Source organism: Streptomyces sp. NPDC096324 (genome assembly GCF_044763015.1).
Lineage (GTDB): Bacteria > Actinomycetota > Actinomycetes > Streptomycetales > Streptomycetaceae > Streptomyces.
In genome coordinates, this window is the sequence record NZ_JBIWFK010000011.1 from 115343 (window position 1) to 230131 (window position 114789).

General features: G+C 70.7%; 95 protein-coding genes, 1 pseudogene and 1 riboswitch (1 of these 97 running past the window's edge). Of the genes and pseudogenes, 63 read left to right on the forward strand and 33 right to left on the reverse strand.

Features of this window, described 5'->3' with window-relative positions:
- Positions 1–51: 51 nt before the first annotated feature.
- The gene (locus ACIQ7M_RS29025) at positions 52–1311 is read right to left on the reverse strand and encodes a citrate synthase (protein WP_403649921.1); all 1260 of its coding nucleotides are present in this window, start codon (positions 1309–1311) and stop codon (positions 52–54) included.
- A gap of 97 nt (positions 1312–1408) precedes the next feature.
- Between ACIQ7M_RS29025 and ACIQ7M_RS29030 the strand changes: the two genes are divergently transcribed.
- Positions 1409–2605 carry a citrate synthase/methylcitrate synthase gene (locus ACIQ7M_RS29030; protein WP_403649924.1) on the forward strand — a complete coding sequence of 399 codons (1197 nt, stop codon included), beginning with the start codon at positions 1409–1411 and terminating at the stop codon, positions 2603–2605.
- A 240-nt stretch (positions 2606–2845) separates the two neighbouring features.
- Here the strand turns inward: ACIQ7M_RS29030 and ACIQ7M_RS29035 are convergent, their stop codons facing one another.
- Together ACIQ7M_RS29035 and ACIQ7M_RS29040 are read right to left on the reverse strand one after the other, a co-directional pair.
- A complete protein-coding gene (locus tag ACIQ7M_RS29035) occupies positions 2846–3082 on the reverse strand; it encodes a hypothetical protein (RefSeq protein WP_386986648.1) in 237 nt (78 codons plus the stop codon).
- A gap of 373 nt (positions 3083–3455) precedes the next feature.
- The gene (locus ACIQ7M_RS29040; RefSeq protein ID WP_403649927.1) at positions 3456–3953 is read right to left on the reverse strand and encodes a DUF6082 family protein; all 498 of its coding nucleotides are present in this window, start codon (positions 3951–3953) and stop codon (positions 3456–3458) included.
- A 323-nt stretch (positions 3954–4276) separates the two neighbouring features.
- Here ACIQ7M_RS29040 and ACIQ7M_RS29045 point away from each other — a divergent pair, with 323 nt between their 5' ends.
- Positions 4277–5410, forward strand: a complete 1134-nt coding sequence (locus tag ACIQ7M_RS29045; protein WP_403649930.1) for a CobW family GTP-binding protein — start codon at positions 4277–4279, stop codon at positions 5408–5410.
- Between the two features lie 25 nt (positions 5411–5435).
- On the opposite strand, the gene ACIQ7M_RS29050 is transcribed toward ACIQ7M_RS29045, so the two are convergent.
- Positions 5436–7895 carry a DNA topoisomerase (ATP-hydrolyzing) subunit A gene (locus ACIQ7M_RS29050; protein ID WP_403649933.1) on the reverse strand — a complete coding sequence of 820 codons (2460 nt, stop codon included), beginning with the start codon at positions 7893–7895 and terminating at the stop codon, positions 5436–5438.
- A 387-nt stretch (positions 7896–8282) separates the two neighbouring features.
- On the opposite strand from ACIQ7M_RS29050, the gene ACIQ7M_RS29055 reads away from it, so the two are divergent.
- From ACIQ7M_RS29055 to ACIQ7M_RS29070, 4 genes are all read left to right on the forward strand, one after another.
- Positions 8283–9629: a pitrilysin family protein gene (locus tag ACIQ7M_RS29055; RefSeq protein ID WP_355766252.1), complete on the forward strand. Its 1347-nt coding sequence runs from the start codon at positions 8283–8285 to the stop codon at positions 9627–9629.
- A complete protein-coding gene (locus ACIQ7M_RS29060) occupies positions 9626–11014 on the forward strand; it encodes a pitrilysin family protein (RefSeq protein ID WP_355766187.1) in 1389 nt (462 codons plus the stop codon). Before ACIQ7M_RS29055 ends, ACIQ7M_RS29060 begins: the two co-directional genes overlap by 4 nt.
- A 215-nt stretch (positions 11015–11229) precedes the next feature.
- Positions 11230–11386, forward strand: a riboswitch (cyclic di-AMP (ydaO/yuaA leader).
- Between the two features lie 12 nt (positions 11387–11398).
- Positions 11399–12166, forward strand: a complete 768-nt coding sequence (locus tag ACIQ7M_RS29065) for a M23 family metallopeptidase (protein ID WP_403649936.1) — start codon at positions 11399–11401, stop codon at positions 12164–12166.
- A gap of 195 nt (positions 12167–12361) precedes the next feature.
- Positions 12362–13054, forward strand: a complete 693-nt coding sequence (locus tag ACIQ7M_RS29070) for a GntR family transcriptional regulator (protein WP_355776115.1) — start codon at positions 12362–12364, stop codon at positions 13052–13054.
- A 226-nt stretch (positions 13055–13280) separates the two neighbouring features.
- Here ACIQ7M_RS29070 and ACIQ7M_RS29075 read toward each other — a convergent pair whose 3' ends face one another.
- Positions 13281–13562 carry an HPr family phosphocarrier protein gene (locus ACIQ7M_RS29075; protein ID WP_355766519.1) on the reverse strand — a complete coding sequence of 94 codons (282 nt, stop codon included), beginning with the start codon at positions 13560–13562 and terminating at the stop codon, positions 13281–13283.
- Between the two features lie 176 nt (positions 13563–13738).
- Here ACIQ7M_RS29075 and ACIQ7M_RS29080 point away from each other — a divergent pair, with 176 nt between their 5' ends.
- The 4 genes from ACIQ7M_RS29080 (at position 13739) to ACIQ7M_RS29095 (ending at position 19340) form a co-directional block, all read left to right on the forward strand.
- On the forward strand, positions 13739–16567 hold the full coding sequence (locus ACIQ7M_RS29080; protein ID WP_403649940.1) for a GNAT family N-acetyltransferase: 2829 nt from the start codon (positions 13739–13741) through the stop codon (positions 16565–16567).
- Positions 16568–16874: 307 nt separating this feature from the next.
- Positions 16875–17462, forward strand: a complete 588-nt coding sequence (locus tag ACIQ7M_RS29085) for a DUF5998 family protein (RefSeq protein WP_206300944.1) — start codon at positions 16875–16877, stop codon at positions 17460–17462.
- Positions 17462–18649 (forward strand): alkaline phosphatase family protein, encoded by a 1188-nt coding sequence (locus ACIQ7M_RS29090; RefSeq protein ID WP_386986059.1) that lies wholly within the window; start codon positions 17462–17464, stop codon positions 18647–18649. The genes ACIQ7M_RS29085 and ACIQ7M_RS29090 overlap by 1 nt, the downstream gene beginning before the upstream one ends.
- A 43-nt stretch (positions 18650–18692) precedes the next feature.
- Positions 18693–19340 carry a thymidine kinase gene (locus ACIQ7M_RS29095; RefSeq protein ID WP_355766510.1) on the forward strand — a complete coding sequence of 216 codons (648 nt, stop codon included), beginning with the start codon at positions 18693–18695 and terminating at the stop codon, positions 19338–19340.
- Between the two features lie 51 nt (positions 19341–19391).
- Here ACIQ7M_RS29095 and ACIQ7M_RS29100 read toward each other — a convergent pair whose 3' ends face one another.
- Entirely contained in the window at positions 19392–20195 is an 804-nt protein-coding gene (locus ACIQ7M_RS29100; protein ID WP_403649945.1) for a VOC family protein, read from the reverse strand.
- A 322-nt stretch (positions 20196–20517) separates the two neighbouring features.
- Here ACIQ7M_RS29100 and ACIQ7M_RS29105 point away from each other — a divergent pair, with 322 nt between their 5' ends.
- Complete coding sequence (locus ACIQ7M_RS29105; RefSeq protein WP_386986065.1) at positions 20518–21345, forward strand: sulfurtransferase; 828 nt, start codon at positions 20518–20520, stop codon at positions 21343–21345.
- Between the two features lie 181 nt (positions 21346–21526).
- On the opposite strand, the gene sepH is transcribed toward ACIQ7M_RS29105, so the two are convergent.
- Positions 21527–22579: a septation protein SepH gene (sepH, locus tag ACIQ7M_RS29110; protein WP_403649949.1), complete on the reverse strand. Its 1053-nt coding sequence runs from the start codon at positions 22577–22579 to the stop codon at positions 21527–21529.
- 473 nt (positions 22580–23052) lie between these two features.
- Between sepH and ACIQ7M_RS29115 the strand changes: the two genes are divergently transcribed.
- On the forward strand, positions 23053–23856 hold the full coding sequence (locus ACIQ7M_RS29115; RefSeq protein WP_403649951.1) for a hypothetical protein: 804 nt from the start codon (positions 23053–23055) through the stop codon (positions 23854–23856).
- Here ACIQ7M_RS29115 and ACIQ7M_RS29120 read toward each other — a convergent pair.
- On the reverse strand, positions 23780–25099 hold the full coding sequence (locus ACIQ7M_RS29120; RefSeq protein ID WP_403649954.1) for a D-arabinono-1,4-lactone oxidase: 1320 nt from the start codon (positions 25097–25099) through the stop codon (positions 23780–23782). The two genes, ACIQ7M_RS29115 and ACIQ7M_RS29120, sit on opposite strands and share 77 nt — an antisense overlap.
- Entirely contained in the window at positions 25059–26297 is a 1239-nt protein-coding gene (locus tag ACIQ7M_RS29125; protein ID WP_355766494.1) for an MFS transporter, read from the reverse strand. Before ACIQ7M_RS29125 ends, ACIQ7M_RS29120 begins: the two co-directional genes overlap by 41 nt.
- A 304-nt stretch (positions 26298–26601) precedes the next feature.
- Here ACIQ7M_RS29125 and ACIQ7M_RS29130 point away from each other — a divergent pair, with 304 nt between their 5' ends.
- Together ACIQ7M_RS29130 and ACIQ7M_RS29135 are read left to right on the forward strand one after the other, a co-directional pair.
- Positions 26602–27729: a ferrochelatase gene (locus tag ACIQ7M_RS29130; RefSeq protein ID WP_403649957.1), complete on the forward strand. Its 1128-nt coding sequence runs from the start codon at positions 26602–26604 to the stop codon at positions 27727–27729.
- Between the two features lie 8 nt (positions 27730–27737).
- Positions 27738–28553, forward strand: coding sequence for an inositol monophosphatase family protein (locus ACIQ7M_RS29135; protein ID WP_403649960.1), 816 nt, complete (start codon positions 27738–27740; stop codon positions 28551–28553).
- An 87-nt stretch (positions 28554–28640) separates the two neighbouring features.
- Here the strand turns inward: ACIQ7M_RS29135 and ACIQ7M_RS29140 are convergent, their stop codons facing one another.
- The gene (locus tag ACIQ7M_RS29140) at positions 28641–28814 is read right to left on the reverse strand and encodes a hypothetical protein (protein WP_355766486.1); all 174 of its coding nucleotides are present in this window, start codon (positions 28812–28814) and stop codon (positions 28641–28643) included.
- 414 nt (positions 28815–29228) lie between these two features.
- On the opposite strand from ACIQ7M_RS29140, the gene ACIQ7M_RS29145 reads away from it, so the two are divergent.
- The 4 genes from ACIQ7M_RS29145 (at position 29229) to ACIQ7M_RS29160 (ending at position 32737) form a co-directional block, all read left to right on the forward strand.
- The gene (locus ACIQ7M_RS29145; protein WP_403649964.1) at positions 29229–29882 is read left to right on the forward strand and encodes a response regulator transcription factor; all 654 of its coding nucleotides are present in this window, start codon (positions 29229–29231) and stop codon (positions 29880–29882) included.
- 6 nt (positions 29883–29888) lie between these two features.
- Complete coding sequence (locus ACIQ7M_RS29150; RefSeq protein ID WP_403649967.1) at positions 29889–31121, forward strand: sensor histidine kinase; 1233 nt, start codon at positions 29889–29891, stop codon at positions 31119–31121.
- 394 nt (positions 31122–31515) lie between these two features.
- Entirely contained in the window at positions 31516–31812 is a 297-nt protein-coding gene (locus ACIQ7M_RS29155; RefSeq protein ID WP_003997302.1) for a DUF4193 domain-containing protein, read from the forward strand.
- A gap of 13 nt (positions 31813–31825) precedes the next feature.
- Positions 31826–32737, forward strand: a complete 912-nt coding sequence (locus tag ACIQ7M_RS29160; RefSeq protein WP_403649970.1) for a hypothetical protein — start codon at positions 31826–31828, stop codon at positions 32735–32737.
- 99 nt (positions 32738–32836) lie between these two features.
- Here ACIQ7M_RS29160 and ACIQ7M_RS29165 read toward each other — a convergent pair whose 3' ends face one another.
- Positions 32837–33313, reverse strand: coding sequence for a DUF3093 domain-containing protein (locus ACIQ7M_RS29165; RefSeq protein WP_403649974.1), 477 nt, complete (start codon positions 33311–33313; stop codon positions 32837–32839).
- Between the two features lie 58 nt (positions 33314–33371).
- Between ACIQ7M_RS29165 and ACIQ7M_RS29170 the strand changes: the two genes are divergently transcribed.
- The 8 genes from ACIQ7M_RS29170 (at position 33372) to ACIQ7M_RS29205 (ending at position 41643) form a co-directional block, all read left to right on the forward strand.
- A complete protein-coding gene (locus ACIQ7M_RS29170) occupies positions 33372–33956 on the forward strand; it encodes a PaaI family thioesterase (RefSeq protein ID WP_355766472.1) in 585 nt (194 codons plus the stop codon).
- Positions 33957–34000: 44 nt separating this feature from the next.
- The gene (dut, locus tag ACIQ7M_RS29175; protein WP_355766522.1) at positions 34001–34492 is read left to right on the forward strand and encodes a dUTP diphosphatase; all 492 of its coding nucleotides are present in this window, start codon (positions 34001–34003) and stop codon (positions 34490–34492) included.
- A gap of 1 nt (position 34493) precedes the next feature.
- Complete coding sequence (locus ACIQ7M_RS29180; protein WP_386986085.1) at positions 34494–35258, forward strand: DUF3710 domain-containing protein; 765 nt, start codon at positions 34494–34496, stop codon at positions 35256–35258.
- 352 nt (positions 35259–35610) lie between these two features.
- Positions 35611–36831, forward strand: coding sequence for an alginate lyase family protein (locus ACIQ7M_RS29185; protein ID WP_355766467.1), 1221 nt, complete (start codon positions 35611–35613; stop codon positions 36829–36831).
- A 291-nt stretch (positions 36832–37122) separates the two neighbouring features.
- Positions 37123–39666, forward strand: a complete 2544-nt coding sequence (locus tag ACIQ7M_RS29190; RefSeq protein ID WP_403649979.1) for an ATP-binding protein — start codon at positions 37123–37125, stop codon at positions 39664–39666.
- Positions 39663–40346 (forward strand): response regulator, encoded by a 684-nt coding sequence (locus tag ACIQ7M_RS29195; RefSeq protein ID WP_355766462.1) that lies wholly within the window; start codon positions 39663–39665, stop codon positions 40344–40346. The genes ACIQ7M_RS29190 and ACIQ7M_RS29195 overlap by 4 nt, the downstream gene beginning before the upstream one ends.
- A gap of 127 nt (positions 40347–40473) precedes the next feature.
- Positions 40474–40872, forward strand: a complete 399-nt coding sequence (locus tag ACIQ7M_RS29200) for an OB-fold nucleic acid binding domain-containing protein (protein WP_078943188.1) — start codon at positions 40474–40476, stop codon at positions 40870–40872.
- Positions 40873–40875: 3 nt separating this feature from the next.
- The gene (locus ACIQ7M_RS29205) at positions 40876–41643 is read left to right on the forward strand and encodes a DUF3159 domain-containing protein (protein ID WP_355766459.1); all 768 of its coding nucleotides are present in this window, start codon (positions 40876–40878) and stop codon (positions 41641–41643) included.
- Positions 41644–41821: 178 nt separating this feature from the next.
- Here the strand turns inward: ACIQ7M_RS29205 and ACIQ7M_RS29210 are convergent, their stop codons facing one another.
- Both ACIQ7M_RS29210 and ACIQ7M_RS29215 read right to left on the reverse strand, forming a co-directional pair.
- Positions 41822–42502: a TrkA family potassium uptake protein gene (locus ACIQ7M_RS29210; RefSeq protein ID WP_037620032.1), complete on the reverse strand. Its 681-nt coding sequence runs from the start codon at positions 42500–42502 to the stop codon at positions 41822–41824.
- Entirely contained in the window at positions 42502–43173 is a 672-nt protein-coding gene (locus tag ACIQ7M_RS29215; RefSeq protein WP_355763051.1) for a TrkA family potassium uptake protein, read from the reverse strand. Before ACIQ7M_RS29215 ends, ACIQ7M_RS29210 begins: the two co-directional genes overlap by 1 nt.
- A gap of 433 nt (positions 43174–43606) precedes the next feature.
- Here ACIQ7M_RS29215 and ACIQ7M_RS29220 point away from each other — a divergent pair, with 433 nt between their 5' ends.
- The 3 genes from ACIQ7M_RS29220 (at position 43607) to ACIQ7M_RS29230 (ending at position 47336) form a co-directional block, all read left to right on the forward strand.
- Positions 43607–45655, forward strand: a complete 2049-nt coding sequence (locus tag ACIQ7M_RS29220) for an APC family permease (protein ID WP_403649985.1) — start codon at positions 43607–43609, stop codon at positions 45653–45655.
- Positions 45656–45848: 193 nt separating this feature from the next.
- Positions 45849–47177 (forward strand): class I SAM-dependent RNA methyltransferase, encoded by a 1329-nt coding sequence (locus ACIQ7M_RS29225; RefSeq protein ID WP_403649988.1) that lies wholly within the window; start codon positions 45849–45851, stop codon positions 47175–47177.
- A 33-nt stretch (positions 47178–47210) separates the two neighbouring features.
- Entirely contained in the window at positions 47211–47336 is a 126-nt protein-coding gene (locus ACIQ7M_RS29230) for a hypothetical protein (protein ID WP_403649991.1), read from the forward strand.
- A gap of 825 nt (positions 47337–48161) precedes the next feature.
- Here the strand turns inward: ACIQ7M_RS29230 and ACIQ7M_RS29235 are convergent.
- From ACIQ7M_RS29235 to ACIQ7M_RS29250, 4 genes are all read right to left on the reverse strand, one after another.
- Positions 48162–48326: a hypothetical protein gene (locus tag ACIQ7M_RS29235; protein WP_403649994.1), complete on the reverse strand. Its 165-nt coding sequence runs from the start codon at positions 48324–48326 to the stop codon at positions 48162–48164.
- Positions 48327–48397: 71 nt separating this feature from the next.
- The gene (locus tag ACIQ7M_RS29240; RefSeq protein ID WP_403649997.1) at positions 48398–48724 is read right to left on the reverse strand and encodes a hypothetical protein; all 327 of its coding nucleotides are present in this window, start codon (positions 48722–48724) and stop codon (positions 48398–48400) included.
- Positions 48725–48940: 216 nt separating this feature from the next.
- Complete coding sequence (locus ACIQ7M_RS29245) at positions 48941–50017, reverse strand: hypothetical protein (RefSeq protein WP_403649999.1); 1077 nt, start codon at positions 50015–50017, stop codon at positions 48941–48943.
- Complete coding sequence (locus ACIQ7M_RS29250; RefSeq protein ID WP_403650002.1) at positions 50017–50667, reverse strand: hypothetical protein; 651 nt, start codon at positions 50665–50667, stop codon at positions 50017–50019. Before ACIQ7M_RS29250 ends, ACIQ7M_RS29245 begins: the two co-directional genes overlap by 1 nt.
- 473 nt (positions 50668–51140) lie before the next feature.
- On the opposite strand from ACIQ7M_RS29250, the gene ACIQ7M_RS29255 reads away from it, so the two are divergent.
- The 8 genes from ACIQ7M_RS29255 (at position 51141) to ACIQ7M_RS29290 (ending at position 60011) form a co-directional block, all read left to right on the forward strand.
- Positions 51141–51590 (forward strand): helix-turn-helix domain-containing protein, encoded by a 450-nt coding sequence (locus ACIQ7M_RS29255; protein ID WP_355763033.1) that lies wholly within the window; start codon positions 51141–51143, stop codon positions 51588–51590.
- A gap of 185 nt (positions 51591–51775) precedes the next feature.
- Positions 51776–52300 (forward strand): SRPBCC family protein, encoded by a 525-nt coding sequence (locus tag ACIQ7M_RS29260; RefSeq protein ID WP_403650004.1) that lies wholly within the window; start codon positions 51776–51778, stop codon positions 52298–52300.
- A complete protein-coding gene (locus ACIQ7M_RS29265; protein WP_403650195.1) occupies positions 52300–53361 on the forward strand; it encodes an LLM class flavin-dependent oxidoreductase in 1062 nt (353 codons plus the stop codon). The genes ACIQ7M_RS29260 and ACIQ7M_RS29265 overlap by 1 nt, the downstream gene beginning before the upstream one ends.
- 169 nt (positions 53362–53530) lie before the next feature.
- Positions 53531–54064 (forward strand): hypothetical protein, encoded by a 534-nt coding sequence (locus ACIQ7M_RS29270; RefSeq protein WP_386986314.1) that lies wholly within the window; start codon positions 53531–53533, stop codon positions 54062–54064.
- A gap of 115 nt (positions 54065–54179) precedes the next feature.
- On the forward strand, positions 54180–55550 hold the full coding sequence (locus ACIQ7M_RS29275; protein ID WP_355763025.1) for a hypothetical protein: 1371 nt from the start codon (positions 54180–54182) through the stop codon (positions 55548–55550).
- A 113-nt stretch (positions 55551–55663) separates the two neighbouring features.
- Complete coding sequence (locus ACIQ7M_RS29280; RefSeq protein WP_403650007.1) at positions 55664–57397, forward strand: hypothetical protein; 1734 nt, start codon at positions 55664–55666, stop codon at positions 57395–57397.
- Between the two features lie 95 nt (positions 57398–57492).
- Positions 57493–58779, forward strand: a complete 1287-nt coding sequence (locus tag ACIQ7M_RS29285; protein ID WP_403650010.1) for an AAA family ATPase — start codon at positions 57493–57495, stop codon at positions 58777–58779.
- Positions 58776–60011, forward strand: a complete 1236-nt coding sequence (locus tag ACIQ7M_RS29290) for a VWA-like domain-containing protein (protein ID WP_403650013.1) — start codon at positions 58776–58778, stop codon at positions 60009–60011. The genes ACIQ7M_RS29285 and ACIQ7M_RS29290 overlap by 4 nt, the downstream gene beginning before the upstream one ends.
- 134 nt (positions 60012–60145) lie before the next feature.
- On the opposite strand, the gene ACIQ7M_RS29295 is transcribed toward ACIQ7M_RS29290, so the two are convergent.
- The 3 genes from ACIQ7M_RS29295 to ACIQ7M_RS29305 form a co-directional block, all read right to left on the reverse strand.
- Positions 60146–60955, reverse strand: coding sequence for an SDR family NAD(P)-dependent oxidoreductase (locus ACIQ7M_RS29295; RefSeq protein ID WP_403650016.1), 810 nt, complete (start codon positions 60953–60955; stop codon positions 60146–60148).
- 126 nt (positions 60956–61081) lie between these two features.
- Positions 61082–62704 carry a hypothetical protein gene (locus ACIQ7M_RS29300; RefSeq protein ID WP_403650198.1) on the reverse strand — a complete coding sequence of 541 codons (1623 nt, stop codon included), beginning with the start codon at positions 62702–62704 and terminating at the stop codon, positions 61082–61084.
- A gap of 219 nt (positions 62705–62923) precedes the next feature.
- Positions 62924–63343, reverse strand: coding sequence for a molybdopterin-binding protein (locus ACIQ7M_RS29305; RefSeq protein WP_403650019.1), 420 nt, complete (start codon positions 63341–63343; stop codon positions 62924–62926).
- Positions 63344–63518: 175 nt separating this feature from the next.
- Between ACIQ7M_RS29305 and ACIQ7M_RS29310 the strand changes: the two genes are divergently transcribed.
- The 4 genes from ACIQ7M_RS29310 (at position 63519) to ACIQ7M_RS29325 (ending at position 66178) form a co-directional block, all read left to right on the forward strand.
- On the forward strand, positions 63519–63908 hold the full coding sequence (locus ACIQ7M_RS29310) for a cell division protein SepF (RefSeq protein ID WP_355763009.1): 390 nt from the start codon (positions 63519–63521) through the stop codon (positions 63906–63908).
- A 110-nt stretch (positions 63909–64018) separates the two neighbouring features.
- The gene (locus ACIQ7M_RS29315; protein WP_355763006.1) at positions 64019–65176 is read left to right on the forward strand and encodes an ATP-binding protein; all 1158 of its coding nucleotides are present in this window, start codon (positions 64019–64021) and stop codon (positions 65174–65176) included.
- Entirely contained in the window at positions 65173–65505 is a 333-nt protein-coding gene (locus ACIQ7M_RS29320) for a nucleotide pyrophosphohydrolase (protein ID WP_355763003.1), read from the forward strand. Before ACIQ7M_RS29315 ends, ACIQ7M_RS29320 begins: the two co-directional genes overlap by 4 nt.
- Positions 65506–65698: 193 nt before the next feature.
- Positions 65699–66178, forward strand: a complete 480-nt coding sequence (locus ACIQ7M_RS29325) for a DUF6099 family protein (RefSeq protein ID WP_355763000.1) — start codon at positions 65699–65701, stop codon at positions 66176–66178.
- A gap of 233 nt (positions 66179–66411) precedes the next feature.
- Here the strand turns inward: ACIQ7M_RS29325 and ACIQ7M_RS29330 are convergent, their stop codons facing one another.
- Positions 66412–67335 carry an LLM class F420-dependent oxidoreductase gene (locus ACIQ7M_RS29330; RefSeq protein WP_403650024.1) on the reverse strand — a complete coding sequence of 308 codons (924 nt, stop codon included), beginning with the start codon at positions 67333–67335 and terminating at the stop codon, positions 66412–66414.
- Positions 67336–67409: 74 nt separating this feature from the next.
- Positions 67410–68126, reverse strand: a complete 717-nt coding sequence (locus ACIQ7M_RS29335) for an SDR family oxidoreductase (protein ID WP_403650027.1) — start codon at positions 68124–68126, stop codon at positions 67410–67412.
- 203 nt (positions 68127–68329) lie between these two features.
- Here ACIQ7M_RS29335 and ACIQ7M_RS29340 point away from each other — a divergent pair, with 203 nt between their 5' ends.
- The 3 genes from ACIQ7M_RS29340 to ACIQ7M_RS29350 all read left to right on the forward strand — a co-directional run bounded on the left by ACIQ7M_RS29340 (position 68330) and on the right by ACIQ7M_RS29350 (position 73537).
- Positions 68330–68953 (forward strand): TetR/AcrR family transcriptional regulator, encoded by a 624-nt coding sequence (locus ACIQ7M_RS29340; RefSeq protein WP_403650030.1) that lies wholly within the window; start codon positions 68330–68332, stop codon positions 68951–68953.
- 541 nt (positions 68954–69494) lie between these two features.
- Positions 69495–70997, forward strand: a complete 1503-nt coding sequence (locus ACIQ7M_RS29345) for a 3' terminal RNA ribose 2'-O-methyltransferase Hen1 (RefSeq protein ID WP_403650201.1) — start codon at positions 69495–69497, stop codon at positions 70995–70997.
- Positions 70994–73537, forward strand: coding sequence for a polynucleotide kinase-phosphatase (locus ACIQ7M_RS29350; RefSeq protein ID WP_403650033.1), 2544 nt, complete (start codon positions 70994–70996; stop codon positions 73535–73537). Before ACIQ7M_RS29345 ends, ACIQ7M_RS29350 begins: the two co-directional genes overlap by 4 nt.
- 225 nt (positions 73538–73762) lie before the next feature.
- On the opposite strand, the gene ACIQ7M_RS29355 is transcribed toward ACIQ7M_RS29350, so the two are convergent.
- Together ACIQ7M_RS29355 and ACIQ7M_RS29360 are read right to left on the reverse strand one after the other, a co-directional pair.
- Positions 73763–74656, reverse strand: coding sequence for a hypothetical protein (locus ACIQ7M_RS29355; RefSeq protein WP_403650035.1), 894 nt, complete (start codon positions 74654–74656; stop codon positions 73763–73765).
- Positions 74653–75732 (reverse strand): SPFH domain-containing protein, encoded by a 1080-nt coding sequence (locus ACIQ7M_RS29360; RefSeq protein ID WP_355762980.1) that lies wholly within the window; start codon positions 75730–75732, stop codon positions 74653–74655. The genes ACIQ7M_RS29355 and ACIQ7M_RS29360 overlap by 4 nt, the downstream gene beginning before the upstream one ends.
- Positions 75733–75894: 162 nt before the next feature.
- Between ACIQ7M_RS29360 and ACIQ7M_RS29365 the strand changes: the two genes are divergently transcribed.
- Entirely contained in the window at positions 75895–77118 is a 1224-nt protein-coding gene (locus tag ACIQ7M_RS29365) for an arginine deiminase (RefSeq protein ID WP_355762977.1), read from the forward strand.
- A gap of 153 nt (positions 77119–77271) precedes the next feature.
- A complete protein-coding gene (gene argF / locus ACIQ7M_RS29370) occupies positions 77272–78279 on the forward strand; it encodes an ornithine carbamoyltransferase (RefSeq protein ID WP_355762975.1) in 1008 nt (335 codons plus the stop codon).
- A gap of 54 nt (positions 78280–78333) precedes the next feature.
- Here argF and ACIQ7M_RS29375 read toward each other — a convergent pair whose 3' ends face one another.
- Positions 78334–78789, reverse strand: a complete 456-nt coding sequence (locus ACIQ7M_RS29375) for an ATP-binding protein (RefSeq protein ID WP_355762972.1) — start codon at positions 78787–78789, stop codon at positions 78334–78336.
- Positions 78790–79251: 462 nt separating this feature from the next.
- Here ACIQ7M_RS29375 and ACIQ7M_RS29380 point away from each other — a divergent pair, with 462 nt between their 5' ends.
- Both ACIQ7M_RS29380 and ACIQ7M_RS29385 read left to right on the forward strand, forming a co-directional pair.
- Positions 79252–80079: an enoyl-CoA hydratase family protein gene (locus ACIQ7M_RS29380; RefSeq protein WP_403650040.1), complete on the forward strand. Its 828-nt coding sequence runs from the start codon at positions 79252–79254 to the stop codon at positions 80077–80079.
- A gap of 7 nt (positions 80080–80086) precedes the next feature.
- Positions 80087–82375 carry a bifunctional salicylyl-CoA 5-hydroxylase/oxidoreductase gene (locus ACIQ7M_RS29385; protein ID WP_403650043.1) on the forward strand — a complete coding sequence of 763 codons (2289 nt, stop codon included), beginning with the start codon at positions 80087–80089 and terminating at the stop codon, positions 82373–82375.
- On the opposite strand, the gene ACIQ7M_RS29390 is transcribed toward ACIQ7M_RS29385, so the two are convergent.
- Both ACIQ7M_RS29390 and ACIQ7M_RS29395 read right to left on the reverse strand, forming a co-directional pair.
- On the reverse strand, positions 82359–83213 hold the full coding sequence (locus ACIQ7M_RS29390; RefSeq protein ID WP_403650046.1) for a PaaX family transcriptional regulator C-terminal domain-containing protein: 855 nt from the start codon (positions 83211–83213) through the stop codon (positions 82359–82361). The two genes, ACIQ7M_RS29385 and ACIQ7M_RS29390, sit on opposite strands and share 17 nt — an antisense overlap.
- Positions 83214–83228: 15 nt before the next feature.
- Positions 83229–84965, reverse strand: coding sequence for an AMP-binding protein (locus ACIQ7M_RS29395; RefSeq protein WP_403650049.1), 1737 nt, complete (start codon positions 84963–84965; stop codon positions 83229–83231).
- A gap of 139 nt (positions 84966–85104) precedes the next feature.
- On the opposite strand from ACIQ7M_RS29395, the gene ACIQ7M_RS29400 reads away from it, so the two are divergent.
- Together ACIQ7M_RS29400 and ACIQ7M_RS29405 are read left to right on the forward strand one after the other, a co-directional pair.
- Entirely contained in the window at positions 85105–86220 is a 1116-nt protein-coding gene (locus ACIQ7M_RS29400) for an acyl-CoA dehydrogenase family protein (protein ID WP_403650052.1), read from the forward strand.
- Positions 86217–86615 (forward strand): RidA family protein, encoded by a 399-nt coding sequence (locus ACIQ7M_RS29405; RefSeq protein WP_389840984.1) that lies wholly within the window; start codon positions 86217–86219, stop codon positions 86613–86615. Before ACIQ7M_RS29400 ends, ACIQ7M_RS29405 begins: the two co-directional genes overlap by 4 nt.
- Before the next feature lie 28 nt (positions 86616–86643).
- Here ACIQ7M_RS29405 and ACIQ7M_RS29410 read toward each other — a convergent pair whose 3' ends face one another.
- Complete coding sequence (locus ACIQ7M_RS29410; RefSeq protein ID WP_355762952.1) at positions 86644–86838, reverse strand: DUF5999 family protein; 195 nt, start codon at positions 86836–86838, stop codon at positions 86644–86646.
- Between the two features lie 251 nt (positions 86839–87089).
- Between ACIQ7M_RS29410 and ACIQ7M_RS29415 the strand changes: the two genes are divergently transcribed.
- Entirely contained in the window at positions 87090–87515 is a 426-nt protein-coding gene (locus tag ACIQ7M_RS29415) for a DUF6299 family protein (protein WP_386987797.1), read from the forward strand.
- Positions 87516–87566: 51 nt separating this feature from the next.
- Here the strand turns inward: ACIQ7M_RS29415 and ACIQ7M_RS29420 are convergent, their stop codons facing one another.
- Positions 87567–87701: a hypothetical protein gene (locus ACIQ7M_RS29420; protein WP_403650056.1), complete on the reverse strand. Its 135-nt coding sequence runs from the start codon at positions 87699–87701 to the stop codon at positions 87567–87569.
- Positions 87702–87775: 74 nt separating this feature from the next.
- On the opposite strand from ACIQ7M_RS29420, the gene ACIQ7M_RS29425 reads away from it, so the two are divergent.
- The 6 genes from ACIQ7M_RS29425 (at position 87776) to ACIQ7M_RS29450 (ending at position 97084) form a co-directional block, all read left to right on the forward strand.
- Positions 87776–88951: a DUF6183 family protein gene (locus ACIQ7M_RS29425; RefSeq protein WP_403650059.1), complete on the forward strand. Its 1176-nt coding sequence runs from the start codon at positions 87776–87778 to the stop codon at positions 88949–88951.
- Between the two features lie 149 nt (positions 88952–89100).
- Positions 89101–92778, forward strand: a complete 3678-nt coding sequence (locus ACIQ7M_RS29430) for a nitrate reductase subunit alpha (protein WP_403650204.1) — start codon at positions 89101–89103, stop codon at positions 92776–92778.
- A 1-nt stretch (position 92779) separates the two neighbouring features.
- Positions 92780–94522: a nitrate reductase subunit beta gene (gene narH, locus ACIQ7M_RS29435; protein WP_403650062.1), complete on the forward strand. Its 1743-nt coding sequence runs from the start codon at positions 92780–92782 to the stop codon at positions 94520–94522.
- Positions 94519–95133, forward strand: coding sequence for a nitrate reductase molybdenum cofactor assembly chaperone (gene narJ, locus ACIQ7M_RS29440; RefSeq protein ID WP_355773575.1), 615 nt, complete (start codon positions 94519–94521; stop codon positions 95131–95133). The genes narH and narJ overlap by 4 nt, the downstream gene beginning before the upstream one ends.
- Entirely contained in the window at positions 95130–95858 is a 729-nt protein-coding gene (gene narI, locus ACIQ7M_RS29445) for a respiratory nitrate reductase subunit gamma (protein WP_386981128.1), read from the forward strand. Before narJ ends, narI begins: the two co-directional genes overlap by 4 nt.
- On the forward strand, positions 95840–97084 hold the full coding sequence (locus tag ACIQ7M_RS29450; protein ID WP_403650065.1) for a nitrate/nitrite transporter: 1245 nt from the start codon (positions 95840–95842) through the stop codon (positions 97082–97084). Before narI ends, ACIQ7M_RS29450 begins: the two co-directional genes overlap by 19 nt.
- A 216-nt stretch (positions 97085–97300) precedes the next feature.
- On the opposite strand, the gene ACIQ7M_RS29455 is transcribed toward ACIQ7M_RS29450, so the two are convergent.
- Together ACIQ7M_RS29455 and ACIQ7M_RS29460 are read right to left on the reverse strand one after the other, a co-directional pair.
- Entirely contained in the window at positions 97301–97699 is a 399-nt protein-coding gene (locus ACIQ7M_RS29455) for a DNA-binding protein (RefSeq protein WP_403650068.1), read from the reverse strand.
- The gene (locus ACIQ7M_RS29460) at positions 97696–97944 is read right to left on the reverse strand and encodes a hypothetical protein (RefSeq protein WP_403650071.1); all 249 of its coding nucleotides are present in this window, start codon (positions 97942–97944) and stop codon (positions 97696–97698) included. Before ACIQ7M_RS29460 ends, ACIQ7M_RS29455 begins: the two co-directional genes overlap by 4 nt.
- Positions 97945–98143: 199 nt before the next feature.
- On the opposite strand from ACIQ7M_RS29460, the gene ACIQ7M_RS29465 reads away from it, so the two are divergent.
- The 4 genes from ACIQ7M_RS29465 to ACIQ7M_RS29480 all read left to right on the forward strand — a co-directional run bounded on the left by ACIQ7M_RS29465 (position 98144) and on the right by ACIQ7M_RS29480 (position 110804).
- A complete protein-coding gene (locus tag ACIQ7M_RS29465) occupies positions 98144–100420 on the forward strand; it encodes a DUF262 domain-containing protein (RefSeq protein WP_403650074.1) in 2277 nt (758 codons plus the stop codon).
- Between the two features lie 502 nt (positions 100421–100922).
- Positions 100923–102125 (forward strand): serine/threonine-protein kinase, encoded by a 1203-nt coding sequence (locus tag ACIQ7M_RS29470; protein ID WP_403650076.1) that lies wholly within the window; start codon positions 100923–100925, stop codon positions 102123–102125.
- A gap of 134 nt (positions 102126–102259) precedes the next feature.
- Positions 102260–105292, forward strand: coding sequence for an SNF2-related protein (locus ACIQ7M_RS29475; protein WP_403650079.1), 3033 nt, complete (start codon positions 102260–102262; stop codon positions 105290–105292).
- A gap of 1 nt (position 105293) precedes the next feature.
- Positions 105294–110804: a class I SAM-dependent DNA methyltransferase gene (locus ACIQ7M_RS29480; protein ID WP_403650082.1), complete on the forward strand. Its 5511-nt coding sequence runs from the start codon at positions 105294–105296 to the stop codon at positions 110802–110804.
- A gap of 58 nt (positions 110805–110862) precedes the next feature.
- Here ACIQ7M_RS29480 and ACIQ7M_RS29485 read toward each other — a convergent pair whose 3' ends face one another.
- Positions 110863–111066, reverse strand: a complete 204-nt coding sequence (locus ACIQ7M_RS29485) for a DUF397 domain-containing protein (RefSeq protein ID WP_403650085.1) — start codon at positions 111064–111066, stop codon at positions 110863–110865.
- The gene (locus ACIQ7M_RS29490; protein WP_403650088.1) at positions 111063–111905 is read right to left on the reverse strand and encodes a helix-turn-helix domain-containing protein; all 843 of its coding nucleotides are present in this window, start codon (positions 111903–111905) and stop codon (positions 111063–111065) included. Before ACIQ7M_RS29490 ends, ACIQ7M_RS29485 begins: the two co-directional genes overlap by 4 nt.
- A 159-nt stretch (positions 111906–112064) precedes the next feature.
- On the opposite strand from ACIQ7M_RS29490, the pseudogene ACIQ7M_RS29495 reads away from it, so the two are divergent.
- Both ACIQ7M_RS29495 and ACIQ7M_RS29500 read left to right on the forward strand, forming a co-directional pair.
- Positions 112065–112511 (forward strand): annotated as a pseudogene (locus ACIQ7M_RS29495) (ATP-binding protein); the annotation flags it as partial.
- Between the two features lie 1089 nt (positions 112512–113600).
- Positions 113601–114789, forward strand: partial view of a DUF262 domain-containing protein gene (locus ACIQ7M_RS29500; protein ID WP_403650091.1) — the 5' portion only. 116 nt of this gene lie beyond the right edge of the window; only the first 1189 of its 1305 coding nucleotides appear in the window; the start codon lies at positions 113601–113603; its stop codon lies beyond the right edge, outside the window.

Sequence of the window (114789 nt, forward strand, 5' to 3'; positions counted from 1 at the left end):
GTGCCTGGGGAGTGCGCACAGCCCCTTCTCCGAGCCTGGCGCACGCGCCGTCTAGCGCGGGAGCGGCTGGGACGGCCGCTCGCCGACGTAATGGCCGCTCGGCCGCATCCGCAGGGGGCGCTCCGCGTACTCCTCCAGGGTGTGGGCGATCCAGCCCGCCGTCCGGGCGACGGCGAAGATCGTCTCTCCCGCCGAGGCCAGCATGCCGGACGAGACGGTGAGAACGGCCAGGGCGAGATCGACATTGGCGTGCAGAGGGGCGTGCCTCGCGGTGGTGGTCACCACGTCGCGGGCCGCCGCCAGAGCGGGCTCCGCGCCGGGCACCTCCTCCAGGAGGGCGAACAGGGCACGCGCGCGTGGATCCTCGCCGGGGTAGAGCCGGTGACCCAGTCCGGGGACGCGGCGCCCGGCGCGCAGTTCGTCGGCGACCACGGGAGCGGCGGTGCCCTGGTCCAGAACGTCCAGCAGCAGTCGGTGCGCGAGTCCGCTGGCTGCCCCGTGCAGGGGCCCTTCGAGGACGCCGAGGCCCGCCGACACAGCCGCGTACGCATGGGCGCGGGCCGACGCCGCGACCCGGACCGCCAGTGTCGAGGCGGCCAGGTCGTGGTCGACGAGCAGTCCGAGTGCCGTGTCCAGCACGCGTACTGACGCCTCGTCGGGTGTGCGTCCGCTGAGTCGTGCCCACAGTCGGCGGGCCAGTGGACCTTCGTCTCGATGGTCGTGCCGCATGGTCGGAAGCGCGGCGACGAGGGTGGGGATGAGGGTGCGTCCGGTGCCGAGCACGGCGCTCTCGGAGAGGTCGAAACGCAGCGGGTCGGAGGCCGCCGCGGCGATCGCCGCGACGCGCAGCCGGTCGGTCGGACCGCTGTGCTCGGGCAGCGCTTCGACGCTGCGCCGGGCCGCCGCGACGGTTGCCTCCGGGGCCGTGAACATGACCCCGGGGCGCAGCTCGCCGGTCCACAGCCACTCGGCGATCTCCTCGTAGGAGTACCGGGCGGCCAGCTCCGTCGCGTCGACGCCACGGAAGTAGTACCGGTCCTTGTCGATCAACGTGATGCGGGTTCGGACGGAGAGTTCGCCGCCACCGCTCGAACTGCCGCCGCCCTCCCGTCTGTTGCGCCGTGCGAGGGCCTCGACCTCCTTGGTGTCGAACGTGCTCCCGCGCCCTCCTGGCTCCCGCCTGCTGCTGAGCTGACCGCGGCTCACGTACGCGTACACGGTCTCCGGCTTCACGCCGAGCAGCTCGGCGGTCTCCTTGGTGCTGAGCCGTCGGCCCTCGTGGGCGGGTGCTGCCGCTTCTCGATCCCTCATGAGTGCCACCGTATCTGTGGATCGATGCATTGATTCAATCAATATTGACAGTTATAGAGTCAAGCATGGACAGTCGAATCAAGTCCAGGGAGGAAACATGCCGATCAACCAAGCCGCGTCCACCTCTGCCGACGTAGTCGCGAAGGTGCCTTCCGATGTTCCGCGAGGTCTCGCCGGAGTCGTCGTCACCGACACCGAACTGGGTGACGTCAGGGGACTGGAAGGCTTCTACCACTACCGCCAGTACTCGGCCGTCGACCTCGCACGCGCTTGTGGCTTCGAGGAGGTCTGGCACCTGCTGGCCCACGGCGAGCTGCCCGACGAGGCCCGCCGTGCCGCTTTCACCGAGCGGACCGCGCGACTGCGCCGACTGCCGGACGACGTGCGTGCCGCGCTGCCGGCGATCGCGGCGGCGACCGGACCGTCGGGACCCCTCGCCGGGCTGCGCACCGCGTTGTCGCTGCTGGGGGCCTCTCTGGGGTTCCGTCCGGTGTACGACGTCGACGCCGGGCGCCGCCGCGACGACGGCCTCGCGGCGACGGCGGCCGTCCCGACCCTGCTCACCGCGCTGTACCGGCTCGGGCAGGGGTTGGACCCCGTGGAGCCGCGTGAGGACTTGGGGTACGCCGCCAACTACTTGTACATGTTGACGGGTTCGGAGCCGGACGCTGCCCGCGCCCGTGCGGTCGAGCAATACCTCATCTCAACCATTGACCACGGATTCAATGCATCAACGTTCACGGCGCGGGTGATCGCGTCGACCGGCGCGGATGTGGCCGCCTGCCTCGTGGGCGCGGTCGGGGCGCTCTCCGGTCCGCTCCACGGAGGCGCTCCCAGCCGTGCCCTGGACACCCTCGACGCGATCGGGACCCTCGACCGCATCGACCCCTGGATCCGCGAACGCGTTCTCGCCGGCGAGCGCATCATGGGCTTCGGGCACCCCGTCTACCGCACGGAGGACCCGCGCTCGCGGATGCTCCGCGAGATGGCTCAGGGGTTCGGGGGCCCGCTCGTGGAGTTCGCGGTCGAAGTGGAACGACAGGTGGAGGCGATCCTGGCCGAACTCAAGCCGGGCCGTGAGCTGCACACCAATGTGGAGTTCTACGCCGGCGTGGTCATGGAACTCTGCGGGCTGCCCAGGGAGATGTTCACACCTACCTTCGCCGCCGCCCGCGTCGTGGGCTGGAGCGCGAACATCATGGAACAGGCGGAGGACTCGAAGATAATCCGCCCGGCGGCTCGCTATGTGGGTCCGGTTCCACCGGTGCCGGTGCCGGTGCCGTCGGTCGCCTGACGTCGGCGAGCGGTCGGCGGAATCCGGGACCTGGCTGGCCTCGTACGGGCGATCGGGCTTGAGGGCGACATGTGAGGTGCCCGACACCGTGGTGATGCCGGGCTCCAGGTCCTGGCCGACAGGATTCCACCCAGGCGAGTCAAAGGGGCGGAAGGTAAAGGGGTTATGGACGGGAAGCAGTCCGTTCGCTGTCGTACCGCCAGGCTCTCGTCACTCTGTGGATGAGTATGGTCCCGGGGGTCAGAGGTCCGGGATGTCCTTCTTGGCGCGCAGCAGGGTGTCGCGCGTGATGACGACGATCCGTTCGTAGTCGGCCCGTGAAGCGTCGGGCGGGAGCTCGGGGTCGAGTTCCAGGGTGGCTTCGCGCCCAATGACGGCGAAATTGCCGTCGCTGAGCTCGAAGATGTCAGGGCATGACTGGCCAGAAGCGCTGCCGCGCTCGCGTGGAGTAGCCCCGACACGTCGCACGATCTTCACGGAGTAGTACCAATCTCATGGCTCGGAGCGGTTAAGGGCTCCGAGCTGTTGTGATTCGGAGTGAGGCTGCCTCCGAGCAACGGTGATGGTTCGGAGGTGGTAACTCTCCGAGCGCATGGGTGTTGAGCCGGAGCACTCAGAGAGATCTGAGCATGCGCGCAAACCTAGCGGCTAGAGATGCCTCTGGTATCCAAAGCGCGGCAAGCAGCCGAGTGAATCTGGAGAGCTTTGCTTGATCAGGGGTGGTAGGAGGGTGGTAGGCGACCGTAGCGCGCCAAGGTGTGGGAGGGGCGTGCGGGGCACGACACCCGCGCGCCACGGGGCGCGACCTCACGTGTCACGCTACCGGTCGAGCCCGGCAGTGTCCGGACTATCACTCATCCGGCTCTCCGACGACCCACCATTCGTCGGCGTCCGCATCCGCCTGATCCTGGATCAGCGTGTCCATCATCCGGCCCAGTTGAGCCTCGTCGGAGGAGTCGGGCAGGCTCTTGCGGTGATGCTCCGTCGCAGCCCAGTACTCCCTGAAGATCGGGTTCTGGCAGATGATGCGGAAGTGGCCGTGGAGCTCCGCGCGCGTGAGCGCCCCGATCCGATGGAAGTACAGGGCGTTGATGTAGAGGGCGTTCGCGAAGAGGTACTGGCGCTGCTTCTCGGGTCCGATCTCGGTTTCGTAGGTGTTGAGGACCGCCGCGAGGGCTGGATCGTCCATGGCTTTGCACATGAGGTCGAAATGGAGTCGGTGCTGCTCGGTGAGCACGGCACGTCGGCGCTGCCGTGTGCTTCGCTCCGCCGCGGCGCTCGCCGCGGCGCCGAGCCCTGCCCATGCGGCCGAGCCGAGCCTCCGCATCGCGGAAATCTGTGTGGCCATGTCAACCCCCGAATCAGGCGACCGTCCGCCGGTCGTCGGTTGTGGGGCGACAGGGAGCGGACCGGCGAGCGGTGGGCGGCGCGCTTGCCGTCTCCCAGTGTTGCCGAGCGGCTCTGACCGGCAGGGAGGCGGAGAGGAGGCGCACGGAGGGATGTGAGGGTCGCATCCACCGGCGCCATGTCCAACGTGTGCCCCGTGAGCGCCGCTAACAATCGTTCACTTCGGGGCGATTCCCCCCACTCGTATGCTGGGTCGGCATTCATTCCCCGCGTGAGCGCCGGTCCCGTGAGCCGGTGCGCGCACAGGTTCAGAGAGGGCGCACAGTGAGTCGGTCGAGTACCCGGCAGATCCCGGTCGTCGTTCTCGCCGGCTTTCTCGGCTCCGGCAAGACCACGCTGCTCAACCATCTCCTGCACCGCAGCGGTGGCAGCCGGATCGGAGCCGTCGTCAACGACTTCGGCGCGATCGAGATCGACGCGATGGCGGTGGCCGGAGCGCTCGGCGACTCCACCGTCTCGCTCGGCAACGGATGTCTGTGCTGTGCGGTCGATGTCAGCGAACTTGATCAATATCTTGACCGGCTCGCTCAACCCTCAGCCCGGATCGACGTCATCGTCATCGAGGCGAGCGGGCTCGCCGAGCCCCAGGAACTCGTGCGCATGGTGCTTGCCAGCGAACATCCGGGAATCGTGTACGGAGGGCTCGTCGAGGTCGTCGACGCCGCCGAGTTCGCCGACACGCGCGAGAAGCATCCCGAGATCGACCGGCATCTCGCCCTTGCCGATCTCGTCGTCGTGAACAAGATCGACCGGGCCGAGGACGCGGGGCGTGTACTGGGCGTCGTCCGGGACCTCGCCGACCGGGCCGCGGTCGTCCCCGCCACCTACGGCCGTGTCGATCCGGAGTTCCTCTTCGACTGCCGGCCCAGCGAGGAGCGCATCGGACAACTGTCCTTCGACGATCTCCATCGGAACGACGACGGCAACGACGGCGACCAGGGCGAGGGGGGCGAAGGCCATTCGGGGGACGGCGGCCATGAAGAGTGCGACCTGGAGGCTCGCGGCCATCGCGACCACCTCGGCCATCTCCACTCCGCCTACGATTCTCTCTCCTTCAGCTCCGAAGTCCCCCTCGGTCCACGCAAGTTGATGGCCTTCCTCGACAGCCGGCCCGAAGGGCTCTACCGGATCAAGGGGTACGTCGACTTCGGCGTCCAGGACCTCCGCAACCGGTACGCGGTGCATGCCGTCGGGCGGTTCCTGCGCTTCTATCCGGAGCCCTGGACCGCTGCGGACGAGCGGCTCACCCAGCTCGTCCTCATCGGCTCCGGGATCGACACGGGGGCGCTGGCCAAGGAACTGGAGGCATGCAAGGAGGACGCCCCGCACGCCGACGAACACAGCATGTGGGGCGTCCTCCGCTACGTACAGGAGCCGGAGCCCAGCCCGGAGGGCTGACCGCGGGCTGCACCGGGCCGGCGGGCTACACCGGGCCGGCCACCACCGACACCGGCTTGCCCAGCGACACGCCCGACCCGTCACGGCGCGGGTCGATCTCCGGCAGGTCGACCGGCATGCCGGTCTTCTGCGCCGCGCGCCCCGGCACCGGTCCGGCCCAGGCCAGCGACAGGCAGTCCTCGCCCTTCAGGAACCGCTGGCAGCGCACGCCGCCCGTGGCACGGCCCTTGCGCGGATACTGGTCGAACGGGGTCAGCTTGGCCGTGGTCTGGACGGAGTCGTCCAGCGTCCCGCGCGAACCCGCCACCGTGAAGACCACCGCGTCGACCGCCGGGTCGACCGCGGTGAACGAGATCACCTTCGCGCCGTCCGTCAGCTTGATGCCCGCCATGCCGCCCGCGGCACGGCCCTGCGGACGCACCTGCGAAGCCTGGTAGCGCAGGAGCTGGGCGTCGTCCGTGATGAAGACCAGGTCCTCCTCGCCGGTGCGCAGCTCGACGGCACCGACGATCCGGTCGCCGTCCTTGAGGGTGATGACCTCCAACTCCTCCTTGTTCGAGGGGTAGTCGGGCACCACACGCTTGACGACACCCTGCGCCGTCCCGATCGCGAGGCCCGGCGACGTCTCGTCGAGCGTCGTCAGGCAGATCACGGTCTCGTCCGGCTCGAGGGCGGACAGGAACTCCGAGATCGGAGCGCCCCCGGAGAGATTGGGCGCGGACGCCGTCTCGGGGAGCTGCGGGAGGTCGATCACGTTCAGGCGCAGGAGGCGGCCCAGGGATGTGACCGCGCCGATCTCGCCCCGTGCCGTCGCCGACACGGCGGAGACGATCACGTCGTGCTTGGTGCGCTTGCCGTCCTGGTCCTGCCCGAAGGGATCACCGGTCACCGTGCGCGCCAGCAGTCCCGTGGAGGACAGCAGGACGCGGCACGGGTCGTCGGCGACCTGGAGCGAGACGGTCGCCGCCGGGGCGCCCGCGGACTCCAGGAGCACCGTGCGCCGGTCGGTGCCGAACTTCTTGGCCACCGCGGCCAGTTCGCCGGACACCAGCTTGCGCAGCTCCGCGTCCGAATCCAGGATGCCGGTCAGCTCGTCGATCTCGCCGTTGAGACGGTCGCGCTCCGACTCCAGCTCGATGCGGTCGAACCGGGTGAGGCGGCGCAGCGGCGTGTCGAGGATGTACTGGGTCTGGATCTCGGAGAGCGAGAAGTGCTCGATCAGGCGTTCCTTGGCCTGCGCCGAGTTGTCGCTGGAGCGGATGAGGCGGATGACCTCGTCGATGTCCAGGAGGGCGACGAGGAGACCCTCGACCAGGTGCAGCCGGTCGCGCTTCTTGGTGCGGCGGAACTCGCTGCGGCGGCGTACGACGTCGAAGCGGTGGTCGAGATAGACCTCCAGCAGCTCCTTGAGGCCCAGGGTGAGCGGCTGGCCGTCCACCAGTGCCACGTTGTTGATGCCGAAGGACTCCTCCATCGGCGTCAGCTTGTAGAGCTGTTCGAGGACGGCCTCCGGTACGAAGCCGTTCTTGATCTCGATGACCAGGCGCAGGCCGTGCGCACGGTCGGTGAGGTCCTTGACGTCGGCGATGCCCTGGAGCTTCTTCGAGCCGACCAGGTCCTTGATCTTGGAGATCACCTTCTCCGGACCCACGGTGAAGGGCAGTTCGGTGACGACGAGGCCCTTGCGGCGCGCCGAGACGTCCTCCACCGACACCGTGGCGCGGATCTTGAAGGTGCCGCGGCCCGACTCGTAGGCGTCCCTGATCCCGGAGAGACCGACGATGCGGCCACCGGTGGGCAGGTCGGGTCCCGGGACGTGCTTCATCAGCGTCTCGAGGTCGGCGCCCGGGTAGCGGATGAGGTGCCGGGCTGCGGCGATGACCTCGCCGAGGTTGTGCGGCGGCATGTTCGTGGCCATGCCGACGGCGATGCCCGAGGAGCCGTTGACCAGCAGGTTCGGGAAGGCGGCCGGGAGGGCCACCGGCTCCCGCTCCTGGCCGTCGTAGTTGGGCGTGAAGTCGACGGTGTCCTCGTCGATCGACTCGGTCATCAGCGACGTCGCGTCGGCCATCCGGGCCTCGGTGTAACGCATCGCGGCCGGCGGGTCGTCATTGCCGAGGGAGCCGAAGTTGCCGTGACCGTCGACCAGGGGCAGCCGCATGGAGAAGGGCTGCGCCAGACGCACCAGGGCGTCGTAGATCGACGCGTCGCCGTGCGGGTGGAGCTTACCCATGACCTCGCCGACGACACGGGCACACTTCACATAGCCGCGTTCGGGGCGCAGGCCCATCTCGTTCATCTGGTACACGATGCGGCGGTGAACCGGCTTCAGGCCGTCGCGGGCGTCCGGCAGGGCTCGCGAGTAGATGACCGAGTACGCGTATTCGAGGAAGGAGCCCTGCATCTCGTCCACGACGTCGATGTCGAGGATCTTCTCCTCGTACGAGTCTTCGGGCGGCGGGGTCTTCGTGCTGCGGCGGGCCATCGCTGCTGCGGCTCCTTCACAGTCTCTGCCGGGGCATGAACGGGTTCTGACGCGCACCATTGTGGACCGCCCCACTGACAACCCCGACCGCGACCCGTCCGTAGCGCCCCTCGGGCGGGCTCCGCGGGTGTCGCCGGGAACGCTCCCGAACGGATGTCCGGGCCCGGTGGGCGGGCGGCCCGGGGGCACGTCCGGCCGGTGCGCGGCGGTCCCCGAGGGTGTTCGCGGCGGATCCCGGAGGCCTTCCCCGGGTGTGCCGGGGACACGCACGAGTCTCGCTCTCGGCGTACGAGGTGCGGGAACTTCGCCAGCCGTCCGCGCGCTTGCATACAGTGGCAGGACCGACAGGAATGACGCAGTTCCGCGATCGAAGGGACGTACATGCCCATGGGTCACACGGCCACAGCTGAGGCAGGCTCCGGCGGCCTGACAGCGACCGAGCACCGCCTGGCCAACGGCCTGCGCGTGGTGCTCTCCGAGGACCATCTGACCCCGGTCGCCGCGGTGTGCCTCTGGTACGACGTCGGCTCGCGCCACGAGGTCAAGGGCCGGACCGGACTCGCCCACCTCTTCGAGCACCTGATGTTCCAGGGCTCCAAGCAGGTTCATGGCAATGGTCACTTCGAACTCGTCCAGGGCGCCGGCGGCTCGCTCAACGGCACGACGAGCTTCGAGCGCACCAACTACTTCGAGACCATGCCCGCCCACCAGCTCGAGCTCGCGCTCTGGCTGGAGGCCGACCGCATGGGATCGCTGCTCGAGGCGCTGGACGACGAGTCCATGGAGAACCAGCGCGACGTCGTGAAGAACGAGCGCCGCCAGCGTTACGACAACGTCCCGTACGGCACCGCCTTCGAGAAGCTCACCGCGCTCTCGTACCCCGAGGGCCACCCGTACCACCACACCCCGATCGGGTCGATGGCGGACCTGGACGCGGCGACCCTGGAGGACGCCCGCGCGTTCTTCCGTACCAATTACGCGCCCAACAACGCGGTCCTGTCGGTCGTCGGCGACATCGACCCGGAGCAGACGCTCGCCTGGGTCGAGAAGTACTTCGGTTCCATCCCCGGGCACGACGGCAAGCCCGCCCCGCGCGACGGCTCGCTGCCCGAGGTCATCGGTGAGCAGATCCGCGAGGTCGTCGAGGAGGACGTCCCGGCGCGCGCACTGATGGCCGCCTACCGCCTCCCGGAGGACGGCACGCGCGCGTGCGACGCGGCCGACCTGGCGCTCACCGTCCTCGGCGGCGGCGAGTCCTCCCGGCTCTACAACCGGCTCGTACGCCGTGACCGCACCGCCGTCGCGGCCGGGTTCGGCCTGCTGCGGCTCGCCGGAGCGCCCTCCCTGGGATGGCTGGACGTGAAGACGTCCGGTGACGTCGAGGTCCCGGTCATCGAGGCCGCCGTCGACGAGGAGCTCGCCCGGTTCGCCGAGGAGGGCCCCACGGCCGGGGAAATGGAGCGCGCCCAGGCCCAGTTGGAGCGCGAATGGCTCGACCGGCTCGGTACGGTCGCCGGCCGCGCCGACGAACTGTGCCGGTACGCCGTCCTGTTCGGCGACCCGCAGCTCGCCCTGACCGCCGTACAGCGCGTTCTCGACGTCACGGCGGAAGAGGTCCAGGAGGCCGCCAAGGCCCGCCTGCGCCCCGACAACCGCGCGGTGCTCGTCTACGAACCGACCACCGCCGACGCCGCCGACGAGACCGACGAGACCGACGAGGAGGCGGCGAAGTGACCGAGCTCGCCACCATGGACTTCCACCCGCAGCCCCAGGCAGGACAGCCGAAGCCGTGGGCCTTCCCCGCCCCCGAGCGCGGCACCCTGGACAACGGCCTGACCGTGCTGCGGTGCCACCGCCCCGGTCAGCAGGTCGTCGCCGTCGAGGTGATCCTCGCCGCGCCGCTGGACGCCGAGCCGGCGGGCCTGGACGGCATCGCCACGATCATGGCGCGCGCCTTCTCCGAGGGCACCGACAAGCACTCGGCCGAGGACTTCGCCGCCGAGCTGGAGCGCTGCGGCGCCACGCTCGACGCGCACGCCGACCACCCCGGCGTACGCCTGTCTCTCGAGGTGCCCGTCTCGCGCCTGACCAAGGCCCTCGGCCTGCTCGCCGACGCCCTGCGGGCCCCCGCGTTCGCGGACGGCGAGGTCGAGCGGCTGGTGACCAACCGGCTGGACGAGATCCCGCACGAGACGGCGAACCCGGCCCGTCGTGCCGCCAAGGAGCTCTCCAAGGAACTGTTCCCGGCGAGCGCGCGCATGTCGCGCCCCCGCCAGGGCACCGAGGAGACGGTCCAGAACATCGACGCGTCGGGTGTTCGCGCCTTCTACGAGAAGCACGTACGCCCCGCCACGTCCACCGCGGTCGTCGTCGGCGACCTGACCGGTGTCGATCTCGACGAACTGCTCGCCGACACGCTCGGCTCCTGGACCGGCTCGGCCGCCGAGGCGCGCCCCGTGCCGCCGGTGAGCGCCGACGACACCGGCCGCGTGATCATCGTCGACCGCCCCGGAGCCGTCCAGACGCAGCTCCTCATCGGCCGAGTCGGCGCCGACCGGCACGACCGCGTGTGGCCCGCCCAGGTCCTCGGCACCTACTGCCTCGGTGGCACCCTCACCTCGCGCCTGGACCGCGTCCTGCGCGAGGAGAAGGGCTACACCTACGGCGTACGGGCGTTCGGGCAGGTCCTTCGCTCCGCGCCGGACGGCACGGGCGCCGCGATGCTCGCCATCAGCGGATCGGTCGACACCCCCAACACCGGGCCGGCGCTCGACGACCTGTGGAAGGTGCTGCGCACCCTCGCGGCCGAGGGCCTGACCGACACCGAGCGTGATGTCGCCGTGCAGAACCTGGTGGGTGTCGCGCCCCTCAAGTTCGAGACCGCGGCGGCCGTCGCCAGCACGCTCGCGGACCAGGTCGAGCAGCACCTGCCCGACGACTACCAGGCGACGCTCTACCGGCAACTGGCCGCCACCGGCACCGTGGAGGCCACCGCGGCGGCCGTGAGCGCCTTCCCGACGGACCGTCTGGTGACCGTCCTGGTCGGTGATGCCGCACAGATCGCGGACCCGGTGAGGGCCCTCGGAATCGGTGAAGTCACCGTGGTGGCGGCCGAGTAGGACCCGTGCGACGGAAGAGGGCCCTGACGGCTGAAGAGCCGTCAGGGCCCTCCCTTTTCCGGATAGCGGTCCCAAGATGTCCGTATTCGTACGGCGGTTGCCCTTCTGCCCTGTGGGATGCGTTACAAAAATCGTGATCCGTTTGTTGTTCGAAAGTCACCCCGTTTAGCGTCGGTGCGGCTGTTCGTCACGCAGTGCGCCGCGCCCGCGGCACCGGACAGTCATCGCCGAGTCCCCATGGCGCGAGCCAAGGGAGCCGGGGACCCACGCAGTCCCTGGGGTGAATCGGACGCCCTCTCCGGAGGGAGCCCGTAGGAGACCTTCCTGCTCCGAACCCGTCAGCTAACCCGGTAGGCGAGAGGGAAGGAAAGGATCAGCCCCTACATGGCGTTCACCTGTGGCACCGGCAAGCATCGTCGTACGAGCAGCCGGGTGCACAGCACCACCACGACCGCCGTCGGGGTCGCGGCGCTCACCACCACCGGTGTGATCGGAACCCTGGCCGCCCCCGCGTTCGCCGCGGAAGCCTCCGTCGAGCAGGCCGGGCTCACCCAGGCCGTCACCCTCAATGACACGGTCGCCGACCAGATCGACGCCCAGGCCTTCGCGCAGCAGCGCGCCGCCGACGAGGCCGCCGCGCGCAAGCAGGCCGAGCAGACCGCCCGCAAGCAGGCCGCCGAGCAGGCGTCGAAGCTCCGCGAGGCCAAGGAGCGCGCCGCCCGCGAGGCCGAGCGCAAGCGCCTGAACACGTTCGTCATGCCGATCACCGGTTCGTACGTCTCCACCGGCTACCAGGCCAGCAGCGCCCTCTGGTCCTCCGGCAGCCACACCGGCGTCGACTTCCACGCCGCCTCCGGCACCTCGGTCCACGCCGTCGGCTCCGGCACCGTCGTCACGGCCGGCTGGGGCGGCGCCTACGGCAATCAAGTCGTGATCAAGATGCACGACGGCACGTACACCATGTACGGCCACCTGTCGTCCATCGGGGTGTCCGTGGGGCAGGCCGTCACTCCGGGGCAGCAGCTCGGCCTCTCCGGGGACACCGGCAACACCACGGGGCCGCACCTCCACTTCGAGGCGCGTACGACCGCGGAGTACGGCTCGGACATCGACCCGGTCGCCTACCTGCGCTCGCACGGCGTCAACGTCTGACGACCGCTTCGCGGCTTCCCACCGCTTTTGATGCCCCGGCTCACCGAGCCGGGGCATCGTCGTTTCCGGATGCCGTCTGTCCAAAAAATATCCATGGATTCAAGCCCGCCATCGGAAATTCAGGCTTCCTGCAATAGAGTCACTGAACAAGCGTCAATCGACGGCGTTTCACGGGGATTGAAGCGGAGGTCGGTCATGCGCATTCCGGCACACTCGGTGTGCACGGCGATCCGTGACGACATCGTCGCGGGTGTCTACGAGCGCGGCGGCCGGCTCACCGAGGAACTGCTCGCACGCCGCTACGGCGTCTCGCGCGTCCCCGTTCGCGAGGCTCTGCGCACGCTGGAGGCGGAGGGCTTCGTGGTCACCCGCCGGCACGCGGGCGCCTGTGTCGCGGAGCCCACCGAGCTGGAGGCCGCGGACCTCCTGGAGATGCGCATGCTGCTGGAGCCGCTGGGGGCCGCGCGGGCCGCGCAGCGGCGCACGGAGGCCCACCTGAAGGTGCTGCGGGGTCTGGTCCGGCTGGGGCAGGAGCGTTCCAGGCGTGGCCACAGCGAGGATCTGCGCTCGCTGGGCGGCTGGTTCCACGAGACGCTGGCGCAGGCGTCCGGCAGCCCCGCGCTGACCTCGACGCTCGCCCAGCTTCGCCACAAGATCGCCTGGATGTACTCGGTGGAGGCGCCGGCCGACCCCGCGGAGTCCTGGGCGGAGCACGGCGGCATCGTGGACGCGGTCGCCCGGGGGGACAGTGAGCGGGCCCGCGCGATCACGGCCCTGCACACCGAGCGCGCCACGGCCGCGCACCGGCTCCGATTCCCCGGAGGCGAACGGCCGGACCGTGTGAGAACTTCGCAACATCCCGTAAACATGACGGGCCCGCGTCATTAACACAGGCACCGTATACAAAGAGGGATATTCGGCGGGGGCTCATTTCTGATGCCCTTTTATTCGCGTGTCCGGAATTCCGGTGCGCGCCATTTCCGCGGCCGCGGCGCGAGGCGTGCGTGACACCGGGGGAATGTGCGGGCGAGGCCACGGAAAACGGCCGGGCCGCGCCACCCGGAGAATGGGTGGCGCGGCCCGGCCGTGCGTGTCCGACTGCCCTGGGGCGGGATCAGACGGTCTCGGGGAGCTCGTCGAGCCCCTCGGCGACCAGCTTCGCCAGACGGTCGAGGGCGACGTCCGCGCCGTCGGCGTCCGACGAGAGGACGATCTCCTCGCCACCCTGGGCGCCCAGGCCGAGGACCGCGAGCATGGAGGCCGCGTTGACGGGGTCGCCGTCGGCCTTCGCGATCGTCACGGGGATGCCGGAAGCCGTGGTGGCCCGGACGAAGATGGAGGCGGGGCGGGCGTGGAGGCCCTCGGTCCAGCCGACGTTGACGCGGCGCTCAGCCATGAGATGCTGCCCTTCGGGTGTTCAGGGTTGTCTAGACCATTGTTCCATATCGCGAGGCGTGCCCGGACGGCCCCGGGCACCACCCGCCGCGGTGCCGGTTCGAAGACCCGTGCCGACGCCCGTCGTCCTCAGACTGCCCCGCGCCGTTGTCGTACGCGAGCCGTACTCTGGGGCCCATGCAGACCTCGTCGGACCGGCACGAGTACCCAGCCCACTGGGAGGCCGACGTGGTGCTGCGCGACGGCGGCACCGCACGCATCAGGCCCATCACCGTCGACGACGCCGAGCGCCTGGTCAGCTTCTACGAGCAGGTGTCGGACGAGTCGAAGTACTACCGCTTCTTCGCGCCCTATCCGCGCCTGTCCGCCAAGGACGTCCGCCGCTTCACCCACCACGACTTCGTGGACCGGGTCGGCCTCGCGGCCACCGTGGGCGGCGAGTTCATCGCCACCGTGCGCTACGACCGGATCAACGCGGACGGCATGCCCGCCTCCGCGCCCGCCGACGAGGCCGAGGTCGCCTTCCTCGTGCAGGACGCCCACCAGGGCCGGGGTGTCGCCTCCGCGCTGCTCGAACACATCGGAGCGGTGGCCCGCGAGCGTGACATCCGCCGCTTCGCCGCCGAGGTGCTGCCCGCCAACAACAAGATGATCAAGGTCTTCACGGACGCCGGATACACCCAGAAGCGCAGCTTCGAGGACGGTGTCGTACGCCTGGAGTTCGACCTCGAACCCACCGACCGGTCCCTCGCCGTGCAGCGCGCGCGGGAACAGCGCGCCGAGGCCCGCTCCGTCCAGCGGCTGCTCGCCCCCGGCTCGGTCGCCGTCGTCGGCGCCGGGCGCGCACCCGGAGGGGTCGGCCGCAGCGTCCTCGACAACCTCCGCCAGGCCGGTTTCACCGGACGCCTGTACGCCGTGAACGCGGCACTCCAGGAGAAGGAACTCGACGGAGTCCCGGCCCACCGCTCCATCCGGGACATCGCCGACCCCGTCGACCTCGCCGTCGTCGCCGTGCCCGCCGAACACGTCCCCCAGGTCGTGACCGAATGCGGCGAACACGGCGTCCAGGGACTGGTGGTGGTCTCCGCCGGCTACGCAGAGAGCGGCCCCGAGGGACGCGAGCGCCAGCGCGAACTCGTGCGGCACGCGCGCACGTACGGGATGCGCATCATCGGACCCAACGCCTTCGGTGTCATCAACACGGCGCCCGACGTACGGCTGAACGCCTCGCTCGCCCCCCAGATGCCCCGCCCCGGACGCATCGGCCTGTTCGCGCAGTCCGGTGCCATCGGCATCGCCCTGCTGTCCCGGCTGCACCGGCGCGGCGGCGGCGTCACCGGCGTCACCGGCGTGTCGACCTTCGTCTCCTCGGGGAACCGCGCGGACGTCTCCGGCAACGACGTCCTGCAGTACTGGTACGAGGACCCGGACACCGACGTCGCCCTGATGTACCTCGAATCCATCGGCAACCCGCGCAAGTTCACCCGCCTCGCCCGGCGGACCGCGGCCGCGAAGCCGCTGGTCGTCGTCCAGGGAGCACGGCACGGCGGGGCCGCTCCCCAGGGACACGCCATCCGGGCCACACGGCTGCCGCACGCCACCGTGTCGGCGCTGCTGCGCCAGGCCGGAGTGATCCGGGTGGACACGATCACCGAACTCGTCGACGCGGGCCTGCTGCTGGCCCGCCAGCCGCTTCCCCGGGGACCCCGCGTGGCGATCCTCGGAAACTCCGAGTCGCTGGGGCTGCTGACGTACGACGCCTGTCTCGCCGAAGGGCTCAGGCCGCTGCCGCCCCGGGACCTCACCACGGCCGCCTCGGCGGAGGACTTCCACAAGGCCCTGTCACAGGCACTCGCCGACGACGGCTGCGACGCCGTCGTCGTGACGGCCATACCGGCCGTCGGGGAGACCTCGGCAGCAGACGAGGCGCTCGCCGAGGCGCTCCGGTCCTCCGCCCTGGAGGCTCCGGCGAAACCCGTGCTCGTGGTGCACGTCGAGCTCGGCGGACTCGCCGAAGCCCTGTCCGCCGCCGCGAGCACCGCCCCGCAGGCCCCCGAGGGCGCGCCCGGCGCGTCACCCGGCGCCCGCTTCCACCCCTCGGACCGGTCGCCCGCCGCGCCGCGTGCCGAGTCCGCGCCGGACTCCCGGCTCATCCCCGCCTACCCGGCCGCCGAACGTGCCGTCCGGGCCCTCGCCGAAGCCGTCAAGTACGCCCAGTGGCGCACGGACGCCCACGAGCCCGGCAAGGTGCCCGAGTACGAGGACATCGACGAGAAGGGGGCCGCCCGGCTGATCGACGACCTCCTCGCGCGCGGGGAGGGTCTCACCCTGGGGGGCGAACGGACGGCGGAGCTGCTCGGGCGCTACGGCATCGACGTGCACCGGACCCTGCCCGCCCCCACTCCTGACGACGCCGTGGCGGCCGCGCGCGCCATCGGGTACCCCGTCGCCCTCAAGACCACCGCCCCGCACCTCCGGCACCGCGCGGACCTCGGCGGCGTACGCCTGGACGTGGCGGACGAGGAGCAGTTGCGCCGGGCCTACGCGGAGCTGATCGAGTTGTTCGGGCCGCCCACGGTGCTGCGCCCCGTCGTGCAGAGGATGGCGCCGCGCGGTGTCGACACGGTCGTCCGCGCGGTGATCGACCCGGCGGCCGGGGCGGTGCTCTCCTTCGGGCTCGCCGGAGCCGCCTCCGAACTGCTCGGGGACACCGCGCACCGGCTGGTCCCGGTCACCGACCGGGACGCGGCCTCGCTGGTCCGGTCGATCCGGACGGCACCGCTCCTGTTCGGCTGGCGGGGCTCCGCGCCGGTCGACACGGCGGCCCTCGAAGAGCTCATGCTGCGGGTCTCCCGGCTGGTCGACGACCACCCCGAGGTCGTCGCGGTCTCGCTGGAGCCGGTGGTGGTGGCCCCGGCCGGCCTGAGCGTCCTGGGCGCCACGGTACGGCTGGCCCGCGCCCCGCTCCGTGACGACCTCGGCCCGCGCACCCTGCCGGTCGTCTGAGTCGCACGGGCCCCACGGTGTCCGGGGAGTCCGAGTCCTGGGAGTCCGGGCCAGCCGCGCCGTGGAGGCCGCCGGAGCCGTCCGGGGAGTCCGGGCCGACCGAGCCGTCCCGACCGGCCGTGTGGTCCTGGCCTGCCGAGTCGTCCGGGGTGACGGAACGAAGTGTCCCCGTGACGGCGGGCACCCGCCCGGACGCCTCCCGTGCCCGCGTCCCGCCCGTCACCCCGCGCGATACGGTCTGATCCGTCCACGACAGACCCACGCGAGCGGTGCCTCGCAGTCAGTGGGCCCCCGTAGGATGGACGGCATGGCCAAGACCAGTACGACGACCCAGGGGCTGCGAGCGGCGATCGAGCGCAGCGGCTACTACCCGGCCCTCGTGGCCGAGGCGGTGGAGGCCGCGATCGGCGGCGACACCATCCGGTCGTACCTGGTCCACCAGGAGACCACGTTCGACGCGAACGAGGTGCGGCGGCACGTCACCGTGCTCGTCCTCACCGGCAACCGTTTCATCGTGAGCCACACCGACGAGCAGAACGCGGACACCACCTCCCCGACGCCGTACGCCACGACCTCGACGGAGTCGGTCAAGCTCGGCCGGATCTCGTCGGTCGTCGTCAGCCGCGTCGTCGCGAACCCCGAGTCGTACACGCCCGGCACGCTGCCCCGCGAAGTGGTCCTCACCATCGGCTGGGGCGCCGTCTCCCGCATCGACCTGGAGCCGGCCGCCTGCGGCGACCCCAACTGCGAGGCCGATCACGGCTACACCGGCAACTCGACGGCGGACGACCTGAGCCTGCGGGTGAGCGAGGCGGGTGACGGCCCGGAGACCGTCCGCCAGGCCCTGGCCTTCGCGCAGTCCCTCTCCGAGGCGACCGCGGACGTCGCCCGCTGATGGCTCTGCCCACCTGGGACCACCCGGAGCCGCTCGCCGTCGACTCCGCGCCCGTCCCCGAGTACGGCGCCGGTTCGCTGGCCGATCTGCTCCCCACGCTCGCCGCCGGCATGTCCGTGCCCGGAGTGACCGCCGCCATACCCGAGCTGACCGCAGCCGACCGGAACTGCGTGTTCCTGATCGACGGTCTCGGCTGGGAGCAGCTCAAGGCCCACCCGGACGAAGCGCCCTTCATGACGTCGCTCCTGGCGTCCTCGCGCGGCGGTACCGGCCGTCCGATCACCGCCGGCTACCCGGCCACCACCGCGACCTCCCTCGCCTCCGTGGGCACCGGTCTGCCCCCGGGCGCGCACGGCCTGCCCGGCTACACCGCGCGCAACCCCGCCACCGGCGAGCTGATGAACCAGCTCCGCTGGAACCCGTGGACCGAACCGCGCGCCTGGCAGCCCTACCCCACGATCTTCCAGCAGGCCGACGCGGCGGGTGTGCACACCGCCCAGGTCTCCTCGCCGACCTTCCAGAACACCCCGCTGACGAAGATCGCGCTGAGCGGGGGCACGTTCCACGGTCGGCTGTCGGGCGAGGAACGCATGGACTTCGCCGCCGAGCAACTGGCCGCCGGCGACCGCTCCCTGGTCTACACGTACTACGCGGAGGTGGACGGCAAGGGTCACCGCTTCGGCGTCGACTCCGACCCCTGGCGCGGCCAGCTCATGTACGTCGACCGGCTGGTCCAGCGTCTCGCGGAGCAGTTGCCGCCGCGCGCGGCGCTGTACGTCACGGCCGACCACGGCATGATCGACATCCCGTTCGACGAGCAGCACCGCATCGACTTCGACGAGGACTGGGAGCTGCGTGCCGGAGTCGCCCTGCTGGGCGGCGAGGGCCGCGCCCGCCACGTGTACGCGGTCCCGGGCGCCCAGGCGGACGTGCTGACCTGCTGGCGCGAGGTCCTGGGCGAGCAGTTCTGGGTCGCCTCCCGTGACGAGGCGATCGAGGCGGGCTGGTTCGGTCCGCGGGTCGACGAGCGGGTCTACGCCCGGCTGGGTGACGTCGTCGCCGCCGCCCGGGACGACGTCCTGATCATCGCGTCCGAGCGGGAGCCGAAGGAGTCGGCGATGGTCGGCAACCACGGCTCGATGACCCCGGCCGAGCAACTGGTACCCCTCCTCCAAGTACGCTCCTGACGTCCTCCCTTCTTCCCCGTTGCCGAAAGGTGCTCAACTCCCCATGCCCGAGCTGGTGTTCTTCTCCGGAACGATGGACTGTGGGAAGTCCACGCTGGCTCTCCAGATCGAGCACAACCGCTCGACGCGGGGTCTGCAGGGCATGATCTTCACGCGGGACGACCGCGCGGGCGAGGGCAAGCTCTCCTCGCGCCTCGGACTGGTCACCGACGCGGTCGAGGTGATGGACGACCAGGATCTGTACGCGTATCTCGTGGACCACCTCTCGCAGGGCGGCCGGGCCGACTACGTGATCGCGGACGAGGCGCAGTTCCTGGCCCCCGCGCAGATCGACCAACTGGCCCGCGTGGTGGACGACCTGGACGTCGACGTCTTCGCCTTCGGGATCACCACCGACTTCCGGTCCAAGCTCTTCCCCGGCTCCCAACGCCTCGTCGAACTCGCCGACCGGGTCGAGGTCCTCCAGGTCGAGGCCCTGTGCTGGTGCGGCGCCCGCGCCACGCACAACGCCCGTACCGTGGGCGGCGAGATGGTCGTCGAGGGCGCCCAGGTCGTCGTCGGTGACGTGAACCAGCACGAGAGCATCGGCTACGAGGTCCTGTGCCGCCGGCACCACCGGCGTCGTATGACGGCGGCCACGGCCCGCGCGAGCGCCCTGTCCCCCGACGTCCTGCCGATCGCCCCGGCCTGAGGCCTGTTCCGGAGTCGCGCCTCCGGCGCGCGCCCCCGGGGACCCGCCGGGTCAGGTGACGGCGTGGATCAGGGAGAAGACCGCGCCCTCCGGGTCCGCCACCGTCGCCACCCGGCCGTGCGGGGAGTCGTGGGCCGGCCGCAGAAGGCGCCCGCCGAGTTCCGTGACGAGGTGGACGGTGTCGTCCAGTTCGGCGGCCTCGAAGTACGTCAGCCAGTGCGGGCCCCGGTCGCGCGGCAGGGCGTTCCCGACGCCATGGACGCCGGCCACCGGCCGTCCGTCGATGTGCAGGGTCACGTAGTCGAAGTCGGCCGAGCCGGCCGGCTGCAGCTCGTAGCCGAAGACGCCCTTGTAGAACTTCACGACACTCTCGGTGTCGCGCGTCACGAGTTCGTTCCACGCCGGGGTGCCCGGCACTCCGGTGATCTCCGTGCCGAGGTGGGCGACCCGCTGCCAGATCCCGAAGACGGCGCCCGACGGGTCGGAGACGATGGCCAGGCGGCCGGCCTCGGCGGCGTCCAGCGGGCCCACGCCCACGGTTCCGCCGCTGTGCCGTACGGTCTCGGCGGTGTGGTCCACGTCGGTCGAGGCGAAGTAGGGCGTCCAGACGACCGGCAGATGCCGGTCGGGAGGCAACTGGCCGATCCCGGCGACCTCCTGGCCATCGAGCAGTGCCCGCGCGTAGGGGCCGAGCTGCGGTGGGCCGGGCTGGAACTCCCAGCCGAACAGCGCTCCGTAGAAGTCCTGGGTCGCGGCCGTCTCGTGCGCCATCAGGCTCACCCAGCAGGGTGTCCCGGGCGTGTTACGAGCGTGCGTGGTGCCGTTCGCGCCGGCCGATTCCCGTGCCTCGGTCATCGTCACTCTCTTCTCGGCCCCTCGCGGTGGCCGGTCACCTTCCGCTTGCGAACACGCGTACCCAGTCGCGTGCGTGCACGCCCCGTGCCGATGTTCGCACCACCGGTCGCGCCGGACGTTCCTCCCGCGCCGCCGTCGAGCGGCGTGGGAACGGGGACGCCCGATCCGCCGTCTCCCGTCCGTCGCCAGGCGATTGCCGTGTGGTGTCCATCGGTTGTACAGCATGTGCCCGATCCCGTACGCCGGGTGATCGGACCTGCCCGGCGGAGCACAGTAGCGGGACATGGACGAAGCGGCCACCCCGTACGCAAGGATGGGGACCATGAACGCCATCATCACGGCACCCGAACTCGCGAGTGACCTGGCGGGGCCGAACCCGCCGGTCCTCCTCGACGTCCGCTGGCAGTTGGGCGGCCCCAACCTGCGTCCCGAGTACGAGAACGCGCACATCCCCGGTGCCGTCTTCGTCGACCTGGATTCCGAACTCGCTGGTCCGGCCGGTGCGGCGGGCCGGCATCCGCTCCCTGGCCCCGAGGTCTTCGGTGCGGCGATGCGGGCCGCGGGAGTGTCCGAGGACCGCGATGTCGTCGTGTACGACGGAGGGCAGGGCTGGGCCGCCGCGCGCGCCTGGTGGCTGCTGGGCTATTCGGGTCATCCGTCGGTACGCGTGCTTGACGGCGGGTTCGCCGCGTGGAGCGGACCGGTGTCCTCGGAGGTCCCCTCGCCGGCGCCCGGAACGTTCGTACCGACCGCCGGTGCGCGGCCGGCGCTCGACGCGGACGGGGCGGCCGCGCTCGCCCGCACCGGGCTGCTGCTGGACGCCCGCGCGGGGGAGCGGTACCGGGGCGAGGTCGAGCCGATCGACCGGGTCGGAGGGCACATCCCGGGCGCCGTTTCTGCGCCGACCGCCGAGAACGTGACGGAGGACGGGCGGTTCCTGCCGGCGGCCGAACTCGCGGACCGTTTCAAGTCCTTCGGCGTGACACCGGAGTCCCAGGTCGGCGTCTACTGCGGCTCCGGGGTCTCGGGTGCCCATGAGGTGCTGGCCCTCGCCGTGGCCGGCGTTCCCGCGGCGCTGTACGTGGGTTCGTGGTCGGAGTGGTCGCAGGACGCGGACCGGCCTGTCGCGGTGGGCCCCGACCCGCAGTGACAGCCGCGCCGCCGGGCGCGACATGGGCGGGGGAGCACCCCCGGCAAGGCGCGGGCCCTCCACGGTGATGCCGGGGGCCCGCGCGGCGCGTGACACGGTCGGCCACGCCGTTCGTGCGTGACGACGGGGCTCGCACCGATCCGGTGCGGGCCCCGTCGTCACACACCTGACGCGGATCCGGCTATTCCTGCTTCTTGCGGCGTGTGCCGAAGACGATCTCGTCCCAGCTCGGGACCGCCGCTCTGCGGCCGGGGCGGACGCCGTCCGCCTCGGCCTGACGGTCCGTCGCGCCGACGAGCCGGTCACGATGGCTGCCCACCGAACGGGGCATGAGCACGTCGGCGTACGCGGAACCGGCACCCGCCGAGGCGGCGGGAGCCGGGGGCTCCTCCTCCTCGGGCTCGGGAGCGGGCTCCTCGGTGGCGGGGCGCTCGGCGGGGGCGGGCCGCTCGGGCACCACCATGTCGCCCCGGAAGCTCGGCACCGCTTCCAGAAGGCTGGTCAGCGAGTCCCGGTCCTCGGCCTCCTCGGCGGGTTCCGGGGGGGACGGGGGCAGGCTCGGCCGTTCCGTCTGCCGTTCCAGGGCGCGGTCCAGCGGGCGGTCGCGGGGCAGCCGGGCAATCCGCGGCACGAACGGGAAGCTCGGCTCGGGTGCCGCGAGGTCGTCCGACTCGCCGATCAGCGAGCGCGCCTCGTCGTCGACGGCCTGGACGAGCCGCCGGGGCGGGTCGTAGGTCCAGCTCGCGGCGTGCGGTTCGCCCGCGACCCGGTAGACCAGCAGAACTTCCCAGGTGCCGTCGTCGCGGCGCCAGGAGTCCCACTGGACGGTGTCCTTCTCGGCGCCCCGGATCAGCAGCCGCTCCTGGACGGCCTCACCGAGCTGGGGGCCGGCGTTCTCGCCGGGACGGCGGACGGGAGTCTTCCTGGCGCGCTCGGCCATGAAGGCGCGCTCGGCCAGCACGGGACCCTCGAAGCGGCGTACACGATCGACGGGGATGCCGGCGAGCTGGGCGACTTCCTCCGCCGAGGCTCCGGCGCGTATACGTGCCTGGATGTCGCGGGGGCGGAGGTGGCTCTCCACCTCGATCTCGATCTGGCCGAGGCGGGGACGGTCGCCGCGTACGGCGGCGCGCAGCCGCTCGTCAATCGGAAGCGTGTATTCCGTACTGTCCGCAGCCTTCAGCACCAGCCGTGTGCCGTCGTTAGAGACGGCCACGACACGCAGTTCGGGCATGGGGACCTCCCGGGTGGTGCCTGCCGACGTCACGTGCGTCGCTGCTTCCGCTAGTCGAGTGTGGCCTGCCCGGGTGCAGCCTGCCACAACCTTGCCGAGTTGCCCGGCGTGTCGGGCACGGGCCCGGGGTCGCCGTTATGGCACGGTTACCTATTTTGCAACGCTAAGTGACGAACTCCATCACCCTGTGCAACGAGCCCCCTCCCGGCGGTCCTGCAAGGCCCCGGACACCCTGGCGGGAGTCCGGACCCAGGGCTCGCAACAGTACTCCATTCGGGCCACTTGCGTGGATCGGCACGCCGCCCAACTTCGAGCGGGGGGTGCTAGTTGGCCGATCTCGGTGCCCGTCCGGCGGTCGGTGGACGTGGCGCACTTCACGCAATCGGCAGAAACGGAACTTATCGTTTCGCCTGTACGTCCCTTTCTCGTACGATCCATCGATCAAGTACGGGAAAGGCAGGCTAGGTCCGGGAATGCGTGAGAAGCCGGAAGTCGGCGGCGAGCAGCCGGGTGCCGACGTGGAACCGAGGAAGAGGCGGCTGGACCTGAGCGTCCCCCAGGTGGCGGGGAGCGCGGTCGCCGCGGTGGTGGCGGCGAAACTCGCGTCCTACTTCGGCGTCTACGGGACGATCCTGGGCGCCGGACTGGTCAGTGTGGTCGCCACCTGCGGAGGAACGGTCTTCCAGCACTTCTTCAAGCGCACCGGCGAACAGATCCGTGACGCGAAGGTGCCACCTCAATCGAAGCCCCGGACGCTGCCCGGTCTCCCCGGCGAGTTCACCGAGGGGACCGTTTACCGCGCGCGGGTCACGAGCTGGAAGAGGCCACTGGTCGCGACCGCCCTCGTCTTCGGCGTAACGATGGCCGGAATCACCACGTACGAAACGGTCTCGGGGCAGAGCTTCAGCGGCGACGGCACCAGTACGACGGTCGGCGACGCCTTCAAGGGGCACACGGCCGGCTCCGGGAACCGCGAGCCGGACACGGCACCGTCGACGGGAACCTCACCGTCCTCGCCGGGGGCCTCCCGCCAGGCGCCGGCACCGTCCGCTGACAGCGCCGGACCGGGCGACGGCGCCGGATCGGGTGACACGGGTGGCGACGGCGCCGACACGTCCGCCGTGCCGACCCCGGGTGACGGGGCATCGGCGGGACCGGAGGCCGGGGACGGAACCCCGACGCCCGGACCCAGCGCGACGGCTACGACCCCAGAACCCTCCGCAAGTAGTCATTCGCAAAGCGCCGGTCAGGATCGAGTCGATCCCGCAGCGCGGTGAACTCGCCGAAGCGCGGGTAGGCCCGGGAGAAGTACTCCGCGTCGCGGGTGTGCACCTTGCCCCAGTGCGGCCGGCCCTCGTGCGCGGTGAAGATCCGCTCGGCCGCGGTGAAGTACGCCTGATAGGGGGTGCCCCGGAACATGTGGACGGCGATGTACGCGCTGTCCCGGCCGGTCGCCGTGGAGAGCGTGATGTCGTCGGCGGGCGCCGTCCGCACCTCCACGGGGAAGCTCACCCGCAGGTCCGAGCTGTCGACCATCGCCTTCAGCTCGCGCAGCGTCTCGACGAGGGCCTCGCGCGGCACCGCGTACTCCATCTCCACGAACCGCACGCGGCGCGGCGAGGTGAAGACCTTGTACGGGATGTCGGTGTAGGTCCGTGCGGACAGCACGCGGCTGGAGAATCCCGCGATCGAGGGGATGGCCGCGGGGACGGCCCGGCCGAGCAGATTGGCCACCTGGAAGGCGCCGTTGGAGAGGAACTCGTCCTCGATCCAGCCGCGGACGGGGCCGACCGGGTTCTCGGGGCCCGCGCTGCGGTTGTTGCGCTTGGTGTTGCAGTTGCCGGTGTGCGGGAACCAGTAGAACTCGAAGTGCTCGTTCTCGGCGGAGAGTTCATCGAAGTCGGCGGTGACCTTGTCGAAGGTCATCGGCTCCTCGCGGGCCGTGAGCAGGAAGATGGGCTCCACGGCGAAGGTGATCGCGGTGACGATGCCCAGGGCGCCGATGCCGATGCGGGCCGACGCGAAGATCTCCGGGTTCTCGCTCGCGGAGCAGGAGAGCACGGAGCCGTCCGCCGTCACCAGCTCCAGGGCCGTGATCTGGGCGGCGATCGAGGCCGAGTCGCGCCCGGTGCCGTGCGTTCCGGTGCTGGTCGCCCCCGACACCGTCTGTTCCATGATGTCGCCCATGTTGGTGAGCGACAGACCCTCGCGCGCCAGGGCCATGTTGAGCCTCTTGAGCGGGGTGCCCGCCTCGACCGTGACCGTCATGGCCGTGCGGTCGATCTTGCGGATCCCGGTCAACAGTTGAGGGCGGATCAATACGCCGTCGGTCGCGGCGGCGGCCGTGAAGGAATGCCCGGTGCCGACGGCCTTCACCGTCAGACCGTCCTCGGCGGCCTTCCGCACGGCGGCGGAGAGTTCGTCCACCGAGGCAGGGGTGACCTCCCGGACGGGAAGGGCGGTGACGTTTCCCGCCCAGTTACGCCACGTGCCGCTCTTCTCGCTCACTGCGGTGCTCATGAGACCCTCCCCGCTGCAGAACCGGCCTGCTGAGCCGGCGGTACCCGAGGAAACCGACCGCGACCGCGACGGCCCCGGACACGGCCGGAACCCCGTACCCGGCCTTCGCGCCGGCGGAGTCGATCACCCAGCCGGCCACGGAGGAACCGAGCGCGACCCCGACGGCGAGTCCTGTACTCACCCAGGTCATGCCTTCGGTCAATTTCGCGCGAGGTACGTGCTGCTCGATGAGGGACATCGTCGTGATCATCGTGGGAGCGATGGACAGGCCCGCAACGAACAGCGCCACGGCCAGGAACGGCAAGTTTCCGACCAGTAGGAGGGGGATCATACTCACGGCCATCGCGCATATACCCAGCAGCCATCTGCCTTCCGCCGCCCCCTTGAAGTGCAGCAGCCCGAAGACGGCTCCCGCGAGGCAGGAGCCCGCCGCGTAGAGGGCCAGGACGATGCTCGCGGCGCCCTTGTGGCCCTGCTCCTCGGCGAAGGCGACGGTGACCACGTCGACGGCTCCGAAGATCGTCCCGGTCGCCACGAACGTGGCCACGAGGACCTGGAGTCCGGCCGAGCGGAGCGCCGAGCCGCCGCTGTGCTGTCCGCGCGGATGCGGCCGGGGTTCGGTGGCCCGCTGTGAGGTCAGCCAGAAGACCCCGGCCGCCAGGAAGCAGGCGGCGAGCAGGGGGCCCGCCTCCGGGAACCACACCGTGGACAGGCCGATGGAGATGATCGGCCCGAAGATGAAGCAGATCTCGTCCACCACGGACTCCAGGGAGTACGCGGTGTGCAGTTGCGGGGTGCCTCCGTAGAGCGCCGCCCAGCGGGCCCGGACCATCGCGCCGATGCTCGGCACGCAGCCGATGCCGGCCGCGCACACGAACAGGACCCAGTCCGGCCACTCGTAGTGCGCGGCGACCAGCAGTCCGCCGGCCGCCGCGAGCGCGAAGACCGTCACCGGTCGCAGGATCCGCCGCTGACCGTGCCGGTCCACCAGACGCGAGACCTGCGGGCCCATCGCCGCGGCCGCCAGCGCCATGGTCGCCGACAGGGCGCCCGCGAGGCCGTAGCGCCCGGTGAGCTGGGAGATCATCGTGACGACGCCGATGCCCATCATGGACAGCGGCATCCGGCCGAGCAGGCCCGCGGCGGAGAAGCTCTTGGAGCCGGGGGCGGCGAACAGGGCGCGGTACGGGCTGGGCACGAGGGTCTCCGTCGGCTCGGCGCGGCCCCTCCCCGTCACCACGGGCGGGCCGCACTCGGTAAGGCGTGAAGATGGCCGATACAGCTTACTGGTTAGGTAACCCTAACGCAGCCTCCCGCACCCCTCCGACCGTTTGTCCGGGCGGCGGCCGCCCGGACACGCGCCCCGCCCCCGGTCGCCGGCGTCCGCTCGGCACCCGCCCGCCCGTTCCGCCGCTGTCCTCCGCCCGCCCGTTCCGCCGTCGTCGCCCGCTCGTCCCCCGGCCGATTATCGGCTGTCGGAGACGGGTGGCAGGATCGGACGCATGCCAGACGTGCTCGATGCCACCCCCTACGACGCCCTGCTCCTGCTCTCGTTCGGCGGTCCGGAGGGCCCGGACGACGTGGTCCCCTTCCTGGAGAACGTGACGCGCGGCAGAGGCATCCCCAAGGAACGCCTCAAGGAGGTCGGGCGGCACTACTTCCTGTTCGACGGGATCAGCCCCATCAACGACCAGAACCGCGCGCTGCTCGACGCGCTGCGCAAGGACTTCGCGGAGCACGGGCTGGATCTGCCGGTCTACTGGGGCAACCGCAACTGGGCGCCGTACCTGACCGACACGCTGCGCGAGATGGCCGCGGACGGGCGGCGCCGGATCCTGGTCCTGGCCACCAGCGCCTACGCCTCGTACTCGGGCTGCCGGCAGTACCGCGAGGATCTGGCGGGCGCGCTGGCCGTCCTGGAGGGGGAGGGGCTGGAGCCGCCGAGGGTCGACAAGCTGCGGCACTACTTCAACCATCCCGGGTTCGTCGAGCCGATGACCGAGGGTGTCCTCAGGTCGCTCGCGGAGCTGCCCGCGGACGTCCGGCAGGGCGCGCACCTGGTGTTCACCACGCATTCGATCCCGGTCGCCGCCGGGGACACCTCCGGTCCGGTTGAGGGCCACGGCGACGGTGGCGCCTATGTCCGCCAGCACCTGGACGTGGCCCGGCTGATCGCGGACGCGGTGCGCGAGGAGACCGGGACCGACCGCCCGTGGAAGCTCGTGTACCAGTCCCGCTCCGGGGCCCCGCACATCCCGTGGCTGGAGCCGGACATCTGCGACCACCTGGAGGAGCTGCACGGAGCGGGAGCCCCGGCGGTGGTGATGGTGCCGATCGGGTTCGTCTCGGACCACATGGAGGTCCTGTACGACCTGGACACCGAGGCACGGGCGAAGGCGCTGGAGCTGGGGCTGCCGGTGCGCCGTTCGGCCACGGTGGGCTCCGACCCCCGGTTCGCCGCGGCGGTCCGTGAGCTGGTGCTGGAGCGCGCCGCGGCCGAGAGCGGCCGGCGGGTGACACGGTGTGCCCTGGGCGCGCTGGGCGCGAGTCACGACCTGTGCCCGGTGGGCTGTTGCCCGGCCCGTACGCCCAAGCCCGCCGCCGCGGGCGCCGACAGCCCTTACGCATGAGGAGCCACGTGACCGAGCCCCTGCACACCGAACTCCTCCAGCTCGCGCACGAGGCCGCCCGCCGCGCGGGCGAGCTGCTGCGCGACGGCCGCCCGGCGGACCTCGCGGTCGCCGCCACGAAGTCCAGCCCGATCGACGTCGTCACCGAGATGGACATCGCCGCCGAGAAGCTGATCACCGCGCTGATCGCCGAGCACCGCCCCGACGACGGCCTCCTCGGCGAGGAGGGCGCCGCCACCGAGGGCACCAGCGGCGTCCGCTGGATCGTCGACCCGCTCGACGGCACGGTCAACTACCTGTACGGGCTGCCGACCTGGGCGGTGTCCATCGCGGCCCAGCAGGACGGCGAGACCGTCGTCGGCGTCGTGGCGGCACCCATGCGCGGCGAGACCTACCACGCGGTCCGCGGCCGGGGGGCCAGGGCGTCGGGAGCCTGGGTCGGCGAACGCCGGCTGGCCTGCCGCCCGTCCCCGCCGCTCGACCAGGCCCTCGTCTCGACCGGCTTCAACTACGTGACCGAGGTCAAGGTCCATCAGGCCGACGTGGCACAGCGGCTCATCCCGCTGGTACGCGACATCCGGCGCTCCGGCTCGGCGGCGGTCGACCTGTGCGACGTCGCGGCCGGGCGCCTCGACGGCTACTACGAACGCGGTCTGCACCCCTGGGATCTCGCGGCCGGGGACCTGATCGCCCGGGAGGCGGGCGCGGTGACCGGTGGACGCCCCGGAGAGCGCCCCGCGGGCGATCTCACGGTCGCGGCCTCCCCGGGCGTCTTCGAGCCCCTCCAGCGGCTCCTGGAGGACTTCGGCGCCTGGCACGACTGACCCGCCCCTCGGGACGGCCGAGCGAGGGAACGAGAACGGGGCCCCGGCACTGGATCGATACCGGGGCCCCGCTCTCGTACGTGCTGGTCAGACGCGTGTGGCGCCGACCTCCACACCGTGCTCGGCGGCAAGGCGGTGCAGGTCGTCCAGCTCGGCCTGCTCGATCTCCGTGAGGAAGTCGTCGCCCGTCTCGCGAGCTCGGGTCAGGTCGGTCTCGGTCGCCCTTATGCGCTGCAGAAGTCCTGTGGTGAATGCGTCCATGCTGCGCCCCCTCGTCCTGGGTCGTGGGTCGGGTGGCACGGGGGTGTGCCGATGGAAGGGGCGATCACGTCTCCGAATGGGGTGCCCAGCGCTGCCCGCTCTGGGCGGCGACGGTGCCGGACACCCACGCCCGCTCTGCGGAAGCGGTTGGACGTACCACAATGTGGCTTGCCACATGCAGAGCGTGATCGCGGGGTGTAAAGCCGTCCTCCCCCCGCTCTCTTCCGTGGAAACCTCAACCCGACGAGAAAATCTCGCATTCCCGGTCCCCCGGACGCGCTTCCCTGGCGCCTCCCCCGCCTTACAGCCGGTTTATGGCCGAAACGGGCAGGATGGAGCTCTCATCCGTGACGGACCTGCCCGCGTGGTGCGCTGGAACGTGCCCCGCCGGTGGACAGAGGAAGGACAAGGGACGTGCGCGTACTCGTCGTCGAGGACGAGCAACTGCTCGCCGATGCGGTGGCCACCGGACTGCGCCGGGAGGCCATGGCCGTCGACGTCGTGTACGACGGCGCGGCCGCGCTGGAGCGCATCGGGGTCAACGACTACGACGTGGTCGTCCTCGACCGCGACCTCCCGCTCGTGCACGGCGACGACGTCTGCCGGAAGATCGTCGAGCTCGGCATGCCCACGCGCGTGCTGATGCTGACCGCGGCCGGCGATGTCAGCGACCGTGTCGAGGGCCTGGAGATCGGAGCCGACGACTACCTCCCCAAGCCGTTCGCGTTCAGCGAGCTGACCGCACGCGTGCGTGCCCTCGGACGCCGTACGAGCGTGCCGCTGCCGCCCGTCCTGGAGCGCGCCGGGATCAAGCTCGACCCGAACCGCCGCGAGGTCTTCCGTGACGGCAGGGAGGTCCAGCTCGCTCCCAAGGAGTTCGCCGTCCTCGAGGTGCTGCTGCGCAGCGAGGGTGCCGTCGTCTCCGCGGAGCAGCTCCTGGAGAAGGCCTGGGACGAGAACACGGACCCGTTCACCAACGTCGTGCGCGTGACCGTCATGACCCTGCGGCGCAAGCTCGGCGAGCCCGCCGTGATCGTCACCGTGCCCGGCTCCGGGTACAGGATCTGATCCACGGTGGCCACCACACCCGCGCCGCCCACGGCGCCTCCGAAGCCCACCTGGGACCCCAGGAGAGCGGAACCGCCCTTCCCGTGGCTGCGTCCGACGATCCGTATACGCCTCACGCTGCTGTACGGCGGCATGTTCCTGATCGCCGGCATCATGCTGCTGTCGATCATCTATCTGCTCGCGGCACAGGCGCTGAACGTCGGCAGCGAACTCCCCTTCAAGATCATTTCGGGGCAGATCGGCAGCAGTACCTGCAACCTCCCGACGGCGCCCTCCGCGGACGAGCTCAACCGCGCGATGGCCGACTGCGTGAACCAGCAGCGCCAGCACGCCCTCGACGACCTGCTCAGCCGTTCGCTCCTGGCCCTGCTCGGCCTCGCGGTCATCGCCTTCGCGTTCGGCTACGCGATGGCGGGCCGGGTCCTCTCGCCGCTCGGCCACATCACCCGCACCGCGCGCGCGGTGGCCGGCTCCGACCTGTCCCGGCGGATCGAGCTCGACGGCCCGGACGACGAGCTGAAGGAACTCGCGGACACCTTCGACGACATGCTGGAGCGGTTGCAGCGGGCCTTCACCGCCCAGCAGCGGTTCGTCGGGAACGCCTCCCACGAACTGCGCACACCGCTCGCGATCAACCGCACGCTCCTGGAGGTGCACCTCTCGGGACCCGGGGTGCCGACGGAGATGCAACAGCTCGGAAAGACGCTGCTCGCCACGAACGAGCGCAGCGAACAGCTCGTCGAGGGCCTGCTGCTGCTCGCCCGCAGCGACAACCAGATCGTCGAGCGCAAGCCGGTGGACCTCGCCGAGGTCGCCTCCCAGGCCATCGACCAGGTGCACGCCGAAGCGGAGGCCAAGGGCGTGGAGATACGCGGGCTGCGCGTTCCGGTGGTCGTCCAGGGCAACGGCGTCCTGCTGGAGCGGATCGCCCTGAACCTCGTCCAGAACGCCGTCCGCTACAACGTGTCGCAGGACGGCTGGGTCGAGGTCACGACCGCCACGGAACACGGCCGGGCGGTCCTGGAGGTGTCGAACACGGGGCCGGTCGTTCCCGCGTACGAGGTCGACAATCTTTTCGAACCCTTCCGGCGGCTGCGCACGGAGCGTACGGGCAGCGACAAGGGCGTGGGCCTCGGCCTGTCGATCGTCCGGTCGGTGGCCCGCGCGCACGGGGGTCACATCGCCGCCCGGCCTCGAGAAGGGGGTGGCCTCGTGATGCGCGTCACCCTCCCCATCTGAGAGCATGTCGCGGACACGCGGCGATGTTCGCTTTGCGCGGAATTTTCGGGTCACCCACCCGAGTGACCCGTGTGTGATCGATCACAAGGACGATTTTCTGTCCATCTACTCTCCGTGATCATGTGAACTGCCGGAAAGCCGGGAAAATCCGGGTTTTCGGGGGTCCTGATCACGGGAAGTACACGGTGGGGCGCCTTTGAAGTGCGGCCCCGGGACCGTGTACGGTCCGCATCGCCATCCAAGCCGATCACTCTTGATGAGTCCGGTTGGGTGTCGATTGAGTAACAGACCTTGATGTGAGGCAAAATCTCCGCCTCGGGTCGGGCACAAGTCCGGCCTCTCACGCGTTACGTGCGCTGGAGACACCGAAGACACCCAGAGGGGGAGAGCGACAATGGCAACGGATTACGACACCCCGCGCAAGACCGACGACGACGTCGACTCGGACAGCCTTGAAGAACTGAAGGCTCGCCGGAACGACAAGTCGACCTCGTCCGTCGACGTAGATGAGTTCGAGGCCGCGGAAGGCCTGGAACTGCCCGGTGCGGACCTCTCGAACGAAGAGCTGGCCGTCCGGGTGCTGCCCAAGCAGCAGGACGAGTTCACCTGCATGAGCTGCTTCCTGGTGCACCACCGCAGCCAGCTGGCCCGCGAGAAGAACGGTCAGCCGATCTGCCGCGACTGCGACTGAGGCAGGGTCGGCCGTGAACGGCTCGACCCCACCTTGGAAGCGCCGCCTCCCCTCCAGGGCGGCGGACGAAGGGCCCTCCAAGGGCCCTGAAGGCGTGCGTGACGACGAGCGGGGCTCTTCCGAACAGGGATCAGCCTCGCTCGACCGAGCGGCCGCCACAGACGGCCTGACGGCCCCCGCAGACGGTTCCTCGCCCGTGGCGAGGCGTCGTGTGGTGGCTGTCCGGGACGGGGTCAAGAGGGGCGTCACGAGGAGCGGCGTCCGGGCCAGGGCGGGCCTCGCGTTCGTCACGGACCGCATCATCGACATCGCCCCACGGGTTCCCGTACGGGACCTGGCCACCCTCCGCGGACAGTTCCCGGGCCTCGGCCCCGAGGAACTCGCGGACAAGCTCGTCGCGGGCGCCGCCGCCGCGACCTCGACCGTCGGCGCCGGCATCGGCGCCGCCGCGATGCTGCCGGTGCCGCCCGCCATGCCCACGGAGCTGGCCGCCGAGATCACCGCCGTCGCCGCGATCGAGCTGAAGCTGATCGCCGAACTCCACGAGGTCTACGGCCTGCGTCCGCAGGGCAACCTCAAGCAGCGCAGCACGGCCTATCTCCACTCCTGGTCGGGCGAGCGCGGTATCGACGTGGCCAAGCCCATGACGATCGATGCCGCGCTGGGCGGCCGGATGAAGCGCGAGCTGCGCCAGCAGATCATGAAGCGGACGATCCGGGACCTGCCCAACCTGATGCCGTTCATGGTCGGAGCGGCCGTGGGCGCGGTCATGAACCGCCGTGACACCAGGCGCGTGGCCGGTCACATCCGCAAGGACCTGCGCAAGATGCAGATCCCGTGGGACGCGCTCCCGCAACAGCCGCCGCTGGAGAAGCCGGCGGACCCGGTGCAGATCGGAGAGATCCCGACAGACCTCGGGGAGTGACGCCTTTCGCGCGGGCGTCGGCGCGTCAGTGCGCGCGCGAGTTGACGCCCGCTCGGCGGGCCGTGCCCGTCGCCGGTGGCGCGGGCACCCGCCGCCGTCTCAGCTCTCCGCGGGGCGGACCGACTCTCGTGCCGTCTCCAGGGCGGCGGCCAGACGCTCCGGCTCCCGGGTCGACAGGTACAGGTAGGGCGTCGGGTCCGCCGGGTCCGTGACCTGGACGCGCAGCGCGGTCGGGATGTACGAGCGCAGGAGCATGAAGGCGCGGGTGTCGGCCTTGTAGGTGCGCCAGGCGCGCGCTTCCTCCGGGTCCATGATCTCCGCGTCGCCGAGGGCCGAGACCGGGATCCGGGCGTCCCCGGCGATCAGCGCGTCACCGACCACGCGGATGCGGATCGAGCCGTACGCGCTGGCGGCGACCGCCGCGACGGCGGTGCCGCCGACGAGCGCCCCGAGCATCGGCAGGGTGCCGAACGGAAGGAAGATCAGAGCCATCGCGAGCCCGGCCAGGAAGCTGATCACCCACCACGACCGGGGTGCGGTGAGGCGTTCTTCGTACGGGGAGGCCGAGAGCTGCATGACGTCAAGCTTGGCACGGTGCGAAGACTTGGTGGACGCGCGGGTAAGGTCTGCGGCTGTGAGTGGTACTTCCGCAGCTCTGACGCCTCCCGCCGACGCCGTAGCGCCGGTGCGGCACCCCGACGCGCCCGCCCCCGGAGAGCTCCTCGGAGCACACTACGAACACTGTTTCGGGTGCGGCGGAGCGCAGCCCCACGGACTCCATCTGGAGGCCCGCGCGGGCGAGGGCGTCACGATCACGGCGGAGTTCACCGTGCGCACCGTCCACCAGGGCGCCCCGGGCCTCGCGCACGGCGGCGTTCTCGCCACCGCGCTCGACGAGACGCTCGGCTCGTTGAACTGGCTGCTGCGGACGATTGCGGTGACCGGACGCCTGGAGACCGACTTCCTGCGCCCCGTCCCCGTCGAGACCGTCCTGTATCTGGAGGCCGAGGTCACCGCGGTGGCCGGCCGGAAGATCTACTGCACCGCCACCGGGCGGATCGGCGGCCCCGACGGCCCCGTCGCCGTCCGCGCGGACGCCCTCTTCGTCGAGGTGAAGGTCGACCACTTCATCGACAACGGCCGCCCGGAGGAGATCCGCGCGGCGATGAACGACCCGGACCAGATCCGGCGAGCCCGTGCCTTCGAGGTGAACCCGTGACCCAGAACCCCGGGGCCGACGAGCCCCGCCCGGAACTCCCTGTGATGATCAGGCGCGTCGATCCGGAAGTCCCGCTTCCCGAATACGCGCACCCCGGTGACGCCGGAGCCGATCTGCGCACCACCGAGAGCCGCGAGCTGAAGCCCGGTGAACGGGCGGTGCTGCCGACGGGAGTGGCCATCGCGCTGCCCGAGGGGTACGCGGCCTTCGTGCACCCGCGCTCGGGCCTCGCCGCCCGCTGCGGCGTCGCCCTCGTGAATGCCCCGGGGACGGTGGATGCCGGGTACCGTGGGGAGATCAAGGTGATCGTGGTGAATCTCGATCCGCGCGAGTCGGTGCGGTTCGAGCGCTTCGACCGGATTGCTCAACTGGTCGTCCAGCAGGTCGAGAAGGTTCGCTTCCAGGAGGTCGCGGAACTTCCCGACTCGGCGCGGGCCGCAGGGGGCTTCGGGTCCACCGGCGGCCATACAGCCGTGGACAGCACAACGGGTGGGAATCGATACGCTTCGGTCGTATCCGACCGGGAAGGACAGTGACGTGTTCGGACGTCGCAAGAAGGGCAGTGCCGCCGAGGACGCGGCGGGCGAGGCCGGGCAGGTCGTCGACAGCGTCGACACTGAGGCGGACGAGAACGTGGAGCGCGGGCGCGTGAGGCTCGAACCGGAGCCGCGCCCCGACGGGCCCTGGGACAGTTCGGAGGTCCGTGATCCGGCCGAGGGCCGGGTGGACCTCGGTGGTCTGTTCGTGCCCGGGGTCGACGGCATGGAGCTGCGGGTCGAGGTCGCGGGTGACGCGATCGTCGCGGCGACCGTCGTCGTCAACGACAGTGCCGTGCAGCTCCAGGCCTTCGCCGCTCCCAAGCGCGAGGGCATCTGGGGCGAGGTGCGCGAGGAGATCGCCTCCGGGATCACCCAGCAGGGCGGTGTCATCGACGAGGTCGAGGGCCCGCTGGGCTGGGAGCTGCGGGCGCAGGTACCGGTCCAGCTCCCGGACGGCACGGGTGGCTTCCAGGTCGTGCGGTTCGTCGGCGTGGACGGTCCCCGCTGGTTCCTGCGGGGAGTGATCTCCGGGCAGGGCGCGGTGCAGCCGCAGGCCGCGGGTCTGCTGGAGCAGATCTTCCGGGACACGGTCGTCGTCCGCGGTGAGGGCCCGATGGCCCCCCGCGACCCGATCGTCCTGAAGCTGCCGAACGACGCGCAGATGGTCCCCGAAGGTGTTCAGCAGGAGGACCAGAGCGGCTCCCGCTTCTCCGGCGGCATGGGGCAGCTCCAGCGTGGTCCGGAGATCACCGAAGTCCACTAGACACTGGACGGACAAAGACCGGACGACGACCCGACGAGGGTCGTACGAAGAGTCGGGCAGACAGAAGGGCCGCACCCCCAGGGGTGCGGCCCTTTCCCGTGCGCGGACTCGCCGGACCCTGGCACAGGGGCTCCCCGGACGCCGGCGCACGGGCTCGCCCGGCTCCCGTGCGCGGATCCCTGGTGGCGGCGGTGCGCCCCGATCTCACCGCGTTCCCGTACGTGAACGATGGTTGAGCAGCGGCTCTTTCTTCAGGCCTTGACGGAAGCCTGGTCCGTACCTATGGTCACCGGCCAGCGCACCATGTTCAGCATCCCGTGTGTAGTTCACATACAAGAATGGATGGCTCTGCATGTCCGACACCCCCACTCGGCATCGCCGCCGACGGCGTCCGGCCTTCCTCGTCACCGTCGCCGCCGCGACCGCCGCACTCGTCGGCACCCTCCTGTCCTGGCCGGGCGCGCACCCGGCCGACGCGGCGCCCGCCACCTTCGTCCACCCCGGAGTCACCGTCTCCAAGGGGCAGCTCGACTTCGCCCGTACCGAGGTTCTGGCCGGCGCCCAGCCCTGGAAGGGCGCCTACGACCAGATGACGGCGAGCAAGTACGCCTCGCTCACGCGCACCCCCACGCCCCGCGCGACCGTCGAGTGCGGCTCGTACTCCAATCCCAATTACGGCTGCACGGACGAGCGCGAGGACGCGATCGCCGCGTACACCGACGCCCTCGCCTGGTACATCACACGCGACGACCGGTACGCCAAGAAGGCCATCGAGCTGATGGACGCCTGGTCCGCGGTGATCAAGTCCCACACCAACAGCAACGCGCCCCTGCAGACCGGCTGGGCGGGCTCCTCCTGGCCCAAGGCGGCCGAGATCATCAAGTACACGTACACCGGCTCCTGGGCCAACTCCGGCCGCTTCGCGACCATGCTGCGCGACGTCTACCTGCCCGAGATCATCAACGGCTCCAACTCCAACGGGAACTGGGAGCTGTCGATGACGGAGGCCGCGGTCGGCATCTCCGTCTTCCTCGAGGACAGGACGTCGTACGACAAGGCCATGGCGAAGTTCCGGACGCGCACCGCCGCGTACGTCTACCTCTCCACCGACGGCGCCGTGCCGAAGACCGTGCCGAGCCAGAACCTCGACACCACCGCGAAGATCGTCAGCTACTGGCAGGGGCAGTCCACCTTCGTCACCGGGCTCACCCAGGAGACCTGCCGCGACTTCACCCACACCGGCTACGGCATCTCGGCCATCTCGCACGTCGCCGAGACCAGCCGCATCCAGGGGCAGGACCTGTACGGCACCGATGTCGGCGAACGGCTGCGTCAGGCGCTCGGCTTCCAGTCGAAGTACCAGCTCGGTACGGCCGTACCGAGCTGGCTGTGCGGCGGCTCGCTGAACCTCGGGCTCGGCCCGGTCACCGAGGTCGGTTACAACGCCCTGCACAACCGCCTGGGCATCGCGATGACCAACACCCAGGCACTCACCCAGCAGAACCGCCCGGCCGGGAGCAACAACCTCTTCGTGGCGTGGGAGACGCTGACGCACGGTGACAATCCCGCGTGAACCGAATCCGGGGTCCCGTCCGATGAGGGAATGAGGGACCGGGCGTCCGGCGAGGACGCCGGCGCCCAGTCCATCGGAGATCACGGGGAGAGATCACGGGGAGAGAGCATGAGCCAGACCGAGACCGGCACCACCACTGTCACCAGCGCCATCGCGCCCGGGGCGTCGGAGTCCGGGGCATCAGAGTTGCGTCAAGGACGTTCCCCGGCGGGCCGCTCGTCCCCTTTGCCGGGAATCCTGGCCGTAAGGTCGACGCTGCGTACACAGCGGTGACAGGAAGACAATAAGCTCATGGGACGCGGCAAGCTTCGGATCTACCTCGGTGCGGCTCCGGGCGTGGGCAAGACCTACGCGATGCTGTCCGAGGCGCATCGCCGCATCGAACGCGGGACGGACTGCGTGGTGGCGTTCGTCGAGCACCATCACCGGCCTCGTACCGAGGTGATGCTGCACGGCCTGGAGCAGGTGCCGCGCAAGGAGCTGGAGTACCGGGGCGGCGTCTTCAGCGAGATGGACGTGGACGCCGTCCTCCACCGCGCCCCGGCCGTCGCCCTGGTGGACGAACTGGCGCATACGAACGTGCCCGGCTCCCGCAACGCCAAGCGCTGGCAGGACGTGGAGGAACTGCTCGCCGCCGGCATCGACGTCGTCTCCACCGTCAACATCCAGCACCTGGAGTCACTGGGTGACGTCGTCGAGTCGATAACGGGTGTGCGGCAGCGCGAGACCGTGCCGGACGAGGTGGTGCGGCGGGCGGATCAGATCGAGCTGGTCGACATGTCGCCCCCCGCGCTGCGCCGCCGCATGGCCCACGGCAACATCTACAAACCCGACAAGGTCGACGCGGCCCTGTCCAACTACTTCCGTCCGGGCAACCTCACCGCCCTGCGAGAGCTCGCGCTGCTGTGGGTCGCCGACCGGGTCGACGAGTACCTGACGGAGTACCGCAGCGAACACCGGGTCTCCAAGATCTGGGGATCGCGGGAGCGGATCGTCGTCGGGCTGACCGGCGGCCCGGAGGGGCGGACGCTGATCCGGCGTGCGGCCCGACTGGCCGAGAAGGGCGCGGGCGGCGAGGTCATGGCCGTCTACATCGCCCGCAGCGACGGCCTCACCTCCGCCTCGCCCAAGGAACTGGCCGTCCAGCGCACCCTGGTCGAGGACCTCGGCGGCACCTTCCACCACGTCGTCGGCGACGACATCCCCGCCTCTCTGCTGGACTTCGCGCGCGGGGTCAACGCCACCCAGATCGTGCTCGGCTCCTCCCGCCGCAAGACCTGGCAGTACATCTTCGGTCCGGGTGTCGGCACCACGGTGGCCCGGGAGTCCGGCTCCGACCTGGACGTCCACATCGTCACCCACGAAGAGGTCGCCAAGGGGCGCGGTCTGCCGGTGGCGCGCGGAGCACGGCTCGGGCGCTCCCGGATCATCTGGGGCTGGGCGGTCGGCATCGGCGGCCCCGTGGCCATGGCCCTGCTGCTCAACACCATCGACCTCGGCCTCGCCAACGACATGCTGCTGTTCCTGGCGGTCACGGTCGCGGCCGCCCTGCTCGGCGGACTGCTCCCGGCCCTGGCCTCGGCCGCCTTCGGCTCGCTGCTGCTGAACTACTTCTACACACCGCCCCTGCACCGGCTGACCATCGCCGACCCGAAGAACATCGTCGCCATCGTGATCTTCGTGGGCGTCGCCGTCTCCGTGGCGTCGGTGGTGGACCTGGCGGCCCGGCGTACGCACCAGGCGGCGCGGCTCCGGGCCGAGTCGGAGATCCTCTCCTTCCTGGCGGGCAGCGTGCTGCGCGGCGAGACCAGCCTGGAAGCCCTGCTGGAGCGCGTCCGGGAGACCTTCGGGATGGAATCGGTCGCCCTCCTGGAGCGCGCGGGCGACGTCGACCCGTGGACGTGCGCGGGCAGTGCCGGACCGTCGCCCGCGAACCGCCCCGAGGACGCCGACGTCGACATGCCGGTCGGCGACCACACGGCGCTCGCCCTCTCCGGACGGGTCCTGCCCGCCTCCGACCGCCGGGTACTGGCCGCCTTCGCCGCGCAGGCCGTGGTGGTCCTCGACCGTCAGCGCCTCCAGTTCGAGGCGGACCAGGCCAAGGAACTGGCCGAGGGCAACCGCATCCGCACCGCCCTGCTGGCCGCGGTGAGCCACGACCTGCGCACCCCGCTCGCCGGGATCAAGGCGGCGGTCTCGTCCCTGCGCTCCGACGACGTGGCCTGGTCCGAGGAGGACCAGGCCGAGCTCCTCGAAGGCATCGAGGACGGCGCCGACCGCCTCGACCACCTGGTGGGCAACCTGCTGGACATGTCGCGGCTCCAGACCGGCACGGTCACCCCGCTGATCCGCGAGATCGACCTGGACGAGGTCGTCCCCATGGCACTCGGCGGCGTCCCCGAGGACAGCGTGGACCTGGAGATTCCCGAGAGCCTGCCGATGGTCGCCGTCGACTCCGGACTCCTGGAGCGCGCCGTCGCCAACCTGGTCGAGAACGCCGTCAAGTACAGCCCCGTCGACGAACCGGTCCTGGTCGCAGCGAGTGCCATGGCCGACCGCGTGGAGGTGCGCGTGATGGACCGCGGCCCCGGCGTCCCGGACGAGGCGAAGGACCGGATATTCGCGCCCTTCCAGCGCTACGGCGACGCCCCGCGCGGGACCGGAGTGGGCCTCGGCCTCGCGGTCGCCCGCGGCTTCGCCGAGGCGATGGGCGGCACCCTCAACGCCGAGGACACCCCCGGCGGCGGACTCACCATGGTGCTCACGGTGCGGGCGGTGCACCGCCGTCCCGACCCGGCAGCCCGAACAGCGGTAGCGGAAAGGCAGGCTTCATGACCCGGGTCCTCGTGGTCGACGACGAGCCGCAGATCACCCGAGCCCTCGTGATCAACCTGAAGGCACGCAAGTACGAGGTCGACGCAGCCCCCGACGGAGCCACCGCACTCCAGCTCGCCGCCGCCCGCCACCCCGACGTCGTCGTGCTCGACCTCGGCCTGCCCGACATGGACGGCGTCGAAGTGATCAAGGGGCTGCGCGGCTGGACCAGGGTGCCGATCCTGGTGCTGTCCGCCCGGCACTCCTCGGACGAGAAGGTCGAGGCCCTCGACGCGGGCGCCGACGACTACGTCACCAAGCCCTTCGGCATGGACGAACTGCTCGCCCGGCTGCGCGCCGCCGTCCGCCGCGCGGAACCCACCGGGGGCGGCGAGGATGACGTGATCGTGGAGACGGCGGGCTTCACCGTCGATCTTGCGGCGAAGAAGGTGCACCGCGACGGGCGGGACGTCCGGCTCACCCCCACCGAGTGGCATCTGCTCGACGTGCTGGTCCGCAACTCGGGCCGCCTCGTCGGCCAGAAGCAACTGCTCCAGGAGGTCTGGGGCCCGTCCTACGGGACGGAGACGAACTACCTGCGGGTCTACATGGCTCAGCTCCGCCGCAAGCTGGAGGTGGACCCTTCCCACCCGAAGCACTTCATCACCGAGCCGGGGATGGGCTACAGGTTCGAACGGTGACGCGATCATCCCCCGTCGATCGTCTGTGCGAGTCGCGGCGGTTGCCCGATCGAGCGCGGTCCGCGGCCGGTTCGGGCAGCCGTGCCGCGGGTACGAAGCTGTCGGCGCCCCCCGGTACGCTTTCGGTATGAGTGCTGTTCCTCGTTCCGAAAAGCCGGCGGGACGCTTCCGGCGCATGATGGACCGGCTCTCCTCGTCCCAGGAGGACCTGGAGTCCGAGGAGCTGCGGGAGGACACGGCGACCGCGGGCTGTACCCGTATCGGTGACTGCCACGACCGGCAGATCGTCACGGTTACTGGTACCTTGCGCACGGTCACTCTGCGGCCGAGAGCCGGTGTGCCGGCTCTGGAGGCCGAGCTGTTCGACGGCTCGGCCGCCCTGGACGTGGTCTGGCTCGGCCGCCGTTCCATCGTCGGCATCGAGCCCGGACGCAAGCTGATCGCCTCGGGCCGTATCTCGATGAGCCGGGGCCGTAGGGTGTTGTTCAATCCGAAGTACGAACTCAGACCCCTCGGACGGGAGTAGCCGGTGACGTCGCTCGACAAGCCGACCGAAGACGCCCAGGACGCCCAGCAGGATGCACGGGCGGTGACCGAGGCCGCACTCTTCGAGGCGTTCGGCGGCGTGCGCGGCATGGTCGAGACCGTGGTGCCGGGCCTGCTCTTCGTCACCATCTTCACCATCAACAAGGACCTGCACTGGGCGGCGATCGCCGCCCTCGCGGTGTCCCTGCTGCTCGTCGTGGTCCGCCTGGTGCGGCGCGACACCGTGAAGCACGCCTTCAGCGGGGTCTTCGGCGTCGCCTTCGGCGTGGTCTTCGCGATGATGACGGGCAACGCGAAGGACTTCTATCTGCCGGGCATGCTCTACACGCTCGGTCTCGCCGTCGCCTACATCGTGACCACCCTCGCGGGTGTCCCGCTGATCGGTCTGATGCTCGGCCCGGTCTTCAAGGAGAACCTCTCCTGGCGTACCCGCAACCCCGGCCGGAAGCAGGCGTACACGAAGGCCAGTTGGGCCTGGGGCCTGATCATGCTCGCCAAGTGCGCGGTGCTCTTCCCGCTCTACTGGTGGGGCGACACCACCCAGTTCGGCTGGGTCCTGATCGCGCTGAAGATCCCGCCCTTCCTCCTCGCCGTCTGGCTCACCTGGGTCTTCCTCGCCAAGGCGCCGCCGCCCATCGACGTGTTCGCGGAGATGGAGGCCGAGGAGCAGGCGGAGAAGGAGCGCAAGGCCGCCCTCGCCCAGGAGCGCGGCGACGCTCCGGCCCCGGCCAGGCACCGCCGCGGGGCGTGAGCCCGGCAGTGCCGCGGACGCTTCCGGGCGACTGAGCGCGAACCGCCGTACGGCGAGCCGCGAACCGCGATACGACGAAGGGGGCGCCCAGAGAATTCTGGGCGCCCCCTTCGTCGTATCGCGGTTCGCGGGACCTCTTCCCGACGGCGGATGTCGTACCGCCGACGGGACGGAACGGCTACTTGGTGGTGCTCGGGTCGCGACGCACCGACAGCAGGTCCTCGAGCTGTTCCTCACGGGCCTGGGCGGCCACGAAGAGGAGTTCGTCGCCCGCTTCCAGGGAGTCCTCCCGCGAGGGAGTCAGGACGCGGGTGCCGCGGATGATGGTCACCAGTGAGGTGTCCTCCGGCCACGCGACGTCGCCGACGGTCGTGCCGGCGAGGGCGGACTCCGGCGGCAGGGTCAGCTCGACGAGGTTGGCGTCGCCGTGGCTGAAGCGGAGCAGCCGTACGAGGTCGCCGACGCTCACCGCCTCCTCCACGAGCGCCGACATCAGACGCGGGGTGGAGACGGCGACGTCCACGCCCCAGGACTCGTTGAACAGCCACTCGTTCTTCGGGTTGTTCACTCGGGCCACGACGCGCGGGACGCCGTACTCGGTCTTCGCGAGCAGTGAGACGACGAGGTTGACCTTGTCGTCCCCGGTGGCCGCGATGACCACGTTGCAGCGCTGGAGCGCCGCCTCGTCCAGGGAGGTGATCTCGCAGGCGTCGGCGAGCAGCCACTCCGCCTGGGGGACGCGCTCGACAGAGATGGCGGTCGGCGCCTTGTCGATCAGCAGGATCTCGTGGCCGTTCTCCAGCAGTTCGCCCGCGATCGAGCGGCCCACGGCGCCGGCGCCGGCAATGGCGACTCTCATCAGTGCCCCGCCTCTTCCTCAGGGCCCTTGGCGAACGCCGCCTCGACCTTGTCCACCTCGTCGGTGCGCATCATGACGTGCACCAGATCGCCCTCTTGGAGCACCGTCTGCGAGCTCGGCAGGACCGCCTCGCCCAGCCGGGTGAGGAAGGCGACGCGTACGCCCGTCTCGTCCTGGAGGCGGCTGATCTTGTGGCCGACCCAGGAGACGGAGGTGTGCACCTCGGCGAGCTGCACACCGCCCGTGGGGTCGCGCCACAGCGGCTCGGCACCCGAGGGCAGCAGCCGTCGGAGCATCTGGTCGGCCGTCCAGCGGACGGTGGCGACGGTCGGGATGCCGAGGCGCTGGTAGACCTCGGCGCGACGCGGGTCGTAGATGCGGGCGGCGACGTTCTCGATGCCGAACATCTCGCGGGCCACCCGGGCGGCGATGATGTTCGAGTTGTCACCGCTGGAGACCGCGGCGAACGCGCCGGCCTCCTCGATGCCCGCCTCGCGCAGGGTGTCCTGGTCGAAGCCGACTCCGGTGACACGACGGCCGCCGAACCCGGAGCCCAGCCGCCTAAAGGCGGTGGGGTCCTGGTCGATCACGGCGACCGTGTGCCCCTGTTGCTCCAGGTTCTGGGCAAGAGCGGAACCTACTCTTCCGCAGCCCATGATGACGATGTGCACGACCGTCCTTCCGCATGAATGGTTACGGCTCAGGCTAAACAGGGTCTCAGACCGCCGCCCAAGCTACACACGCGCGGTCGACCAGGGGCTTCGTTGCGCAGGTTCGCCTGTGCCTTTTTCGCGGAGTGTCCGGGTGACGGACGTGAACGGCGGGCGCCGCGGGGGGTTCAGCGTCGTGTGATGCTCCGAACACTCGCGAGGGTGAGGATTCCGAGGCCGACCAGCGCCACGGTCGCGCCGATGAGCTCAGCGGTCACATGCATGGGTCCTCCAGGGCGGTCGGGAACGGGGTTTTGTCATATAGACACGTGGATCTCCGGTGCTGCGGAATCCGCAGCCGGAGCCCCCCTGTTTTCACCCGGAGAGCAGATGACGTGCCGAAGTGGGACGGCGGGTGGGCGACAGCCAGTTCGAACCCTTACGATTCTCTGTTGTGTCCAAACTGACCGACGTGCCCAAGCGGATCCTCATCGGGCGTGCATTGCGCAGCGACCGGCTGGGGGAAACGCTTCTGCCGAAGCGCATCGCCCTCCCCGTCTTCGCATCCGACCCGCTCTCCTCCGTGGCGTACGCGCCCGGAGAAGTCCTGCTGGTCCTTTCCATCGCGGGCGTGTCGGCCTACCACTTCAGCCCCTGGATCGCGGTCGCGGTCGTCGTGCTGATGTTCACGGTGGTCGCCTCCTACCGCCAGAACGTGCACGCCTACCCGAGCGGCGGCGGCGACTACGAGGTCGCCACCACCAACCTCGGCCCGCGGGCCGGTCTCACCGTCGCCAGCGCGCTGCTCGTCGACTACGTCCTGACCGTCGCCGTCTCCATCGCCTCCGGCATCGAGAACCTCGGCTCGGCGGTGCCGTTCGTGGTGGAGCACAAGGTCTTCTGCGCGGTCGCCGTCATCGTGCTGCTCACGCTGATGAACCTGCGCGGGGTCAAGGAGTCCGGAAAGCTCTTCGCGATCCCGACGTACGTCTTCGTCGCCGGCGTCTTCATCATGATCGCCTGGGGTGCCTTCCGCGGGCTCGTGCTCGGCGAGACCATGCACGCGCCGACCGCCGACTACCACATCAAGGCCGAGCACCAGGGTCTCGCGGGCTTCGCCCTCGTCTTCCTGCTGCTGCGCGCCTTCTCGTCGGGCTGTGCGGCGCTCACCGGTGTCGAGGCCATCTCGAACGGCGTCCCCGCGTTCCGCAAGCCGAAGTCGAAGAACGCCGCGAGCACGCTGGCCGCGATGGGCCTGCTCGCCGTCACCATGTTCTGCGGCATCATCGCCCTGGCCATGACCACCAAGGTGCGCATGGCCGAGAACCCCGCCACGGACCTGATCCACAACGGTGTGGCCGTCGGCACCGGCTACGTCCAGAACCCGGTGATCTCCCAGGTCGCCGAGGCCGTGTTCGGCAAGGGCAGCTTCCTGTTCATCCTGCTGGCCGCCGCCACCGCCCTCGTCCTGTTCCTGGCCGCGAACACCGCGTACAACGGCTTCCCGCTCCTCGGTTCGATCCTCGCCCAGGACCGCTACCTGCCGCGCCAGTTGCACACGCGCGGCGACCGCCTGGCCTTCTCGAACGGCATCGTGCTCCTGGCCGGCGCCGCGAGCATGCTCGTCATCATCTACGGGGCCGACTCGACACGCCTGATCCAGCTCTACATCGTCGGCGTGTTCGTCTCCTTCACTCTCAGCCAGACCGGCATGGTCCGCCACTGGAACCGCCATCTGGCCAGTGAGACCGACCCGGCGAAGCGCACCCACATGATCCGCTCCCGCGCGATCAACGCCTTCGGCGCCTTCTTCACCGGGCTGGTCCTGGTCGTCGTCCTCGTCACCAAGTTCACGCACGGCGCCTGGGTCGCCCTGCTCGGCATGGTGATCTTCTACGCGACGATGACCGCGATCCGTAAGCACTACGACCGCGTCGCGGAGGAGCTGGCCGCCCCCGAGGGGCCGACCGACGACAGCGTCCGCCCCTCCCGCGTCCACTCCGTCGTCCTGGTCTCCAAGATCCACCGGCCGGCGCTGCGCGCCCTCGCCTACGCCAAGCTGCTGCGCTCCGACACCCTCGAAGCGCTCAGCGTGAATGTGGACCCGGCCGAGACCAAGACCCTGCGCGACGAGTGGGAGCGGCGCGGCATCGACGTACCGCTGAAGGTCCTCGACTCGCCCTACCGCGAGATCACCCGTCCGGTCATCGAGTACGTGAAGGGTCTGCGCAAGGAGTCGCCGCGCGACGCGGTCTCCGTGATCATCCCCGAGTACGTGGTCGGCCACTGGTACGAGCACCTGCTGCACAACCAGAGCGCCCTGCGCCTCAAGGGCCGCCTGCTCTTCACGCCGGGCGTCATGGTCACCTCCGTGCCCTACCAGCTCGAGTCGTCCGAGGCCGCCAAGCTGCGCGCCCGCAAGCGCCAGGACTGGAACGCGCCGGGCGCGGTCCGCCGGGGCCCGGCCCAGGTGCGGCCCAAGGAGCCCACCCAGAAGAGCTGACGGGGCGGTGTGCGGGTCGCGCGCCCACCGACGAGGATGGGAAGCGCGGCGCGAGCACGTCGACCGAGACGGCAAGGGCGGCGCCGGCTCACGGACGAGGCGGGAAGCGGTGCGGTGAGCACGTAGACTGGACGGCTGTTGTCCGGCCGCGTTGTCCGGCCGTTTCCCCCCTCTCATCTGGAGTCACCCCACCATGCAGGCAGAACCGAAGAAGTCGCTGGTGGGGGACGAGTACGAGGTCGAGATCGGCCCCGTGGCCCACGGCGGGCACTGCATCGCCCGTACGGACGAGGGCCAGGTCCTCTTCGTCCGGCACGCGCTGCCCGGTGAGCGGGTCGTCGCCCGGGTGACCGAGGGCGAGGAGGGCGCGCGGTTCCTGCGCGCCGACGCCGTGCGGATCATCGACGCCTCCAAGGACCGTGTCGAGGCGCCCTGCCCGTACGCGGGACCCGGGCGCTGCGGCGGCTGCGACTGGCAGCACGCCAAGCCCGGCGCGCAGCGCCGCCTCAAGGGCGAGGTCATCGCCGAGCAGTTGCAGCGCCTCGCGGGCCTCACGCCCGAGGAGGCCGGCTGGGACGGCACGGTGATGCCCGCCGAGGGCGACAAGCTGCCCGCCGGCGAGGTGCCGCAGTGGCGCACCCGCGTCCAGTACGCCGTCGACGCGGACGGCAACGCCGGACTGCGCCGCCACCGCTCGCACGAGGTCGAGCCCATCGAGCGCTGCATGATCGCCGCCCCGGGGGTCACCGAACTCGGCATCGAGGAGCGCGACTGGTCCGGGATGGAGGCCGTCGAGGCGATCGCCGCCACCGGCTCCCAGGACCGCATGGTGATCCTGGAACCGCGACCCGGCGCCCGCCTTCCCCTCGTCGAGCTCGACAAGCCGGTCTCCGTGATGCGGGTCGCCGAACAGGACGGCGGCATCCACCGCGTCCACGGCCGCGCCTTCGTGCGCGAGCGCGCCGACGGCCGCACCCACCGGGTCGGCAGCGGCGGCTTCTGGCAGGTCCACCCGATGGCCGCCGACACCCTCGTCAAGGCCGTCATGCAGGGCCTGCTGCCCCGCAAGGGCGACATGGCCCTGGACCTCTACTGCGGCGTCGGCCTCTTCGCGGGAGCCCTCGCGGACCGCATCGGCGACCAGGGCGCGGTCCTCGGCATCGAGTCGGGCAAGCGCGCCGTGGAGGACGCCCGGCACAACCTCGCCGCCTTCGACCGCGTCCGCATCGAACAGGGCAAGGTCGAGGCGATCCTGCCGCGCACCGGCATCACCGAGGTCGACATCATCGTCCTCGACCCGCCCCGGGCGGGCGCCGGCAAGAAGACGGTCGAACACCTGTCGTCCCTGGGCGCACGGAAGATCGCCTACGTCGCCTGCGACCCGGCGGCCCTCGCCCGCGACCTCGCGTACTTCCGCGACGGCGGCTACAAGGTGCGGACACTTCGGGCGTTCGATCTCTTCCCGATGACGCATCACGTGGAGTGTGTGGCGATTCTGGAGCCTGCCTCCAAGGGCTCCTGAACCGCGGTTTTGTGCGTCCTTACCCTGCGCGGCGTGGGCGTAGGAATGCGCTGGCCGGAGGGTCTGCGGCGGGACGCGGCGGAGGAGAGCGAGCGGATCCGGGAGCCGGGGATGAAGCTCGAGGTCCTCGAGCCGCGCCCGGCCCTCCGGGTGAAGTGACCGAAACGGACCTGGCTGGTTCACCGGAGGTCTGGCTTCTCCGGATCCGCTCCGGCCGACGCGACTCGGTGAACACAGTCGCGCATTTCATGACCGGACTGAGGACGCGCCGACGGGGCGGGGGCTGGCCCGCCCTGTCGAACAGCCTGCGTTCACGGAGACTTCACGGCCGGCGTCCCGGACCAGGTGCGCTGGGACTACGTGACAGAGAATGCCACCGGTGACGGCAATCCGTATCCGGTCGGCGTCACCGACCTGTTCTCGCGCGGCCTGCTCGGCTACCTGTTGGGTGCACATCGACAGCCATCGGCGTGCGCAGGGGCGGCGCCAAATGTCTCGGGGAGGCTGCCGGCCTTCCAATAGCCGTCGAGGATCTTGAGCAGACGCTCGGTGTCGCGGGAGATCTCGGCGATGCGGTCGCCGTATTCATCGAGGAGCGGGTCGCTCTCCACATCTTGCGGTCGGCGCCGCAGAAGGACGACGAGTGGGCGTGGCAGTTTGCCGTACCAGAGGGCGCCGGTCGTAGGTGCGGAGCATGGGTCGAGGACCTGAGGACCCCTCTGGGGAATTGGGGCGGGCGCCGAGCGGGAAGGCCGCGGTGAGAGGTGATCCCGGCCGACCCGTCGGTGATTCAGCGTCGCTGACGCGGAGTCACACGGCGCTCCGGCAAGGTGTCAGCCGCTGCCGGAGATCTTGCGCCACATCGTCCGACCGAAGTCCCTGAGCGTCTCCTCGGTTCCCGTGTCGCCGAGAAACGGCGTGCGATTCTGACGGCAGGTCTCGCGGAGCATCCGCTGAGCGGGCCTCCGGTGGCACTACGTCATTTCACGTCGGGCCAGCGCCTTCGGACTTCCGACCGGACGGCGTCGATGAACTGGACAGGCGGTCCGTAGAGGTGTCGAAGCCGTCCTCCAGCCAGCCGATGGTGAGGCCCTCGGGCTTTGCGTGGTAATCGAAGTCGTAGAGCGAGAAATCCGCGCAGTAGGTCATGTCGATTCTCGATTGAGGCCGGGCGCCGCGTCGAAGCCACGTCGCCGCGTTCGGCGCGGTGCCCGGCCGGGTCATCTCAGTGCTGGATTGCTCGGCACGTTGTCATGGCAGTCCTCGTCTTCGACGATGGACCAGCCCCTTGCCGTCATGCGGCTTCGCAAGTCTTCAATCCTTCGTCGTGCAGGCTTGCCGCCTGTGCAGGCATCGGCTGCCTCGTTTCGGGCGACGTGCGGATCCAGGCCGAAGGCAGCGTGCACGGCCACTCCCAGATTCCTTTCCGACAGCACGTCGGAAAGGATCACCAGGAGGGGGTAGTAGTCAGCGTCGTCCACCCCGCCGGGAAAGACCTCGACGAGTTCTCGCACGACCTCCGCCAACTCGGGGTTGTCCTCCAACATTATTTCCCCTTCCAGAAATAATCTGACTCGGGTTCCTGGCAAGCGGTCGGCACCCTTATTGCTGTGTCCGGGCACGTTCAAGGGCACTGATGCTCACGTGGCGCTCGCCCCCTAGCGACGGCGCGTGGCTGCGCGAACGCCGGGAGCCTCGCCGGACGCGATCAAGCACATCGAAGTCGGTGCGAATGGCACTCGTGATTCCCCGGTGCGGTCGGTCTAGCGGTTGATGGCCTGGATCTCCTGGACGTTCATGTCCTGGGTGGTCTCGAACGTGCCGTCCGGGAGGTCTCCGTTCGCTCCGCCGCTTCCCTGCCAGGAGATCTGCCAGGTGATGGACGCGCTCAGTCGGTAGGGCTTCCCGTCCGTGGCACGCAGGTAGGTGATGCCGCACGGTGGGGTCCTGCCGGCGTCGCCCTTGGTGTACGCGGTGCCGATGGAGCCGTCGTCGTTGATCGCGCAGTCGCCGGAGGCGGGGTAGGTCTCGGCGTCGTCCGAGCCCGGGTTCAGGTGCAGGGCGACCGGCTTGGCCGTCGTCTCCGCCCACACTCCCGCGGCCGCCAGTTCGGCGCGGACCTTGACCTCCTTGAAGGTGCCCTTGTCCAGCCACACCCAGGTCGGCACGTTGACCGTGGACTTGGCGGCCGGCTTCACCTCGATCTCGGTCTCGGGAACCTTGATCCTGTTGTAGGCGTAGGCGGCGAGGATGTCGGGGGTGGGGGCGTGCTTGTTCGCCGGGAGCGTTCTGGCGTTCTGCCAGAACAGGGTGTCCTCGCAGTCGTAGGACTCGGGGTCGTTCGCCCTGTCGGCATTGATCACCCCGCGCCAGAACATGCCGTCCTTGCCGAGGTTGTAGTTCTCGTAGCCGTCACCGCTGCCGTTCTCCGCCTTGCCCTTCTCGTAGTGGTTGACCATCAGGTCCTCGCCCCAGCTGAGTGTGGGCGTGACGGGCACCAGGTCCGTGTTGGGGTTCTTCTTGAGGCGGTCCACCGCCGCCTTGAGTGCCTGCGGTGTGGCCACCGGTTCGTACCAGCACGCCGGGGGCTTCCAGTTGGGGTCCACAGGAGCGAGTGCCTTGGGCGAGGTGCCTGTGGTGCTGCTGTTCGACTGTGTGACCTTGATCTGGGTGGCCGTGGCCTTGGCTCTCAGCGTGTTGCCGGATACGCCGCCGGAAGGTGTCGAGGAAGGAGGCTTGTTGTCCTGATCTCCGATGGCGCCGTAAGCCGCTGTCGAGGAGATGACCACCGCGTAGACCGACGTGGCCAACAGCGCGCACGATTTCGCTGCGAAGCTCATCAGCCGCAGGCTCCCGGAACCACCGTCGAGGACGTGGTCTTCCAAACGCCTTGGGGGTTCTTGTCCAGTCTGTTGCGGTACTGGAGTACGTTCTCGGGCTTGTCGGCGGTGGTGGTGATCTTCGCGGTTTTGCGGTTCTTAGTGGAAGCCTTGCGCTCGTCGACGCAGTAGAAGAGCACGCCCGAGCCGGTGTCGTTGATGTGGACCTGGGGGTCGAAGGCTGTGACGCTGCCGATCAGACTCTCGTCGTCGTCGACGAACTGCTTGATCCACTTATGGGCTGTGGTCAAGGTGGCATCCGAGTTGTAGAACGCCACCGCGTCGGAATCCAGATCCGCCTCGATGACCGCGGCGTACTCCGACCGCAGTTCCTCCCGGCCGTCGTCCAAGATCGCCTGGAGCTTCGGGTCGCTGTTGGTCCAGCCTTCGAAGTTCGCCTGGAAGTCCTTGGAGAGCGTGATCTTCGGTCGCCCGGCTGCGTCCTGCGAGGCCGGAGCCGACGGGCTTGCCGAGGTCTTCTCGCTGCCGGCGTCCGCTCCCTTGATCTTGTCCGAGGACGAGTCGTCGCCCCCTCCCGAGCCACAGGCGGTCAGCAGCAGGGCTGCGGATACGGTGAGCGCGGCTATGGCGAGCCTGGCGGGGCGGTTCACTCGGGACTCCTGTTGAGGTGGGGGGTTGCTCAAGCGAACCAACGCTATCCCTGGGGCATGTCGTGACACCAGTTGACATTCCGTCAAGTCAGTACAACTGGTGCTCACCCAGGGGGGTTTAGCCGATCGTGCCCTACGCTCGCATGGGCCACCGATCGGCGGCTCGAAGGGGAGACGGACGCATGACACAGCGGCGTGTCGTTGTCGGCCGCGGTCAGGAGTCCTGCCGGAGGTTCGCCGAGGCGTTGCGGACGCTACGGGCCTCTGGGAGCGGGCTGATCCCTCTCGCGGGGAGACCGGACGGCCGTCCTGACAAGGTTCCCGCGGTGCTCATCGGCGCCCCGCTGTCGGCCGCGGTCAATCCACGAAGTCCACCCCGTTCCGAGCTGCCGAGTTCATTTCCGAGACCCTCGTATGCTGGGCGTGTGAGGCGGACTTCTTTTGCTAACTGGCCCTGTTCCATCGCGCGCACGATGGATCTTCTCGGTGACTGGTGGACGCCCCTGGTGCTGCGGGAGGCGTTCTACGGGATCAAGCGGTTCGACGCGTTCCAGCAGGAGCTCGGCATCGCGCGCAACACCCTGACCGACCGGCTCCGGCGGCTGGTCGACGAGGGGCTCATGGAGAAGCGGGCCTATCAGACGGACCCGGTGCGCTACGACTACGTACTCACCGAGATGGGCCGGGACTTCTTCGGGGTGCTGGCCGCCATGAACAGTTGGGGCAACCGCTGGCTCAGCGGTGAGCAGGGTCCGCCGGTCGTCTTCCACCACGAACGCTGCGGGCACCAGGCCGAGGCCGCCGTCGTGTGCGCCGAGTGCGGTGAGCCGATGACGGCCGAGGACACCCGTCCGCGACTCGGCCCCGGCTATCCGCCGCACCTCGCCGAACGGCCCGACATCCAGAGGCGGTTCACGGACTGACCGCGTCGCGGCTTCTGCGATTGTTTTCGTACCCCCTCCCCGCTCTCCGAGCTCGTTCTGCTTCCCGCTTCCGGTCCCGTGCCGGGAGCGGTTTTCCTTGACAGGTAAGTCTATCTACGCAACTCTCAAGCTCAGAGCCCTGGGAGAGGTGGAATCCTGGGGGACGAGAGGAAGGCCGGAGACTCATGGAGTGGACGGGTGCCCGCTACGCGGACCAGCCGACCGTCGATGTGCGGACACGGATCGACGCTCCACCGCGACGGGTGTGGGACCTCGTCTCCGACATCCGGCTGATGCCGGATCTGAGCGCGGAGCTCCAGTCGGCCGAGTGGCTCGACGGCGTGACGGCGCCGCGCGTCGGCGCCCGCTTCGTGGGGCGCAGCAGGCACGAGTCGCTGGGGGAGTGGGAGACCACCTCGTACGTCGTGGAGTGCGAGCCCTTCCGGGCCTTCGCCTGGGCCGTGTCGGACCCCGAACACCCCAGCGCCGTATGGCGGTTCGCCCTGGAGGAGGCCGACGGCGGTACGGAGCTGACCCAGTGGATGCGGATGGGGCCGGGCCGTTCGGGGCTGTCCTTCGCGATCGACCGGATGCCGGAGAAGGAGGAGAAGATCGTGTTCGTGCGGATGCGGGAGTTCGAGCGGAGCATGACGGACACCGTCGCGGCGATCAGGAAGCTGGCCGAGAGCGCGGAAGGGGCGGGTGCGTGATGCGTACCTCCACGACGATCGAGGCGTCGACGGGCGACTGGCGGGAGACCGTCGACTTCGTGGTCGAGGCCGAGAAGCTCGGCATGGACATCTGCTGGGTCGCGGAGGCCTGGGGCTCCGAAGCCCCTTCTCCGCTGGGCTACTTGGCGGCGAGGACCGAGCGGCTGCTGCTCGGCTCCGGGATCATCCAGCTCGGGACCCGCACCCCGACGGCCATCGCCCGTGCCGCGATCACGCTCTCCAACCTCTCCGAAGGGCGCTTCCTCCTCGGCCTCGGGCCCTCCGGGCCCCAGGTGATCGAGGGGCTGCACGGAGTGCCGTTCGCGCGCCCGCTGTCCCGGATGCGGGAAACCGTGGAGATCGTCCGGCAGGCGGTCGTCGGGGAGAAACTCGCTTACGAGGGACGGGAGTTCACGATCCCGCTGCCGGGCGGCGAGGCGCGGCCCATGCGGATGTCCATGCGGGCCGAGCACGACCTGCCCGTATATCTCGCCACGCTCTCGCCGAAGATGCTGCACCTGACGGGTGAGATCGCCGACGGCTGGCTGGGCACCAGCTTCGTGCCCGAGGGCGCCAAGGAGGCCTACTTCGACCACCTGGACGCGGGCCTCGCCGCGTCCGGCCGCGGCCGTGCCGACCTCGACATCTGCCAGGGCGCCGAAGTGGCCTTCGCGGAGGACGAGGACGCGCTGCGCGCCATGGTCGCGGGCCGGAAGAAGGAACTCGCCTTCAGCCTCGGCGGAATGGGCTCCGCCACCACCAACTTCTACAACGCCGCCTACAGCAGGCAGGGCTGGGCGGAGATCGCCGCCGAGATCCACGCGCGCTGGCAGGCCGGGGACCGGGACGGCGCCGCCGGGCTGGTGACCGACGAGATGGTCCTCGGCACCACCCTGATCGGCACCGAGGACATGGTCCGCGAGCGGCTCCGTGTCTGGCGCGCCGCGGGAGTCGACACCGTCCGCTTCTACCCCGCCGGGGCGACCCTGGACGAACGGCTCACCACGCTGGGGCGCGCGCTGGATCTCGTGGCGGAGCAGAAGGGGACGCCCGCCGAGTAGCTCGCCGGGTTCCGCCCCGGGCCGGCGTGCGGCCGACCGCCGTCGAGACCATCACCCGATCAGGGGAACCCCCGTGGCGGGGGAGGCGTGGCGGGCGGACGCTCGAACTCCCCGGTGCTTCCGGCACCGGGGACGGCCGGCGGCCGACAGCGCAGCGAGGTGGTCGAGCATGAGCCAGGATTCTTCGGTGCCTCCGGGCCCCCCGCCCGGTGGCGGCACGGGATCCCAGCCCAGCGGCGGAGACATGCCGCTGTGGGGAGACCAGTGGTCCGGGGCCGCTCCCGCCGCGGGAGGCATGGGACCGCCGCCCTCCGGCAGCAGTGGCTGGGCGGCGGGCGGAGTCACCTTCGCGGGTGTCCTCATGCTGGTGAACGGCGGGCTCAACATCCTCCAGGGCATCTCCGCGATCGCCAAGGACGACGTCTACACGCGCGTGAACGACTACGTCTACCGGATCAACCTCACCGGCTGGGGCTGGATCCTGCTGATCCTCGGCGCGATCGCCGCCGTCACCGGCTGGGGGATCCTCAAGGACGCCGCGTGGGCCCGGGTCACCGGCATCGTGCTGGCCTCGCTGAGCATGCTCTTCCAGTTCATGTTCCTGCCGTACGCGCCGATCTGGTCGGTCATCCTGCTGGCCATCGACGTCTTCGTCATCTGGGCACTGGCCACGTACCGGCCCGACCGCCGACAGCCGCGCTGACGCGGCCCCCTCCGCCGAGTGGAGCGAGACACGCCATGGATGACGTCACCGACCGGACGCGAGCGGGTCTGCCCGCGCGCGGCGCCGCGGGCACCGACGACGATCCGGAGACGACGTGAGCACCGGAGACGTGAGCGGCGCCGCCAACGGTGCCGGGGCGAACAGCGCCGGTGCCGGTGGTGGCGCGGACGCGCGCGAACTGGCCGAACTGCGGGCCCGTGTCGCCGAACTGGAGAAGCGTCCGCCGAGAGTCGAGCACCACCGCGTCCGGTCGACCTTCGCGGTCGTACTGATCCTCCTCGCGGCCCTGCTCACCCCGCTGAGCGCCGTCGCGGCCTGGTCGAGCGATCTGATCGGCAACACCGACCGCTACGTCGCCACCATGGAGCCGCTCGCCTCCGACAAGGACGTCCAGGACGCCGTCGCCAACCGGGTGACCAAAGCGGTGATGCAGCACGTCGACGTCAAGACACTGCTCGAATCCGCCGCCCCGGCGGACCGGCCCGAACTGACCAAGGCGATCGGCCCGCTGAGCGGTCCGATCACCAGCGGCCTCACCGATTTCGTGCACACGGTGGCCCTGAAGTTCGTCAGCAGCGACGCGTTCGCCACCCTGTGGACCCAGCTGAACCGACGAGCCCACGCCGCCGTCGACAAGGCGTTGACCGGAAAGGGCGGCGGCGCGGTGAAGCTCACCAACGACGCCGTCGTCATCGACCTCGCCCCCGTCATCGACCAGGTCAAGCAGGCCCTCGTCGACCAGGGGCTCAGCATCGCCGCGAAGATCCCCCAGGTGCACACCAACTTCACGGTGATGACCTCCGACTCCATCGGCAAGGCCAAGAAGATCTACCGGCTGCTCCAACTGGTCGGGTTCTGGCTGCCGGTCCTGACGCTGCTGCTGGCGGCGGCCGGTGTGCTGCTCGCCGTCCGCAGGCGCCGCGCCCTCGTCACGGCGGCGCTCCTGGTGGCGGCCGGGGCAGCGGTCCTCGGCATCGCCCTGTGGATCTTCCGGGAGATCTATCTCGACGGTCTGCCGTCGGACGTGTCCCAGCCCGCCGCCGAGTCGGTCTTCGACACCCTGGTGCGCTATCTGCGGACGTCGGTACGCCTCGTGATCACCCTCGGCATCATCGTGGCGCTGGCGGCCTGGCTGACCGGCAGCGGCCGGGCGGCCTCGCGGGTCCTCGCCGGCTGGAGGGGCGGCATCGGTGCCGTGCGTACGTCGACCGGGGCCGAACTGGGCGCGGTCGGCGCGTGGGTGCACCGCGCCAAGACCTGGCTCGTCTGGACCGTCGTCGCGGTCGCCGCCGCCATCCTGCTCGTCTGGAACTACCCCACGGCCGCCGTCACCATCTGGATCGCCGTACTGGCCCTGCTGGCCCTGGCGATCGTCGAGTTCCTCGACGACGACGGCACCCCGCACCTGCTCGGCTCCGGGGGCGGTCCTGTCACGGGACCGCCCGAGGCCAAGAGCCCGGCCTGATCCTCCGGCGCCGAAAAGCACCTGACAGAGCGTCGGCGCCGGGCTACGCTCGCCCCGATGATGACTTCCTCCCTGATCAGATGGGGGGACCCGTCCGCGCAAGGTGAGTGCTGATGCTCACTTCGACCGCGTACGAGGATTCCCTCCGCTCCTTCTGGCCGCGCGTGCGTGACTTCGCCGTGCCGCCCACCATGATCGAGACCGCGACCGTCCGCCGCCGTCAGGGGGACTGGGCGGGGGCGTGTGCCGCCGCCGGTGTCGACATCGACTTCGATCTGCGTTCGCCGGCACGTACGCACGGCCGCGAACTGGCCTCCCGAATCCGCCATGATCTACGCCGGCTGGCTCCCGACCTGCTGCGCTGGCACATGTCGAGAGTCGCCCCCGACGGGCTGCTGCGTCCCGGCCTCACCATGACCCTGGCCCGGTACGACCGCCCCGCCGGGCGGGATGACGCCGATCCCGTACGGCCCGTGCACCTCGTGGTCCGTACGCCGCCGGCCTGGGCGGACGGCGGCCAGCGGATCAGCCTCGCGCTCTGGGACGGGGCTCCCGGCGCGTCCCGCGAGCGGTTCTCCTTGGACAGTGGCGCCCGCCGTCATCCACACCCCCGTCCCAGTCGCCGGTACCGCCTGGATCTGCACCGACACCTGTGGGACACCCGCAGGACCGACGAGCTGCGGGTCCGTTCCGGGGCCGACCTGCCGACGGGCGACGACCGTTCGGGGGGAGGGGATCCGCCGGTACCGGTGCCCCGGGATCTCGGCTGCGCCGTCGGCAGGTGGGCGGACGAGGCGGCGATCGTGCTGCGCGACGAGGGGCGTACGACCGGCACGGTCGCCGTGCGGCTCTGGACGGGCCGGTGGCTGCTCCTGGACGTGGCGGCGGACCCGGCAGGCGTCGGGCCGCCCACCCTGCGGATCACCGAAGCGCCCGCCGGCTGGAGCGGCGGTGATCTCACGGTGCCGGTCCTGCCCGACGCCGCGACCTGGGTGCTGCCCGACCTGGCACTGATCCGCGCCGGAGCCGTCGACCCCGAGCGACTGCATCCGCTGGTCGCCTCGGCGTTGGTACCGGGACACAGCCCGTCCGGAGCCGACCGGACCGTGGCGCTTTCCGGCGCCGACGGGAACGCGGCACGTTCGGGAGTCGACCGGATCGTGGCAGCTTCCGGAGCCGGCGGGAACGCGGGGCGTTCGGGAGTCGACCGGATCGTGGCAGCTTCCGGAGTCGGCGGGACCGTGTCACCTTCCGGAGGCGATGGGAACGCGGACGCCTCCGGAGGCGATGGGCACGCGGCGCCGTCCGGAGCCGACCGGAACGCGGTCCCCGTGGGGTCCGGCGGGTACGCGGTTTCCTCCGGAGCCGGTGGGCGCGCCCCTTCGGGGCCCGGCGCGCACCTGGCGGCGGGAGCGACGCGCCTCGTGGAATGCCGGGGAGCCCGGCACCGGATCGGCCTGGTCGACGGCGTGCTCGCGCCGCTCGACCACGATCCGGCCGAGATCCGCAGGGAAGAGCTGCTGCTCGCCCTCACCGGCACACCGCTTCCCTGCCTCCGGGCCATCGACGAGGCACACCGGCAGCCTGAGTGTCTCCACGGCGTCCGCGAACGGCTGCGCCACGGCGACACCGCCGGTGCGCTGGCCGTCGTCGAGGGACTGCTGGGCCCCGACGCGGTGCTGCGCGGCGGCGCCCTGCGGGACGAACTCCGGGCAGCCGCGCGGCGACGCCTCACCTACGGACTGTTCAGAGCCGGGCTGACCCGGCCCGGACCCGCCGGACTCGCTCCAGGGCCCGTCCGGCCCGCCGGCCATCGCTCCCACCCGCGTGACACGACCGGCCGCTGACCGCTCCTCCACCACTCACCCAGAGCCAGTTGACCGCCCCCGGGATCAAATCCCGTGCCAGGGCGGCTCGTTCACGAACCCAAAGGTGATCAAATATGCCCATAAGTACCCTGTTCGTCGAAGCCGAGGCCCACACCCACGACGAAGCCGACGCCCTCGCGGCCCCGGCCGACCCCACCCAACTCGACGTGGCCGACGCCCTGTCGGCCCTGCTCCGCGTCACCGGTACCGAGCCGCGCCCCGACAGCCAGCTCGAAGCGCTGACCCTTGCCGTCGCCGCCGATCTGCCCGTACTCCTGTGGGGTGAACCGGGGATCGGCAAGACCGCAGCCCTGACCCAGCTCGCCGAGACCCTGGACCTGCCCCTGACCACCGTGATCGCCAGTGTCCACGAACCCTCCGACTTCTCGGGACTGCCCCTCCTCGGCGACGACCCCGCCGAGCAGGGCGTGCCCATGGCCCCGCCGGACTGGGCGGTGCGGCTCGTACGGGCCGGCCGCGGACTGCTGTTCCTGGACGAACTGTCCACCGCGCCCCCGGCCGTTCAGGCCGCGCTGCTCCGCCTCGTCCTGGAGCGGCGCATCGGAGCCCTTCAACTGCCGCCCGGAGTACGGATCGTGGCCGCCGCGAACCCGCGCTCCTCGGCGGCCGACGGCTGGGAACTGAGCCCGCCGCTGGCCAACCGGTTCGTCCATCTCCAGTGGGCCCATGACCACGAGGTCGTCGTACGGGGGCTCGGTGGCACCTGGCCGCGGGCGAACCTGCCACGGCTCGACCCCCAACGGCTCCCGGAGGCAGTGGACTTCGCCCGGCGCGCGGTGTGCGGGCTCCTCGCCGCCCGCCCCGCACTCGTCCACCGGCTGCCCAGCGGCGAGACCCGGCGCGGCGGTGCCTGGCCCTCACCCCGGAGCTGGGAGACGACCGTGCGGCTCGTCGCCTTCGCGCACGCCGCCGGTTCCTCCCGGGACGTGCTCTCCCTGCTGGTCAGGGGCGCCGTGGGCGACGGCCCCGGACTGGAACTGCTGGCGAGCGTCGACCGCATGGACCTGCCCCACCCCGAGACCTTGCTCGCCGACCCGGCGGCCGCCGTCCTGCCCGAGCGGGGGGACCTGCGCCAGGCCGTCCTCGACGGCGTGGTCGCCGCGGTCCGCAAGCGGCCCGACCGGACCCGCTGGGACGCCGCCTGGGCGCTGCTCGTACGAGCCCTGGACACCGGTGCCCCGGACCTGGTGGTCGTTCCCGCGACGACCCTCGCGACGCTGCGCCAGGAGGACTGGGACGTCCCCGCGTCCATCGAGCGGCTCGCCGGGGCGGTGGCCCTCTCCCGACGCGCGGACGACGCGGCGGCCCGTGTCGCGGTCGCCGCCGAGGCGCGCCGATGACCGCCACCGTGCCCGGGGCTCTGGACCTCGACAAGCTCTACGCCGCCCGGCTGCACGCGGCGCGGGCCCGGCCCTACCTGGCGACGGCGCTGTTCGCCCTCAACACCGTCGAGTCGAGGTGGGTGCCGACGATGGCCGTCGACCGGCACTGGCGGTGCTACGTCTCGCCCGGCTTCGTGGACCGCACCCCCGTCGAGGATCTGGCCGGTGTCTGGGTGCACGAGGTGTCGCACCTGCTGCGCGACCACCACGGGCGCAGCGAGCGGTTCGCCCGCGAACACGGGCTCACCGGTCCGGCGGAACGGCTGCGGATGAACATCGCCGCCGACTGCGAGATCAACGACGACGCGTTCGGGGACGGGCTCGTCAGGCCCGAGGGCGCCGTCACCCCGCAGTTCCTGAACCTGCCCGCGGGTGAGCTGATGGAGGACTATCTGCGTCAGTTCCGGCTCGGGCCGCGTACGCAGAGTCTCGCCTGGCTGGACTGCGGCAGTGGCGCCGACGGACGCGAACGGGAGTGGGACCTCGGGCCGGACGGCGCGCACGGGCTCAGCGCGCAGGAACGCGACGCGGTCCGCTTCCGGGTCGCGCAGGGCATCAAGGCGCGGCCCGGGCGGAGTCCTGCGGGATGGGAACGGTGGGCGGAGAAGGCCTTCCACCAGCCGCAGCCGTGGCGGGAGTTGCTGGGGGCCGCCGTGCGCTCCGCGGCCTCGGGGCCCGGTGCGGGGGAGGACTACACCTACGGCCGGCCGTCGCGCCGGTCGGCCTCGGTGCCCGGTGTCGTCCTGCCGACTCTGCGCCGCAGACCGCCGAGGGTGTCGGTCGTCATCGACACCTCCGGGTCGGTCAGCGACGCCGAGCTGGGCGGCGCCCTTCTGGAGGTCTCCGCGATCTCCCGTGCCGTGGGCGGCCGCCGTGACCTGGTCACCGTGGTCTCGTGCGACGCTGCGGCGGGGGTCGCGCACCCGCTGTGCCGGGCCGAGGGGATTCCGCTCCTGGGCGGCGGCGGTACGGATCTGCGCTCGGGTTTCACCGCGGCGCTACGGGCCCGGCCACGCCCCGATGTCGTCGTGGTCCTGACCGACGGGCAGACCCCGTGGCCGGATGCGCGGCCCCCGTGCCGGACGGTCGTCGGCCTCTTCCCGCGCGGGGACGGCTCCTGGGACGAGGACGATCCCGACTACGTACCCGACGCGCCGCCCGCCTGGGCCCGCGTGGTCGAGATCGGCTAGGGCCCGTGCACCAACTCACGCCGGACAGACGGGAAATGGCGGACAGGTTCTAGGTCGCGTCCGCCAAGTGTCGCCGGGCAGGGGAGACTTCACGGATACTCCGTAGGGCCTGACCGGGCGTGATCCGACGCCCCTCACACGCTGTACCCGCCGTCCACCCCCAGCGCCTGCCCGGTGATGAAGCCCGCGCTGTCCGAGGCCAGGAACGCGACGGCCTCGGCGACGTCCCGCGCGGTGCCGAAGCGGCGCAGTGGGGTGTTGCGGCGGGTGATCTCCAGTGCCGTGTCGTCGAGTTCACCGGAATCGATCAGCCGGGCCGCGATGCCGTCGGTCAGCATGCCGGGTCCGACGCAGTTCACCCGGATGCCGTAGCGCCCTTCCTCGGCGGCCAGGGCGCGGGCGACCGCCTCGACCGCCCCCTTGGGCCCCGAGGAGAGCCCGTCGCGCACCGGATACCGGCGGGTGGCCACGGTGGTGACGGCGACGACACTGCCCCGGCTCTCCCTCAGCAGCGGCAGCGCGGGATGCACCAGGTTGAAGAACGCGCCCGCGTCCACGTCGAGTTGGGCACGGAACTCGCTCGGCGTGACCCTGCTCAGGTGCACCATCGGCACGTGCGGGCCCGCCGCGTGGACGAGAGTGTGCAGTCCGCCGAGCGCGGCGGCCGTCTCGTTCACGGCGGCGGCGACGGCCCGCTCCTCGCCCAAGTCGAGCCGCAGAGCGCGTACTCGGCGCCCCTGTTCCGCGAACTCCTCCGCCGTCTCGGCGGCGAGCGCGTCGGCGGCCGCCCCTCTGGAGCGATACGTGAACACGACGTCGCTGCCCCGCTCGGCGAGTATCCGCACGACCGCCGCGCCGATGCCGCCGGTGCCGCCGGTGACGAACGCGACCCCTTTCCGGTGCGCGAAGTCCGGGCGACGCGCGAGATCCGACGGTTCCGGCATGGGCTTCACCGTCCCAGGGAGTCGGGAGTCGGGAGACAGGCCATTCCAGCACGTCCGTCCCGCCGGCACCAGAAGGCGGACGGGAGCGGGGGCGGACGGGGCCGGGGAGGCAAACGGGGCGCGGGCTCAGGGCCGGGTCGTCGGCAGATGGAGGTCCGTGCTCGACAGGGTCATCGGCGACGCCGAGACGGCTCGCAGACGGATGCGGACGCCGGCTCGTGGGAGCGTGAACCTGCCGTCGGGGGGCCGGAGTTCGTAGCGGCCGAAGGCGTGGCCGGCCAAGGTGGCGGGGCCGGAGGTCACCGACCAGTAGCGGCTCATGCCCTGGCCCGTGGTCAGCGTGAAGTGCGGACTCAGCGCCGCGGCACCGAGGTTGGTGACGCCGACCGTGAGTCCCGTCAGGGTGTGGGCGGCGCGGCGGGCCTCGGTGACCCGCATCCGCAGCGGCGGTGACCCGGTGGCCGCCAGGCCCACCACGATCGCCGACGGGGCCAGCAGCAGGACGACCGCGGCCACCCGGGCCCCGCGCCGGTGCGGACCGCGCAGGAAGGCGGGGCGGGGCTGCCACGCGGTGCGGAACGACTGCCAGGGCGCGGTGATCACGGCGGCCACCCACAGCGGTGTCATCAACAGGTAGTAGCCGTCCTGTGAACGGGTCGCCGCGTAGAACGCGCACCAGGGCAGCACCGTCGCCGCCGGCCCCAGCCGCCGTACGAACAGCACGAACAGTGCCAGCAGCCCCGCCGCGAGCAGCAGGCTCCCGTGCGCGTACCAGGCGATGCGGTCGCTGCCGTCGGTCAGATACAGCGAGATGCCGACCAGGCCCTGTCCGTGGACGTCCGCGTCCTGGGTGAGGGGCAGGGCGATCCCGGAGAACCAGGAGCGCGGCTCGCTCACGACGAAGTACGCGTTGATCAGCAGCCAGGTGGTGGCGGCGACGCCCGCGATCCGGCCCACCGCCAGCGCCGCCGGCCGCGCGCCCAGGTCGCCGCGGCGCAACGCGTACACCCCGGCCAGCAGGAACGGCGCGAGGAACCAGGGGAGTTGCTGTGCCGCGCAGGCCGCTCCGAGGCAGGCCGCCCGCACGAGGTCCGCCCGTCCTCCGCGGCCCGTCCGTGGCCATCCGATCACCACCGGGACGAGCAGGGCGCAGGCGAGGACCGCCGGATAGCCGAGCCGCGCGTACGTCGGCAGCAGACCGAAACCGAGACAGGCCAGGGTCGCGGCGGACCGCCACGGCACCGGCAGCATCCGCCACATGACGGCCGTGCCCGCGATCAGGGCCCCGGTGCCGACCATCGTGGCGGCGGCCGCACCATGTCCGACCCACAGCAGTGGCGCGGTGAGCAGGAGCGCGAGCGGCGGATAGCCGTACGTGTAGTCGTAGCCGCCGTTCATCGTCGCGGTGAGGGCGACGCCGTGGCCGAATAGCCGCGGCCAGGGACGGCCGTAGACCTGGTGCCCGGCGACGAACTCGTGGGCGGCGCGGGTGGTGAGGACCGACTCGTCGCTGCCCTGGTGGTTCATGATCAGCCCGCACACGACGAGCGTCACCGCGGTCACCAGGACGACGAGGTCGAGCCGCGCCAGCGAGCGGCCCCGGCGCACGACCAGGGTCAGTACGCCCGTCGCCAGGATCGAGGCGTAGCAGAGCGAGACGACCGCGGCCACGAGGAGCCGGTGGCTCGCGGCCTGCGCCCACAGCGGGCGCGTACCGATGAACAGGCTGATGTCGGCCAGGAGGGTCAGGGCGCGGTGCCATTGTGCGGGCGCCTCGTCCGGGTTCCATCGCGCGACCGGCCCGCCGGGCGAGGCCTTCGAAGGGGCCTGCCGGCGGACGGGCGCCGTCGTGATTTCTGCCGAGTACACGGCCCGATACGCTAATTCTCGCCGGTGAGCGGGGTGCGACGGGACGTGAAGAGTCCGGTGTGAGGCCAGTAAGAGCACGTCGGCCGGTGGCCGGGCGCGTCAGGCGTTGGACAGCGACACCTCGGTGGACTTGATCAGCGCGACCACCTCGGAACCCTCCGCGAGGCCCAGGTCCGCGACGGCGTCCTTGGTGATCGCGGAGGTCAGTTCGCCGCCCGCGACCCGGACCTTGACGCGGGCCATGGCGCCGCCGGAGGTGACGTCGGTGACCGTGCCCGGCAGTTGGTTGCGGATGCTCAGGCCGTCGACCGGGCCGGTCGCGAGGGAGACCTCCGTGGACTTGACCAGCGCCCGCACGGCGGAGCCGGACGTCAGACCGAGTTCCCGTACGGCCTCCAGGGTGACGGCCGCGGTGATCTCCTGTCCGGCGTCGAGCCGGACCTTCACCGTCGCCATCACCTCACCGGGGGTGACGGACGTGACGGTGCCGGGGAGTTGATTGCGGATGCTCAGGCTCATGCGGAGGCCTCGCTTGCCGGGCTGGGTGATGGATACGGGCGTATATGCGTAGCTTGCCGTACGCGCCGGTTCCCGTTCCGGGTCGCGGACCGTGTCGCTGTTGGGCCGAACGGGTGACCATGCGTAAGAATTGCCCGGTGCAGACAACGAGTGCGAGCCAGGACGGGGTGGATCGATGACCCGCCACGACGTCACCGATGAACAGTGGGAGGGGCTCGCCCAGGTCGTTCCGTTGCGCGGCCGGGACGCCTGGCCGTCGGCGGTCCGCCATCGGTCGATCCCCGAGGCCGAGACCGAGACGCGGCGCCGCTTCGTGGTCCTGCGGGTGAACGTCTTCGCGGACGCCCGCGACGTCGCCGAGACGCTCATGTCCGGCGTCCCGGTGCTCCTCGACCTGACCGGCGCGGAGACCGAAGTCGCCAAGAGGGTCCTGGACTTCAGTACGGGCGTGGTCTTCGGCCTGGCCAGCGGAATGCACCGGGTCGACCGGAACGTGTTCCTGCTGACGCCTCCGGGGACCGAGGTGCGGGGTCTGATGGAGGGGGTCGGCGTTCCCGGCCGCTGACGGTGCCCGGCCTCGAGTGCCTGGCCTCGATCGGGGGCCGCGTCCCCCGATCGTAGGAAGGTCCCCCGGGCGTAACGGTTCGCCCCGCCGCGGAGGCCTACCGTCCGCATATGACTCTGTCCTCGTCGGAAGTGCCCGTGGCGGTGAAGGCGCGCCCGGTCCGTCCGGGTGTCACCGAGCTGCGGCTCGCCGCCTTCGCCGCCCACCGCCGCGTCCGGTTCCCGCTCGGACCGTTCACCCTGGTCACCGGCCCCAGCGGCAGTGGCAAGACGGCCGCCCTGCGGGCCTACGAGGCGCTGGCGAGGCTGGGTTCCGGAGCCGGGCTGGCCGAGGTGTTCCCGGACCCGGTCGCCTGTGTGCCCGAGCGGTCCCGGCCCGACGCCCAGCTCCGCCGGGGCTTCCGCATCGGCTGCACGGTCGACGGACCCGAGGGGCCGGTCCGGCTCGACGTCGCCGTCCAGGCCGAACCCGAACTGCGCCTCGTGGGCGAGCGGTTGTCGGCGGGCGGGCGGACGCTGCTGGAGACGGCGCTGCGCGATCCGGGCCGCCGGTCCGTCCAGGCGGCCTGGTACACCGGCGGGTCCTCGGCGGTGACGCGGGTCCCGCTCCCCGACGACCGCCTCGGCACCGCGTTGCTGCCCCTGCGTGTCGCGGGCCGCACCGCCGGGGAGCGCCATGTCCTGGCCGCGGCCGAGCAGACGGTGCTCGCCCTGCGGTCCGTCTATGTCTGCGATCCGGACCCGGACTCCATGCGGGCCCCCGTTCCGCTCGGCCCGGGGCGGCTGCTGCGCGGCTGCGGCAACCTCGCCGAGGTGCTGCGGCGCACCCGGTCGGAGTGCGGCCACCGGTACGCCCACCTGGTCGCGGCGGTGCGCGCGGGATGCGCGGGCACGGTCACCGACGTCCTGGCCGACGTGCTCGGCGACGGCACGGTCCGTGCGCTCCTCGACCGCGGGGACGGCGTCCGTACGCCGCTCGGGCTGCTCGGCGACGGCGAGTTGCGGTATCTCGCGCTCGCCCTCGTGCTCCTCACCGGGCCCGGCGTCCTGGAGGTCGACCCCGCGGGCGAGGTGCCGGCCGCGCTCCAGTCGCTGACTGTCCTGGCCGACGGCCTCGACCGCGGACTGGACGCCCGGCAGGCCGGGGAACTGGTCCGGCTGGCGGGCCGCATGTGCGAGCGGGGGCACATCCGTCTGCTGGGCGCGGTGAGCGACGGGGCCCACGCGCTCGGAGCGGCCGGGGTCACGGTGATAGACCTGACGCCGTGAGTGAACTGGACGTAGCGACGCTGCAACGCAGACTGGCCGAGTTCGCGGCCGCGCGGAACTGGCAGCCGTACCACACCCCCAAGAACCTGGTCGCCGCCCTCAGCGTGGAGGCATCCGAACTCGTCGAGATCTTCCAGTGGTTGACGCCGGACGAGTCGGCCCGCGTGATGCGGGACCCCGACACCGCGCACCGCGTCACCGACGAGGTCGCGGACGTCCTCGCGTACCTCCTCCAGTTCTGCGAGGTGCTGGGCATCGACCCGCTCGCGGCCCTCGACGCGAAGATCGACCGCAACGAGGAGCGCTTCCCGGCGCCGGGGGAGCCCTGACGAACCGGTCGTCCTGCGGCACACAAAACGGAATCTGACACTCTCTGTAGTTGTCGTGGTGCTCCGATGTGATTCCGTGTCCGCAGATTTCGGGCTTCCTCTGGCTTTTCGTCTCAAGGGACTTCACTCTGGGTAGTGAACAAGGGAGTTCGGGTGGACGTGCGAGAGCGCGTCGGACAGACGGGGGCAGCGCATGGAAGCGGTGCGGCTCATCGCGGCGAGCAGACGTGCCCTGGCGGAGAGCGGCGAGACTCCGGAGGTGATGGCGGAGGCGTGGCAGGCGCATTCCCTGGCCCAGGGGATCGGCAGCCGCCTCGCCGTCTCCGGACCCCCTGAACTCCGGGGCGAGGCGCTGGGGTTGACCGAGCTGGCGGGCCGCGGCTGCGGAGTGCTCGGCGACCACGCGCTCGGGGTCGGCGCCTTACGGGCCGCCCAGCTCACGGAGCTGGGCGACGCGCGCGAGGCCCTGCTCTGTCTCGGAGGCCTCCTCGCCGAGGTCGGCATAGCCCTGGTCGGCATCGCCTGCGCGGCGGACGACGAGGGGAGGTACTGGCAGTGCATGGAGGCGATCGACGCGGCGGACGAGTCCCGGGACCGCGTCCTGGAGATGCTGAGACGCCTCGCGGTACGGGACGAGAAACGCGTGGTGGAGCGGGACCCGGCCACGGGGTAGGAACCGGCGAGGCCCGTGCCGTCGTCACCCGTCGCTGTCCGGCGCCCGGACGGGTGCGGCTCGAGCCGCCGCCATCACGGGTCGACCGCCGACCGCCGACCGCCGACAGCCGACAGCCGTCCTCCGCGTGCGGCCCGTATCGTCGCCCGTCGCCCGTCGGAAGGCCCGTGCTCCCGGGGAACCGGTCCGGGTCATGGCGGTCGCCCGACCGGAACCGCTTGTGGGCCCGGCGGTCAGGCGAGCTGTGGTGCCACCGCGGCGGCGATCAGGTCCAGGTGGTCCAGGTCGGCGAGGTCCAGCATCTGGAGGTACATCCGCTGCGAACCGACCGCCTGATACCGGGCGATCCGTTCGACGACCTCCGCCGGGGAGCCCGCGAGCCCGTTGGCCTTCAGCTCGTCGACATCACGGCCGATGGCGTCCGCCCGCCGCCTCACCTCGCTGTCGGTGCGGCCGACACACGCCACCAGGGCGTTGGAGTAGACGAGTTCGTCGGCCTTCCGCCCGGCCTCGCCCAACGCCGCCCGGACCCGGCCGAACTGCTGCTCCGTGTCCTCGACCGAGGCGAAGGGGATGTTGAACTCGTCGGCGTAGCGCGCCGCGAGCGCGGGGGTCCGCCTGGCGCCGTGCCCGCCGATCAGGACGGGCACCTTCTCCTGCGCGGGCTTGGGCAGCGCGGGCGAGTCCTTGAGCTGGTAATACGTTCCGTCGAAGGTGAAGCGCTCGCCGACCGGCGTGCCCCACAGCCCGGTGACGACGGCGAGTTGCTCCTCCAGCCGGCCGAACTTCTCCTTCGGGAAGGGAATCCCGTACGCCGTGTGCTCGGCCTCGTACCAGCCCGCGCCCAGGCCGAGTTCGACACGGCCGTCCGACATCTGGTCGACCTGGGCGACCTGGATGGCGAGGACACCGGGGAGGCGAAAGGTTCCGGCGGTCATCAACGTACCCAGGCGGATGCGGCTCGTCTCGCGCGCGATGCCGGCCAGGGTGATCCACGCGTCGGTGGGGCCGGGGAGCCCGTCGACGGATCCCATGTGCACATAGTGATCGGAGCGGAAGAAGGCTCCGTAATGAAGGTCTTCGGCGGCCTTGGCGACGCGGAGCAGCGTCTCGTAGGTCGCGCCTTGCTGCGGTTCTGTGAAGACTCGAAGATCCATGTATCCATCATGCACCGGTCACAACAGCCGTCCCGTGCCGAACCGCTGGCGCATCCGCCCCCTTCCGCGCCGTGCTACCACCTCTGCACGGCGAGCTGCGGGTACAGGTCGCTCAGATCGCCGGAGAGACCGGCCTTGACCTGGCGGGTGAGCGCGTCCGCGAGCACCTCGTGGGCATCCGTCTCGATCCCGTCGAGGGCCTGCCCGGCGACACTGTCCGCGGAGACCTTGGGCACGTCGAGGCTCGCGGTCAGGTCCGTGTCGACGTAGCCGACGTGCAGTCCGGTGACCTTGATCCCGCGCGGCTGGAGCTCCAGTCGCAGGGCGTTGCTCTGGGACCACAGGGCGGCCTTGGCGGCGCTGTAGCCGTCGGCGCCGGGCACCGTGACCCAGGACAGCACCGAGTGGACGGTGAGGATGTGCCCGCCACCGTTGCGCTCCAGGGCCGGGACGAAGGCCCGGGTGGCGAGGAGCGGTCCGAAGAAGTTGATGTCGAACTCGCGCCGTATGTCCTCGACGGGGGAGTCCAGGAACGACGTGGGGGCCGTCGCGCCCGCGTTGTTGATCAGGATGGTGACGTCCTGGGCCCGCGCGGCGGCGGCCGCGACGGACGCGGGGTCGGTGACCTCCAGGGCCAGCGGCACCGCGTCGGGGTGTTCCACGGTCCGCGGGTCGCGGGACGTCGCGTAGACCTTCTTGGCACCGCGTTCGTAGAGGGCGTCCACGAAGGCCTTGCCGATACCCCGGCTGCCGCCCGTCACAAGTGCCACCGAACCGTCGATGCTGGTCATGATCTTCTCCTTCTGAGGGCCGCCGGGAATCGGGGGATATGGGTGATCGAGGGAAACGGTGCCGGTCGAAGGGTGGCCGGCTGTGGCGTCCGCCGTGCCGTCCGCGGTGTCGGCCTCATCGTAAACCGATCGGTTTTCTGTGTTGCCCGCAACTGTAAACCGATCGGTTTCCGAGAAGCAAGCGGAGAACGTAAGCTGGGCTCATGACACAGGCGACCCCGACCGCGACCGCCGGTTCACCGACCCGCGACCGACTGCTCGACGCCGCGGCCGAGCTCTTCTACCGCGAGGGCGTCGGCGTCGGTGTCGAGGCGCTGTGCCGGGTCGCGGGGGTGTCCAAGCGGTCGATGTACCAGCTCTTCGACAGCAAGGACGACGTGCTGGCGGCGAGCCTGGAGCGCAGCGCGCCCGCGTACCTGGCGTTCCTGCTGCCCCCCGACGACGACCGGGCGCCGCGTGATCGCATCCTGCACGTGTTCGAACGTCTGGAGGAGATGGCCGCGCGTCCGGACTACCGCGGCTGCCCCTTCGTGGCCGTGAGCGCCGAGCTGAAGACACCGGATCACCCCGCGAGCCTGGTCGCCCGCCGTTGCAAGGACGAGCTGACCGCGTTCTTCCGGCGCGAGGCGGAGCGCGGCGGAGCCGGGGACCCCGAACTCCTCGCGCGCCAACTGACCGTCGCCTTCGACGGATCGGGCGTCCGGGCCGTCATGCAGGGCCGGGGCCTCGACGGCCTCGCCCTCGCGACCGCCACCGCCCTGCTCGCCGGCGCTGGCATGGACGGGGCCGACGGTGCCGTGGGCCCCGACCCGGAAACGTCCGGCTGACCTGCCCGGAAACGTCCGGCTGACCTGCCCGGAAGCTCCGGCCGACCTGCCCGGAGCCGTCGGCCTGTCTGCCGGGAACCGTCGGCCGAACCGGCCCGGAGCCGCCCACGGACCCGGCTCCGAAGCTCCGGCTGACCTGCCCGAAGGCTCCCGCTGACCAGCCCGCAACCTCCCGCTGACCCGGCCGGGAACCGTCGGCCGGCCCGCCTCGAAACCTCCGGACGGCCTGCCCCGAAGCCTCGGCCGGTGGCCTGGAATCGTTCGGTCGCACCATCCGCGCGCGGCGAAAAACCCCGGGTCCACCTGCGGCTTCCGCTGTACGTTGTGGGGGCGCGCCGAGGGCAGGCGTCGCCCCCTGCGGTCGGCCGCGGCGCGGCGTGGCCACGAGCCACGCGAGCCGCGGAGGAGCCGGGAGCGGCGACGGCCGAGACGCGCTCGCCCACGCTGTGACCCGACGGCGTCCTGCGGATGCGCGCGGCGCACCGGCCGGACGAGTCGCCGGGTGCCCACAGCTCAGAAGACGTTTCGAGGCAGACACACCGTGTTCCTGACGATCAGTACCACCGGTACCCCAGAGCGGCCCGCGACCGACCTCGGCTTCCTGCTGCACAAGCATCCGGACAACGCGCAGAAGTTCTCGACGTCGTACGGGACGGCGCATGTGCTGTACCCCGAGGCGACCGCCGAGCGGTGCACGGCCGCCCTGCTCCTGGAGGTCGACCCGGTGGCGCTGGTCAGGCGGGGCAAGGGGAAGGGGCGCGGCGGCGCCCCCGACGCGGCACTCGCGCAGTACGTCAACGACCGCCCGTACGCGGCCTCCTCACTGCTCGCCGTGGCGCTCAGCGCCGTGTTCACCAGCGCGATGAAGGGCCAGTGCAACGCCCGGCCCGAGCTGCCCGCCGAGACGAGGCCGCTGCGCGTCGAGGTGCCCGCGCTGCCCGCGCGCGGTGGCGCCGACCTGGTGCGAGCGCTCTTCGAGCCACTGGGCTGGACGGTGACGGCCGAGCCCGTGCCGCTCGACGAACGCTTCCCGGAGTGGGGCGACTCCCGTTACGTACGCCTGGAGCTGGCGTCGGAGGAGCTGACGCTCGCCGAAGCCCTGCGGCACCTGTACGTGCTGCTCCCGGTCCTCGACGACGCCAAGCACTACTGGGTGGCGTCCGACGAGGTCGACAAGCTGCTGCGGGCGGGTGAGGGCTGGCTGCAGCACCACCCGGAGCAGAAGCTGATCACCAGCCGCTATCTCTCCCGGCGCTGGTCGCTGACCCGGGAGGCCATGGAGCGGCTCGAACTCGCCCGGCTCGCCGAGACCGACGACATCGCGGTCGAGGAGATCGACAACGCCGTCGACGAGGAGACCGACACCGAGGAGAAGCCGATACCGCTCGCCGTGCAGCGCCGGGACGCGATCCTGGCCGCGCTGCACGCGTCGGGCGCGAGCCGGGTCCTCGATCTCGGCTGCGGACAGGGCCAGTTGGTGCAGGCCCTGCTCAAGGACACGCGGTTCACCGAGATCGTCGGGGTCGACGTGTCGATGCGGGCGCTCACCATCGCCTCGCGCCGCCTCAAGCTCGACCGCATGGGCGAGCGGCAGGCCGCCCGCGTCCAGCTCCTCCAGGGCTCGCTCGCCTACACCGACCGCCGGCTGAAGGGGTACGACGCCGCCGTGCTCAGCGAGGTCATCGAGCACGTCGACCTGCCCCGGCTGCCCGCCCTGGAGTACGCGGTGTTCGGCTCCGCCCGCCCGCGGACCGTCCTCGTGACGACCCCGAACGTCGAGTACAACGTCCGCTGGGAGACCCTGCCGGCCGGCCACTCCCGGCACGGCGACCACCGGTTCGAGTGGACCCGCGAGGAGTTCCGCTCCTGGGCCCGCGCGGTGGCCGAACGGCACGGATACGACGTGGAGTTCACCCCCGTCGGCCTCGACGACCCCGAGGTCGGCCCGCCCACCCAGATGGCCGTCTTCACCCTGGCCACCGGCACGACCGGAGCCACCGGCACGAATGGCACCCCGAACGCGAAGGAGGAGAAGGCCGCATGAGCGAGCAGACCGAACAGGGGCGCGTGCTGCCCGTCACCGACCTCTCCCTCGTGGTGCTGATCGGCGCCTCGGGCTCCGGCAAGTCCACGTTCGCCCGGCGGCACTTCAAGCCGACGGAGGTCATCTCCAGCGACTTCTGCCGGGGTCTGGTCGCCGACGACGAGAACGACCAGAGCGCCAGCGGCGACGCCTTCGACGTCCTGCACTACATCGCCGGCAAGCGGCTCGCGGCCGGCCGCCGGACCGTCGTCGACGCCACAAGCGTCCAGCAGGACAGCCGCCGCCAGTTGATCGAACTGGCCAGGAAGTACGACGTGCTGCCCATCGCCATCGTGCTCGACGTGCCCGAGGAGGTCTGCGCCGAGCGCAATGCGGCGCGCACCGACCGCGCCGAGATGCCGCGCCGCGTGATCCAGCGCCACATCCGCGAACTGCGGCGCTCGCTGCGCTCCCTGGAGCGGGAGGGCTTCCGCAAGGTGCACGTCCTGCGCGGGGTGACGGACATCGACGACGCGTCGGTGGTGACCGAGAAGCGGTTCAACGACCTGACCCACCTCACCGGCCCGTTCGACATCGTCGGCGACATCCACGGCTGCGCCTCCGAGCTGGAGACCCTGCTCGGCAAGCTCGGTTACGTCGACGGCGCGCACCCCGAGGGCCGTACGGCCGTGTTCGTGGGCGACCTCGTCGACCGCGGTCCGGACTCGCCCGGCGTGCTGCGCCGCGTGATGTCCATGGTCGCCTCCGGCGACGCCCTGTGCGTGCCCGGCAACCACGAGAACAAGCTCGGCCGCTATCTCAAGGGCCGCCAGGTCCAGCACACGCACGGACTCGCCGAGACCATCGAGCAGATGGACGCGGAGAGCGAGGAATTCCGCGCCTCGGTAAGGGAGTTCGTCGACGGGCTGGTCAGTCACTACGTCCTCGACGGCGGACGTCTCGTCGTCTGCCACGCCGGTCTGCCCGAGAAGTACCACGGCCGCACCTCGGGCCGGGTGCGCTCGCACGCGCTGTACGGCGACACCACGGGGGAGACCGACGAGTTCGGGCTGCCCGTGCGCTACCCGTGGGCGGAGGACTACCGGGGCCGCGCCGCGGTCGTCTACGGCCACACCCCGGTCCCCAACGCCACCTGGCTCAACAACACCATCTGCCTGGACACCGGCGCCGTGTTCGGCGGCAAGCTCAGCGCCCTGCGCTGGCCGGAGCGCGAGCTCGTCGACGTACCCGCCGAGCGGGTCTGGTACGAGCCGGCCAAGCCGCTGGCCACCGAGGCGCCGGGCGGTCACGAGGGCCGTCCGCTGGACCTGGCGGACGTGCACGGCCGCAGGGCGGTCGAGACCCGGCGCGCCGGGCGGGTGGCCGTCCGCGAGGAGAACGCGGCCGCGGCGCTGGAGGTCATGAGCCGTTTCGCGGTGGACCCGCGGCTGCTGCCGTACCTCCCGCCGACCATGGCGCCGACCGCGACGTCGCACCTCGACGGCTATCTGGAGCACCCCGCCGAGGCCTTCGCCCAGTACCGGGAGGACGGGGTCGCGCGGGTCGTGTGCGAGGAGAAGCACATGGGGTCGCGGGCGGTGGCCCTGGTCTGCCGGGACGCGGACGTGGCGCGCGAGCGGTTCGGCGTCGACGGCCCCACCGGGTCGCTGTACACCCGTACCGGCCGGCCCTTCTTCGACGACTCCGCCGTCACCGAGGAGATCCTCGGCCGGGTGCGCGCCGCGGCGACCGAGGCCGGGCTGTGGGAGGAGCTGGGCACCGACTGGGTGCTGCTGGACGCCGAGTTGATGCCGTGGTCGCTGAAGGCGTCCGGACTGCTGCGCAGTCAGTACGCCGCTGTCGGCGCCGCGTCCGGGGCGGTGTTCCCGGGAGTGGTGGCCGCGCTGGAGGGGGCGGCGGCTCGGGGCGTCGACGTCACGGACCTGCTGGCGCGCCAGCGTGAACGGGCCACGGACGCGCAGGCGTTCACGGACGCGTACCGCCGCTACTGCTGGACCACGGACGGCCTCGACGGCGTCCGCCTCGCACCGTTCCAGATCCTGGCCGTCCAGGGCCGGAGCCTCGCCGCGCTGCCGCACGACGAGCAACTCGCCCTGATCGACCGGCTCGTGGAGAACGACGGGAGCGGACTGCTGCACACCACGCGACGGCTCTTCGTCGACACCGCCGACCCGGAGTCGGTGCGGGCCGGTGTCGACTGGTGGCTGGAGATGACCGGCCGCGGCGGCGAGGGCATGGTCGTGAAGCCGGTCGGCGCGGTGGTGCGTGGCGAGCACGGGCGTCTGGTGCAGCCCGGCATCAAGTGCCGTGGCCGCGAGTACCTGCGGATCATCTACGGCCCGGAGTACACCCGTCCGGAGAACCTCGCCCGGCTGCGGGGCCGCTTCCTCAACCACAAGCGGTCCCTGGCCGTCCGCGAGTACGCACTCGGCCTCGAAGCCCTGGACCGCCTGGCCGAGGGCGAACCCCTGTGGCGCGTCCACGAGGCGGTGTTCGGAGTCCTCTCCCTGGAATCCGAACCGGTCGACCCCCGCTTGTAGCGGGTCCACCCTTTCGACCCCGGTGGGGCCCCGTCAGGGGCGCGAGGAACGGCGCGCCCGGCCCCCACCGGGGCGAACGCATGCCACCCCACCGGGAGCCCCGCAAGGGGCGCGGGGAACTGCGCGACAAGCCCCCACCGGGCCCGCAGCGGATCCGCCTCACCGGGGCACACGTACTCGACCCCGGCCGGGGAGACTCCGGTCAGGGCCCAGGGGCCAGAAACCTCAACCAACCAGGCGGAGCCGAACCCCGGCCACCCCCACCTGCACGGTCTGCCCCCACACAAGCTCCACCGCGTCCCCCTCCATCCCGTCCCCGAACACGATGAGCCGGTCCGACTCCACCGTGAGGGACAGCCGTCCGGACCCGGTGAGCTCGCCGGCCACGAGCGAGGTGCCCGTGGCCGGCGAGGGCCAGGCCTCGCGGACGAACCAGAGCAGGCGCTCGTCCGTGGGCCCCGGCAGCGGCAGCCGCTCCCCCCGCTCCTGCCACACCGAGCGCAGCCAGCCGGTGGCTCCGGTCCCGGTGCCCACCAGCACCCCGGAGGACGCCTGGGGTTCGACGGCACCCCCGTACTCGTCGAACCCCAGGCGATATCGGGCGGTCTGATGGCCGGCGGCTCCCAGGTAGATCTCGTTGAGGGCGACCAGCCGCTGGGTGTCGTCCGCGACCGCCTCGACCATCGTCAGCTCGTCGGCGCCGCCCCCGTGCGCCGAGGCGAGCAGCGCGCCCGCGTCCCCGGGCCGGTGCCGCACGAGCACGCCCGGATTGCGCCCGGGGTCGGCGTCGATCCCCACGACCGGCTGACCCGCCAGGTACTTGGCGACGTTGGCGACCAGCCCGTCCTGGCCGACCACGACCACCACGTCCTCCGGCGCGAACAGGAAACGGTCCAGATCGGCCCGCTCCACACGGGCCTGACGCCAGGTCAGCGGAATGGCCGCCACGACCGCGGCGAGCGCCTCGCGGGCCCGCCGGTGCCGCTCGGCGACCTCCGCGATGTCCCGGCCGCGCGAGGACAGGAAGAACGCCGCTTGTCCGTGCGTGCCGTGCCGGGCCGTCAACTCCTCGTACTCCGTGGTCCGGTGGACGATGACGACCCGGGGCGCGAGACTCACGCCGAGTCCCCGGCGGTGCCGTTGCCCAGCTTGGCGAGCAGCCCGGTGAGGACGTCGGGCGAGAGCGTGAGGTTCTCGATCCGCGGCAGGTTCTCGGCGAGGCGGCTGCCGGTCAGGGCGTGCAGCGTGGCGACATCGACGTCGCCGTGGACACGCAGCCAGGCCGCCTGCGCCTCGGCCCGTGCCGCGCCGACCTCGCGCGCCGCCTGCGCCTCGGCCCCCGCGAGCCGCACCTTGCGCGTGGCCTCCGCCTCGGCGAGCCGCAGCGACCGGGTGGCCTCCGCCTCGGCCAGCCGGACCGTGCGGGCCGCCTCCGCCCCGGCGCGCACCGCGTCCGCCGCCGCGAGCTCCTCGGCCTCGCGGCGCGCGTTCGTACCGCGCTGGTCGACCAACTGCTCCTCGCGCCGGGCGAGTTCGATCTGGCTGTGGAGTTCGTTCTCGGCGATGGCACGCTCCCGCTCGACGGCGACCGCCCGGCGTTCGTACGTGGCCTTGTCCGCGTCCTGCTGGATCTGCTCGCGGGCGGGGGTGCGCAGCGCCCGTTCCACCTCGGGCTCCGGGCGCAGCGCGACGACCCGCACCGCGACCACTTCCAGGCCGGTGGCGGGCAGCCGGGGTTCGGCGGCGAGGCCGTCCGCGATCCGCTCCCGTACCGCCGCGACGCCGTCGACCAGGGCGGACGCCAGTGACGTACGGGCGAGCACGTCCAGCGCGTGCTGCTGGGCCGTCTCGGTCAGCAGCGAGCCGAGCTGCTCCAGCGGGGTGCCGCGCCAGGCGCCGGAGTCGGGGTCTATGGAGAAGTCGATGCGGGCGGCGGCGACCGACGGGTCGCTGATCCGGTAGGTGACGGTCGCCTGTACCGCGACGTCCTGGAAGTCGGACGTACGGGCGTGGAAGGTCATCGCCAGCTCGCGGTCGTCGACGGGGACTTCGGAGAGCGCCGCGGTCAGGGAGCGGTACCAGAAGCTGAGCCCGGGACCGTCGTGGACCAGTTGCCCCGACTTGTGGTGCCGGATGTGGGCGGTGGGCGCCCCCCGCAGATGGCGCCAGCCGAGGCGTCGCGTGATGTCGGCCATGAGTACCCCCTAGACGCCGGGTCGGCCCGGCGGCTCCGCTTCTTCGTTGTCGTCATTGAGACGATAATGAATCGAGCGCTTATCGTCAAGGGGACGAAATGAATGCGAGGCGGCTGGAGCGATCCACGGGTGAACACGCGTCCGGATGGTCAGGATGGAGACATGGGATTCCACGTCGACTCCGAGGCCGGGCGGCTGCGCCGCGTCATCCTTCACCGGCCCGATCTCGAGCTCAAAAGGCTCACCCCCAGCAACAAGGACGCACTGCTCTTCGACGACGTGCTGTGGGTGCGCCGGGCGCGCGCGGAACACGACGGGTTCGCCGACGTCCTGCGCGACCGTGGGGTCACCGTCCACCTCTTCGGCGACCTGCTCACCGAGACGCTCGCGACCGGGGAGGCCAGGTCTCTCGTCCTGGACCGGGTCTTCGACGAGAAGGAGTACGGACCGCTCGCCACCGACCACCTCCGGGCCGCCTTCGAGGCGATGCCCGCCGGGGAGCTGGCCTCCGTGCTGGTCGGCGGCATGACCAAGCGCGAGTTCCTGGACGCGCACGCGGAACCCACCTCCGTGCGCTTCCATGTCATGGACCTCGACGACTTCCTGCTGCGGCCGCTGCCCAATCACCTCTTCACCCGTGACACCTCCGCCTGGATCTACGACGGGGTCTCCATCAACGCCATGCGCTGGCCGGCCCGGCAGCGCGAGACCGTGCACTTCGAGGCGATCTACCGGTATCACCCGCTGTTCCGCGAGGAGGGCTTCAACCTCTGGTCGGAGGGGCAGGCCGACTACCCGTCCACCATCGAGGGCGGCGACGTCCTCGTGATCGGCAACGGCGCGGTGCTCATCGGCATGAGCGAGCGGACGACGCCCCAGGCCGTCGAGATGCTCGCCCACAAGCTGTTCGCGGCCGGTTCCGCCCGCACCATCGTGGCGCTCGACATGCCCAAGCGGCGCGCGCTCATGCACCTCGACACGGTGATGACGATGGTCGACGGCGACATCTTCACGCAGTACGCCGGGCTCGGCATGCTCCGCTCGTACACCATCGAGCCGGGTGTGGGGGACAAGGAACTGAAGGTCACCGACCATCCCCCGGAGCACATGCACCGCGCCATCGCCGCGGCGCTCGGCCTCAACGAGATCCGGGTCCTGACCGCCACGCAGGACGTGCACGCGGCCGAGCGGGAGCAGTGGGACGACGGCTGCAACGTCCTCGCCGTCGAGCCGGGTGTCGTCATCGCCTACGAACGCAACTCCACCACCAACACCCACCTGCGCAAGCAGGGCATCGAGGTGATCGAGATCCCGGGAAGCGAGCTGGGCAGGGGCAGGGGCGGCCCCCGCTGCATGAGCTGCCCCGTGGTGCGGGACCCGGTCTAGCCGTACGGGGCCCGGTTCGCGGGGGTCCGAGCGGGCCGAGGGGCGGGGCCGTCGAGCGCGCTCGAACGACAGGCCGCATATAAATGCTGAGCGTCGTATAGAATTTCAGGCGTCCGGTCCCGTCCTCGTCCCCGTCATCCCTGGAGCGCCCCCATGGCGACAGTCCCGACCGCCCTCGCCGGCCGTCACTTCCTCAAGGAGCTGGACTTCACGGAGGAGGAGTTCCTCGGCCTGGTCGAGCTGGCCGCCGGACTCAAGGCGGACAAGAGGCTCGGGGCCGAGACCCGGTATCTCACGGGCGTGAACATCGCGCTGATCTTCGAGAAGACCTCGACGCGCACCCGCTGCGCCTTCGAGGTGGCCGCCGCCGACCAGGGTGCCTCGACGACGTACCTGGACCCGGCCGGCTCCCAGATCGGCCACAAGGAGTCCGTGAAGGACACCGCCCGCGTCCTCGGCCGCATGTTCGACGCGATCGAGTACCGCGGCGACAGCCAGGACGCGGTGGAGGAGCTGGCCGCCCACGCCGGAGTGCCGGTCTACAACGGCCTGACCGACGCGTGGCACCCCACCCAGATGCTGGCCGACGTCCTCACGATGACCGAGCACTGCGACAAGCCGGTCCGCGAGATCACCTTCGCCTATCTGGGTGACGCCCGTTTCAACATGGGCAACTCGTACGTGATCACCGGCGCGCTGCTCGGTATGGACGTGCGGATAGTGGCCCCGCGGGCCTACTGGCCGGCCGACGAGATCGTCGCGCGGGCCCGCGAACTCGCGGCGAAGAGCGGCGGCGCCGTCACCCTCACCGAGGACGTGGCCGAGGGTGTGCGGGGCGCCGACTTCGTCGCCACCGACGTCTGGGTCTCCATGGGGGAGCCCAAGGAGGTGTGGGCCGAGCGCATCGCCGCCCTCGTCCCGTACGCCGTGACCATGGACGTGCTGCGCGCCACCGGGAACCCGGACGTCCGGTTCCTGCACTGCCTGCCGGCCTTCCACGACCTCGGCACCCGGGTCGGCCGCGAGCTGTACGACGTGTACGGACTCGACTCGCTGGAGGTGACCGACGAGGTCTTCGAGTCGGCGCACTCCGTGGTGTTCGACCAGGCCGAGAACCGGCTCCACACCATCAAGGCGATCATGGTCGCCACGCTGGCCTGATCTCTGCGCGGGCCCGCCGCCCCCGTACGTCGTACGCGTGTCCCGTGCGGACCGCTACAGCGCCGGCCGGCGCTGGGCGGGGATCACGGGCAGCCTGAACCAGACCGCCTTGCCGGAGTCGGTGGGGCGGTGTCCGCAGGCCGAGCTGAGCGCGCGGAGCAGCAGCAGACCGCGCCCGTGCTCCTGCCAGGGGTCCGGCTCGCCGGGCGGGTGCGGCAGCGTGAGATCGAGCGGCGGCACCGGGTCCGGGTCGTGCACCTCGACCCGGCAGCCGGTCGGCATCAGCTCGACGACCAGCTCTATGGGGCCGTCGCCCGCGGTGTGCTCGACCGCGTTGGCGACCAGCTCCGCCGTGAGCAGCTCGGCGGTGTCGCTGTCGGCCGCGTGCTCCCGTTCCGCGAGTGCTGTGCGGACCAGGGCGCGGGCCACCGGCACGGCCGCGACGGTGTGCGGCAGCGCGATGCGCCAGGAGGCGGGTGCTGGGGTGTCGGGCAAGGCGAGTCCGTTCATGGAGCAGGCTGTCCTGCTTGCAACCTAAGGAATGGTACGGCTCCACCGGCCGAACGCGCGCGGTGGGCTTTCTCGGGACATCGGCCGATGTGTTCCGCGGGGGGTGCGGCCTCCTTTCGGGACGTTCGGTCCGATACGGGCTGTGTACCCGGACGAACGGTCCCCCTCCCGCGTCCGCTCCCGCCGTTACACGTCTGTCGAAGGTCCGTGACGGGGTGACGGACCACGGCTCCCTCGCGCCCCCGTGTTCACGAGGTGTGTCGGCTCGCTCACCACGCGCGACTGTCCTTTCATGGCTCGTAGTCATCACGCCCGGCTCGTAGTCGTCACGCTTTCGCGGCGTCGCCCCTCCGCCCTGTCCCTCCATCGCTCTATCGCGCACTCGTGACGACAGTCACGAACGAGTGATAGCTTGATGGGACGGCCGTATCGCGTCGCCCCCGCCCTAGGAGGCCGCCCGCCATGAGTCCCTTCACCGGCTCCGCCGCCCGCACCGCCGACTGGCGGCATCTGAGGTACGAGCTCACCGACGGCGTCGCCACCGTCACCCTGGCCCGCCCCGAGAAACTCAACGCGCTCACCTTCGGTGCCTACGCAGACCTGCGCGACCTGCTCGCCGAGCTGTCCCGCGAGCGGTCCGTGCGGGCCCTGGTGCTCGCCGGCGAGGGCCGCGGATTCTGCTCGGGCGGCGACGTCGACGAGATCATCGGCGCGACCCTCTCCATGGACACCGTCCAGCTCCTCGACTTCAACCGGATGACCGGGCAGGTCGTCAGGGCTGTACGGGAATGCCCGTTCCCGGTGATCGCGGCGGTGCACGGGGTGGCGGCGGGCGCCGGAGCCGTTCTGGCGCTGGCCGCGGACTTCCGGGTGGCCGACCCGAGCGCCCGCTTCGCCTTCCTCTTCACCCGGGTCGGGCTGTCCGGCGGCGACATGGGCGCGGCCTACCTGCTGCCCCGCGTGGTCGGACTCGGCCACGCGACCCGGCTGCTGATGCTCGGCGAACCGGTGCGGGCACCCGAGGCCGAGCGCATCGGGCTGATCAGCGAACTCACCGACGAGGGCCACGCGGACGAGGGCGCCCAGGCGCTGGCCCGCCGTCTCGCCGACGGCCCGGCGCTCGCGTACGCCCAGACCAAGGCGCTGCTCACCGCCGAACTGGACATGCCGCTCGCGGCCGCCGTCGAACTGGACGCCGCGACCCAGGCCCTGCTGATGAACGGCGAGGACTACACCGAGTTCCACGCCGCCTTCACGGAGAAGCGGGCCCCGAAGTGGCGGGGGAGGTGAGCCTCGGATGCGGGTGAAGGCCTACGCCCGGCGTGTCGCGGTGATCGGCGGTGGCCCCGGCGGGCTCTACGCCGCCGCGCTCCTCAAACGCCTGGACCCGGACCGCGAGATCACCGTCTGGGAGCGCAACGCGCCCGACGACACCTTCGGCTTCGGCGTCGTCCTCTCGGACGAGACCCTCGGCGGCATCGAGCACGCCGACCCGGTCGTGTACGCCGCGCTCCAGGCCGAGTTCGTCCGCTGGGACGACATCGACATCGTGCACCGCGGGGTGCGGCACACCTCCGGCGGCCACGGCTTCGCCGCGCTCGGGCGGCGCCGGCTCCTGGAGATCCTGCACGAACGCTGCCGCTCGCTCGGCGTCGACCTGCGCTTCACCGCCGAGGCCCCGCCCGTGGACGACCTCATGGCGGAGTACGACCTCGTGGTCGCCGCCGACGGTGTGCACAGCCTCACCCGCGCGGCCCACGCGGAGGTGTTCCGGCCGTCCGTCGAGGAGCACCGCTGCCGCTACGTCTGGCTCGCCGCCGACTTCGCCTTCGACGCCTTCCGCTTCGAGATCGCCGAGACCGAACACGGCGTGATGCAGCTCCACGGCTACCCCTACTCGGCCCACGACTCCACCGTCATCGTCGAGATGCGCGAAGAGGTCTGGCGTGCCGCGGGGTTCGCCGGCCTCGACGAGGCGGAGTCCATCGAGCGGTGCGGCAAGATCTTCGCGGACGCGCTCGGCGGACGCCCGCTGCGCGCCAACAACTCGACGTGGACGACCTTCCGCACGATCGTCAACGACCGCTGGTCGCACGGGAATCTGGTCCTGCTCGGCGACGCGGCGCACACCGCGCACTTCTCCATCGGCTCCGGGACGAAGCTCGCCGTCGAGGACGCGCTCGCCCTGGCCGCCTGTCTGGAAGAACAGGCCACGCTGGAAGAGGCGTTGACGGCCTACGAGGAGGAACGGCGCCCGGTCGTCGCCTCCACCCAGCGGGCCGCCCGCGCCAGCCTCGACTGGTTCGAGAACGTCGGCCGCCATCTCGGCCAGCCCACCCGGCAGTTCGCGTTCAACCTCCTCACCCGCAGCCGCCGTGTCACGCACGACAACCTGCGGCTGCGCGATCCGCGCTTCGTGGCCGCGGTCGAGCGCGAGTTCCGCTGCCCGCCCGGCACCCCGCCGATGTTCACCCCGTTCCGGCTGCGCGGACTGACCCTGCGCAACCGTGTCGTCGTGTCGCCGATGGACATGTACTCGGCCGTGGACGGCGTCCCCGGGGACTTCCATCTCGTCCACCTGGGCGCCCGGGCCCTGGGCGGCGCCGGACTGGTCATGACCGAGATGGTGTGCGTCAGCGCCGAGGGGCGCATCACGCCCGGCTGCGCCGGCCTCTACACCGCGCGCCAGGCCGAATCCTGGCGGCGGATCGTGGACTTCACCCACCGTCAGGCCCCGGGAGCCGCGATCGGCCTCCAGCTCGGCCACGCCGGCCGCAAGGGCTCGACACGGCTCATGTGGGAGGGCATCGACGAACCCCTGCCGGACGGCAACTGGCCCCTCGTGGCCGCCTCGCCGCTCCCGTACAAGCGGGACAGCCAGACACCCCGTGAGCTCTCGCGTGCCCAGCTCACCGATCTGCGCGAGCAGTTCACCGCGGCCGCCTGCCGCGGGGCCCGCTGCGGCTTCGACCTCCTCGAACTGCACTGCGCCCACGGCTACCTGCTCTCCGGCTTCCTCTCCCCGCTGACCAACCGGCGGACCGACGCGTACGGCGGGTCGCTGGAGAAGCGGCTGCGCTTCCCCCTCGAAGCGTTCGACGCGATGCGGGCGGTGTGGCCCGCCGAGCGCCCGATGACCGTACGCATCTCCGCCACCGACTGGGCCGAAGGCGGCACCACGGGCGACGACGCGGTCGCGATCGCCCGGGCCTTCGCCGCGCACGGCGCCGACGCGGTGGACGTGTCGACCGGCCAGGTCGTGGCGGACGAACGCCCCGAGTACGGCCGCTCGTACCAGACGCCGTACGCGGACCGGATCCGGCACGAGACCGGGATCCCGGTGATCGCCGTCGGCGCGATCTCCTCCTGGGACGACGTCAACTCCCTGATCCTGGCCGGGCGGACGGACCTGTGCGCGCTCGCCAGGCCGCATCTGTACGACCCGAACTGGACGCTGCACGCCGCCGCCGAACAGGGCTACGAAGGGCCGGGCGCCGCCTGGCCGCTGCCCTACCGCGCCGGCAGCCGCCCGCCGCAGACCGGCCGCACCGACGCCCCGAAACCGCGTCTCACCCTGGGTACGTGAGCGATTCCGGGTGCCCCGACCACGGGGGCACCCCCGCGAACTCCGCGCCCGCGTCCCGCAGTCGCTCGTGCAGCGCCCGGAAGACGGTCGCCGAACGGGCGCCGGGCCAGTCCTCGGGGAGCAGGGCCGCGGGCAACCCCGGGTCGGTGTAAGGGAGATGGCGCCAGGAGTCGAGGGCGAGCAGATAGTCGCGGTAGGCCTCGTCGGGCGGGGTGTCCGTCCGGTCCTCCCAGGTGTGCAGCACGCGCGCGTGCCGGCCGAGGAACGCCTCGTGCTCCTTGGCGATCGCGGTCAGGTCCCACCAGCGCGCCACCGCGTCGGCCGTCGCCGCGAACCCCAGATGCTCGCCCCGGAACAGCTCCACGTACCCGTCGAGCCGCAGCCGTTCCAGGGTGTGCCGGGTCTCCTCGTACAGCCGGGCCGGGGCGATCCACACCCCGGGAGCGGCCGTGCCGAAGCCCAGGCCGGCCAGCCGCGAACGCAGGACGTGCCGCTTCTGCCGCTCCGACTCGGGCACGGAGAACACGGCGAGCACCCAGCCGCCGTCCTCGGGAGGTGTCGTCGCGTACACCCGGCGGTCGCCGTCGTCGAGCAACTGCCGTGCGTCCGGCGACAACGCGTAGCCGGCCGCGCCCGCCACGGTGCGCGCGGGCTCCAGCAGCCCGCGGCGCTTGAGCCGGGACACCGACGAACGCACCGAGGGCGCGTCCACGCCGACCGCGGCGAGGAGCCGGATCAACTCGGCCACCGGTACCGGACCGGGCGCGAAGCGGCCGTAGGCGCCGTAGAAGGTGACGATGAGGGACCGGGGGGCGTGGTGCTCTGACACGTTGATCACTCTAGTGCGCGAAGATCACTTGAGATCGCCGTCCGCGGGCAGGCCGCCCTCGGGCGCAGAGGCCGGCTCCCGCGGAACAGTCGGCGACGAGGTGCCCGTACCGCCGTCGGAACGGGTCTCCTCCCGCAGTCTGAACCGCTGGAGCTTGCCCGTGGCGGTCCGGGGCAGCGCGTCCAGGAAGACGATCTCGCGGGGGCATTTGTACGGCGCCAGCTCGGACTTGAGGAAAGCGCGCAGCACCTCGCCGTCCCTGCGGGCACCCTCCTTGACCACGGTGTACGCCACCACGATCTGCCCGCGCGCCTCGTCGGTCCGTCCGACGACGGCCGTCTCCAGGACGTCCGGGTGCCGCAGCAGCGCGTCCTCGACCTCGGAGCCCGCGATGTTGTACCCGGCCGAGATGATCATGTCGTCGGCGCGGGCCACGTAGCGGAAGTAGCCGTCGGGGTCGCGGACATAGGTGTCACCGGTGATGTTCCAGCCGTCGCGCACGTACTCCCGCTGCCGGGGGTCGGCGAGATACCGGCAGCCGACCGGGCCGCGCACGGCCAGCAGGCCGGGTTCGCCGTCCGGCACCGGCGTCCCGTCGGCGTCGACCACGCGCGCGTGCCAGCCCGGCACGGGCAGGCCCGTCGTGCCGGGGCGGATCCGCCCGTCGGCGGCGGAGATGAAGATGTGCAGCAGTTCGGTGGCGCCGATGCCGTTGATGATGCCGAGCCCGGTGCGGCCCTCCCAGTCCCGCCAGGTCGCGGCGGGAAGGTTCTCGCCCGCGGACACGCAGCGGCGCAGCGACGCGACGTCGTGCCCGTCCGCCTCCGCCATCTCCGCCAGCATCGCCCGGTAGGCGGTCGGCGCGGTGAACAGCACGGAGACGCGGTGCTCGGCGATCGCGGGCAGCAACTGCCGGGGGCCCGCCTGTTCGAGCAGCAGGGAGCAGGCCCCGGCGCGCAGCGGGAAGACCACGAGACCGCCGAGCCCGAACGTGAAGCCCAGGGGCGGACTGCCCGCGAAGACGTCGTCCTCGCGCGGCCGCAGCACATGCTTCGAGAACGTGTCCGCGATCGCCAGCACGTCGCGGTGGAAGTGCATGCAGCCCTTGGGCCGGCCGGTGGTGCCCGAGGTGAACGCGATCAGCGCCACGTCGTCGGCGGCCGTGTCCACCGGGTCGAAGGGCTCGTCCGGGGCGCCGGTGATCCGCAGCAGCAGATCGTCGGGCGCGTCACCGCCGTACGTCGTGACCCGCAGCCCGGGAACCTCCGCCTTGACCAGGTCGTCGACCGAGCGGACGTCGCACAGGGCGTGCGTCACCCGTGCGATCGAGCAGATCGTGCCCAGTTCGTGCGGCCGCTGCTGCGCGAGCACCGTGACGGCGACCGCGCCCGCCTTCAGCACCGCCAGCCAGCAGGCGGCGAGCCACGGTGTGGTCGGGCCGCGCAGCAGCACCCGGTTGCCCGTCACGACCCCCAGCTCGCCGGTCAGCACATGGGCGATCCGGTCGACCCGGGCGCGGAGCTGTCCGTACGTCCACGGCGCTCCGGACGGCGTACGGAACACCGGGCGTTCGGGGTCGGTGTCCGCGAGGAGCTCGGCGGCGCAGTTGAGCCGGACGGGGTAGCGCAGCTCGGGCAGGTCGAAGCGGAGCTCGGGCCACTGCTCGGGGGGCGGGAGATGGTCACGCGCGAAGGTGTCGACGTGGGCCGAGCGTGCCGGCCCCGGAATGTCTGCGGGATCCAGGGGATCCACAAGGTCCATGGCGTCTCGCCCCCTTGCCTTGGTGGGCTGCCTCGGTGGGCGTCGTGGTGGGCTCGCACAAGGAGCGTATCGTGTTGGTGACGACAGTCAACGGTTCGCGATAACGTGGGTGGCGTCCGATGGGGAGAGAGGACGGGCAATGACCGCATTCTCGCTCGAACCGGTGCAGATCGCCTGGTGTGCCGAGCTGCGCGCGCTGGCCGCGGACCACCTGCGCCCCCTCGCCGACAAGGGCGAGCCGGGCCACGTCAACCGGCCGCTCGTCGCCGAACTCGGTCGGCTCGGACTGCTCTCCCGCCTGTTCACCTCCGGCGCCCTCGACCTCTGCCTCATGCGCGAGTCGCTGGCCCAGGTCTGCACCGAGGCCGAGACGGCACTCGCCCTCCAGGGGCTCGGCGCCCATCCCGTCCACGCCCACGGCACCGACGCCCAGCGCGGACACTGGCTGCCCCGGGTCGCGGACGGCACCGCCGTGGCGGCCTTCGCGCTGAGCGAGCCCGGCGCCGGTTCGGACGCCGCCGCGCTGGCGCTCCGGGCGGACGAGGACGGCACCGGCGGCTGGCGGCTCACCGGCGAGAAGTGCTGGATCTCCAACGCCCCCGAGGCCGACCTCTACACCGTCTTCGCGCGCACCGCGCCCGACGCCGGCGCCCGCGGTGTCACCGCCTTCCTCGTCCCCGCCGACCGCCCCGGGCTCACCGGCACCCCGCTCGACATGCTCTCCCCGCACCCCATCGGCGCCCTCGCCTTCGACGCCGTACCCGTCACGGCGGACGACGTGCTCGGCGAACCCGGCCACGGGTTCCGGGTCGCCATGAACACCCTCAACCTCTTCCGGCCGAGCGTGGGCGCCTTCGCCGTCGGCATGGCGCAGGCCGCGCTGGACGCGGCCCTCGCGCACACGGCGCGGCGCGAGGCGTTCGGCGGCCCGCTGAAGAACCTCCAGACCGTGGCCCACCAGGTCGCCGAGATGGCGCTGCGCACCGAGGCGGCCCGGCTGATGGTGTACGCGGCGGCGGCGGCGTACGACGCGGGGGCGCCGGACGTGCCCCGCCGGGCGGCGATGGCGAAACTGCTCGCGACCGAGACCGCCCAGTACGTCGTGGACGCGGCCGTCCAGTTGCACGGGGCCCGCGCCCTGCGCCGTGGCCACCTGCTCGAACACCTCTACCGCGAGGTGCGCGCGCCGCGCATCTACGAGGGGGCCAGCGAAGTCCAACGGACCATCATCGCGAAGGAGTTGTACCGCGTATGACCGTCGAGCGCGTCAATCCGCCCGAGCTCTCCCCGCCGGCCGGGTTCTCGCACGCCGTCGTCGCCACCGGCTCCCGCGTCGTTTTCCTGGCCGGGCAGACCGCCCTGGACGTGGACGGAAAGGTGGTGGGGGAGACCCTGCCCGCGCAGTTCGAGCGGGCGCTGGCCAATCTGCTGACCGCGCTGCGGGCGGCGGGCGGCACCCCCGCGGACCTGGCCCGGGTGACGGTCTTCGCCACGGACGTCGCCGACTATCGTGCCCATGCCGCCGAACTGGGCGGTATCTGGCGCCGGCTGGCGGGCCGCGACTACCCCGCGATGGCCGTCGTCGGCGCCGTGCGCCTGTGGGACGAACAGGCGCTGGTCGAGCTCGACGGCTTCGCCGTGCTGGCGTAGGACCGCGGGGCGCGGCCGGGACCGGGGATCAGGCCGCGACGGCCAGCCGCTCGGCGAACAGCCGGTGCGGAGCGACCACGCTGCCGTCGGGGAGCAGTTCACCGCTGTCGTCGAAGACGATCGCGCCGTTGCACAGGAGGTTCCAGCCCTGCTCGGGATGGGCCGAGACGATGTGCGGGGCGATGGCGTCCGCGGACGGGCACGAAGACCGGTGAGAACACATGGTGCACCTCCACGTGGGATGCGAGGAGTGTCGGCGGCGCTGTCGTCGCCCTCGCATGAATAGACCATGCGCGCGCGGCGAACTGATCGGAACACCCGGCCGTGAAGCGTGACAACACGAGGACAACTCTCGGACGTCCCCAAGACGGACGGCGTCAACTCGCCACCAAAGGGGTGATGATCACCGGCTTCGGGGCCTTGGACCGGTACCTGTTGAGCACCCTTGCAGGTCCCCGCTCCAGGAGGTTTCCCATGTTGTTCCGTCAGGCCGTCGGCGCGGCCGCCGGTGCCGCGCTGCTGCTGTTCCTCGCTCCGTCCGCCGTCGCCCTGTCCGTTTCCCCCGACGAGCTGACCGTCGACCAGACCGCCACGGTCGCCGCCGACGGCACCGTCACGCTCTCCGGCACCTACCGCTGCACGGGCGCCTCGGGTCCCGTCTTCGTCTCCTCCTCGGTGTCGCAGAGCGACCCCCGGGTCAGCCAGGGCATCGGCGGCACGACGGCACTCTGCGACGGAGCCGAGCACACCTGGACCAACACGGAGAGGCCCGCCCCCGAAACCCTCAAGGCGGGCCCGGCCCACGTCCAGGCCACCCTCATGGAACTGAGCGCCACCGGCCTCCCGCTCCCCTCGTTCCACGCGGTGCGGGACCAGGACATCACCGTCGTACAGGGCTGAGCGGGTGCGCGGGGGGCCGCCGACGGGGCGGGTCGGCGGCCCCCCGGCGGCTCACACCGGATAGGCCGTGTGGATGTTGCCGTCGCGGATGACGACCTCGACCACGCTCGTCTCCCGTCCGCTGCCGTTGATTCCGACGGGATCGTCCAGCACATGCCAGTCCGTCGGCCGGCGTCCCACGTTCATCCCCCGTCACATCGCCCACTCAACGCACTTACGCCTCAGCAAAGTTACGTGATGCCCGCTCATAGACTTCGGGCGTGAACGGCAACCAAGCAACGCCCGGCGACGACGCCTCCCATCGCCCCCTCGGGAACCTGTCCGGCGCGGCGGAGCTCAAGCTCCTGGCCGAGTCGCGCCCCGAGGAGCTGTACGAGGCCGCGCGGCGGCTGGGCCGTGAGGCGGCCGATGGGGGCTCCGCATCCGCCGCGGCCGTGCCGGCCATCGGACGCGTCGCCGACGTCCTCGCCGAGAGGCGGTCCCGGGACTGCGCGAGGTTCGCCGTGGACCTGGTGGGCCGTCTGCTGCCGGTCGGCCCCGCGGAGCGGGAGGAAGGCGACCGGCTGCGGCGATCCGTGGCCGCGAAGCTGGCCAAGACCCAGCAACTGCGCGACCTGGTGCCGCTGTTCGAGGAGCTGCCGGACGACGCCCAGGATCCTTCGACGGACGTGCGCGCCTGCCTTCTCGGGGAACTGGCGCTGATCGGCACGGGACGCGGCCGGCCCGTTCTCGATGCCTACGCGGAGCGATTGCGAGAACTGGGGCACCCGCTGGCCGCACTGCCCAGGACGCGCCTCGACGTCGAACACCGTTTCACCGTCCGCGTCCGGGGCCTCGGGTCCGTCAAGACCCCCGACCAGCTCCGGTCGCGATTCCCGGAGATCTCCCCGACCGACGGGGGTGCGGCGGCGGGACGCACGGCAGGGCGGGCCCCCGGTGGCACGCGTGCGGGGGCCGCCGCGGAACCGTTCACCGCCGGCGGATGGGCCCGTGAACCGGAGGTGCGCTTCTTCACGCTGCCGCGCCCGCTCGACCCGGACGACTTCAACATCTCCTTCGTCAGGGAACTGCCACTGGACTCCCTGGTGGGCGAGGGCGCGCACCGGGGCGGAGCCGTGTCCTGCCGGACTACGCCCGACGATGTGCTCAACACGTTGTTCGCGGCGGCGTACGACGGGGGGGTGAACGGCAGGCCGCAAGGCGGCGCGTACGCCCGCCTGTACGCCTGGAACAGTCTGTACGCGCTGCTGGGTCTGCCCGCCGACGTCCCGTTCCTGGAGGCGGTGGGGCAGGCCCTCGACCACCGTTGGCTGCGCTTCATGGCGTTCACGGACTGGTTCCACCACGACACGGCGGACGAGGGTTTCGCGGTACTGGATCCCACTCGTACACGGGTGACGGTGCTGGCCGCGACGGACACCGACGCCGACGGCTAGCGGGCGGGGCCGGCCCCACGGGGTCGGCCACCGCCCCTCACCCTTTCAGCCCCCCGCACATGCGCCCCCCACCCATGAATGGTCCGCTGGGCTGAAACCGGCCGAGAGGAGCGTCCGTGTCCGCGACCCAGGGCCGTGGTACCGGCGGGATGGACGGCACGGCCAGTGAGCTGCTGCTGCGTGGCGGGCGGTTCTTCCGGCGGGGGGAGACCTCCGCCGATCTGCGCACGCTCTCCAAGGAGGGCGGCCGCGACGGTGACGTCTTCTACCGGGACCGGTGGAGTCACGACAAGGTCGTGCGCTCCACGCACGGGGTCAACTGCACCGGTTCCTGCCGGTGGAAGGTGTACGTCAAGGACGGCATCATCACCTGGGAGACACAGGAGACGGACTACCCGAGCGTCGACCCGGACCGCCCCGAGTACGAGCCGCGCGGCTGTCCGCGCGGGGCCGCGTTCTCCTGGTACACCTACTCGCCGACGCGGGTGCGCTACCCGTACGTCCGCGGGGTGCTCCTGGAGATGTACCGGGAGGCGAGGGCGCGCACCGGCGACCCGGTCACCGCGTGGGCCGACCTCCAGGCGGACCCCGAGCGCCGCGGACGCTACCAGCGGGCCCGGGGCAAGGGCGGCCTGGTGCGGGCGAGCTGGGACGAGGCCGTGGAGATGGCCGCCGCAGCGTACGTCCACACCATCAGGACGTACGGCCCCGACCGCGTCGCCGGGTTCTCGCCGATCCCCGCGATGTCCATGGTCTCGCACGCCGCCGGCGCCCGGTTCCACTCGCTGATCGGCGCCCCCATGCTGTCCTTCTACGACTGGTACGCCGATCTGCCGGTCGCCTCCCCGCAGGTCTTCGGCGACCAGACGGACGTCCCCGAGTCGGGGGACTGGTGGGACGCGGCGTACCTGATGATGTGGGGCACCAACGTGCCGGTGACCCGGACCCCGGACGCCCACTGGATGGCCGAGGCGCGCTACCGGGGCCAGAAGGTCGTCGTGGTGTCCCCGGACTACGCCGACAACACGAAGTTCGCCGACGAGTGGCTGCACCCCCACCCCGGCACCGACGGGGCGCTGGCCCTCGCGATGGGCCACGTCGTCCTCAAGGAGTTCTTCGTCGACCGGCAGGTGCCCTTCTTCACGGACTACGTCCGGCGGTTCACCGACCTGCCGTTCCTCGTCACCCTGCGGGAGCACGAAGGACGTCACGTCCCCGACAAGTTCCTCCGTGCCTCCGACCTCGGGGACACCGCCGAGGGCGCGGAGTGGAAGACGGTCGTCCTCGACGACAGCACCGGCCGGCCGGAGGTTCCCGGCGGGTCGCTCGGCTTCCGCTGGACCGAGTCGGGCGCGGGCCGGTGGAATCTGGAACTCGGGGACCTGGAACCCCGCCTCTCGCTGCACGGACGGGAGGACGCCGTACCGGCCGAGGTGCTGCTGCCCCGCTTCGACACCGACGGCGGGCCGCACGGCCAGGGCAGCGGGGCGGTCCGCGCCGCCGGTGTCCCCGCGATGCGCGTCGGCGGCCGGCTGGTGACGACCGTGTACGACCTGCTGCTCGCCCAGTACGGCGTCGGCCGCGACGGTCTGCCCGGCACCTGGCCCCGGGGTTACGACGACGCCTCCGTCCCCTGCACGCCCGCCTGGCAGGAGGTCCACACGTCCGTCCCGGCCGCGGCGGTCGTCCGTACCGCACGGGAGTTCGCGGACACCGCCGAGCGGTCCCGGGGCCGCTGCATGATCCTCATGGGCGCCGGCACGAACCACTGGTTCCACTCCGAGACGATCTACCGCGCCTTCCTCGCCCTCCTCCAGCTCACCGGCTGCCAGGGCCGCAACGGCGGCGGCTGGGCGCACTACGTCGGCCAGGAGAAGTGCCGCCCGCAGACCGGCTGGGCCACGCTCGCCGCGGCGTCCGACTGGTCGCGTCCGCCGCGCCAGGCGATCGGCACCGCCTACTGGTTCCTCAACACCGACCAGTGGCGCTACGACCACTACCGCGCCGACACCCTCGCCTCCCCGCTCGGCAGCGGGGCCTTCGAAGGGATGACCGCCGCCGACTGCCTCGCCCAGGCGACCCGTTCGGGATGGATGCCCTCCTACCCGACGTTCGACCGCAACCCGCTCGACCTGTGCGACGAGGCGGGCGACCGGGACCCGGCCGCATACGTGGTGGACCAACTCCGCGAGGGGAAGCTGGGGTTCGCGGGGGAGGACCCCGACGCTCCCGCCAACTGGCCGCGCGTCGTCACCCTTTGGCGGGCGAACCTGCTGGGCTCGTCGGCGAAGGGCGCCGAGTACTTCCAGAAACACCTCCTCGGCACCACCAACTCGCTCGGCGCCGAGGAGGCCGCCCCCGAGGAGCGTCCGCGCGACGTGCGCTGGCACGAGAAGGCACCCGAGGGAAAGCTCGACCTGCTGCTGTCGCTGGACTTCCGCATGACCTCCTCCACCCTCATGTCGGACATCGTCCTGCCGGCCGCCACCTGGTACGAGAAGCACGACCTGTCCAGCACGGACATGCATCCCTACGTGCACTCCTTCACCCCGGCCGTCGATCCGCCCTGGCAGGCCCGCACCGACTTCGCCGCCTTCCACGCCCTCGCCCGGTCCTTCTCCACGATGGCGGCGAAGCATCTCGGGGTGCGCCGCGACCTCGTCGCCACCGCCCTCCAGCACGACACCCCCGACGAGACCGCCCAGCCCGGGGGTATCGCGCTGGACTGGCGGCGCGGTGAGTGCGAGCCCGTACCGGGGAAGACCATGCCCCGACTGACCGTGGTGGAGCGGGACTACGGCGCCGTCGGCGAGAAGATGGCCACCCTCGGCCCGCTGGCGGAGAAGCTCGGCCTGCCGGTCAAGGGCATCGCCTTCGACGTGGCGGAGGAGGTGCGGCTGCTCGCCGACCGGCACGGAGTCCGCAGGTCGGGACCGGCCGCGGGACGGCCGCTCCTCGACACCGCCGTCAAGGCGGCGAACACCATCCTCGCCCTGTCCGGAACCACCAACGGCCACCTCGCCACCCAGGGCTTCCACACCCTGGAGCGCCGCACCGGACAGCCGATGGCCCACCTCGCCGCCGAGCACGAGGGCAAGCGCGTCACCTACGCCGACACCCAGGCGGCACCCGTGCCGGTCATCACCTCCCCGGAGTGGTCCGGCAGCGAGGCGGGCGGGCGCCGCTACACCGCCTTCACCCTCAACACCGAGCACGCCAAGCCCTGGCACACCCTCACGGGACGCCAGCACTTCTTCCTCGACCACGACTGGATCCACGAACTCGGCGAGGCACTGCCCGTCTACCGGCCGCCCCTCGACATGCGGCGGCTCTTCGGGGACCGGGTCTCCACCGGCGACGACGGCCAGGCGGAGGTGACCGTCCGCTATCTCACCCCGCACAGCAAGTGGTCCATCCACTCCGAGTACCAGGACAACCTCCTCATGCTGTCGCTCTCCCGCGGCGGCCAGAACATCTGGATGTCCCCGCAGGACGCCGGGACGATCGGCGTGCGCGACAACGACTGGATCGAGGCGGTCAACCGCAACGGCGTCGTCGCGGCCCGCGCGGTCGTCAGCCACCGCATGCCGCGCGGGACCGTGTACATGCACCACGCGCAGGACCGCGTCATCGCCACGCCCAGGACACAGACGACGGGCAAGCGCGGCGGGACACACAACTCCCTCACCCGGCTGCTGCTCAAACCGACCCATCTCATCGGCGGATACGCCCAGTTGAGCTGGGCGTTCAACTACCTGGGGCCGACGGGCAACCAGCGCGACGAGATCACGGTCATCCGGCGCCGCACCGAACCGGTGGAGTACTGACATGCGCGTCATGGCACAGATCGCGATGGTCATGAACCTCGACAAGTGCATCGGCTGCCACACCTGCTCCGTCACCTGCAAACAGGCGTGGACCAACCGCGGCGGCGTGGAGTACGTGTGGTTCAACAACGTCGAGACCCGCCCCGGGCAGGGATACCCGCGCCGCTACGAGGACCAGGAGACGTGGAAGGGCGGCTGGGAGCTCAACAGACGCGGCCGGCTGAGACTCAAAGGCGGCGGCCGCTTCTCGAAGCTCGCCCACATCTTCTCCAACCCCAAACTGCCCACCATCAACGACTACTACGAGCCGTGGACGTACGAGTACGCCAACCTCGTCGACGCCCCCCTCGGCGACGACATCCCCGTCGCGCAGCCGCGCTCGCTGCTGAGCGGCAAGCCCATGAAGATCGAGTGGAGCGCCAACTGGGACGACAACCTCGGCGGCGTCGGTGAACACGGCGCACTCGACCCGATGGTGGCGAAGGTCCGTGAACAGGCCTCGGAGAAGGTGAAGTTCGCGTTCGAGCAGACCTTCATGTTCTACCTGCCGCGGATCTGCGAACACTGTCTGAACCCGTCCTGCGTCGCCTCGTGCCCGTCCGGCGCGATGTACAAGCGGCAGGAGGACGGCATCGTCCTCGTCGACCAGGACCAGTGCCGGGGCTGGCGCATGTGCGTGACCGGCTGCCCGTACAAGAAGGTCTACTTCAACCACCGCACCGGCAAGGCCGAGAAGTGCACGCTGTGCTACCCGCGCCTCGAAGTCGGCCTGCCCACCGTCTGTTCCGAGACCTGCGTCGGACGGCTGCGCTACCTCGGCGTCATGCTCTACGACGCCGACAAGGTCCTGGAAGCCGCCTCCGTCCCCGACGACACCGACCTGTACGAGGCCCAACTCGGCGTGTTCCTCGACCCCGAGGACCCCGTCGTCCGCCGGGAGGCCGAACGCGCCGGCATCGCCGAGGACTGGATCGACGCGGCCCGCCGCTCGCCCGTCCACGCGCTCATCAGCAAGCACAGAGTGGCGCTGCCGCTCCATCCGGAGTACCGCACGATGCCGATGGTCTGGTACATCCCGCCGCTCTCTCCCGTCGTCGAGGCCCTCACCGCGACCGGCTTCGACGGGGAGGACGCCGGCAACCTCTTCGGCGCCATCGACACCCTGCGCATCCCCCTGGAGTACCTCGCCGAACTGTTCACCGCCGGCGACACCGCTCCCGTACGGGCGTCGCTGGAGAAGCTCGCCGCGATGCGCGGCGCGATGCGCCCCGGGCTGCTCGCCGGCGACCTCTCCGGACCGGCCCCCGTCGACGAGGGGATCGCCCGGTCGGTCGGCATGTCCGGCGAGGAGATGTACGCGACGTTCCGGCTGCTGGCCCTCGCCAAGTACGAGGAGCGGTACGTGATCCCCACCGCCGCGGTCGGCGACGCACGACGTCTGGAGGAGTCCGTCCTGCCCGACGAGTGCAGTCTCGACTACGCGGGCGGGCCCGGGATGGGCGGCTCCGGCCCCTACGGCGAAGGGTCCGGCGAGTCGCCGCCGATGTCCGTGGAGAACTTCCACGTGCTGCGCGACCGCCAGACCGCCGACGCGCCCGCCGATCCCGCCCGCAGCCGCGTCAACCTCCTCAACTGGGACGGCCGGGGCCACCCCGCCGGACTGTTCCCCCGCCGGAACGGCGCGAACGGCCAGGACGCCGAGGACGCGCACGACGACGAGGAGTACGAGGAGGAGGAGAGATGACCACCCCGCACGCCGTCGTCCACGCGGCGGTCGCCCGCTGCCTGGTCTACCCCGACGACGAGTTCCACGCCGGGCTGGCTGTCCTGCGCGCGGCCCTGGACGAACAACCCGGCCCGGGAAGAGGGGAGGTGCGAGCCTTCCTCGACCACGTGGACGGCACGGGGCCCGACCGGCTCCGGCAGGACTACGTCCGGACGTTCGACTTCTCCGGCCGCCGCTGTCTGTACCTCACCTGGTGGACCGACGGCGACACCCGCCGCCGCGGCCGGTCCCTGGTGCGCTTCAAGGAGATCTACCGGGAGCACGGCTGGGAGTACGCGGACACCCGCGAACTCCCCGACTTCCTCCCGGCCGTCTGCGAGTTCTCCGCCCTCACCGGCACCGACACCCTCCTGCGCGAGCACCGCCCGGCGCTGGAACTGCTGCGCCTCGCCCTCGTCGAGGCCGCCTCGCCGTGGGCCGGAGTCCTTCGGGCACTCGTCGCCACCCTTCCCGGCGCCTCGCCCCGCGACCGGGCCGCCGCCCAGGCGATGGCCCGCAACGGACCGCCGCGCGAGGACGTGGGGCTCGCCCCGTTCGGCACCCCGCTGCTGGAGGTCGTTTCCCGATGAGCCTCGCCGACAGCCTCCTGTGGACGGCGATGCCGTACATCACGATCGTCCTGCTCGTCGGCGGGATCATCTGGCGCCACCGCTACGACAAGTTCGGCTGGACCACCCGCTCCTCGCAGCTCTACGAGTCGAGGCTGCTGCGGATCGGGTCCCCGATGTTCCACTACGGCATCCTCTTCGTGCTCGCCGGCCACCTCGTCGGACTGTTCGTCCCGGACTCCTGGACCAGCGCGCTCGGGGTGAGCGAGACCGCGTACCACTACCTCTCGCTCTCCACGGGCACGATCGCGGGCCTCGCCACCGTCGCCGGCATCGCGCTGCTGATCTACCGCCGCCGCACCAACGGGCCGGTCTTCCTCGCCACCACCCGCAACGACAAGCTCATGTACGTCGTCCTGCTCGCCGCCATCCTCATGGGCATGATCGCCAAGCTCACGCACGCGGGAGGCCACGGGTACGACTACCGCACCACCATCGCCCCCTGGCTGCGCAGCGTCTTCACCCTGCGCCCGGACTACGCGCGGATGGACGGCGTGCCGGTGACCTACCAGATCCACATCGTCATCGGCTGCGTCCTCATCGCCCTCGTCCCGTACACCCGGCTGATCCACATGTTCAGCGCCCCCGTGCAGTACCTCTTCCGCCCCTACATCGTGTACCGCAGCCGTGAACGCGGTCAGCTCGGCACCCGTCCCGAGCGGCCCGGATGGGAGCGAGTGCAGTGACCTCCCGGAGCGCCGCCCCGACGGCGCCGACCCCCGCGGTGCCCGGCGCCGCCTACCGCAACCTCGTCGTCGCCACGATCGGCTTCGCCATCACCTTCTGGGCGTGGAACCTCATCTCGCCGATCGCCACTCCGCTGGGCGAGAAGCTCTCGCTGAGCTCCTTCCAGCAGTCGCTGATGGTCGCCGTCCCCGTGCTCGTGGGCTCGCTCGGCCGGGTGCCCGTCGGCGCGCTCACCGACCGCCTCGGCGCGAAGATCATGTTCCCGCTCGTCACCGCGCTGACCATGGTGCCCGTCCTGCTGCTCACCGTCGTGAAGGACTCCTACGCGGGCCTCCTCGTCGTCGGATTCTTCCTCGGCCTGGGCGGCACGACCTTCGCGATCGGCGTCCCCCTCGTCAACTCCTGGTTCCCGCCCGCGCGGCGCGGCTTCGCCGTCGGGGTGTTCGGCGCGGGCATGGGCGGCGTCGCCCTCTCCGGCTACTTCACCCCCCGCATCTACAAGCACGGCGAGAACCTGCCGTTCGTGGTGCTGGCCATCGGCCTGGCCGTCATGGCCGTCGTGGAGTACTTCCTGCTCGCCGACCGCCCCGACCGCGTGGTCCCCACCACCTCGCTGGGGAAACGGCTGGGTGACGCCGGGCGTCTGCGGGTCACCTGGGAACTCGCGGCCCTGTACGCGATCGGGTTCGGCGGCATCGTCGCGTTCGGCGTCTACCTGCCGACCTACCTCAAGACCTGGTACGACCTGTCGCCCACCGACGCCGGCACCCGGGCCGCCGGTTTCGCGCTCGTCACGGTCGTCTTCCGCCCGATCGGCGGCTGGCTCTCCGACCGCGTCCACCCCGCCGTCGTCACCTCCTGGGCCCTCGGCGTCGTGGGGATCATGGCCGTGTGCCAGGCGTTCGAACCCCACCTCGTCCCGGGGGGAACGGTCTTCCTCCTCGTGATGGCTGCCGGCCTCGGCACCTCCAGCGGCAGCGTCTTCGCGATGGTCGCGCGGGTCACGCCACCGCCGAAGGTCGGCAGCGTCACCGGCATCGTCGGCGCGATGGGCGGACTCGGCGGCTTCGTCCCGCCCCTCGTCATGGGAGCCGTCTACAGCGCCAAGAGCTCCTACGCCATCGGCTTCATGCTGCTCTCCGACCTCGCCCTGGCCGGCTGCGTCTACGCCTTCGGGCGCATGCGCGACGCGGACCGGGCCCGCACCGCACACGAGGCCGCCTGAGCCCCGAGCCCTCCGGAGCGAGTGGGTGCGAATCCCCGGGTGAGCCGGTCGCCGCGATCTGCTCAGCCCTGTCCGGGGTCAGACCCCGGATCTGTGACTCCAGGACGCCGAACACGCGGAACGCAGGTTTCTCGGCGTCGAGCTGTGGTTCCGGTCATCAACAAGGTCACGCCGGTCAGGAAGTGCTGGAGTCCTGCTGGAACACGGTGGTGCGAGTCAAACCTTTTCGACGGTTACGCGAGGGTGGTCAGCGGTGAGGGTGGCGATGTCTTCGACGTCGGACGTCAGGATCGTGACGCGGCCTGACGGGGAGAGCACGGTGGCGCAGAGCATGGCGTCGATGGCGTACTTGTGGCCGTGCAGCCCGGCTGCGCGCAGCAGTGCGGCAGCGGACTGGGCGAGGGCAGGGGTGACGGGCTCCACCCGTAGTCGGGAGAGCGTCCATTTCAGGGCGGCGTCGTTGATTCGCGGGTGGATGGCCTCGACCGGCACGGCGGCCGAGGTGATCACTGGAAGGCCGGCGTCGCGGGCGCCGGTGAGCCACTCGTGGACCTCGCAGTCGCGTTGCACAGCCTTGGCCAAGCCCTCGCTGTCCAGGATGAGCGCGCCGCTCACGCGGCCGCCCCGGCGTCGGTGGAGGGTCTGCCGGTGAGTCTGGCCCGCTTGGCCGCGACGGCCTCCGGGTCGGCGGGGCCGTGCATCTTGTCGAAGTCGGCGATCAGCTCGTCCAGGTTGTCGCGCAGGACAACACCGATGTACCGGTCATCGCCAAGCGTCTGTCGGTCTGGTTCCCCGTTTCTGACGTTCGACGTTGTGGGGTGGGGGACGAGAAGAGGTTCCGAAAGCGGCGCCGGCTCCATGTATTCCGTCGGGCAGACTGATCCCGTCCTTGACGTCGAGCAGCCCGCTCTCATGGGCGAGGAACTCCCGGTCGTGGTCGAACAGATGAGGCCGGAAGGGTCTGGTAGACCTCGTCCGCGTGGTAGAAACCTGATGCTGTTCCCGCGCCATGACCGCTTTCGCCGACCAGTTGCCCTTGGACGTTAGGAGCCCTCGGCTGTGCCACCCACTTTGTATCGCGACACTGGTTACACGCTCCGGCACCTAATCGAGAACATCGAAGGCGGTCGTATCGGATTACCGGACATTCAACGCCCGTTCGTCTGGTCTGCGGCGAAGACCCGGGACCTCTTCGACTCGATGTATCGGGGCTATCCGATCGGCACCCTGATGTTCTGGGAGACCGGCGCTGAGGTTGGGACGCGGCAGATCGGAACGGAAGCCGGCGATCGGGCGCCTCAGCTGTTGGTCGTTGACGGGCAGCAACGGCTCACCGCCCTGTTCACCGTTCTCACCGGGCGCAAGATCGTCACCAAGTCTTTCGACGAGATCAACGTTCGCATCGCGTTCCACCCGGAGGACCAGACGTTCGAGGTCACGGACGCGGCGATCGAGCGTGACGCCCACTTCATTCCGGACATCACCGCGCTCTGGGCCCAAGGTGGTTACAAGCCCACCGTCCGGCAGTTCTTCCAACGGCTCGAACAGGCCGGCGGCCAGCCCTTGTCGGACGCTGCCAAGGACGAACTCGAAGAACGCGTGGACAGGGTCCGGGACCTGCACGAGTTCCGCTTCCAGGTTGTGGAGCTGGGCGCTTCGGCCGACGAGGAGCAGGTCGCCGACATCTTCGTGCGCATCAACTCCGAAGGCGTGAAGCTCAACCAGTCCGACTTCATCCTCACCCTGATGTCAGTGCATTGGGAGAAGGGCCGCCGCCAGCTCGAGGACTTCAGCCGCGCCGCGGTGGTCGCAGGGCTTCCCGGTCCGAGCCCTCGAAACACCTTTTTGGACCCCAGCCCGGACCAACTCCTGCGCGTAGCAGTTGCTGTCGCCTTCCGGCGTGCCCGGCTGCAGCACGTCTATAGCGTCCTACGAGGAAAGGACCTTGAAACCGGCAAGGTCACCGCCGCTCGACGGCAGGAGCAGTTCGACCGGCTTGCCCAAGCGCACACGAAGGTCCTGGACCTGACCAGCTGGCACGAGTTCTTCCAGTGCGTCACGGCGGCCGGCTTCCGCAGTCGCAAGATGATCACCTCCGACAACGCCCTGCTGTACAGCTACACGATCTGGCTGATCGGGCGCCACGACTTCGGGCTGACGGCCGATGAACTCCGTCCCGTGATGGGACGGTGGTTCTTCATGGCGCACACCACCGGTCGGTACTCCAACTCACCGGAGTCGCAAATGGAGTTCGACCTGGGACGGATCGGCAGTCTGCCGCCAGGTGACGGCCGGGCCTTCACCGCGGAACTCGACCGGATCATCGCAGCGAACTTCACCGGCGACTACTGGGACATCTCTCTGCCGAACCGGCTGGACACATCCTCGTCGCGTTCACCGGTGCTGTTCGCCTACCAGGCTGCGCTCAACATCCTCGACGCCGAAATGCTCTTCGGCGACCAACGAATCCGTGATCTGCTGGACCCCTCGGTCCAACCCGCCAAGGCTGTCGACCGGGACAACCTGTTCCACCGCAAGGTGCTCGCCGGACTGGGTGTCACAGACCGGCGCCAAGTCAATGCCATCGCCAACATGGCCTACGTGACGTGGCCGGCAGGCGAGCTGTCCAACACCGACGCACCACATGACTACTGGCCGAGGATCACGGACGCGATGGACCCGGAGGTGCTCGAGCGGCAGGTGCGGTGGCACGCGCTCCCGGTCGGCTGGGAACAGCTCGACTATTCCACCTTCCTGGAACGGCGGCGCCAGCTGATCGCCAAGGTCGTGCGGAAAGCGTTCGAAACCCTCACGGGGGAACGCCCTGCGTACGTCCCGACCACCCCGGCCGACATGATCGCCGCCGGCGAGTCCCAGGGCATCGAGTTCAAGGCCAGTGCCCGCTGGAATGTGTACACCCGGCAGGCCGACAAGTCCCTACGGCACAACATCGTCAAGGCCGTCTGCGGCTTCCTGAACGGCGAGGGCGGAAACCTGTACATCGGTGTCGCCGACGACGGAACCGTCCTCGGCGTCGAGAACGACCTCGCCACTCTGGAGTCGCAGGCCAGCGTCGACGGGTATGAGCTCTTCGTACGCCAACTGCTCGACAGCAGCCTGTCGACCCCGACAGCGACCACCGTCCGCGTACACTTCCCCGAGATTTCTGGCAATGTCGTCTGTCAGATCAGCGTTGCGGCGGCAGGTAAGCCGGTGTTCGCCAAGCCCGCCAAGGGCGGCGACGGCGCCACCGACTTCTGGGTCCGGGTCGGCAACGCCACCAAGCAACTCCACGGCGATGACCTCCTGCGCTACCAGGAGGAACACTGGGGATGAGCGTTCCTATGGCAAGCCCTCCGACCGGAGGGAATGACCTCGGGCCTGTCCCTGGTGTAGACCACGTTCCGGTCGCCGCCGAGAGTCTTGGGAGTCGTACTCACCAGACGGTGTGGCGACTCCGCAGGTGGAAGCCCGTTCGACCGGTCCGCGCCGATATACCGCGGAGTACAAGGCGAGGGTCCTCGTGTTCTCAAGGCGAGCCCTGACGCCGGCCCGCCCAGGTCACGCTCGTTCGAGGAGTCGATCGCGTCACGGCTGGCCCGATCGGCTGGGAAACGGGGGACGACCTGCGACTGCTTTGTGTCGCGAGTGACGGTGGAGGGGCGCTGCGCGCCCGCCGTCCGTTCCTTCGCGTGGCTGGACGAACGCCGGGCTCCTCGCCGGACGCTCACATACACTGCCGGTGCGCCGTCGGGCTGGTGGCCGCCTCGGGTGGCGTGGAGATCCGCCGACCGGCAGCGCACACCGGCCGGCGCAGCACAGGGGAGGTTCGCAAGCCGTGGAGCCATTGAGGGACGACGATCCGCGGGCCATCGGTGTGTACACGCTCGCGTGCCGGCTGGGCGCCGGAGGCATGGGGCAGGTCTACCTCGGGGAGTCACCGGCCGGCCAGTTGGTCGCGGTGAAGGTCATCAAGCCGTCGGTGCTCGACGAGGACAGCAGGGCTCGGTTCCTGCTCGAAGTGGACAGTCTCAGGACGGTGTACGGGCCGTTCATCGCGTCCTTCGTCGCCGCCGACGCCCGAGCGGAACGCCCCTGGCTGGCCGTCGAGTTCGTCCCCGGACCCGACCTCCTGGCACACGTCGCCGAGCGGGGGCCGCTGCCGCTCGTGGAGACGGCCAGCCTCGGGGCGCTGCTCGCCGAGGGGCTCGGGACCGTGCACGAGGCGGGGCTGCTGCACCGTGACCTCAAGCCGCAGAACATCCTGCTCTCACCGTCCGGTCCCAAGGTGATCGACTTCGGTCTCGCGGTGCTGGCCGAGCGGCGCTCCACGCTCACCGCGACCGGCGTGGTTGTGGGCTCCGTGCTCTGTATGCCGCCGGAGCAGACGCAGGGCGGGCAGCTCCTCGACCGGGCCGCGGACGTATATGCCCTGGGCGCGGTCCTGCTGTACGCGGCCACCGGCCACTACCCCTACACCGGCACCAGCTGGCAGGCGATCGCCCGCCGGATCGAGGACCCGGACGTTCCTCCGGACCTGAGCGGGCTGCCTTTCCAGCTGAAACCGCTACTCTCCTCGATGCTCGCCCTCGATCCCGCCTACCGGCCGACGCTGCCCCAGATCACCGAGCAGCTCGTGCGGGTCATCGCGGAGCAGGGGCTGACCGCCGTGCGGGCCAAGCGCCGGCTCACGGCGCTGACCCCCGAGGCCGCCCTGCCCGAGCTGCCGCTGCCGCCCGAGCCTCCGGAGCTCCCGGAGACCCGGCGCGGTTACACCCCGACCGTGGTGGACGTCGCCGTACGAGAGGACGACGAGGTTCCACCGCAGGGGGAGAACGCTTCAGATGGCGAGGGTGCGGACGAGGACGAAGACGCGGCCTCGGACGGCGAAACGCTCGCCGACGGCGGCGGTCCGTCCGCCGCATCCACCCCGCAGAGGCCCGAAGGAAACCGTCCCGCCCGGCGGGGTGTCCGGCTCTCCGCGCCGCTGCGGATCGCCGAGGAGCTGCGGGCCGCCTACGCGAGCGACGCCCGCTTCTGAGGAACGCCCACACCCGCCCCCGGCGAAAACTCCGTCCCTCCGGGATTCCCGCATGGCCCGCGTACGCCGCGTGAAAGACTCGGGACGTACGAAGCGGACCGTATTTCCCGGCACGGACAACGGAGTGACCACGGGTGACAGAGCAGGGGCAGAATCGGTTTCCACCCGGGGCCCAGATCCTCGTCCGGGACGAGGAGTGGCTGGTCAGGATCGCGCGGCGGACCGACCACGACGGTGACCGCATTGAGGCCATCGGCGTCTCGGAGTTCGTCCGGGACGAGGAGGCGGTGTTCTTCACCGGCATCGACACGGTCGAGCTGCTGGAACCGGAGAAGACGCGTCTGGTCCCCGACACGTCCTCCTATTTCCGCCGCGGACGGCTCTTCCTCGAAGCGGTGCTGCGCAAGACGCCGCTGCCGCAGACCGAGCGCGGGCTCGCCCTGGCCGACCGTTTCCTCCTCGACCCGCTGCCCTACCAGCAGCGCCCCGCGGAGCTCGCCCTGTCGATGCGCAACCTCCGCCCCCGCATCCTGATCGCCGACGTCGTCGGTCTCGGCAAGACCCTCGAAATAGGGCTCACCCTCGCCGAGCTGATCCGCCGGGGCCGTGGCGAGCGCATTCTCGTCGTGACCCCGCAGAGCGTCCTGGAACAGTTCCAGCACGAACTGTGGACGCGGTTCTCGATCCCCCTGGTGCGGCTCGACTCGCTGGGCATCCAGCGCATCCAGCGCGAGATCCCCGCGGGCCGCAATCCGTTCACCCACTACAAGCGCGTCATCATCTCCGTCGACACGCTCAAGAACATCGGCCAGTACCGGCACCACCTGGAGCGTATCCAGTGGGACGCGGTCGTGATCGACGAGTCGCACAACCTGATCAACCAGGGCAGCCAGCGCCGGGCCCTGGCCGAGACGCTCACCCCGCGCACCGACGCCCTGCTCCTGGCCAGCGCCACCCCGCACAACGGCGACAAGCGCTCCTTCGCCGACCTGGTGTCCCTGCTCGACCCCGCCGCCATCGTGGACCGCGATCACTACGATCCGGCGAAGGACCTCGGGCACCTCTTCATCCGGCGCACGAAGATCAGCCCCGAGGTCCGCAACGGCATCGGCAAGGAGTGGGCGGACCGGGGCCCCACCCGCTCGCTGCGCTGCGCGGCCAACGAGGCCGAGGAGCGGATCTTCGCCGAGCTCGCCGAGCACTGGCTGCCCGCGCCGTCCACCAGCACCGAGTTCGGTACGGCGGACCAGGAGCGGACCTCGGTGAGCACCGATCCGCTCTTCGCGTACAACGTCCTCAAGACGTTCCTCTCCTCCCACAAGGCGCTGGCAGAGCTGGTCGACCGACGCGTCAAGGCGCTGGCCAAGCGGGTGGCGGACGCGGTGGCCGAAGGCAGGCGGCCCGACCCCGCGATCGACGGTGAGCAGGCCGCCCTGGCCCGGCTGCGCACCCTCGTCGGCTCGATGGGTGACGGCAGCGCCCCGGGGGACTCGACGAAACTGGACGCCCTCGTCGAGCAGTTGGAACAGATCGGCGTGAAGCCGGGCAGCGACATGCGAGCGGTGATCTTCTCCGAGAGGGTCGAGACGCTCACCTGGCTGGCCGCGAAGGTCCCCGAACGCCTCGGCTTCACCCCCGGCAAGGACGGCGGCCACGCGGCCGTGCGCGTCATGCACGGTGGCGTCGTCGAGGAACAACAGCGCGTGATCCGCGAGGAGTTCAGCCTCGCCGGCTCGCCGGTGCGGCTGCTGTTCGCCGGCGACGTCGCCTCCGAGGGCGTCAACCTGCACCGCCAGTGCCACCACCTGATCCACTACGACATCCCCTGGTCGCTGATCCGCATCGAGCAGCGCAACGGACGCATCGACCGCTACGGACAGCGCCACGAGCCGGAGTTCCGGGCGCTGATCCTCACTTCAGGACAGCCGGGCGCCAAGGACGACAGGACCGTCGCCGAGAAGCTCCTCGTCCGCGAGGAGGAGGCCCACAAGCTGAGCGGCACGGCGGAGGCGGAGACCGGCTACTACCGCGCCGACGAGGAAGAACGCCGTCTCATCAAGGAGCTGATGGCGGGCGGCACGGTCGAGGAGTTCCTCGACTCCGCGCCCGCCGCGGACGACACCGACCTGGCCGGACTGTTCGGCCAGGTGGACACCATCACCGAGGAGGAGCTGCCGGACCGCGCCGAAGTCCCCTCCCTGTTCGACGGTGACACGGCGGCCTTCGTCGCCACGGCGTTCGAGGAGCTGTACGAGGACCACGCCGAGGACGTCATCGGTCTGTCCCGCAGCAAGGACGCCGATCACCGCCCGTACTTCTCCCTCTCGCCGGACAAGGCCCCCGACCTGCTGCGCCGCCTGAAGGCCCTGCCGCCTTCCTACCTGAAGGAGCAGGGCGTGGCCGAACGGATGATCCTCTCCTTCGACCGCGGCCTCGCCCAGGACAAGCTGACCGAGGCCCGTGAGGCGACGGACACCATCTGGCCCACGGTCTCGTATCTGAGCGACATCCATCCGGTGGTGGAGTGGCTCACGGACAAGGTGCTGGTGCAGTTCGGGCGGCAGGAGGCGCCGGTGATCACCTCCCCACACGTGGAGCACCCGACCTTCCTCATCCAGGGCATCTACTCCAACGCGCTGGGCCGCCCCACCGTCGTGCGGTGGATGGCCGTCAGCGCCGACCCCGGGGCTCCGGTGGGCGAGATGACCGATGCCCTGCGCGCGGCGAAGGTCCGCCCCGACCTCGCCCGCACCGGCGACCCGCGCGACCTCGCGCACCTGCAGTCCCTGGTGCCCGCCGCGGTGGCGCGAGCCCGCGAGCACCTGGAGCGGTACAAGGAGGAGTGGGCGCAACAGATCAGCGTCCCGCTCGCCGAGTACCGCAAGCGCCTGACCGACTGGCGTCAGGAGTCCCTGGACGCACTGTCCGGTGAGAGCACCCGGCGCAAGCGGCAGGTCGAGAAGACGGCGGGCGACCAGGCGGACCTCCTCGACCAGTTGCAGACCACCGGACTCCCGCTGTTGCGCGTCCTCGCGGTCCTGGACCGGCCCGCCCCGGACGGCGCGCCCTACGAGGCCTCGGACGAATCCCGCGAGAACGGCACCCCTGATCGCGAGACCCCCGATCACGGAACCCCCGACCACGCCTTCGACCCGGCGGAGAACTGACGTGACGTACGACTCGCTCGTCAACCACGGCGACTACCTCTCGGCGCACTATCTCGCCGAAGTCCTCCCCAAGGACCTGAAGGCCAAGGAGGGCCTCCTCGCCCGGTGGGCCGAGACCGAGGAGCGGGAGCGGCGCGCCCACGCCGCCGCCGTCGCCGGGGCCAAGTCGGAAGGGCGCGCCCCCGCGTCCGTCCCGCCCCGTGCCCGCACCCCGCGCGAGGGTCTGCGCGCCCTGCACGGCCCCTACTTCGCCTCCCGCGCCGACTTCGCCCGGGACGCGGAGGCCCTAGCCGTACCGGACGCGCCGGTCCCCGCCGACTGGACCAAGCGTCTCACCGAACTGCACCTGGACACCCTGCGCGCGCTCGGCTTCGACGACGCCCATGAGCAGACCGTCACGGTTCACCGCTCGGGCCACGACCACCCGGTCCAGGTCCTGCACACCGAGCCCGGCCTGATCGCCGTCTCCTGCGGTTGGACGGACGAGCCGGACGCCGCCCTCGACCCGGACGGCGCGGGCCGCCTGCTGCACCCCGTCGCCCTGGAGGCCTCCGCCCGTCTCACCGACGCGAAGGCCCTGGCGGACTTCCTCTTCGAGTGCGACGAGCCGCCGCGCTACGTCCTCGTGCTGGTCGGCGGCGTCGTCGTCCTCGCGGACCGCCTCGCCTGGCACGAGGGCCGCTACCTCGCCGTCGGCCTGGACGCCGCGCTCAACCGGCGGGACATCCGCAACGGCGGTGAACTCGACACGATCGCCGCGCTGTTCGGCGCGGACTCGCTGCGCACGCCTGAGGAGGGCGGCACCGCTCCGCTCGCCGGTTTCGTCGACAAGTCCGGCAAGCACGCGGTCGGCGTCTCCACCGAACTGCGCGAAGGGCTGCGGCTGTCCGTCGAGTGGATCTCCAACGAGGTCCTGGCCCGGCTCCGCGACCAGGGCGTCACCCCGGAACAGATCGACGAACCGGCTCGCCTCGCCAAGGAACTCGGCCGCGAGTCCCTGCGTTACCTCTACCGCGTCCTGTTCCTGCTCTACGCCGAGGCCCAGCCCTCGCTCGGCATCCTGCCGGCCGACGATCCCGAGTACGCTCGGGGCTACGGCCTCCAGCGCCTGGGCGACCTGGTCGTCCGCGACCTGGTGGGCGAGCGGTCACGGCGCGGGTTCCATCTGTACGAGTCCCTGGACCTGCTCTTCCAGCAGGTCCAGAAGGGCCACCGGGAGTTCGGCAGCGAGCCCGAGGACCTGGAGGCCCAGGCCGCCGACCGCGCCGCGACCGAGGCCGAACGGGAGGCAGCCGAATTCCTCGCCGCCGGGGCCATCACGCGGGACGCGTACACGGAGCGGGTCCGCGAGGCCGACCGCGCGCGCAAGGCCGCCGCCCGCAGCGCCGACGTAGGCCTGCGCTTCGAACCGCTGCGCTCCGACCTGTTCGAGAGCGACGCGGTACGCCTCATCTCCGCCGACCAGATCGAGAACCCGGCGTACGAGGAAAGCTCGGACCTCCCCGAGTTCCTCGACACCCGGCTGCGCAACGAGACCCTGCACAAGGTGCTGCGCCGCCTCATGCTCACCAAGGGCAAGGGGCGCGAACGCGGCGGCTTCATCTCCTACGCGCAACTCGGCATCAACCAACTCGGCGCGGTCTACGAGGGGTTGATGTCCTACACCGGCTTCATCGCCGACGAGGACCTGTACGAGGTGGCCAAGGGCGGCGACGCGTCCGGCGGCAGCTGGATGATCCCCGCGGGACGGGTCCAGGACTACCCGGACGAGGTGTTCGTCGAGCGCCCCCACGACGAGACCGGCCGCCCGCTGCGCGTCGTCCATCCCCGGGGCTCGTTCGTGTACCGCCTCGCCGGCCGCGACCGCCAGACGTCAGCCTCCTACTACACGCCGAAGTCCCTGACCGAGGTCACCGTCGAGCTCGCGCTCAAGCACCGCCTCGACCAGGACGGCACCAAGACGTCCGCCGAGGAGCTCCTCGGCTGGAAGATCTGCGAGCCCGCCCTCGGCTCGGGCGCGTTCCTCAACGAGGCCATCGACCAGGTGGCGGCGGAGTACCTGCGGCGCAGGGAAACGGAGTTGGACCGCCGCGTCGATCCGGAGGCGCGGCCCGTCGAGCTCCAGAAGGCCAAGGCGTACATCGCCCTGCACAACGCCTACGGCGTGGACCTCAACGCCACCGCCGTGGAACTGGCCGAGGTCTCCCTCTGGCTCAACTCCATGCACCCCGGCATGCGCGCCCCCTGGTTCGGCCTGCACCTCCGCCGCGGCAACTCCCTCATCGGCGCGGGCCGCAAGGTGTACGGGGCGGACGCGCTGCCGGAGGGCCAGTGGCTGTCGAAGAAGCTCCCGTTGCCGCCCACCGAACTCCCGTTCCGGGACGGCGACCTGCCCGACGGAGCCGTGCACCACTTCCTCCTGCCCGCGCTCGGCTGGGGCGCGGTGGCGGGGGAGCCCGAGGCGAAGAAGCTTGCGGAGGAGCAGGCGAAGGCGCTGGGGCAGTGGCGCAAGGGGATTCAGAAGCCGCCTAAGTGGACGCCGTTCAAGGAGCGGGCGAAGGAGAAGCAGGACGAGCGGCAGGCGCGTTACGACCGGTGGGTCAAGGCGGCACCCAAGACCGAGTTGGGCCGACTCCAGGCGGTGGCGCGCCGGGCCGAGTTCCTGTGGAGCCTGGTCGCCAAACGTCTCGAACTCTCCGAACGGAAGGTGTCGCGCCGGATCGACGTCTGGGGTGCGGACTGGCTGGAACCCGCGACGGAGGCCGCAGACAAGCAGCGTGTCCTGGACGACCTGACGGCGGCCGGCACGCCGTACTGGCGCCTGAAGACGGTCATGGACGCGTGGTGCGCGCTGTGGTTCTGGCCGCTGGACCGGGTGGGGCTGCTGGACGGCACGGACCCGGCGTACGCGGTGGGTGAGGGGGCGTTCGGGGCGGTGGCCACCCCAGTGGCAACGGAGCCGGAGAGTGCGGCCCCGAGCGGTCCCGCGCCGGGCGACGTCGTCTGGCGGGCAGCCGGGCTCTTCGACGACCCCGACGGCGAACAGGAGGAGCTGGGCGTCGTGGCGGACAGCGACGAGGGCCTGAAGACCAAGGGGAAGAAGGCGACGGGCCGCAAGGCCAGGATCGTCGAGGATGACCGGCGCCCGGTCATTCCCTTGGAGTCGTTTGCGGACTGGCTGGAGTTCCTGGAACTGACGCTCGGCACGAAGGACGCCGAGGGCGATGCCGAGGGCAATACGTCATTCCTGAACGGCCTGGACGACCTCTCCGTGGACGAGGCGCTGCCGCTCCTGGAGGCGTACGAGCGCAGCCTGGATATCGTTATGGGCATGAACAGCCCGTTCAAGCTGGCGGAGCGCTTCCCGTGGCTGGACGTGGTCGAGGACATCGCGGGCACGACGGAGCGTGACATAAAGGCGGAGGACGGGCACGGGTTCTTCCACTGGGAGCTGCACTTCGCGCATGTTTTCCGGGGGCCTGGGGGCGGGTTTGACCTGCAGGTGGGGAATCCGCCTTGGGTTCAGCCCAGATGGCAGGAGGATTTTGTCCTCGCAGAGCTGGATCCGTGGTTCAAGCTGACTGAAAAGCCAAGCGTCGCGACCTGGCGAGAGCGTAAGGGGGAAGTGCTGGGGAAAGGTGGGGCGACTCCTTATTTCCTCGATGAATTGGTCTCGAATTCTGCCATGACGCAGTGGCTTGTGTCGCCGGTAACATATTCGGTACTCGCCGGAACCCAACCAGATCTCTACCGTGCCTTCATGTGCCGGGCTTGGGACAATCTGGGAACGCAGGGGATTGCAGGTCTTGTCCATCCCGATACTCACCTTGGCGGCACCAAAGACGGGCGTATTCGCGGCGCGGCCTATCGGCGGCTGCGGCTACATGCTGGGTTCGTGAACGTTGGTAACTGGGCTTTTGAAGCCAGTCGGAACACCGAATTTGGCGTGCACATTTATGGGACTCCGAAGAGTGGCATCAGTTTCGACAATCTGAGTCGGTTGTACGGGGTGGAACCCCTGGTGGCTTCGCTCGATCATGACGGAGAGGGCGAGGTCCCGGGAATGAAGCACGGGGGCGCCTGGGATCTACGTGCTCACCGGGCACGGGTCATCACGGTCGATGAATCGGTGCTCGTGGAATGGCAGCGGCTGACTGGGGATTCCGGAAATGCTCCCGCATGGGAAGCGGCGTTGCTGCAGCCGGTGACCAGTGAGGAGCAGGGGGCTATTGCAGCTCTCTCGGCATCGAGAGTCAGGCTGGGTGACCACAAGCCCCCCATCAGTAGCGGATATCATGAGAAAATGGGTAAGGAGAATGGGTTCATTGATTGGCGCACGTCACAGCCTGATTCGCTGACCGAGCTCGTACTCCAGGGCCCTCATATTGGCATTGCTACCCCGGTGAGCAAGCAGCCTAAGATGCCGTGCCGGGGCAATCACGACTGGACGAGCTTCGACCTGACGGCACTGCCCGGGAATGCGGTTCCCCGAACCAACTATGTGCGGTCTGAGTCCTGTTCACTGCAGCGCTACGAAGGTGAGCAGGACCGCTGGTTGGATCGATCGCGAATGAGTGACGAGTGGGAGCCTAGCTCGGAGCAGTGGGAGAAGCGCGGCGATGTTTTGAGCGGTGAGGAATTTTCGCTCTCTGATGAGGAACAGCGGGAACTGCTGCGTCAGCGGCTGTGGTGGTTCCAGCCGTACACGAAATTCTATCGGCTGGCTTGGCGTAAGATGATTCCATTCAACACCGAGCGCAGCCTGTTCGCTGCGCTAATCTCGCCAGGCGCCGCACACATCGATAGCGTTCAGTCTCTGATGATGGCGGATAACCGCGCAACAGCAGTCAATTCGGGTTTCTGGGCTTCACTTCCGTTCGATTACTTGCTGCGTATCGTTGGTAAAGCGAACCTCCACCCAACCGAGGTGGAGCGGATGCCGTATGCTTCCACTTCGCACTTTCTCGCGAATCCGCTCTTGCTTCGCGCCCTTCGGCTCAACTGCCTCACCGAGGCTTACGCACCCCTCTGGGCGGAGCTCTATGACACGACCTGGCCCGACCGCGAAGACTGGGCCCTGGAATGGCCCGGATTGGCTCCACTGGCCGGTCATCTGGAGTCGGATTGGGAGTACGCCACACCTCTGCGCACCGAATACGAGAGGCGCGCAGCGCTCGTGGAGATTGACGCCCTAGTCGCGGTTTGGCTTGGTATGAGCGCCGATGAGCTGATTGCTATCCATAAGGCGCGTTATGCGGTCCTTGCGGACCGTGAATCGCAGATGTGGTTCGACGCGATTGGTCGCCAACTGGCACAAGATCCGTATGCCTTTGGCCACGGTCAGACCAAACAGGACTACGAGCAGTTCCTCGCCTACGACAAGAGTGAGCGCTCCGAGCCCCCGGCGGGCTACACCGCTCCCTTCTACAAGGCCGACCGTGAGAAGGAGATGCGGGCCGCGCACGCCGTCTTCTCTGAGCGGCTTCGGAAGGCGCAGGAGAAGGAGGCGTAACGAGGGCGCCCTGCACGGAACTCAGGTTCCGTGCAGGGCGCTCATGGGCGTATCAGCGTCAGCCTTGACGTGCGTACGAGACGAAGCTCTGCCAGGTCCCAGGGGTGACCGCAAGCTGCGGGCTTCGACGTAGCTTCGAGTCCCGCACGCGGATCGTCGCGGCCAACTCCGTTTCCGTCCCGGACACCGCCACCTCCACGCAACTGTCGCCATCGGAGCCGCTGTAGCTGCTCTTGAACCAGGCCAGTTCGGACGTGCTCATAGCGCTCCTCGCATCCGCTTCAGCAGGCCCTTGGAGTCCTCGGGAGTGAGGGCCTGCGAGCGCAGTCTCGCATAGCGCTGGAGCATGATGCTGACCTCTTTCGGGTCGGCAACCAGCAGGCCGCCGCGCTGCCCTTCGGCATAGCCGTACCACTTGTTCTCAGGCGTCTCCAACACCTGCAACGGCCCGTCGAACCCCGCATGATCCGGCTGTAGCAGCGGCATGATCTGCAACTCCACGTTGAACTGTCCTGCCTGCTCCAGCAGGTGGTCGATCAGTTCCCGGGTCGCCCCTGGTCCGCCGGTGCGGCGCTCGACCAACGCCTGCTCAATGATGAAGCTGAACGTGATCGGCGGACGCCGCCGAAAGAGCTCCTGGCGCTCCAGACGGGCTGCGACCTGCTGGTCGACCTGCTCGTCATCCTTGACCGGAGGGACGCTGACGGTCACTGCCCGCGCGTACGCCTCCGTTTGCAGCAAGCCAGGGATGACCCGGCACTCGTAGGTCCAGAGAGTGACCGCCTCCGCCTCGAACCGAGCCCACTGCCGGAACCAACTCGCCAGCCCCGGCTGCCGCGACAGATGCCGTGCCGCACCCCGCAGCGCTCCGAACGCGTCCAGTGCCCCCTCCGCCCGTTCCACGAAGTCCGGCTGCGGGAAGCGGCGGCCCTGCTCGATCTTGGCGACCGTCTGCACCGAGTACGGGACCAGTTCCGCGAACTCCTCCTGGGTCAGGCCCGCCCGTCTGCGGAAGGCCTTGAAGACCTCGCCGAAGGTCCGGAGACTGTCCGACACCTCCGGCTCACCGCAGCCCTGCGACCCGCCCGCACCGTCCGCCATGCGAGGACACCTCCCGTACGCCTGCCCCGCGAACCACTTCCAACCCCGCCATGGTTACGGTCGGTTGCCACCCCTGTCCACCCTCCGTACTCGTACTCTCACGCGGAGTACGAGTCGCTGACCTGGTGCGCAGGGCGTGTGGGCGGTCATTTTGGGACCATGACGCCAAGTCCAGCTCGCCAAGCGCCGGTTACCGTACGTGTGTTCGCGCAGCGTTTCAGTGCCACTCCGCGTGGCGCCCGCCTCGCCCGCCACCTCGCCGTGCACCGGCTGGACGTCTGGGGCGTCCCGTACGGCTCCGACGCTTCGGACACTGCCGCGCTGCTCGTCGCGGAGCTGGCCGCGAACGCCGTCACCCACGGCCGCGTCCCCGGACGTGACTTCGAGGTGCGGCTCGGCCTCGACGCGTACACCCTCCGGATCGACGTGTCGGACCCGCGCGGAGAGCGCCGCCCTGCCGGGCCGGGCGCCGCCGCCTCCCCGCCGGCCGACCTGGACGGCGGCCGAGGGCTGCTGCTCGTCGAGGCGCTGTCCGACCGGTGGGCCGTTCTCGACCGTCTCCCCGTCGGCAAGACGGTCCGCGCCGAACTGGACCTGCCCCGCCGGGGCTCCGGCATCGGGGAAATGGTTTCCGCGAGCCCGAACTGGGCGCCAAGGGTGAACGAAAATAGAACCGGTGAGCGGATTTTGTGGTGTTCGAGGTGTCGGGAGAGGGGGCAGGAATCCTGCCCCTGAAAGGATCGGCACGAGTTTCCGCCGAAACTCGTGCCGTGAGGAAGGGGGAGGCTAGCCTTGAAATTCACGACAAACGGGGTGGGTGAATTATGGAGAACGAGCGATGTGCCACCTGTAATACCTGGAAGATCGAGTGTGACCATTGTGATGGGCGTGGCCACTTCGACGGCACTCCCTTCGGTACTCGCGACTGCGACAGATGTGACGGACGCGGTGTCAAGTGTCCCAAGGCCTGGCATGCGACCGACTGCTGAGCGGGTGCGGAGCGCTTCCACATCCGACCGCCATGTACCCCGCGCGCGATCGGTGCGGTGAGCGGAGATGGGTCGGACAACTCGCGGGCCGCAGTTCGGATCCGCGATCATCGCCGGGGTGTTGGCCTGCGTTGCCCTGTATGTCAGAGCGACGAAGCCCATGAGTCGAACCGCGCCGGGAGAGCAGAGCACGGCGAGTCCCTGGGGGCTGCTCGTCGTCCTGCTTGTCCTCTGCGCGGCAGTCGCACTGATCGGATTCGCCATGGATGTGGTGGGAGCCGCCACAAAGGAGCGATCGATTGCGGAAAATAGGAGACGGACTTCATCGGGAAAAGCCCGAAAAGGCAGTGGAACATGCCGAACGGGAGATTCCGAAAGCACGCCGGGTGTCGTCCACGACTGGGTTCGGGTCGACGGCGGCGAGGATCGCAGGACCGACGGACGCCTCCGCTGGTGGACCACGTTCGCGTGCTCCCGCTGCGGAGCCACAAAACTGACCACCACGGAATGGGATCACATCTGAGCCTCAGACCCCTGGCTCCAGGACCCACCCGCGACGCCGTCCGAGCCGGACACAGACCGGACCGCGGGCAGGCCTCTCTCACCTTCCGCGCTGACGGGTCCACTCCCCGTCTATAGGCTGACAGGTGACCATGGACCATGAACCAAGGTCATCGATGGCGGCCGGCGGAGGCGACGGGGAGTCATGGCGGGGCTTGAGGACAGCGGCAGCGGACGGGCGACAGGGCGGGGGCGGGACGTCGGATTCCGGCGCTATCAGTTCCCTTCGGAGGACACCGAGTTGCTCCAGCCCGGACTCTTCCCCTCCTTGTTCGGTCCTGTCGAGGTCGGCGGCGACGGTCTGCCCACCGGGGTGGAGTTGGAGCAGCCCGCCGACGAGGAAGGCACGGAGACCGGGGTGGGCACCGGCGACCCCGACGAGATCTCCGCTCCCTTCCGGCCCGAGAGCATCAAGATCGAGACCCAGACGACTACCGTCGACCTGCTGCTCTCGCGGCTGCGGGAGGGGATGATCGACCTCGCGCCCGACTTCCAGCGGCGGGCCGGCATCTGGACCGACGTGCAGCAGAGCCGCCTCATCGAGTCGCTGCTGCTGCGCATCCCCATCTCGTCCTTCCATATGGCGCAGGACGAGAAGGACGACTGGGCCGTGGTCGACGGCATCCAGCGGCTCACGGCCATCGCCCGGTTCATGGAGCCCGCGGCCGTAGGCATGCCGCCGTTGACCCTGCGCGGCCTCGACTACCTGCGCGACTACCACGGCAAGGGCTACGGGGAGCTGACCGGCCGGCTGAAGATCAGGCTGCGCGAGACCCAGCTCGTCGTGCACATCATCCAGCAGGGCACGCCCGAGGCCGTGAAGTTCAACGTGTTCTCGCGGATCAACACCGGAGGGCTGCCGCTCACCCCCCAGGAGATCCGGCACGCCCTGGTCGACGGACCGGTGCGCGGCTACCTCGCCGACCTCGCCGAGGATCCGGCGTTCGGGGACGCCACCGGACACAGCGTGTCCAACGAGCGCATGGCCGACCGGGAGATGGTGCTGCGCTTCCTCGCCTTCCGGCTGAGCGACCCCGCCGAACACGCGCAGCGGGACTTCGACCAGTTCCTCGTCACCTCCATGCATCACGTCAACCGGCTCAGCGAGAAGCAGCGGGATCTGCTGGCGCTGGAGTTCCGCAAGGCGATGCACTGCGCGGCGGTCATCTTCGGAGACCACGCGTTCCGGAAATGGCGGGGTGGAACGGGGAGCAAGTCCCCCATCAACAAAGCCCTGTTCGAGACGGTGGCGGTCAATCTCGCCATTCTGGACGATCACGAGCGTGTGACGCTGGTAACGTCGCGTGACAAGGTGCTCGAAGGGTTCTTCGAGC

Excerpts from the sequence above, each read along its gene's own strand:
- ACIQ7M_RS29025 (WP_403649921.1), bottom strand. The coding sequence starts at position 1,311 with ATGAGGGATCGAGAAGCGGCAGCACCCGCCCACGAGGGCCGACGGCTC.
- ACIQ7M_RS29030 (WP_403649924.1), top strand. The coding sequence starts at position 1,409 with ATGCCGATCAACCAAGCCGCGTCCACCTCTGCCGACGTAGTCGCGAAG.
- ACIQ7M_RS29040 (WP_403649927.1), bottom strand. The coding sequence starts at position 3,953 with ATGGCCACACAGATTTCCGCGATGCGGAGGCTCGGCTCGGCCGCATGG.
- ACIQ7M_RS29050 (WP_403649933.1), bottom strand. The coding sequence starts at position 7,895 with ATGGCCCGCCGCAGCACGAAGACCCCGCCGCCCGAAGACTCGTACGAG.
- ACIQ7M_RS29055 (WP_355766252.1), top strand. The coding sequence starts at position 8,283 with ATGGGTCACACGGCCACAGCTGAGGCAGGCTCCGGCGGCCTGACAGCG.
- ACIQ7M_RS29065 (WP_403649936.1), top strand. The coding sequence starts at position 11,399 with ATGGCGTTCACCTGTGGCACCGGCAAGCATCGTCGTACGAGCAGCCGG.
- ACIQ7M_RS29070 (WP_355776115.1), top strand. The coding sequence starts at position 12,362 with ATGCGCATTCCGGCACACTCGGTGTGCACGGCGATCCGTGACGACATC.
- ACIQ7M_RS29075 (WP_355766519.1), bottom strand. The coding sequence starts at position 13,562 with ATGGCTGAGCGCCGCGTCAACGTCGGCTGGACCGAGGGCCTCCACGCC.
- ACIQ7M_RS29080 (WP_403649940.1), top strand. The coding sequence starts at position 13,739 with ATGCAGACCTCGTCGGACCGGCACGAGTACCCAGCCCACTGGGAGGCC.
- ACIQ7M_RS29085 (WP_206300944.1), top strand. The coding sequence starts at position 16,875 with ATGGCCAAGACCAGTACGACGACCCAGGGGCTGCGAGCGGCGATCGAG.
- ACIQ7M_RS29090 (WP_386986059.1), top strand. The coding sequence starts at position 17,462 with ATGGCTCTGCCCACCTGGGACCACCCGGAGCCGCTCGCCGTCGACTCC.
- ACIQ7M_RS29095 (WP_355766510.1), top strand. The coding sequence starts at position 18,693 with ATGCCCGAGCTGGTGTTCTTCTCCGGAACGATGGACTGTGGGAAGTCC.
- ACIQ7M_RS29100 (WP_403649945.1), bottom strand. The coding sequence starts at position 20,195 with ATGACCGAGGCACGGGAATCGGCCGGCGCGAACGGCACCACGCACGCT.
- ACIQ7M_RS29105 (WP_386986065.1), top strand. The coding sequence starts at position 20,518 with ATGAACGCCATCATCACGGCACCCGAACTCGCGAGTGACCTGGCGGGG.
- sepH (WP_403649949.1), bottom strand. The coding sequence starts at position 22,579 with ATGCCCGAACTGCGTGTCGTGGCCGTCTCTAACGACGGCACACGGCTG.
- ACIQ7M_RS29115 (WP_403649951.1), top strand. The coding sequence starts at position 23,053 with ATGCGTGAGAAGCCGGAAGTCGGCGGCGAGCAGCCGGGTGCCGACGTG.
- ACIQ7M_RS29120 (WP_403649954.1), bottom strand. The coding sequence starts at position 25,099 with ATGAGCACCGCAGTGAGCGAGAAGAGCGGCACGTGGCGTAACTGGGCG.
- ACIQ7M_RS29130 (WP_403649957.1), top strand. The coding sequence starts at position 26,602 with ATGCCAGACGTGCTCGATGCCACCCCCTACGACGCCCTGCTCCTGCTC.
- ACIQ7M_RS29140 (WP_355766486.1), bottom strand. The coding sequence starts at position 28,814 with ATGGACGCATTCACCACAGGACTTCTGCAGCGCATAAGGGCGACCGAG.
- ACIQ7M_RS29155 (WP_003997302.1), top strand. The coding sequence starts at position 31,516 with ATGGCAACGGATTACGACACCCCGCGCAAGACCGACGACGACGTCGAC.
- ACIQ7M_RS29165 (WP_403649974.1), bottom strand. The coding sequence starts at position 33,313 with ATGCAGCTCTCGGCCTCCCCGTACGAAGAACGCCTCACCGCACCCCGG.
- dut (WP_355766522.1), top strand. The coding sequence starts at position 34,001 with ATGATCAGGCGCGTCGATCCGGAAGTCCCGCTTCCCGAATACGCGCAC.
- ACIQ7M_RS29185 (WP_355766467.1), top strand. The coding sequence starts at position 35,611 with ATGTCCGACACCCCCACTCGGCATCGCCGCCGACGGCGTCCGGCCTTC.
- ACIQ7M_RS29190 (WP_403649979.1), top strand. The coding sequence starts at position 37,123 with ATGGGACGCGGCAAGCTTCGGATCTACCTCGGTGCGGCTCCGGGCGTG.
- ACIQ7M_RS29195 (WP_355766462.1), top strand. The coding sequence starts at position 39,663 with ATGACCCGGGTCCTCGTGGTCGACGACGAGCCGCAGATCACCCGAGCC.
- ACIQ7M_RS29200 (WP_078943188.1), top strand. The coding sequence starts at position 40,474 with ATGAGTGCTGTTCCTCGTTCCGAAAAGCCGGCGGGACGCTTCCGGCGC.
- ACIQ7M_RS29210 (WP_037620032.1), bottom strand. The coding sequence starts at position 42,502 with ATGAGAGTCGCCATTGCCGGCGCCGGCGCCGTGGGCCGCTCGATCGCG.
- ACIQ7M_RS29225 (WP_403649988.1), top strand. The coding sequence starts at position 45,849 with ATGCAGGCAGAACCGAAGAAGTCGCTGGTGGGGGACGAGTACGAGGTC.
- ACIQ7M_RS29235 (WP_403649994.1), bottom strand. The coding sequence starts at position 48,326 with ATGACCTACTGCGCGGATTTCTCGCTCTACGACTTCGATTACCACGCA.
- ACIQ7M_RS29240 (WP_403649997.1), bottom strand. The coding sequence starts at position 48,724 with ATGTTGGAGGACAACCCCGAGTTGGCGGAGGTCGTGCGAGAACTCGTC.
- ACIQ7M_RS29245 (WP_403649999.1), bottom strand. The coding sequence starts at position 50,017 with ATGAGCTTCGCAGCGAAATCGTGCGCGCTGTTGGCCACGTCGGTCTAC.
- ACIQ7M_RS29255 (WP_355763033.1), top strand. The coding sequence starts at position 51,141 with ATGGATCTTCTCGGTGACTGGTGGACGCCCCTGGTGCTGCGGGAGGCG.
- ACIQ7M_RS29260 (WP_403650004.1), top strand. The coding sequence starts at position 51,776 with ATGGAGTGGACGGGTGCCCGCTACGCGGACCAGCCGACCGTCGATGTG.
- ACIQ7M_RS29265 (WP_403650195.1), top strand. The coding sequence starts at position 52,300 with ATGCGTACCTCCACGACGATCGAGGCGTCGACGGGCGACTGGCGGGAG.
- ACIQ7M_RS29270 (WP_386986314.1), top strand. The coding sequence starts at position 53,531 with ATGAGCCAGGATTCTTCGGTGCCTCCGGGCCCCCCGCCCGGTGGCGGC.
- ACIQ7M_RS29280 (WP_403650007.1), top strand. The coding sequence starts at position 55,664 with ATGCTCACTTCGACCGCGTACGAGGATTCCCTCCGCTCCTTCTGGCCG.
- ACIQ7M_RS29285 (WP_403650010.1), top strand. The coding sequence starts at position 57,493 with ATGCCCATAAGTACCCTGTTCGTCGAAGCCGAGGCCCACACCCACGAC.
- ACIQ7M_RS29290 (WP_403650013.1), top strand. The coding sequence starts at position 58,776 with ATGACCGCCACCGTGCCCGGGGCTCTGGACCTCGACAAGCTCTACGCC.
- ACIQ7M_RS29295 (WP_403650016.1), bottom strand. The coding sequence starts at position 60,955 with ATGCCGGAACCGTCGGATCTCGCGCGTCGCCCGGACTTCGCGCACCGG.
- ACIQ7M_RS29305 (WP_403650019.1), bottom strand. The coding sequence starts at position 63,343 with ATGAGCCTGAGCATCCGCAATCAACTCCCCGGCACCGTCACGTCCGTC.
- ACIQ7M_RS29310 (WP_355763009.1), top strand. The coding sequence starts at position 63,519 with ATGACCCGCCACGACGTCACCGATGAACAGTGGGAGGGGCTCGCCCAG.
- ACIQ7M_RS29315 (WP_355763006.1), top strand. The coding sequence starts at position 64,019 with ATGACTCTGTCCTCGTCGGAAGTGCCCGTGGCGGTGAAGGCGCGCCCG.
- ACIQ7M_RS29325 (WP_355763000.1), top strand. The coding sequence starts at position 65,699 with ATGGAAGCGGTGCGGCTCATCGCGGCGAGCAGACGTGCCCTGGCGGAG.
- ACIQ7M_RS29330 (WP_403650024.1), bottom strand. The coding sequence starts at position 67,335 with ATGGATCTTCGAGTCTTCACAGAACCGCAGCAAGGCGCGACCTACGAG.
- ACIQ7M_RS29335 (WP_403650027.1), bottom strand. The coding sequence starts at position 68,126 with ATGACCAGCATCGACGGTTCGGTGGCACTTGTGACGGGCGGCAGCCGG.
- ACIQ7M_RS29340 (WP_403650030.1), top strand. The coding sequence starts at position 68,330 with ATGACACAGGCGACCCCGACCGCGACCGCCGGTTCACCGACCCGCGAC.
- ACIQ7M_RS29350 (WP_403650033.1), top strand. The coding sequence starts at position 70,994 with ATGAGCGAGCAGACCGAACAGGGGCGCGTGCTGCCCGTCACCGACCTC.
- ACIQ7M_RS29360 (WP_355762980.1), bottom strand. The coding sequence starts at position 75,732 with ATGGCCGACATCACGCGACGCCTCGGCTGGCGCCATCTGCGGGGGGCG.
- ACIQ7M_RS29365 (WP_355762977.1), top strand. The coding sequence starts at position 75,895 with ATGGGATTCCACGTCGACTCCGAGGCCGGGCGGCTGCGCCGCGTCATC.
- argF (WP_355762975.1), top strand. The coding sequence starts at position 77,272 with ATGGCGACAGTCCCGACCGCCCTCGCCGGCCGTCACTTCCTCAAGGAG.
- ACIQ7M_RS29375 (WP_355762972.1), bottom strand. The coding sequence starts at position 78,789 with ATGAACGGACTCGCCTTGCCCGACACCCCAGCACCCGCCTCCTGGCGC.
- ACIQ7M_RS29380 (WP_403650040.1), top strand. The coding sequence starts at position 79,252 with ATGAGTCCCTTCACCGGCTCCGCCGCCCGCACCGCCGACTGGCGGCAT.
- ACIQ7M_RS29385 (WP_403650043.1), top strand. The coding sequence starts at position 80,087 with ATGCGGGTGAAGGCCTACGCCCGGCGTGTCGCGGTGATCGGCGGTGGC.
- ACIQ7M_RS29395 (WP_403650049.1), bottom strand. The coding sequence starts at position 84,965 with ATGGACCTTGTGGATCCCCTGGATCCCGCAGACATTCCGGGGCCGGCA.
- ACIQ7M_RS29400 (WP_403650052.1), top strand. The coding sequence starts at position 85,105 with ATGACCGCATTCTCGCTCGAACCGGTGCAGATCGCCTGGTGTGCCGAG.
- ACIQ7M_RS29405 (WP_389840984.1), top strand. The coding sequence starts at position 86,217 with ATGACCGTCGAGCGCGTCAATCCGCCCGAGCTCTCCCCGCCGGCCGGG.
- ACIQ7M_RS29410 (WP_355762952.1), bottom strand. The coding sequence starts at position 86,838 with ATGTGTTCTCACCGGTCTTCGTGCCCGTCCGCGGACGCCATCGCCCCG.
- ACIQ7M_RS29415 (WP_386987797.1), top strand. The coding sequence starts at position 87,090 with ATGTTGTTCCGTCAGGCCGTCGGCGCGGCCGCCGGTGCCGCGCTGCTG.
- ACIQ7M_RS29420 (WP_403650056.1), bottom strand. The coding sequence starts at position 87,701 with ATGAACGTGGGACGCCGGCCGACGGACTGGCATGTGCTGGACGATCCC.
- ACIQ7M_RS29430 (WP_403650204.1), top strand. The coding sequence starts at position 89,101 with ATGGACGGCACGGCCAGTGAGCTGCTGCTGCGTGGCGGGCGGTTCTTC.
- narH (WP_403650062.1), top strand. The coding sequence starts at position 92,780 with ATGCGCGTCATGGCACAGATCGCGATGGTCATGAACCTCGACAAGTGC.
- narJ (WP_355773575.1), top strand. The coding sequence starts at position 94,519 with ATGACCACCCCGCACGCCGTCGTCCACGCGGCGGTCGCCCGCTGCCTG.
- narI (WP_386981128.1), top strand. The coding sequence starts at position 95,130 with ATGAGCCTCGCCGACAGCCTCCTGTGGACGGCGATGCCGTACATCACG.
- ACIQ7M_RS29450 (WP_403650065.1), top strand. The coding sequence starts at position 95,840 with ATGGGAGCGAGTGCAGTGACCTCCCGGAGCGCCGCCCCGACGGCGCCG.
- ACIQ7M_RS29460 (WP_403650071.1), bottom strand. The coding sequence starts at position 97,944 with ATGGAGCCGGCGCCGCTTTCGGAACCTCTTCTCGTCCCCCACCCCACA.
- ACIQ7M_RS29485 (WP_403650085.1), bottom strand. The coding sequence starts at position 111,066 with ATGAGCACGTCCGAACTGGCCTGGTTCAAGAGCAGCTACAGCGGCTCC.
- ACIQ7M_RS29490 (WP_403650088.1), bottom strand. The coding sequence starts at position 111,905 with ATGGCGGACGGTGCGGGCGGGTCGCAGGGCTGCGGTGAGCCGGAGGTG.